The sequence below is a fragment of the Microbacterium sp. bgisy203 genome, from assembly GCF_965345155.1.
In the GTDB taxonomy this organism is placed as follows: Bacteria; Actinomycetota; Actinomycetes; order Actinomycetales; family Microbacteriaceae; genus Microbacterium.
Genome location: NZ_CBDRLZ010000001.1, coordinates 394,277 through 507,060, shown reverse-complemented (window position 1 = coordinate 507,060; position 112,784 = coordinate 394,277). Strand labels below are relative to the sequence as shown.

The following is a 112,784-nucleotide window of genomic DNA, read 5'->3' as shown; positions in this document are numbered from 1 at the left end:
GGGTCGGCGCTGTACCACGGCATCCTGCCGGCCATCACGATCGTGCTCGGCTCGGTGGGCGGGTGGTTGCTCGGCATGCGCAACATGATGGTCTCCACCCTCGCCGAGGACTACATCGTCACGGCCAAGGCGAAGGGCCTGAAGCCCCGCCGCATCCTCACCGCGTACGCGACGCGCAACGCGGCGATCCCCTCGATCGCCGGCTTCGCCATCTCGCTCGGCTTCATCGTCGCCGGGTCGATCGTCATGGAGCAGGTGTTCACCTACCCAGGCATCGGCAAGCTGATGTTCACGGCGGTGCAGAACAACGACTATGCGCTGATGCAGGGGGTCTTCCTCGTGATCACCCTCGCCGTCCTCGCCGCCAACTTCATCATGGACCTGGTCTACGGGTTCATCGACCCGAGAGCACGCCACAATGTCTGATCCGCGCAGCCTGTCCGAGGCTCCCGAGACCTCGGATACCCCCACCCTCGAGCCCGACGTCGCCGCTGCGGTGGACACCGCCCCGGCATCCAGCGACCTGCTCGGGGTCGCGGTCGACCGTGAGGTCGTCGCCCCCGGCGCCCTCTCCACGACGCTCGACGTCGATGCGCAGAAGGAGTACGCGGCCGCCGCGCGTCGCGGCATCCGTCAGCTCATGCCGCGTCGGTCCGCGAAGCTCGTCATCGGCCTCTCGATCGTCATCGTGATCGTCGCCTTCGGCGTCATCGCGCCGTTCTTCGTGCAGAATCCGCGCTTCAGCGGCAACCCGGCGCTGCAGCCGCCGTCCGCTGATCACCTGCTCGGCACGACGAAGCTCGGCTACGACGTCTTCGCCCAGATCGCCTGGGGGACCCAGGGTTCGCTCCTGGTCGGCATCATCGCGGCGCTCATCGCGCTGACCTTCTCTGTCGTGTTCGGTGTGCTCGCCGGCTACCTCGGCGGCTGGGGCGATGAGGTGCTCTCGCTCATCACGAACATCATGCTGGTCATTCCGGGGCTTCCGCTGGTCATGGTGATCGCGACCTACTCGCCGACGCGCAGCTGGTTCCTCGTCGCGATCGTCCTCGGCATCACCAGCTGGGCGGGCTCCGCGGTCGTTCTCCGCGTGCAGGCGCGGTCGCTCCGATCCCGCGACTACGTCTCCGCCGCGCGGGTGGCCGGCGAGAAGTCCACCCGCGTCATCTTCGTCGAGATCCTTCCGAACCTGCTGCCGCTTCTGGCCGCGCAGTTCCTCTTCGCGATCATCTTCGCGATCCTCGGCGAGGCGGGCCTGTCGTATCTCGGCCTCGGCGCGAGCGACTCGATCACGTGGGGCACCGTCCTCAATGACGCCCAGACGGGACAGGCCCTCGGAACCGGCGCGTGGTGGTGGTTCGTGCCGCCGGGCCTGCTGATCGCCCTCCTGGGCGCAGGGCTGTCGCTGGTCAACTTCTCCATCGACGAGATCATCAACCCGAAGCTGCGCGTGGCACCCGATGCCGCTCGCCGCGTCCGCCGCGCCGAGAAGGCCGGTAAGGGCGTCGCAGGCACCGCAGCCGTCACCGAAGGAGCCACCCGATGACCGCCGAGGTCGTGCTGTCCGCCCGTGACGTCTCGATCGGATACGAGGTGGACCCGCCCGTCAAGGCGGTTCGCAACGTGTCGCTGGATCTGCATCGCGGTGAGATCCTCGGCCTCGCAGGGGAGTCCGGCTGCGGAAAGACCACGCTCGCCTACGGCATGAACCGTCTGCTCAAGCCGCCGGCGCTCATGACGAGCGGCGAGGTCGTCTTCCACGATCGCGAGGGCTACGACATCGACGTGGTCGCTCTCGCCGACGAAGAGCTACGCGCGTTCCGATGGGACAAGATCTCGATGGTCTTCCAGGGGGCGATGAACTCCCTCAACCCCGTGATCTCCATAAAGGCGCAACTGTTCGACGTGTTCGATACGCACCGTCCCGGCATGAGCAAGAAGGCCAAGCAGGCGCGGTCCGAAGAGCTTCTCACCCTCGTCGGCGTCGACCCGAAGCGTCTGTCGAGCTTCCCCCACGAGCTCTCCGGCGGCATGCGCCAGCGCGTCATGATCGCCATGGCGCTCGCGCTCGACCCGCAGGTGATGATCATGGACGAGCCGACGACAGCACTCGACGTCGTCGTGCAGCGCGGCATCATCCGCGAGATCATGCGGTTGCGCGAGAAGCTCGGGTTCGCCGTGATCTTCATCACGCACGACCTCCCGATGCTCATCGAGATCTCCGACCGGATCGCCGTGATGCTCCAAGGCGAGATCGTCGAACAGGGCACGGCAGAGCAGATCTATCGCGAGCCGCGGCACGCCTACACGCAGAAGCTCCTCTCGAGCTTCCCGAGTCTGCGTGGCGAGCGCGGCGATTTCGTCCGCACCGGCGGTAAGGAGGACGCGGCATGAGCCAGGCGTTGGAGGCACGCAACCTCGTCAAGGACTTCCGGCTGCGCAGCGGCTTCTCGGTACGGACGCTGCATGCCGTGAAGGATGCCTCGTTCACGCTCGAGCCGGGGCGCCCGGTCGCGCTCGTCGGAGAGTCGGGCAGCGGCAAGTCGACGATCGCCCGCATGATCGCGAAGCTCGAGACGCCGACCTCGGGCAAGATCCTCATCGACGGGCACCCGTCCGGATCGCACGGGCGGGCACTCGCCCAGTACCGCTCCGATGTGCAGATGGTCTTCCAGGACCCGTTCGCCTCGCTCAACCCGTTCCACTCGATCGCGCACCACATCGAGCGGCCGCTGCGCATCCACCACCCGGAGCTCTCGAACGAGCAGGTGCGGGCGCGCATGCTCGAACTGCTCGAGCGCGTGCGTCTCACGCCCGCCGACAAGATCGCCGAGCGCCGCCCGCACGAGCTCTCCGGCGGTCAGCGTCAGCGCGTCGCCATCGCCCGTGCCCTCGCGCCCGGGGCGCGGTTCATCATCGCCGACGAGCCGGTGTCGATGCTCGACGTCTCGATCCGCCTCGGGGTGCTGAACCTCCTCGCCGAGCTCCAGCGCGAGGACAACCTGGGTGTGCTCTACATCACGCACGATCTCGCCACGGCCCGCCACTTCAGCGACGAGATCCTCGTCATGTACAAGGGCGACATCGTCGAGCGCGGAGGCGCCGACGAGGTGATCCTGCACCCGAAGCACGAGTACACCAAGACGCTGCTGGGCGCGGCGCCCGAGCCCGAGAACCTCGGCCGGCTGCGTGATGAGGTGCGCCGAGAACTCGCCCGCGAAGGCTGAGACTTCCGCCCGTGCGGTGACTGCCTCTCCCGCGCGGGCGGAGATATCCTCCGGTACGTCGGCTGCACGCGTCCGTACCGGCTATGCTGGCCCCACAACTGAAGACAGGCCGCATGACGCGCGCGGGAGAGCCCCGGCATCCCCTCGACCTCTCCGGAGGACGACGGGCGCCGAGCACCGAAGGAGCAAGCCTCCCCGCCAATCTCTCAGGTCCGCGTACCGCCCGCGTCCGGCCGCTCTGGAAAGCGATTTCGAGCCCCGCGCGTTCGACGTCCGCCGACGGTGAAAGCCCCCTGATCGGTCGTGGACCGTATCGGGGCGAAACTCTCAGGCCCATGACAGAGGGGGAGTTCACGTATGCCGACTCCGGCATGCGCCCGCCCGAGACCGGGAGAACTCATGTCAGACCTTCGCACCACCCCGCTCCATGACCGCCACGTCGCGCTCGGCGCCTCGTTCACCGACTTCGGCGGCTGGTCGATGCCGGTCCGCCACACGTCGGACCTCGCCGAGCATCACGCCGTGCGGCAGACGGCGGGCCTGTTCGACATCTCGCACATGGCCGAGTTCCTCGTGACCGGCGCGGGAGCAGCCGCCTTCCTCGACTACGCCCTCGCTGGTCGCATCGGGGCGATGAAGGTCGGCAAGGCGAAGTACTCCCTGCTGCTGTCGGATGCCGGAGGAGTGATCGACGACGTCATCGTCTATCGCACCGGCGAGGACTACTTCGTCGTCATCTCGAACGCCGGAAACCGCGCCCTCGTCGCGGAGGCGTTCTCGGAGCGCGCGGCGCGGGCGCCGATCTCCGCCGCGTTCGTGGCGGGGAGTCCCGACGTCCCCGAGTTCTTCGGCACGGTCGTCGGTGCTGACGCTGCCCGCATCGAGGACATCTCCGATCAGGTCGCGCTCATCGCGGTCCAGGGCCCGCGCGCCCGCGAGGTCCTCACCGCGACCGACGGGATCGACGGGTTGAACCCCGCGCTCGCCGATCTCGGCTACTACGCCTGGTCCGCCGGAACGTTCCAGGGCGCCTCGCTCTTCGTCGCCCGCACCGGCTACACCGGTGAAGATGGCTTCGAACTGCTCGTCCCGAATGATGCCGCCCCCGCGCTGTGGGACGCGCTGCTCGCCGCGGGAACCCCGCTCGGCGTCGTTCCCGCGGGCCTCGCCTCCCGCGACACCCTCCGCCTCGAAGCGGGGATGCCGCTGCACGGCCACGAGCTGAGCGATCAGATCCTGCCCGCGCAGGCGGGGCTCGGCCGGGCCGTCGCGATGGACAAGGACGATTTCGTCGGCCAGGGCGCGCTCGCCGCGGCATCCGCCGATCTGCCCGTGCTCGTCGGGCTCGTGTCGGAGGGCCGCCGCGCGGGGCGCGCCGGGTACGCCGTCTTCGCTGACGCCGAGGGCGGTGAGCCCGTCGGTGAGATTACGAGCGGGGCGCTCAGCCCGACGCTCGGCCACCCCATCGCCATGGCGTTCGTGCCGAGCGACCTCGCCGCACCCGGCACCGAACTCTTCATCGACGTGCGGGGAACCCGCATCCCCGCGACCGTGACCGCACTGCCTTTCTACCGGAGGAACTCATGACCGATCAGACCGCTCTCAAGTACACCGAAGAGCACGAATGGGTCGCCCTCGACGGCGACATCGCGACCGTCGGCATCACCGATTACGCCGCCGACAAGCTCGGCGACATCGTATACGTCGACCTTCCCTCGGCAGGCTCGGCGGTGACCGCGGGCGCGGTCTGCGGCGAGATCGAGTCGACGAAGTCGGTCGGCGAGCTCTACGCCCCGCTGACGGGCGAGGTCGTGGAGATCAACGCCGAGGTCGTCGATGACCCGTCCTCGGTCAACGGCGACGCGTTCGGCGCGTGGCTGCTGAAGATCCGCGTCACCCCCTCCGACATCGAGACGCTCCTCGACCACGCGGCGTACCTCGAGTTCACCGGCGGCGCCGCGTGAGCTCCGCCCCCTTCCGCAGTCGTCACATCGGAACGGATGCCGACGCACAGGCGATCATGCTGAACGCGCTCGGCTACGACGCGGTCGACGCCCTCGTCGAGCGTGCCGTCCCGGCATCCATCCACGCCGCCCCCGTGCCGGACAGCGCCATCCCACCGGCGGCCTCCGAGGCCGAGGCGCTGGCGGAGCTGCGCGCCCTCGCGGCGATGAACCGACCCGCCCGGTCGATGATCGGGCTCGGCTACTACGACACGTTCACGCCGTCGGTGATCGCGCGGAACGTGTTCGAGAACCCGTCCTGGTACACGGCGTACACGCCTTACCAGCCGGAGATCTCGCAGGGCCGGCTCGAGGCCCTCATCAACTTTCAGACGATGGTCACCGACCTCACCGGTCTCGCGACGGCGAACGCGTCGATGCTCGACGAGGCGACGGCCGTCGTCGAGGGGATGCTCCTCGCCCGGCGCGCGTCGACCTCCTCCTCGAACATCTTCCTCGTCGATGCCGACGCACTGCCGCAGACGAAGGCGCTGCTCGCGCACCGTGCCGCGGCCGTGGGGATCGAACTCCACGAGACCCCCTACGATCTGTCGCCGCCTCCCGCGGACATGGACGTGTTCGGCGCGTTCATCCAATACCCCGGCGCCTCCGGCCGCGTGTGGGACCCGTCCGAGGTCATCGCCGCCGTCCAGGCGCAGGGCGGACGCGCCGTCGTCGCTGCCGGCCTCCTCGCGCTGACGCTCCTCCGCTCGCCCGGGTCGCTCGGCGCCGACATCGCCGTCGGCACGACGCAGCGCTTCGGCGTGCCGATGGGCTTCGGCGGCCCGCACGCCGGGTACATGGCGGTGCGCGCCGGGCTCGAGCGACAGCTCCCGGGCCGCCTCGTCGGCGTCTCGCAGGATGCCGAGGGCAAGCCCGCCTACCGCCTCTCCCTCCAGACCCGCGAGCAGCACATCCGCCGCGAGAAGGCGACGTCGAACATCTGCACCGCGCAGGTGCTCCTCGCCGTCATGGCCTCGATGTACGCCGTGTACCACGGCCCCGAGGGGCTGAAGAGCATCGCGGCGGACGTCGCGTCGAAGGCATCCGCGCTCCACCGCACGCTGACCGAGGCGGGCGCCGAGGTGCTCCACGACGACTTCTTCGACACGCTCGTCGTGGCGGTGCCTGGCCGTGCCGGCGAGATCGTCGCCGCCGCGCGGGAGCGAGGCTTCCAGCTGTGGTTCCGCGACAGCGACTCGGTCGGCATCTCGATCGATGAGACGACGACGCCCGCCGAGCTCGAGGCGATCGCCGGGGTCTTCGGTGCGACGCCGCAGTCGAAGGTCGGCCTGCACGCCGTCTTCGGGTTGTCGCACCTCCCGGCATCCCTGCGCCGTGATGACGACTTCCTGACGCATCCCGTCTTCCACGCGCACCACTCCGAGACGGCGATGATGCGCTACCTCAAGCAGCTCGCCGACCGCGACTACGCGCTCGACCGCGGCATGATCCCGCTCGGATCGTGCACGATGAAGCTCAACGCGGCGACCGAGATGGCGGCGGTGTCGTGGCCGGAGTTTTCCCGGGTGCACCCGTTCGCGCCCGCCGAGGACGTCGCGGGGTACCTCGTGCTCATCGACCAGCTCGAGTCGTGGCTCGCCGAGATCACGGGGTACGACGCGGTGTCTCTGCAGCCGAACGCCGGTTCGCAGGGCGAACTCGCGGGGCTCCTCGCGATCCGCGGCTACCACCACTCGCGCGGTGATGTGCAGCGCGACGTGTGCCTCATCCCGTCCTCCGCCCACGGCACGAACGCGGCCTCGGCGGTGCTCGCCGGCATGCGCGTCGTCGTCGTGGCGTGCGACGACGCGGGCAACGTCGACCTCGCCGATCTCCGCGCGAAGATCGCGGCGCACGCCGAGACGCTCGCGGCGCTCATGATCACCTACCCGTCGACGCACGGCGTGTACGAGCAGGATGTCGTGGAGCTCTGCGCCGCCGTCCACGAGGCGGGCGGCCAGGTCTACGTCGACGGCGCGAACATGAACGCGCTCGTCGGGTTCGCCCGCTTCGGCGACCTCGGCGGTGACGTGTCGCACCTGAACCTGCACAAGACGTTCGCGGTCCCACACGGTGGGGGCGGTCCGGGCGTCGGCCCGGTCGCGGCGAAGGCGCACCTGGCGCCCTTTCTCCCGTCGCACCCGCTCGCCCAGCGCGCGGAGCACGCCGACGGCTTCGTGTTCGACGGCGGACCGGTCTCGGCGGCGCCGTACGGTTCGGCATCCATCCTGCCGATCTCGTGGGCGTACATCCGGATGATGGGCGCCGACGGGCTCCGGCAGGCGACGGGCGCGGCGGTCGTGTCGGCGAACTACATCGCCGTGCGGCTGCGCGACCACTACCCGGTGCTGTACAGCGGCGAGGGAGGGCTCGTCGCGCACGAGTGCATCCTCGACTTGCGGCCGCTGAAGGACGCGACCGGGATCACCGTGGATGACGTGGCCAAGCGCCTCATCGACTATGGCTTCCACGCACCCACGATGTCATTCCCGGTCGCGGGGACGCTGATGGTCGAGCCGACCGAGTCGGAGGATCTCGGCGAGATCGAGCGGTTCATCGAGGCGATGATCGCGATCCGAGCCGAGGCGGACCGGGTGCAGGCGGGGGAGTGGCCGGCATCCGACAACCCCCTCGTGAACGCCCCGCACACCGCCGAGTCGGCGATCGCGTCCGGGTGGGAGCACCCCTACTCGCGGGAGGATGCCGTGTACCCCGTGCACACCCTGGTGCGCACGAAGTACTGGCCCCCCGTCCGCCGGATCGACAACGCCTACGGCGACCGCAACCTCGTCTGCGCCTGCCCGCCCGTCGAGGCCTTCGCGTAGCGCCCTGCGCCTGGCCGCCCTGCGCCTGACCGCGAGACTGCATCTGCCAGGCGAGACTGCGGCTAGAGACCGATGTCTCGACCCACAGACGCAGTCTCGCGGGGTGAGCCGGTGGAGCGGGTGGACGGGGAGAGTGCGCGGCGGAGGGTCAGGAGCGGGGCGGCGTGTTCGGGGGCTGCCGGACGCAGACCGATTTCGCGCAGGATGCCGCGCAGCGGATCGACAGCGAGGACGTCGTTCCACCCGAAGTGGCCGATGGCATCGAGGTGCCGGCGCAGCCGCGCGTCGCGTTGCGTCTGACGGTGCATCACGTCACGTGCCGTCCCATAGCGCCCGTCGTACTTCAGGTCGCCGTCGGCGTCCGCACCCACACGGCGGCCACCGGGCAGTCGCCACGTGAAGTCCGGGCGGTCGGTGCTGCCGTCCTCGGATCGGAACGAGACCTGAAGATCGGGCTCCGGCATCCCGAGCCATTCGAACACCGCGACGCTGACCGACTCGAGCACGCTCTCGGTGACCGCGCTCGCACGCTCCAGCGCCCATCGTGCGCGGGCGCGTCCGCGCGAGCTCGCGCGTTGCTCGTTGATGGCGCGCAGAACGTCGCGACTGAGCGAAGGGGCGAGGCGGAGCGCGGCATCCGCGGTGGCCAGTCCGATCGCCGGATGCCGGTGGCGCGCGAGATCCACGCAGGTGTCGGCGACGTCGGTCAGGAGCAGGCCGTGGCGGATGATGACGGAGCGATCGTTGCGACCGGTGTGAATGCGGATGCCGGCACTCATCCGTGCTGTGCCTCCCGCGAGCGCCAACTCGTGCACGGTTCCGGGATCGTTGAAGATGGGCAGCCCGAGCAGCGCGGCCGCGGACTCGAAGGCGAAGACGGTGTCCGGCCGGGTGAGCGCGACGGCGTGGACGCGGGCGAGATACCGATTCCACGGCGCCAGCGCCGACCACTCCGAGGCATCCGCGAACACGCCCGGGCGAACGCGTACGAGCGTTCCGCGCTCGATCTCCCGGCTCGCGTGCGCGACGTCGGCGCCGCGCACCAGCGGGATCGGAGCGGGGGCGATGTCTGGACGGAGGAGGCGCATGCCCCCAGGGTGCCTGGCCCCGCCCCACCGCGTGCGCCCCGCCCCCACGATCCGTGGACAACTCGCACACCGCGCCACCTGTGGACAACGCCCGCCCACCCACCCCGTCCTGACCGCGAGACTGCATCTGCGAGGCGAAACCTTGGTCACTGGCCGATGTCTCGACCCACAGATGCAGTCTCGCGGTCAGGAGCGGAGGGGAGGGAGGGAGGGGTCAGGCGGGGGCGAAGAGGGCGGGCCACCAGGCGGCGGCGAGGGGGTAGCCGATGAAGGCGATCACGTCGATCAGGGTATGCGCGATCACGAGGGGCATCACGCGGCCCCACCGCTGATACACCCACCCGAACACGATGCCCATCGCGACGTTCCCCGCGAGCGGGCCGAAGCCCTGATAGGCGTGGTACAGCCCGCGCAACGCCGCGGTCGACAGGATGATCGCCCACGGGCCCCACCCCAGTCGCCGCAGCCGGTCGAACAGGTACCCGATGAAGATGACCTCTTCGGTGAGGCCCGCGCGCAGTGCCGCGAGCAGCAGCAGCGGGATCGTCCACCACGAGGCGCCGAGCGGCGAGGCATCCACCTGCACCGTGATCCCCAGCGCGCGTCCCGCCGCATACAGACCGAGGCCCGGCACGCCGATGACCAGGACGAGCAGGATGCCTGCGCCGACGTCCTTCGCGAACATGCGGAAGTCGAGCCCGATGCGTCGAAAGGCGGAGACTCCCGGCTCCCAGAGCAGGTAGATCGCGAGGGCGACGGGGGCGAGCGCGAAGAACTGACCGAGGAACTGGTACAGCACGTCCCAGAACTGCTCGGCGTTCGCCCCGGGATTCAGCGACGTCGACTGGTCGCCCAAGGATTCTTCCCGGGTGAGCGCTTGCACGAGCGAGAGGACGGAATACACCGCGGAGCGCCCCACCGACAGTGCGAGGACGATCGCGATCTCCCACCAGAGCCTCGTGCGGGCGTGTCGGACGATGGCGTCTGGGCTAAGCGGATCGCCAGGTTTTGTGTCGGTCACGTTGTCAGATTGTCACAGGCAGATGTACTTCAGTAAAGGATCTGTAACGGTTTGTGCGGGTGGTTTGGCGGGCCTTCCGAGCGTGCTTATGGTCGATTCATCCGTGCCCAGGCCCCCCATCGCCGGGCGCATCACCCTTTCACCAGGAGGAATAGTGTCAGCAATGACGTGGCGCAAGCGCGCGCTCGCGGCTGGAGCGGGAATCGGCGTCGCCGCCCTCGCTCTCACCGCGTGCTCGACGGCCGGCGGCAACAGTGACGAGACCGACAAGGCCGTCACCGACACGCAGGTCACGATCGCGGAGACCAACGAGTTCACCAGCACGAACTCGATCTCGGCGACCGGAAACCTCGACATCAACAGCAAGGTCGCGTATTTCACGCGTGCCGGCTTCTACTACATCGACGACGAGTACAACGTCGTGCCGGACGAGTCGTTCGGAAAGATGGAGAAGGTCTCCGACGACCCGCTGCAGGTCAAGTACACGCTGCAGGACGGACTCACCTGGTCCGACGGCGAGGCTATCAACACCGACGACCTCGTCTTCGGCTGGGCCGTCTCTTCCGGCATCTTCGACGACGCCACGTTCGACGACGAGGGCAACGTCACCGCGGGCACCCAGTACTTCGAGTACGCGGGCTCGACCGAGGGCCTGAAGACCTCGAAGATCACCGAGGTCTCCGACGACAAGCTCTCGCTGACCGTCGAGTACGACCAGCCCTTCGTCGACTGGAACCTCAACGGCCTGATCGACCAGCCCGTCCACGTCGTCGCCGACAAGGCCGGCGTCGACCAGGAGGAGCTCATCCAGACGATCCTCGACTCGCCGCGCGGCGACGTCGACGCGCCCGCTGCGACGAACGAGACGCTGAAGGCCGCCGCCGACTTCTGGAACACCGGCTTCGACATGACGTCGCTGCCCGACGACGAGTCGCTGTACCTGTCGAGCGGCCCCTTCAAGATCGCCTCGTGGGAACCCACGCAGTCGATCACGCTCGAGCTGAACGACAAGTACACGGGCGACCTCAAGCCCAGCTTCTCGACGGTCGTCATCCGCTTCATCGGCGACCCGCAGGCGCAGGTCTCGGCTCTGCAGAACGGCGAGGTCGACCTCATCGTCCCGCAGGCCTCGGCCGACACGCTGACGGCCCTTGAGGGTCTCGACGGCGTCAAGGTCCTCCAGGGCGACCAGCTCGCGTACGACCACATCGACCTCACCTTCGCGGGTGTGTTCGCCGAGAAGAACGTCCGTGAGGCCTTCCTCAAGACGATCCCGCGTCAGCAGCTCGTCGACTCGCTCATGAAGCCGGTCAACCCCGAGGCGAAGGTCCTCGACTCGCAGCTGTTCATCCCGGCTCAGTCCTCCTACGAGGCCGCTGTCGCCGCGAACGGCTCGGACGCGTACGACGAGGTCGACATCGAGGGTGCCAAGGAGCTCCTCGCCGGTGCCACCCCGACGGTCCGCGTCATGTACAACATCAACAACCCGAACCGCGTCGCGTCGTTCCAGGCCATCCAGGCCTCGGCGGCTCAGGCCGGCATCACGGTTGAGGACGTGGGTCGCGAGGACTGGTCCTCGCAGCTCGGCTCGGACATCTACGACGCCGTCATCTTCGGTTGGACCAGCCCGGGCGTCGGCAACGGCACCATCCCGCAGATCTTCGCGAGCTTCGGCGGCAGCAACTTCAACCAGTACGCCAACGCCAAGGTCGACGAGATCGCCAAGGAGATCCCGGTCACGCTGGACACCGACAAGATCGACGAGCTGACCATCGAGGCTGACACCCAGCTGTTCGGTGACGGATACGGTCTGCCGCTCTTCCAGAGCGCCGGACTCGAGGCCCACACCGACCGCATCGAGGGCATCACCTACATGGGCAACCAGACCGGTCCGATCTGGAATTTCTGGGAGTGGACGGTCGCGGAGTAATCTGCAGAGATTGAATCCCTGACCCGCAGGGGGGCGACGGGCCCGATCGGCCCGTCGCCTTCCTGCGCAACAACCCGAACCGCTGTAGGGCCACCCGCGCGCCACCGCGCGCGTCGCGACCCCGGAGCCTGATACCCCCAGATCCCAGAAGGGGTGACGTTTGTTCGCCTATATCCTCCGACGCGTCGGCGTGTCGATCCTGATCCTCGTCGCCGCGTCCTTCCTGATGTACATCCTGGTCGCGTGGGCGCGCGATCCTCTGCAGGATCTGTACGCCTCGAACAGCCCGAACCGTGATGCGCTCATCCAACAGCGCATCGAGTGGCTGCACTTGAACGACCCGCTGCCCGTGCGCTGGTTCAACTGGTTCGTCGGCGCGGCCAAGTGCATCGTGCCGCTGGGCACCTGCGACCTCGGCGTGACGATTCAGAACCAGCCGGTGGCGACGCTTCTCGGCCGTGCGATGGGTGCAACGCTGCAGCTCGTCACGGGCGCGACGATCTTCGCGATCATCCTCGGCATCACGGTCGGAATCATCTCGGCACTGCGTCAGTACAGCGCCGTCGACTACGGCTTCACGTTCCTCAGCTTCTTCCTCTACTCGCTGCCCTCGTTCGTCATGGGTGTCCTCCTGAAGGTCTTCCTCGCGATCGGGTTCAACAACTGGCTGCGCGACCCGGTTCTGTCCTGGGCGGTGATCATCATCCTGTCCCTGGCGCTCGGCCTCTTCTGGCAGGCGATGGTCGGCGGCAACAGGCAACGACGCCTCATCGTCTTCGCGGGGTCCGCTCTCGTGACCGGCGTGATCCTCTACGTCATGTCGGTGACGTCGTGGTTCCTCGACCCGTCGCTGGGGCCCGTGATCGCACCGCTGCTGATCGCGCTGTTCGCGGCGGGAATGGCGCTGCTGATCGGGGGACCGAAGGCACGCTTCGCGTGGCGCACCGCGGGCGCGACGGCGATCGTCGTGATCATCGCCTACTTCGTGCTCATGCCCGTGATGTCCTCGTTCGACGTCTGGGGCGTGATCGCCGTCTTCGCCGGCGCGGTCATGATCGGCATGCTGATGGGCTGGCTCTTCGGCGAACACGACAAGAGCCAGGCGATGCGCATCGGCGCGTTCTCGGGCTTCCTCGGCGCGGGGGTGATCGTCCTCGATCAGTTCCTGCGCCACTGGAACGACTACGTGCGCAACCCCAAGGTCGGCGGCCGCCCGATCGCCACCGTCGGTTCGTCGACGCCGAACCTAAACGGCGACTTCTGGATCAGCGGCATCGACTCGTTCACGCACCTGCTGCTTCCCACGATCAGCCTGATGCTGATCTCGTTCGCCGGCTACACGCGCTACGCGCGCGGCGGCATGCTCGAGGTGCTCAACCAGGACTACATCCGCACGGCGCGCGCGAAGGGTCTGCCGGAGCGCACGGTCGTCGTCCGTCATGCGTTCCGCAACTCGCTCATCCCGATCACGACGATCGTCGCGGCCGACGTCGGCGGCATCATCGGCGGCGCGATCATCACCGAGTCGATCTTCGGCTTCTCGGGAATGGGGGCGCTGTTCAACAAGGGACTGAGCGCCGGTGACCCGAACCCGGTCATGGCGTACTTCCTGGTCGTCGCGATCTTCGCGATCACGTTCAACTTCCTCGCCGACCTGACATACTCGGCGCTCGACCCGAGAGTGAGGGCCAAGTGATGGCCAATCCCTCCGCCCCCGTCCCCGAGATCGCGGTACAGCCCTCCGCCGGTCCGCAGCACGTGATGTCCAAGGAGGACCGCGGCGTCAGCCAGGGTCGCCTCGTCCTGCGCCGTTTCCTCTCGCACAAGCCCGCTCTGATCAGCATGATCCTCTTCGTGCTCATCGTCGGCTTCGCCGTTTCGGTGACGGGCGCCTTCGGCATCCCCGGCTGGTGGAAGTGGAACTACGCCGACCTGCCGGCCATCGAGAACGCCGGAAAGCCGACGCTGAGTCTGTTCCCGTTCGACCTGGGCAATCACCCCTTCGGTCAGGACACCCCCGGCAAGGACTACTTCGCCATGACGATGCGCGGCATCGTCAACTCGTCCTACATCATGTTCATCATCGGCCTCATCGCGGCGGCGATCGGCGTGACGATCGGCGCGATCGCGGGGTACTACCGCGGCTGGGTGGATGCCGTGCTGATGCGCTTCACCGACGTCGTCATCATCATCCCGCTCATCGTGATCGGCGCGGTGGTCGGTACGGCGGTCGGAAACCTCGGTCCGCTGCTGCTCGCGGTGTTCCTCGGGTTCGTCGCGTGGACCGGCATCGCACGCCTGGTCCGGGCTGAGTTCCTCTCGCTGCGCGAACGCGAGTTCGTCGAGGCGGCCCGCGTCGCCGGTGCGAGCGACCTCCGCATCATCTTCAAGCACATCCTCCCCAACGCGATGGGCGTCGTGATCGTCTCGACGACCCTCATGATCGCCGCGGCGATCATCCTCGAGACCTCGCTGTCGTTCCTCGGCTACGGAGTCAAGTCGCCGGAGGTGTCGCTGGGTCTGCTCATCAGCGGCAACCAGGCCGCGTTCCAGACGCGTCCGTGGCTGTTCTGGTGGCCCGCCGCGTTCATCGTCATCCTCTCCCTTCTCGTCAACTTCGTCGGAGACGGACTGCGCGATGCGTTCGATCCGCGTCAGAAGCGCGTGCGCCGTTCCCGGGTCAAGGAGTTGCCGGAGAGTGCCGTCGTCGTCACGAGCTCGACGTCGGCCGACATGGGCGGGCTGGATGCGGCGGGCTCTGCCGCCGGCACGCGTGCGAACGCCGCCGACGGGAGGGACGCGTGACCGTCACGGCGACAGCCGGTGCGGCCACGTCCGTCTCGTCACCATCCCGCGATGAGTGCGACCACCGCGAGGATGGCCAGCAGGACCATGCCGGACAGCTCGAGCACGTGAGGGCGGCGGGTGACGGCGGTCTCGTCGGCGACACCCAGCTCGATGAGACCGGCCTCGCTGCGTCGCTCCCACTCCTCGCGGATGAGCAGCGCCGCATCGCCCGACTCGGTGCCGGCGAGGTCGCCGGGGCGCGGTGCTCCGCCCGTCGCGCGCAGTTCGCGGTTGTCGGGCCGACGGCCCGCTACGGCGGCGCGCAGGGCGCCCGGCGCAGGCGCGGACCACGCGGCCACGCGGCCGCGCGGCGTCACGAGCGTGAGTGCGTACTTGGTGGTCACACCGATGAGCGCTTCCCACGGCACGTGCGCGGTGTGCGTCACGTTGACGATGTCGACCCCGTCGTCGTCGATGCGGATGCCGGGGCGCCACAGCGCCGTCCACGCCCACAGCAGGGCAAGACCCGCGGCCGGGTACATCCAGGCCGAACCGGCGCCGTTCGAGGCCGCCGTCGCGACGAGCAGGATCGCGATGGCCGCCACGACGAGCGCCATGATGCGATTGAAACGAGAGTGGAGGGTCGTGTGATGCACGCCTCCATTCTCCCCATGACTGATGTGGAGACCATCCGATGAGCCAGAACACCGCGAACGGGCGTGCCGTGTCCGCGCCGCTCTCCTCCTCGCCGCTTCTGGAGGTCGACGGACTGAGCGTCGACTTCGCCGTCGACAACTTCTGGGTGCCGGCAGCGAAGGACATGAGTTACTCGATCGAGGCAGGCAAGGCCCTCGCCCTCGTCGGCGAGTCGGGGTCGGGTAAGAGCGCGAGCTCGATGTCGATCCTGGGCCTGCTGCCCTCGACCGCACGGGTGCGGGGGAGCGTGCGCCTGCAGGGCCGCGAGATCTTGGGGCTCAAGCCCGACGCGCTGCGCGAAGTGCGGGGGCGCGAGATCGCCGTGATCTTCCAGGAGCCGATGACGGCGCTGAACCCCGTGTTCACCGTCGGGTTCCAGATCGTCGAGACGCTCCGCACCCACTTCGGCATGACGCCGAGCCAGGCCAAGACGCGCGCGCTCGAGCTGCTCGACCTCGTGGACCTCCCCGACCCGCTGAAGGCGTACAACTCGTACCCGCACCAGCTGTCGGGCGGGCAGCGCCAGCGCGCCATGATCGCGCAGTCGATCTCGTGCGACCCGAAGCTCCTCATCGCCGACGAGCCCACGACGGCGCTCGATGTCACGGTGCAGGCGGAGATCCTCGACCTCATGCGTGACCTCCGCCACCGCCTCGATTCGGCGATCCTGCTGATCACGCACGACATGGGCGTGGTCGCGGACATCGCCGACGACATCATCGTCATGAAGAACGGCGAGATCGTCGAGCGCGGCGACGTGCATTCGGTCTTCGACAACCCGCAGCATCCCTACACGCGTCAGCTGCTCGCGGCGGTGCCGCGCATCGGTGACACGGGCGGCGAGGAGATCGACACGACAGCCGCACTCGCGGGTGACACGTCGACGATCCGCCTCGCCGAGGTGGCTGCGCAGCAGGATGCCGAGCGGCGCTCGAAGCTCGGCGCGCCGGTGCTGGAGTTCACCGACGTGGCGATCGACTATCCGAAGAAGGGCCGCGTGCCCGCCTTCCGCGCCGTCGAGCACGCGAGCTTCTCGATCTACCCCGGTGAGGTCACGGGTCTGGTCGGCGAGTCGGGCTCGGGCAAGACGACGATCGGTCGCGCCGCCATCGGGCTTCTCCCGATCGCCGAGGGTGACGCCAAGGTCGTCGGCTACGACATCAGCCACGCCGATCGCCGCCTGCTGCACAAGGTGCACAAGGACGTCGGCATCGTCTTCCAGGACCCGTCGTCGTCGCTGAACCCGCGCCTGCCGGTCGGGCAGTCGATCGGCGAGCCGCTCCTTCTCGCGAAGGTGGCGAAGGGGCGCGACCTCGATGTCCGTGTCCAGGAGCTGCTGGATGCCGTGGAGCTGCCCCGCAGCTATCGCTCGCGCTATCCGCACGAGCTCTCCGGCGGTCAGAAGCAGCGCATCGGCATCGCCCGCGCGCTCGCCCTCGAGCCGAAGCTCCTCATCGCCGACGAGCCCACGTCGGCGCTCGATGTCTCGGTGCAGGCGACGGTGCTGAAGCTCCTCCAGTCCCTCCAGCGCGACCTCGGTTTCGCGTGTCTGTTCATCAGCCATGACCTCGCCGTCGTCGACACGCTGTCGGACCGTCTGATCGTGATGAACCACGGTCGGATCGTCGAGCAGGGCGCGACGGGGGAGATCCTCCGCAACCCCCAGGACCCCTACACCCAGCGCCTCATCGCCGCCGTTCCGGTCCCCGACCCCGACGAGCAGAAGGTGCGCCGCGAGGCGCGGGCCGCGCTCCTCGCCGCGCAGGAGCAGTAAGCAGGCCGTCACCACCGGCATCCACGGCTAGAATGGGATGCGCTCCGTCTCGAGCGCATCCCATTCTTCTTCCCTTCGCAAGGACTCTTTCATGGCGCACGCCCTCCGTCCGGACCTCCGCAACGTCGCGATCGTGGCACACGTCGACCACGGCAAGACGACGCTGGTGGACGCGATGCTCCGCCAGACCGGCTCGTTCGGCGAGCACGCGCACGTCGAAGAGCGCGCGATGGACTCGAACGACCTCGAGCGTGAGAAGGGCATCACGATCCTCGCCAAGAACACGGCGATCACCTACAACGGCATCCACACCGACGAGCCCGTCACGATCAACGTGATCGACACGCCCGGTCACGCCGACTTCGGCGGCGAGGTCGAGCGAGGCCTGTCGATGGTCGACGGCGTCGTCCTGCTGGTGGATGCCTCGGAGGGCCCGCTCCCGCAGACCCGCTTCGTGCTGCGCAAGGCCCTCGAGGCGAAGCTTCCGGTCATCCTGCTCGTCAACAAGACCGACCGCCCCGACGCGCGCATCGCGGAGGTCGAGGAGGAGGCCCACGACCTGCTGCTGGGCCTCGCCGGCGACCTCGTCGACGATGTGCCCGACCTCGACGTCGACGCGCTGCTCGACGTTCCCGTCGTGTATGCCTCGGGGCGTGCGGGCGCGGCCTCGCGCACGCGCCCCGAGAACGGCACGCTCCCCGACAACGAGGACCTCGAGCCGCTGTTCGAGGCGATTCTCGAGCACGTCCCCGCTCCGGAGTACGACGACGAGGCGCCGCTGCAGGCGTGGGTCACGAACCTCGACTCGTCGCCCTTCCTCGGGCGTCTCGCTCTGCTGCGCGTCTTCAACGGCACGCTGAAGAAGGGGCAGACCGTCGCGTGGGTGCGCCACGACGGTTCGCACTCGAACGCCCGCATCACGGAGCTTCTGAAGACGAAGGCGCTCGAGCGGTTCCCCGCCGAGTCCGCCGGCCCGGGCGACATCGTCGCGATCGCAGGCATCGAGGAGATCACGATCGGCGAGACGATCGCCGACCCCGAAGACGTCCGCCCGCTGCCGGCCATCACGGTCGACGACCCGGCGATCTCGATGACCATCGGCACGAACACCTCGCCCCTCATGGGCAAGGTGAAGGGCCACAAGCTCACCGCCCGCATGGTGAAGGACCGCCTCGACCGCGAGCTCATCGGCAACGTCTCGCTCAAGGTCGTCGACATCGGCCGCCCGGATGCCTGGGAGGTGCAGGGCCGCGGCGAACTCGCGCTCGCGATCCTCGTCGAGAACATGCGCCGTGAGGGCTTCGAGCTCACCGTCGGCAAGCCCCAGGTCGTCACCAAGAAGGGGGAGGACGGCAAGGTCAAGGAGCCCTACGAGCACCTCACGATCGACGCTCCCGAGGAGTATCTCGGCGCGATCACGCAGCTCATGGCGGCGCGCAAGGGCCGCATGGACACGATGACCAACCACGGCACCGGGTGGGTGCGGATGGAGTTCGTCGTCCCCTCGCGCGGCCTCATCGGCTTCCGCAGCGAGTTCCTCACGATCACGCGCGGCACCGGCATCGCCAATGCGATCTCGCACGGCTACGACGACTGGGCGGGCACCATCACGACGCGCCAGAACGGCTCGATCGTCGCCGACCGTCAGGGCGTCGTGACGCCGTTCGCGATGATCGCGCTGCAGGAGCGCATGAGCTTCTTCGTGCAGCCCACGGAAGAGGTCTACGAGGGCATGGTGATCGGCGAGAACTCGCGCGCCGACGACATGGACGTCAACATCACGAAGGAGAAGAAGCTCACGAACATGCGTTCGTCGACCTCCGACTCCTTCGAGTCGATGACGCCGCCGCGCCTGCTGACCCTCGAGGAGTCGCTCGAGTTCGCCCGCGACGACGAATGCGTCGAGGTCACGCCCGAGAAGGTGCGCATCCGCAAGGTCGTGCTCGACGCGACCGAGCGCGGCCGTGCCGCCTCCCGCGCGAAGCGCCAGGACGCGAACGCCTGACCGGCGCGCCCCGGCGCCGCGCGCTCAGGCGCGGAGGATCTTCGCCATCGCCTTCCCGCGGGCGAGCTCGTCGACGAGTTTGTCGAGGTAGCGGATCCTCTGCATGAGGGGATCGTCGATCTCTTCGACGCGTACACCGCAGACGACGCCGGTGATCGACGGCGCGGCGGGGTTCAGCGAGGCATCCGCGAAGAACTCCTGGAACGTCGCCTGCGACGCCACGTGCGCGTCGATCTCGCTCTGCGAGAACCCGGTCAACCAGCGGATGATCTCGTCGACCTCGGCCTGGGTGCGACCCTTGCGCTCGGCCTTCGCGACGTAGAGCGGGTACACCTTCGCGAAGGGCATGCCGTAGATCCGTTCCATGCCGTCCACGCTACTGCGCGCCAGTAGGCTCAGGCGGGTGATCACCGACACCGGGGCCCGCCGCGCGTGGCGCGACGGCGTCGGTGTCGCGCTCGCCACGAGCGCCTACGGCATCTCGTTCGGCGCTCTCGCGGTGGCATCCGGCCTCGATGTCTGGCAGACGTGCGTCCTCAGCCTCCTGATGTTCACCGGCGGATCGCAGTTCGCGTTCATCGGCGTCATCGGTGCCGGGGGCGTGGCCGCCGGCACCGCGGCGATCGCGTCGGCGGGCCTGCTCGGCGTGCGGAACGTCGCGTACGGCCTGCGCATGGCGCCCGTCGTCGGGACGAGCCCCTGGCGCCGGGCGCTCGCAGCGCCGTTCACGATCGACGAGTCGACGGCAGTCTCGCTCGCTCAGACCGAGCCGCGGGCGAAGACCGTCGGATTCTGGGTCACGGGCATCGGGATCTACCTCGGCTGGAACCTCACGACCCTCCTCGGCGCCCTCGTCGGCGACGTGCTCGGCGACCCCCGCGCGTACGGCCTCGACGCGGCCGCCGCGGCGGCGTTCCTGGCGCTCCTGTGGCCGCGGCTGCGCGAGCGGCAGCCGATCGCGGTCGGCATCGCAGCGGCCGTAGTCGGGGCGCTGCTCACCCCCGTGCTCATGCCGGGGATGCCGGTGCTCATCGCCGCCCTCGTCGCGATCGTGGTCGGGTGGACGAACTGGCTCGGACGCGCCCGCACTGTACCGGACACGCAGGCTCCACCGGATACGCTGCCGGCGCGGGACGCGCGCGTGCGCGACCCGCAAGGGCCCGGGGGCGACCTGGAGGGACTGCCGTGACCCTCTGGACCGCGGTGCTCCTGGCATCCGTCATCTGCCTCGCCCTGAAGGCGGTCGGTTACCTGCTGCCGCCCGCGTGGTTCGAGGCGCCGACGCCGTCGCGGATCATCGATCTCCTGACGGTGGCCCTCCTCGCTGCGCTGGTGGCGGTGCAGACTCTCGGCGTCGGGCAGCAGATCACGGTGGATGCCCGGGTCCCGGCCGTCCTCGTCGCGGCCGGCCTCCTCATGCTCCGCGCCCCGTTCCTGGTGGTGGTCGTCGCGGCAGCGCTCGTCGCCGCGCTGCTGCGGTTGTGGGGCCTCGCCGCCTAACGGTGAGCGCCTCGGCCGCGCGCACGGCACGCGCCGACGAGGGGCGCCCCGCCGTAGCGGAACGCCCCTCGTGGCGTGAACCGAATGACGCCGGTCAGCTGCTCGCGACGCAGGCCGCCGAGTAGTCGGTCTTGTCGAAGGTCGGGCCCTCGAAGAACCGCTCGACGGTGCGCAGGCCCAGGTCGACGCTCTCGTCGGGAACCGACACGAGCACCGCCTGCGCGGCGTTCTCCTGCGGGTCGCCGCCGTAGACGTGCTCCTGGGTCATGCCCTCGAAGTCGACCGTGAGACCGTCGATCACCGCCGCGATGCCCTCAGGGGTGAGATCGCCGGCCTCGGCCGCAGCCTCGAGCGCCGCCTTCATCGGGTAGTTCAGCGCCCAGCCGATGATGTAGCCCTGGTTCGTGGGCAACTCGCCGCCCAGCGATTCCTTGATCGCGGTCAGCGCGTCGGACTCGCCGTCCCAGCCCTCGTAGGGGGAGAGGTGGTGGTAGAGCCCGGTGAGCGCGGGGGCCGCGGCCGACTGCAGGAGTGCCGGGTTCCACGTCGGGAGCGACCCGAGGAAGCGTCCGCCGAACCCGCTCGCGGCGAGCTTGCCGACGATCTCCGCCGTCTCGGCGGGGCCGACGGCGAGGACGACGACGTCGGCTCCGCCCTGGAGGACGGCCGCGACGACGGCATCCTGGTTGCCGACCACCTGGTTCGGGCCGGTCGCGACGGCGGTGAGGGCCTGTGCGCCGTTCTCCTCCGCCCAGCGCTTCACGCCCTCTGCCGAGTCGCCGCCGTAGTCGCCGGGGTAACCGACCGCCTGGACCTTCTCGGGCTGCGCCTGCTTCTCGGCGAACCAGTCGAGACCGACGATCGCCTCGGTGCAGTACGAGTAGCCGGTCTCGAGGATGATTCCGCCGTCGTTGTCGTCGAACGCGTAGCCCGACCACCACGAGGCGGGCACCGCGACGAGGCTCCGCTCGATCATGTCGGGGAGCACCGACTCGGTGTTGACGGTGCCGAGGGTCTGCGCGATGCCCGCGATGTTGCTCGAGATCTGCTGGTACTGCGCTGCGTGCTCAGCGGCCTGGTATTTCGTGTCACGCGTGTAGGTGTCGATGTCGATGTCGTAGCCGCCGATGCCGCCGTCTTCGTTGACCCTCTTCCAGAAGGCGCGCTGCGCGTCGGTGATCGGCACGGCGAGGGCGGCGAAGGGGCCCTCGGTGAGGTCGGAGAGGACGCCCAGGTAGATGCAGCCGTTGTCGGCGTTGACGGCGTCGGGGCACGGGTCGGCGGAGACCCCCTGACCGGTCTTGATGCTTCCGTCGCCGGCGTCGCCGGTCGAGGTGGGGCTCGTCTCGTCGACCGCGGTACACGCGGTGAGGGCGAGCAGGGCCGCCGCGCTGAGGACCAGGGCCGCGCGGCTACGTTGACGCAGGGACATGCTGTTCTCCTTCGTTGGTGGTGCAGGTTCGGTGGTGCGGGTCGGGTGTTCAGTTGTGCGTGGTCGCGGGCCGGTCAGTAGGAGAACGGCCACGCCGAGAAGTAGTTCTTCACCCGCAGCCAGAGGCCGTAGAGGCCGCGCGGCTCGAGGGTGATGAAGGCGATGATGAGGATGCCGAAGATGATCGTCTGCAGCTGGAAGACGTTGATGAACCCCCCGGCCGACACCGTGATCCAGGGGATCACGTGGGTGAGTTCTTCGAGCAGGCGCGGCAGCAGCACGACAAAGCAGGCGCCGATGATCGAGCCCGAGATCGTCGCGACGCCGCCGATGACGACGACGGCGAGGAAGTCGATCGACATGAAGAGGTTCCACGACTCCGGCGCGATGCGTCCGACGAGGATTGCGAGGAGCGCCCCCGCGACGCCCGCGAACGCCGACGACAGGGCGAAGGCGAGGGTCTTCGTGCGGAGGAGGTTCACGCCCATGACCTCGGCGGCGATGTCGCGGTCGCGGACGGCGGCGAACGCGCGCCCGTAGCGGCCGCGCACGAGGTTCCGCGCCGCGACGCCGAGGATGACCAGGATCACGAGCGCGATGAGGAAGAGCGACACGTGCGGCGGGATGCGCAGCGGCCCGATCGCGTAGGTGCGGGTGAGGTCGAGGCCGAACAGCACACGCTCGGGAACGCCGCGCCCGACGCCCTGACCGCCGGTGATCGGAACGAGGATCTTGAACAGGTGTTCGCCGACGATGAGGAGGCCGAGGGTCAGGACGGCGAGGTAGAGCCCGCGCACCCGCGTCGCCAGCGGTGCGACGATGAGGCCGATGACCCCCGGCACGATCGCGGCGGCGGGGATCGCGATCGCAAGGTCGAGGCCGAGCCCCCACGTCGTCGCGCCGGGCTTTCCTCCCAGCACGGATGCCGTGTACGCGCCCACACCGACGAAGAACGCGTGACCGAGGGACACCTGTCCGGCGTATCCCGTGAGGAGGTTCAGGCCGATGCCGCCGATGGCGTAGACCGCCGCCATCGTGAGGAGATAGGTGATGTCCGCGGCGACGGCGAAGGGCGCCGCGATCACGAGGGCGAGGAAGCCCAGCATCCACCAGCGCTTGGCGGGGGAGTTCAGGAGCGCCTGCTCGGACGCGTACGACGTATAGAGCTTCGGACGCCCCCGCCTCGCCTCGCGCGACACCTTCCCGTGTACGCCCTCGACGTCGAGGTGCCGGGACGATCCCGTGAGGGCGCGGCCCGCCTCGGCCGACGTGGTCTCGTGCTCGAGCAGCGTCATACGCGCTGCACCTCCTTCGTGCCGTACAGGCCGTAGGGCCGGATCAGCAGCACCAGCAGCATGATCAGGTAGGGGACGACGTTCTCGAAGTTCGTGCCGAGCCAGGGCGCGAGGCTCGGCTGATAGGTCTTGGTGAGGGCCATCGCGACACCGACGACGAGGCCGCCCACCACGGCGCCCTTCAGCGAGTCGAGACCGCCGACGATGATCGCGGGGAGCGCGACGAGGGCGAACAGCGCGTCGGTCGCCTGCACGACCGACCCGTTGGCGGCCAGCAGCGCCCCGGCGAGAGCGGCGAGCGCCCCGCTGATCCCCCACGAGAAGGAGAACATCCGGCCGACGTCGATGCCCTGCGCGAGTGCGGTCTCCTGGTCGAGGGAGGTCGCGCGCATCGCGAGCCCGAGGCGGGAGCGCACGAGCCACCACCCGAGCAGCCCGATGACCGCGAGGGCGATCACGAACCGGGCGATCGCGTTCTCGTAGATCTGGATGCCTCCCGAGCAGCCCGCGACGCCGAACGACTCCGTCGCCTCGCCGCCCAGGCACAGCGCCTTCAGCTGCCACGGGTCGCCGACGGTGCGCGGCTTCGAGTCGAAGAGCCGGAAGGCGATGACGAGCAGGATGATGAAGAGCCCGACCGTCACGATCGCCGCCGAGAACGCGGGTTTGCCGACCATCGGGCGGATCGCGATGCGTTCGATGAGCACCGACAGCGCCGCCATCGTCGCCATCGCGAGGAGCACGGCGAGCCAGAAGGGGAGGCCCAGGTCGGTCGCGAACACGCTCGTCGCGAAGGCGCCGAGGATGAGGAGGGCCGGCTGGGCGAAGTTCAGCACGCCCGTCGCCCGGTAGATGATGACGAAGCTCACGGCGATGAGCGCGTAGACGGCGCCCTGGCCGAGACCCGCCGACAGCGAGGTGATGAGCGCGTTCATCCGTTCCTCCCGAGGTCGGCGCCGACATAGGCATCCGAACCGGCGTACATGTCGTCGATGAGATGGGGCACCGTCTTCGCGAACGCCTGCCGCTTGAGCTTCTGCGTCGCGGTGAGCTCGCCGTCTTCGTGGTCGAGCTCCTTCGTGAGCATCCGGAACTTGCGGATCGCCTCGACGCGCGCGAACGAGCGGTTCACCTGCTGCACGACGTCGCGGATGAGGGCGACGACCTCGGGCTTGGAGGAGAGGTCGCGGTACGTCGTGAACTCGATCCGCTGCCGCGATGCCCAGTCGGCCACGGTGTCGAACTCGATGCCGATGAGCGCCGTGAGGTACGGTCGCTTGTCGCCGATGACGACGGCCTCCTTCACGTACGGCGAGGCCTTCAGCGCGTTCTCGATCTCGCTGGGGGAGATGTTCTTGCCGCCCGCCGTGATGATGATGTCTTTGATGCGGTCGACGATCCGCAGGTGCGTGCCCTCCACCCACTCGCCGACGTCGCCCGTGTGCAGCCACCCGTCGGGGTCGAGTGTGTCGGCGGTCGCATCGGGGCGGCCCCAGTATCCGACGAAGGTGCCCGGATGCCGCGTGAGGACTTCGTTCGTGCCGTCGGCGAGGCGCACCTCGGCCTGGTCCTGGGCTTCGCCGACGGTGCCGACGATCATTCGTCCCCGCCGGTTCGTCGTCGCGATCGCGGCGTTCTCGGTCATGCCGTACGCCTCATACAGCGGCATCCCGATCCCGAGGAAGAAGGAGAGGACCTCGGGCGAGATGGGAGCCGCGCCCGAGATCGCGTGCCGCACGCGGGAGAGACCGAGGCGCTTGCGCAGCGGGCGGTAGAGGGGGAGGTAGCCGAGCGCGTAGAGGACGCGGGCGCGCGGGGTGAACTCGCCCCCGTTGTTCATCCGCTCCGCCGCGATCGTCTCGCTCATCCGCATGCCGCGGCGGAACACCGCCTGCTTCAGGCGGCTGGCGCTCGCCATCTTGATGGTGACGGTCGCCTGGATCTTCTCCCAGATGCGCGGGACGGCGAAGAGGATCGAGGGCTGCACCTCGGCGAGGTCGCTCGTGACCGTATCGATCGACTCCGCGAAATGGACGACGGTGCGCGTCGGCACGTTCGCCCAAATCGAGATGCCCCGCTCGACGACGTGCGAGAGCGGAAGGTAGGACAGGAGCACGTCGTCTGGGCCGACCTTTCGCCCCAGCAGGCCGTCTTCGGCGGCGAGCACCGACGAGGCGAACGACACGTTCCGCGCGCTCAGCATGACGCCCTTCGGCGGGCCCGTGGTCCCCGACGTGTAGATGAGGGTTGCGACGTCGTCGGGGGAGCGCTCGCCGTCGACGGTGTCGAGAAGCCCGGGGTGGGCGGCGCGGAAGTCGGCGCCCCGCTCGATGAGCTCGTCGATCGAGATGAGCTTCGGGTGGTCGTAGACGGCGAGCCCGCGCCCGTTGAGGTACACGATCCACTCCAGTGCCGGAGCGGCGGGTTCGGCCTCGAGGGCCTTATCGACCTGCTCCTGGTCTTCGGAGATCAGGACGCGTGCTCCCGAGTCCTGCAGGAGGTAGGTGATCTCCGCGACCGGGTTGGTCGGGTAGAAGCCGACGATCGCCGCACGAAGCGTCGCGGCGGCGAGGTCGGCGTAGAGCCACTCGGGCCGGTTCTCGGACTGGATCGCGACGCGGTCGCCCGCGCCGACGCCGAGCGCGGCGAGTCCGAAGGCGATCTCCTCGACCGCGTCGGCGTAGCCGCGCCACGTGATGTCCTGCCAGATGCCCGACTGCTTGACGCGCAGGGCCGTGCGGTCACCGTACGCGTCGGCGTTCCGGCGCAGCGCGCGGGAGAGGTAGTCGGTCTGTTCACTCATGGGACGACACTCCCTCCTCTGCCTCGGCGATGGCCTCTGCGTCGGCGATCGCCTCTGCCTCGGCGATCGTCTCTGCCTCGGCGATCGTCTCTGCCTCGACGATCGTCTCGATGACCTCGTTCTGGACGGTCGGCGTCGCGCCGCCGAGGTACGCCGCGATGACGGCGGGGTCGCGCTGGACCTCGTCGGGGGTTCCGAGCGCGATGCGCTTGCCGAAGTCGATCACCATGACCCGGTCGGCCAGATCCATGACGAGGCGCATGTCGTGCTCGACCATGATCATCGCGGTGCCCAGTTCGCTGCGGATGTCGAGGATGAAGCGCGCCATGTCCTCGGTCTCCTCGGAGTTCATGCCGGCGACCGGTTCGTCCAGGAGGAGCAGGCGCGGCTCCATCGCGAGGGCGCGGCCGAGCTCGACGCGCTTCTTGATGCCGTAGGGAAGGATGCCGACGGGCAGCGACCGGACAGACGCGAGGTCGAGGAACTCGATCAGGTCTTCGACGCGGCGCCGCGCGGCGAGCTCCTGCCTCCGCGAGCGACCGAACCACACCATCGCCTCCGGCCATGTGTACGACGTCTTCTGGTGGCGACCGAGGAGGAGGTTGTCGAGCACCGAGAGATTGTCGAAGAGCTCGACGTTCTGGAAGGTGCGGGCGATGCCCTTCCCGGCGATGACGTCCGGGGCGAGGCCGAGGAGCGACTCGCCCTCGAAGTCGAGCGACCCCTCCTGGGGGCGGTAGACGCCCGAGATGCAGTTGAACGTCGAGGTCTTGCCCGCGCCGTTCGGTCCGATGATCGCGAACAGCTCGCCGTGGCGCACGTCGAACGAGACCCCGTCGAGGGTCGTCGCGCCGCCGAAGCGCAGGGTGAGCCCGCTCGCTGCGAGGAGCGGCGTGTGCGCGGGCGCCGTCACGACAGCCACCTCTTCCGTCGCTTGTAATGTTTGACGTCGCGCAGGCTCCCGGCGCCCGCGCCGGTGCCGAGGTAGAACTCGCGGATGTCGTCGTCGTCGCGCAGCGCGCGGGCCGGGGCATCCATCACGATCTTCCCGTTCTCCATGACGTAGCCGTGGTCGGCGATCGACAGGGCCATCGCCGCGTTCTGCTCCACGAGGAGGACCCCCGTGCCCGAGCGGCTGATCGCGACGATGAGGTCGCGGATCTGGTCGACGATCTGCGGCGCAAGACCGAGGCTCGGCTCGTCGAGGAGGATGTAGCCCGGCTCCGCCATGAGCGCGCGCCCGATCGCGAGCATCTGCTGCTCGCCGCCGGACAGGTAGCCTGCGCGCTGCGCGCGGCGCTGGCCGAGCACCGGGAACATCTCGTAGATGCGGTCGAGCTTCTCGGCCTGACCGGTCCGAGATCGCGTGTAGGCGCCGATCCGGAGGTTCTCGTCCACGGTGAACTCGACGAACACCCGTCGGCCCTCCATCACCTGCGAGACGCCCGCACGGACGACGTCGGAGGCGCGCTTGGTGTTCAGTGGGACGTCGTCGATGGAGATGTGTCCGCGGGTGATCTTGCCGCGGTGGACGTCGAGCAGCCCCGACATCGCGCGGAGGAGCGACGTCTTCCCGGCGCCATTGGCGCCCAGGAGCGCGACGATCCCCTCTCGCGGTATCCGGATGCTCGCGCCTTTGACGACGAGCATCACATCCTCATACACGACTTCGACGTTGTGCACGGTCAGCGTCATGGCTTCCCCTTCGGTCACGGCGCTGTGACTGGTTTCCAAGACAGTACAGAGCGAACGCATGGATTTTCCCGCACCGTTATGAAACCGAGACTCATCGCTCGTGAATCCCGGTCTCACGGTCGCAGGCGCGGCGGGACCGGTGGGCGGGCGCCGTAGACTCGACGCGTGGGTTTCTCCTGGTCACGCGTCGGTACGTGGGCGATCGCGCTCGTCATCGGCCTCGTCTACGGCGTCGCGGGCACGATCGGGCAGGCGGCGACGTGGGGACCTGTGCCCGTCGGCCTCATCGTCGCGGTCGTCGGCGTCGGCGCGCTCATGCTCGCGGTCCGCATGCTGACGGGCGATCGCTGGTCGGCGCTCGCCTGCGGCATCGGGGCCATGCTCGCGACGATGGTGTTCTCCGGCAAGGGACCGGGCGGCTCGGTCGTCGTTCCTGCGCCCGCGGACGGCGAGCTGTCGACCGGCATCATCTGGACCATCGCGGTGCCCATCGTCACAGCCGTCATCGTCGGATGGCCCAGTTTCGCGCGCCCCGGCTTCGCGCGCCCCGGCGATCGGGCGAGTGCCGACGCGACGAACTAGACTCATCACGTGACGTATGTGATCGCTCTTCCGTGCGTGGATGTCAAAGACCGTGCCTGCATCGACGAATGCCCCGTCGACTGCATCTACGAGGGTGAGCGATCGCTCTACATCCACCCCGACGAGTGCGTCGACTGCGGCGCCTGCGAGCCCGTGTGCCCCGTCGAGGCGATCTACTACGAAGATGACCTGCCCGCCGAGTGGCAGGACTACTACACCGCGAACGTCGAGTTCTTCGACGACATCGGCTCACCCGGCGGCGCCGCCAAGGTCGGCGTGATCGAGAAGGACCACCCGATCATCGCCGCCCTCCCGCCGCAGTCGCACTGATGGGCGTCCGCGACCTCGACGACTACCCGTGGGATGCCGTCGCGCCCTACGCGCGGCGCGCGGCCGAACATCCCGGAGGTCTCGTCGACCTCTCGATCGGTTCGCCCGTCGACCCCACGCCCGAGATCGTCGCCGAGGCGCTCCGCGCCGCCACCGACGCCCACGCCTATCCGCAGACGGCGGGCACGCCGCGCCTGCGAGAGGCGATCGCGGATTGGTACGCGCGCCGCCGCGGCGTGCGGGGGTTGAGCGTCGACGAGGTGCTCCCGACCGTCGGCTCGAAGGAGCTCGTCGCCCTCCTGCCGCTTCTTCTCGACGTCGGCGCGGGCGAGGTCGTCGTCCACCCGACCGCCGCGTATCCGACGTATGCCGTCGGGGCGAAGCTGGTGGGGGCGAAGGCCGTCGCATCCGATGACCCGTCCGAGTGGCCGGAGGGGACCGCGCTCGTTTGGCTCAACTCTCCCGGCAACCCCGACGGCCGCGTGCTCGGCGTCGCGGAGCTGCGCGCCGCCGTCGCCCGCGCCCGGGAGCTCGGCGCCGTTCTCGCGTCCGACGAGTGCTACGCCGAACTCGGCTGGGAGGGGGAGTGGGCGACCGCCCCCGTGCCGAGCGTCCTCGACCCGCGCGTCACCGGCGACGACCGCCGCGGCATCCTCTCGGTCTACTCGCTCTCGAAGCAGTCGAACCTCGCGGGATACCGCGCCGCGTTCCTCGCCGGCGACAGCGACCTCATCGCGCGCCTGCTCACGGCGCGCAAGCACCTCGGACTGATGCTTCCGGCACCCGTCCAGGCCGCGATGACGGTCGCTCTCGGCGACGACGCGCACGTCGCCGCCCAGCGAGAGCGCTACGCCGCACGCCGCGCGGTACTCAAGCCCGCGCTCGAGGCCGCGGGGTTCCGCATCGACCGCTCCGAGGCCGGGCTGTATCTGTGGGCCACGCAGGGGCAGGATGCCTGGGACACGATGGACCGCCTGGCCTCTCTCGGCATCCTCGCCGGCCCCGGCCACTTCTACGGCGACGGGTACCCGCAGCACGTGCGGTTCTCCCTCACGGCGACGGACGAGCGCATCGCCGCCGCGGCGGAGCGACTGAACGCGGCTTCTTCGTAGATTTCCTCACATCGATCGCTGATTCCTTTGGCGGCGATCGGAGTAGGCTCCGGCGGCCAGTAGGCTGTAGAACACCCCCGATCGAGTGCAAGGAGGCTTCGTGAGCGACACGGGCACCCCCCAGAACGCGACGGTCACCATCGGTGACAAGACCGCACAGCTCCCGCTTCTGACGGGCACCGAGGGCGTTCCGAGCGTCGACTTCTCGACATTCACGAAGCAGACCGGGCACACGGCGCTCGACTACGGCTTCGTGAACACGGCGGCGACGAAGTCGGCGATCACCTACATCGACGGCGATCAGGGCATCCTCCGCTATCGCGGCTACCCGATCGAGCAGCTTGCGAAGAACAGCACCTACCTCGAGGTGGCGTGGCTGCTCCTGCGTGGCGAGCTGCCCACGGCTGACGAGCTCGCGACGTGGGACGACGATATCCGTCACCACACGCTCCTGCACGAAGACCTCAAGCGCTTCTTCTCGTCGCTGCCGCACACGGCGCACCCCATGTCCGTGTTGTCCGCCGCGACGGCGGCGCTCTCGACCTACTACGAGGGGCAGTCCGACCCCGACAACCCCGAGCACGTCGAACTCAACACCATCCGCCTGCTCGCAAAGCTGCCCGTGATCGCCGCGTACGCGCACAAGAAGTCGATCGGTCAGGCGTTCCTGTACCCCGACAACTCGCTGAGCTTCGTCGACAACTTCCTGAAGCTGAACTTCGGGAACCTCGCCGAGGTGTACCAGGTGAACCCCGTCACTTCGCGTGCGCTCGAGCGCCTGCTGATCCTGCACGAAGACCACGAGCAGAACGCGTCGACCTCGACGGTCCGCCTCGTCGGCTCGACCGGTGCGAACCAGTTCTCGTCGGTGTCGGCCGGCATCAACGCCCTCTACGGTCCGCTCCACGGCGGCGCGAACGAGGCCGTCCTCGACATGCTGGCGCGCATCCGCGACTCCGGCGAGAGCGTCGACCGCTTCGTCGAGCGCGTCAAGAACAAGGAAGACGGCGTGAAGCTCATGGGCTTCGGGCACCGCGTCTATAAGAACTACGACCCGCGCGCCAAGCTCGTCAAGGAGTCGGCCGACGAGGTGCTCGCCGAACTCGGCGTGCACGACCCGCTTCTCGACCTCGCGAAGGAGCTCGAAGAGATCGCGCTCAGCGACGACTACTTCAAGGAGCGTCGCCTCTACCCGAACGTCGACTTCTACACCGGCGTGATCTACAAGGCGATGGGTTTCCCGACCCGCATGTTCACGCCCCTGTTCGCGATCGGTCGTCTGCCGGGCTGGCTCGCGCACTGGACCGAGATGCAGAACGACCCGCAGACGAAGATCGGCCGTCCGCAGCAGCTGTACGTCGGCTCGGCCGAGCGTGACTACCCGGGAGTCTGACGCGCGCTCTGCCGGTTCGCCGCTGCGCCGCGCGCGTGCCCTAGTCTGACCTCACACCGCCGATCATGGCGGCGCAGGTTCGAGGCACGGGTGAGGGGTGGTCGCCATGTGGACGCAGACCGTCGATCCGTTCGGGTCCCTCTGGCTGTCGGCGCTCGTCGCGGCGATACCGATCTTCGTCTTCCTCGCCGGCCTCGTCGTCTTCAAGCTGAGCGGCATCACCGCGGCGATCATCGCTCTGGCGACCCAGATCCTGGTCGCGATGATCCCGTTCCATATGCCGGCGACGGCGGTCGCGGGAGCGGGACTCCTCGGCTTCCTGACCGCGGTCTGGCCGATCGCGTACATCATCGTCATGGCGGTGTGGCTGTACAAGCTCGCCGACGCGAGCGGACGCTTCGATGTCATCCGCGCCTCCATCGGCGGTGTCTCACCCGATCAGCGCGTCCAGGTGCTCCTCATCAGCTTCGCGTTCGGGGGATTCCTCGAGGGCGCCGCCGGCTTCGGCGTGCCGATCGCGATCTGCGCGGCGCTCCTCGTGCAGCTCGGGTTCCGGCCGGTGAAGGCCGCCATGATCTCGCTCGTCGCCAACGCCGGCGCCGGGGCCTACGGCGCCATCGGCATCCCGGTCATCGTCGGGGCCCAGGTCAGCGGACTCGACGTCCTCGAGCTGTCGCGCGCCATGGTGCTCATGCTGCAGCCGCTGACCCTCGTCATCCCGTTCGTCCTCGTCATGATCCTCGACGGGCGGCGGGGCCTGCGCGAGACGTGGCCGATGGCGCTCGTGGTCACCCTGGTCTTCAGCGGGGTGCAGGCATCCGTCCTCTGGTTCCTCGGCCCCGAGCTGGCCGACCTCGGCGCGGGACTCGCGGCGATGGTCGCGATCTTCCTGTTCGGGCGCGTCTGGCAGCCGAAGCGGATCTACCGCGAGGACGGAGGCGTGGCGCCCGAGCCCGAACGGCACTCGCTGCGCGAGATCGCGGCGGCGTGGAGCCCGTTCTACATCCTGACCGCGTTCATCCTGGTCTGGAGCCTGCCCGCGTTCAAGGACCTCTTCGCCGCCGGGAGTGCGCTCGAGGGAACCGTGCTGTCCGTGCCGATCCCCGGGTTGACGGGCGAGGTCACGACCTCCTCGGGCGCCGTCGTGACGGCGACCTGGAGCTTCACGCCGCTGAATGCGACCGGCACCGCGATCCTCCTCGCCGTGCTCGTGACGTTCTTCACGACGCCGGCCCTGCGTGCCTCGGACCTCTGGCGGGAGCTGCGCAACACCATCCGGGAGCTCTGGCGCGCCCTCGTGCTGATCGCCCTGATCCTCATGCTCGCGAACATCGCGAACTACGCCGGCGCCTCCACCGCCATGGGTTACGCTCTCGCCGCGGCGGGGCCGGTGTTCCCGCTGCTCGCGCCGATCATCGGGTGGATCGGCGTCTTCCTCACCGGGTCGGTCGTCAACAACAACACGCTGTTCGCCCCGCTGCAGGTCGCGACCGCGGAGAAGCTCTCGGTGAATCCGGAGCTGTTCGTCGCGGCGAACACGGCCGGCGGCAACACGGCGAAGGTCATCTCGCCCCAGTCGATCGCCATCGCGGCGGGCGCCGTGGGGCTGTCCGGACGGGAGAGCGAGATCCTCCGGGCATCCATCCTCTACAGCCTCGGCATGCTCGCGTTCGTGTGCGTGTGGAGCTTCGTGCTGTCGCTGCTGGTGTGACGGCGCTCAGCCCGTGACGGTGGCGGCGTAGTCGGGCACGTAGTTCTGCAGCTCGCGAGGCGGGCGCTCGTAGCCGCCGGATGCCGGGCGCGCGGGGATCTCGATCGGCTGACGCTCGACGACCTCGTACGGAATCTGCGAGAGCAGGTGGTGGATCATGTTGATCCGCCCGCGCCGCTTGTCCTCGTTGTCGACCTCGTACCAGCGCGCCTCGGGGATGTCGGTGTGGACGAACATCGTGTCTTTCGCGCGCGAGTAGTCCTCCCACTTCGTGATCGACAAGACGTCGTTGGGGGAGAGCTTCCACCGCCGCAACGGGTCGTCGTTGCGGGAGCGGAAGCGCTTCTCCTGCTCGACATCCGACACGCTGAACCAGTACTTCAGCAGCAGGATGCCGTCTTCGACCAGCATCCGCTCGAAGATCGGCGCCTGGTGCAGGAAGCGGTGATACTGCGCGTTCGTGCAGTAGCCCATGACGTGCTCGACGCCCGCGCGGTTGTACCACGAGCGGTCCATGAGGACGATCTCGCCGGCGGCGGGCAGGTGCGTGATGTAGCGCTGGAAGTACCATTGGGTCTTCTCGCGCTCGGTCGGCGTCGGTAGCGCGACGATCCGCGTGACGCGCGGGTTGAGGTACTCCGAGACGCGCTTGATCGTCGAGCCCTTGCCCGCGGCATCCCGCCCCTCGAAGATCACGACGATGCGCGCGCCGGTCTCCTGCACCCACGCCTGCATGTCGACGAGCTGCGCCTGCAGGCGGGCGAGCTCGGCTTCGTAGGCGGCCTTCGGCATGCGCTTGGTCATGTCATGAGCGTACTGCGGGGCGATCGGGCATGATCGACGGATGGATGCCGACATGTCGCCGACCTCGGGACTCACCGTCGGGCCGCGCGGGCGGAGGGTCGTCCTCGAGATCGCGAAGGCCGCCGATCCGAGGGTGGGCGAGGTGCTCTGGCCGCTCGCATACAACGCGAACGTCGACGCGGGGGCGTCGATCGTGGCATTCGGGTGGGACGACGAGGGCAACGCGTTCGAGACGCGCGGGCGCGTCGGGACGGAGGCGACGGTCTCCGACCTCGCGGCGCGCATCCGCGGCGTCGGCGCCCTCGATCCCGACGCCACGACCCTGGATGCCGCGATGCTCCGCGCCGTCGACTCGGCGCGGTACTGGCAGGCGCCGGACGGCGAGGACATCATTGCGGCGCTGCCCGAGGTGCGCGCGGCCCTCGCCGCGGTCTCGGTGGGCCTGACCGAGCGCGCGGACACCGCGTGGTGGCGTCGCGACCGAGCGATCGAGCAGTGGGCGATCAAGTTCGATCCCTCCGGCGACGGCGCGCCGTTCGACCCCGCTCCCGGCGCGGCCGACGCGTGGTTGCAGGGGACCCTCGACGAGCAGGAGCGGGCGCGTCGCGACAGACCCTCCGATCCGCAGGCGAACTGGAGCGGGTCGTGGTGGTCGTTCCCGTCGGGTGCGCCGCACACGACGGGCGAACTGCCACCGGGGCTTCCTGTCGGCATCCCGTACGTCGAGGACGGATTCGGGTGGACGCGTGCGCGGGCCGTTCCCGTGCGCGGCGGCGGACGCACATTCGAGATCCGAGATGCGGACGACTGGGCGGAGCTGTGCCGCCGGCATCCGCTCGAGGTCACCGCGTCTCGACGTCACGACTGGTATCGCACAACGGGGCGTGATCGCCGCTGGTTGCTGCCCGACTGGTCGAGCGTCGCGGAGGAGTGGGATGCCGTACACCTCACCGGCTGGGCGTACCTCACCGCGGCGACGCGCGAGATCGTGATCGATGATGACTTCTCGAGCGTCCTAGGAGGCTGGGGCCCCGACGAGACCTATTGGCTCACCGGCTTCGTCCGCGAAGTCGAAGGCCCGCGCGTGCACTGGGTCGCCGACGCGCCTGAGGGGCCCTGGCGCCGGGCAGAGTGACGCTGCGCCTCTGCGCGTCGGAGCCGGCGTCAGGCGTGCAGTGCCTCGTTGAGGGTCACCCCGACGCCTTCGCGGCGGACGGCCTCGATCGCGCCGGTGAGGGAATTGCGGCGGAACAGGATGCCGTTCTGGCCCGACAGCTGTGCGCCCTTGACGATCGGGCGCGAGCCGTCGTGGAGCGGCGTCTCGTTCGGGAGGACGATCTTCGAGCCCGCCGTGACGTAGAGGCCTGCCTCGACGATGCAGTCGTCGCCGAGCGAGATGCCGATGCCGGCGTTCGCGCCGAGGAGCGTGCGCGCGCCGATCGACACGCGGTGCGTGCCGCCGCCCGAGAGCGTCCCCATGATCGACGCGCCGCCGCCGATATCGGAGCCGTCGCCGACGGTGACGCCCTGCGAGATACGCCCCTCGACCATCGAGGCGCCCAGCGTGCCGGCGTTGAAGTTGACGAAGCCCTCGTGCATGACGGTGGTGCCGGGGGCGAGGTGGGCCCCGAGACGCACGCGGGAGGCATCCGCGATCCGGACTCCGGCCGGGATGACGTAATCGGTGAGCCGCGGGAACTTGTCGAGACCCTGCAGTTGGATGCCGGCGCGCTGGAGGCCCGGCCGCAGGCGCGCGAACGCGTCGGGGTGGACGGGCCCGGCGTTCGTCCACGCGACGTTCGGGAGGTGCCCGAAGATGCCCGTGAGGTTCACCTCGTTGGGCGCGACGAGCAGGTGCGACAGCGCGTGGAGGCGAAGGTACGCGTCGCTCGTCGCCTGCGGCGGAGCGTCGAGATCGATCTCGACGACGACGACCTCGACGGTCACGTCGCGCCGCACGTCGGGGCCGGCCGCGGCATCGAGATCGCTGGCGTCGACGCTCTCCGGGGCCTGGCCGAGCGCAGGGGAGGGGAACCACGTGTCGAGGACGGTGCCGTCACCGGCGATCGTCGCGAGTCCTGCACCCCATGCCCACCGCTGTTCACTCATCCCTCCAGGCTATCGGTGCGGGAAGAGCGCACCGTGCGGCGCTGGATAGACTCGACCCCATGCCGCGCCTCGACCTCCGTGCATCGTCCGTCGACCTCACACGCGCGATCTGCGACATCCCCAGCGTCTCGGGCGACGAGACCACGCTCGCCGACGCGATCTTCGCCGCGATCGAGCCGCTCGAACACCTCGAGGTGTACCGCGACGGCGACACGATCGTCGCACGCACGCAGCTCGGCCGCCCGCAGCGCGTCGTGATCGCCGGACACATCGACACGGTCCCGATCAACGAGAACGTGCCCACGCGTGACATCGAGGAGAACGGCGAGCCCTACCTCTGGGGCCGCGGCACGGTGGATATGAAGGGCGGCACCGCGGTGCAGCTCAAGCTCGCCGCCGAGCTCACCGACCCCCGCCTCGACATCACGTGGATGTGGTACGACCACGAAGAGGTCGATTCCGAGCGCAACGGACTCACGCGCCTCGCCCGCACCCGCTCCGACCTATTCGCGGGCGACTTCGCCATCCTCGGAGAGCCCTCGAACGGCCAGGTCGAAGGGGGGTGCAACGGCACGCTCCGCGCGGTCGTGCGCACCCACGGCATCCGATCGCACAGCGCGCGGGCGTGGATGGGTGAGAACGCGATCCACGCGGCGGCTCCCGTCCTGGGCCGCCTCGCCGACTACCGCCCCGCGAGCATCGACGTCGACGGCCTCGTCTACCGCGAGGGCCTCAACGCCGTCGGCATCTCCGGGGGCATCGCCGGCAACGTCATCCCCGACCTGTGCGAGGTCGAGGTGAACTACCGCTTCGCGCCGAGCCGCTCGGTCGAGGAGGCAGAGGCGCACGTTCGCGACGTGTTCGAAGGGTTCGAGGTCGAGATCACCGATCGCGCGGCCGGTGCCCGCCCCGGCATGGACGCCCCGCTCGCGCAGGAGTTCGTCGCGGCGGTCGGTGCCGAGCCGCGCCCCAAGTACGGCTGGACCGACGTCGCGCGTTTCTCGGCGATGGGCGTCCCCGCGGTCAACTACGGCCCCGGCGACCCGAGCATCGCCCACCACGACCAGGAGCGCGTCTCGTTCGCGCAGATCGAGGACGTGGAGCGGGGCCTGCGGGCGTGGCTGAGCGCCCCGTGACCGATCGCGGCGAGGTCGGGGGCGCCTCGGCCGCGCACGCGTCGCGCGGCGACGCAGCCCGCCGCCTCTGGGCGCGCCCCGCGATCGCCGTCGCGGCGATCTACATCGCGGCGCGCCTCGTCACGACGGTCTTCGTCGCCGTGGGCGCTGCGATCTCGAACTCGCGCACCGGTGGCGCCGAGACCATCGGCTCCCTCCTCATGCGCTGGGACGGACAGTGGTACTGGGTCGTCGGCGTGGAAGGGTATCCGAGCGAGCTGCCGCTGGATGCCGCGGGGAATGTCACCCAGAACGCCTGGGCGTTCCTCCCCGTCTACCCCGCGATCACGCGCGCGGTCTCGTTCCTCTTCGCCGGTCAGTACCCGATCGCCGCGATCGCGGTCGCGGTCGTCGCCGGCTACGGTGCGAGCCTCGCGCTCTACCACCTGCTCCGCGAACGCATCGACCGGAGCGCGGCGCTGTGGGCCGTCGCGTTCTTCGCGGCAGGCCCCCTCGCCGCGCTCTTCCAGATGGGGTACGCCGAGTCGCTCTTCTTGTTGTGGCTCCACCTCGCGCTCCTGGTGCTCGTCCGCCGCCGCTTCGGGTGGCTCTACCTCCTCATTCCCTTGATGGGATACACGCGTCCCGGCATCCTCGCCTTCGCGCTCTTGCTGGCCCTCTACGGCATCTGTCGCTGGTTCCGCCGCCGCGTCGACCCGCTCCCCGCGGTTCAGATCGTCCACATCGTGCTCCTCGGCCTGCTCGCGGCCGCGGTCGGATTCTCGTGGCCGCTGATCGCCGGCGTCGTCACCGGCGATCCCTCCGCCTACATGGAGACGGAACTCTCCTGGCGGCGCGGGTGGACGGGTGATCACGGCGGGTTCGTCCCGTTCGAGGGATTCATCCAGGCATCCGCCATCTGGTTCCGCGTGTGGGGGATGCCGGAGGCGTGGGGATATGTCGCACTCGGCATCCTGGTGGTCGCCCTCATCGCGCTCCTCGTCTTCGAGCCGCACGTGCGGCGCCTCGGCGTCGAGATCCGGCTCTGGTCGGCGATCTACCTCATCTATCTGCTCCTCGTGTTCTTCCCGCAGTCGAGCATCTTCCGCCTCCTCATGCCGCTGTCGCCGCTGTACGGGGCGCTCGCCCTGCCCCGCAGCCGCGCCTGGCGCATCGGGGTGCTCGCCGTGGGCCTTCTCGGGCAGTGGTGGTGGATCGACCAGATGCTCGTCCAGGGGACGACGTTCTGGCAGATTCCGTGAACACCGTGTGACAACCTCTGCCGGACGATGTCCACAGTGAGCGCGGGCGGGCGCGCGTACCGATAAACTTGTTCTGTTGTCCGATGAGGAAAGGGAGCCTGCCATGGCAGCCATGAAGCCGCGTACCGGAGACGGACCTATGGAGGCCGTCAAGGAGGGACGCCTGATCATCGTGCGCGTTCCCCTCGAGGGTGGTGGCCGGTTGGTCGTCTCCGTCAATGACGACGAGGCCAAGGAACTCCACGACGTGCTGGCTGAGGTCGTCGGCGCAGCCTGACGCACCACGCAGCCTGACGTACGACGCAGAAACGGCCGGTCTTCGGACCGGTCGTTTCGCGTATCCGGCCGCGCGGCGTGGTCAGCGGTCGGCGGCGACCGTCGTCAACTGGAGCAGGCCCTCGCCGACGATCGAAAGGGCACCGAGGACGGCAGGCGAGGACTGCGTCTCCTGGATGAGCGACCGGTAGGCGCTCGTCACGGGGTCGCGTCGCACCGGGTCGGCCACGGCGCCGCCCGCGAGGACGCGCGGAACGAGCACCGTACCCCCCGCGCGGACGAGGCGCAGGCCGTGCTCCACATATTCGATGACCTCTTCCGCGTCGGCATCCACCAGCACGATGTCGTACGAGGCCTCGTTCATGCGGGGGAGGACATCGGCCGCGCGTCCCGTGATGAAGCGTGCGCGCGCGGGCGGCACCTTCGCCTCGGCGAACGCGGTGCGCGCCGCGGCGAGGTGCTCGGGCTCGATGTCGATCGTGGTGAGCGTGGCGCGGGGCGAGCCGCGCAGGAGCCAGAGGCCGGAAACGCCCGCGCCGGTGCCGATCTCGACGATGTTCAGAGCGGCGGTGGCGGCTGTGACCACGGCGATCTGCGCGCCGACGGCGGCGCTGATCGGGTCGGCGCCGAGCTCGACGGCGCGAGCGCGCGCACGCTCGATCGACTCGGGTTCGACCGTGATTTCGGCGGCGTACCTGCGGATCGCGTCTGATTCGGCCATGAGAACTCCTTCTGTGACAGCGTACGGTGCGCGCTGGCCGAGACGCCGCAGGCGCACGGGTAACCTGGAGCCATGTTCTTCGGCTACGACATGGAGAAGTTCCTCCTGCTCCTCGTCGTGGCCGCTCTGCTGATCGGACCCGAACGGCTGCCCACGTACGCTGAGGGTCTCGCCCGCCTCACGCGGCGCGCCCGCTCGTGGCTCGGCGACGCGCGCACCCGCGTCAAGGAGGAGATGGGCGAGGACTTCGACGACGTCGAATGGCGCAAGCTCGACCCCCGCCAGTACGACCCGCGGCGGATCATCCGCGACGCGCTGCTCGAGGACGCGCCCGTCCCGACGGTGCAGGCGGCCGCGATCGGAGCCGCCGCCGCGGCGACGTCCCCGGCGACGGAGACCGCGGTCTTCGACAGCGCGGCGTTCACGACGGGCACCGGCATCCCGTACGACGACGAAGCGACCTGACGGCGCCCTTCTCCGCCGCGAGACCGCGCAATTGTCACGATCCCCGCGCGGGAAGCGTGCATATGCGCGGTCTCGCAGGCGGGCGCGTCGCGCGGGCGGGGGGCGCGGGCGGCGGGGGTCGCGCGTCAGCGCGGCGTGAAGGGGAGCGTCCGGCCGGCGAGGCCGCGCGGGGCGTGGGCGAGAGCGCCCGCGATGTCCGAGATCGCGCGCGCGGCGGCATCCTCCGGCGCGCCGACCACCACGGGAACGCCGTCGTCTCCGCCACGGCGGAGGGCGACACTCAGCGGCACCGACCCGAGGAGCGGCACCGGCGGGGCATCCGGATGCTGCGCCGACAGCGCCGCGGCGACCGACGCGCCCCCACCCGACCCGAAGACGTCGAGCGTCGACCCGTCGGGAAGGGTCATCGCCGCCATGTTCTCCACGACCCCGATGACGCGCTGACCGGTCTGCTCGGCGACCAGGCCGCTCCGGACGGCGACGTCGGATGCCGCGGTCTGCGGCGTCGTGACGACGAGCACGTCGGCGTGCGGCAGGAGCTGTCCCACCGAGATCGCGACATCACCCGTGCCGGGCGGCATGTCGAGGAGCAGCACGTCGAGGTCGCCGAAGAACACGTCGGTGAGGAACTGCTGCACGGTGCGGTGGAGCATGGGCCCGCGCCAGGCGACCGCCGACGCGGGCTGGTCGCGGGGGAGGAACATCCCGATCGAGATGGTCTTCACGCCGTACGCGACCGGCGGCAGCATGAGGTCGTCGATGCGGGTCGGCTGCGGGGGCAGCCCGTCGTCCTCGACGAGACCGAGGAGCGCGGGGATCGAGAAGCCGTGCACGTCGGCGTCGATGAGTCCGACGCGCAGCCCACGCTCGGCGAGGGCGACGGCGAGGTTCGCGGTGAGCGTCGACTTGCCGACGCCGCCCTTGCCGCTCGTGACGGCGATGACGCGGGTCAGGGAATCGGGGCCGAACGGCATCGTCCGGGCCGCCCGACCACCCCGGAGGCGTTCGGTGAGCGCCGCGCGCTCGGCAGGCGTCATCACGCCGATCTCGAGCTCGACCAGGCCGATCCCCGGCACGGATGCCGCGGCCGCGCGGACGTCCCGCTCGATGCGGTCGGCGGCGGGGCACCCGACGATCGTCAGGGCGATGGCGACGTGCGCCGTCGCGCCGTCGACGCTGACCTCCCGCACCATGTCCAGGTCGGCGAGCGGGCGGCGCAGCTCGGGGTCGGTGACCGCCCCGACGGCGGCGCGGACGGCATCCGCACCCGCGCCCGCGCGCCCCGATGCGTCCGTGGCGGCACTCACGCCGGTTCGTCCGCCCGGGCCTGGCGCGCGCCGTACTGCTCGTCGAGCTGCTCGAGCAGGGCCTTCAGCTCCTGACGCAGCACGTCGCGGGTCACGACCTGGTCGGACACGTCGGTGAGCGCCATGCGCAGAGCCACGACCTCGCGGGCGAGGTACTCGGTGTCGGCGAGGTTCCGTTCGGCGCGCTGACGGTCCTGCTCGATCTGCACGCGGTCGCGGTCGTCTTGACGGTTCTGCGCCAACAGGATCAGCGGCGCAGCATACGACGCCTGGAGCGACAGGATGAGGGTCAGCGCCGTGAAGCCGAGGGCGGCCGAGTCGAAACGCCACCAGCCGTTCTGCTCCGCGATGACGGTGTAGCTCATCCACACAACGCAGAAGAGCGTCAGCATCAGGAGGAACGTCGGGGTCCCCATCGCGCGGGCGATCCACTCGGTGAAGCGTCCGAACCGGTCGCGGGACGGGCGGGGCGTGCGGGTCAGCACGCCCGAGCGGCGGCCGCGCGGATCTTCGAGGCTGACCTTGGCCTCCTTCGCGGCGCGCGCCATCACCGGGCCGCCCCGTTCGGGGTACCGGCGGCGACCGTCTCGTCATCGCCGTCGTGCGAGCGCCAGTCCTCGGGCAGCAGGTAGTCGAGGACGTCGTCGACGCTGACCGCACCGACGAGGCGGTGCGCCTGATCGACGACGGGCAGGGAGACGAGGTTGTAGCTCGCGAGCATGCGGGCGACCTCCGCCGCCGACGCCGTCGCGGGCACGGCATCCGCCGCGTCGTCGACGATCGCGCCGAGACGCTCGTGCGGGGGATAGCGGAGCATCCGCTGGAAGTGCACGGTGCCGAGCAGGCGCCCGGTGGGCGTCTCGTACGGGGGGAGGGTCACGAAGACCGCGGCTGCGAGGGCGGGGTGCAGCTCGTGCCGGCGGATGAGGGCGAGCGCCTCGGCCACGGTCGCATCGGCGGAGAGCACGATGGGCTCGGGCGTCATGAGACCGCCCGCCGTGTCGGGGCCGTACTTCAGCAGCGCGCGGACGTCCTCGGCTTCTTCGGGCTCCATCAGCTCGAGCAGCTCCTCGCGCTGCTCCTCGGGCAGCTGGGCGAGGACGTCGGCGGCGTCGTCGGGCTCCATCTGGTCGAGGATGTCGGCGGCGCGCTCATCGCCGAGGGCCTCGAGGATGTGCACCTGGTCGTCTTCGGGCATCTCCTCGAGCGCATCGGCGAGACGGTCGTCGCTGAGCTCCTCGGCGACCTCGAGGAGGCGTTCGTCGGGGAGGTCGAGGAGGGTGTTCGCGAGGTCGGCGGGCTTCAGCTCGGAGTAGGTCGCGACGAGCTGCTCGGCCGACTGCGCTTCGCCCGGCACGGCCTGCTCGCGCACGTCCTTCCATTCCGCGAACGTGGTGGGGCCCTTGGCGAAGGGGGATGCCGAGGTCTTCGGCTTCCGGAGGAAGAGCTGACCGAGGTCCCAGTCGCCGAGTCGGTTGCGCTCGATCGCGGCATCCTCGATGATCGCCTCGCCCGACCCGTCGGTGAAGTAGACCTTCCGTCCCAGGATCTCGGTCATGACGCGGACCTCGCCGCCGCGCTGCTGGAAGCGGCGCACGTTGATGAGCCCGGTGGTGATGACCTGCCCGGACTGGATCGAGGTGACCCGGCCGATCGAGAGGAAGACGTTCCGCCGGCCGGGGATCTCGACCACGAGGCCGACGACGCGCGGCGGGTCGTCTTTTCGGTAGATGACGACGACGTCCCGGACCTTTCCGAGCCGGTCGCCCGCGGGGTCGAAGACGGCGCAGCCCACGAGGCGTGCCACGAAAACCCTCTGCGTACTCACCAGTCCAGCGTAGTGTGCGCATGCCAAGATGGACCGATGAGCATGATGGGTGGAGCGCCGCAGCAGCACGGCGAGAAGATCGCCGACTACGCCACCTACCAGGCCGCGCAGCAGGCAGTGTCGCAGCTCATCCAGGCCGACATCCCCGCGCGTGAGATCGCGATCGTCGGGCACGGGCTGCGGTCGGTCGAGACGGTCACGGGCCGCCTGGGGTATGCCGCGGCCGCCCGGTCGGGGGCGATCAACGGCATCCTGCTGGGGCTCCTCTTCTCGGCGATCTTCGTGCTCGGAACCCCGAACGCCGCGATCCAGCTGTTCGTCGGCGTGATGTTCGTCGGCATCGCGATCGGTATGCTGCTGAGCCTCATCTCCTACGCGATCCTGCGTCGCCGCAAGGACTACACCTCGGTCACGCAGGTGATCGCCGACCGGTACGAGATCACGGTGCTCCCCTCGAGCATCCACCGCGCCCGCGAGGTGCTCGGCCACCACGTCGCGCCAGCGGCGCCGGCCGCCGCGCCGGCGGTCGACCTCACGACCCCGCCGCAGTACGGGGAGCGGATCGACCCGGCACCGCAGCCCGCGGCACCCCCGGCGCCGGGGCCCGACGCACCGCCGACGGACGCGCCGACGCCGCCGAACTCGGGACCGGCCGGCTCGGGGACGCCCGCGCCGTGACGCGCGTGACGGTCGCCCTCCCGGCGGGAGAGGTGACGGTGTCGGCGCGGCTCGAACGACCGGACAGCGGCGACGCGTGGGCCGCGCTCGCCCTCGCCCACGGCGCCGGTGCCGGCATGGATCACCCGTTCCTCGTGGGGTTCGCTGCGGCATTGCGCGCTGGGGGCGTCGCAACGCTCCGCTTCGACTTCCCGTACCGCGAGGCGGGCAGACGGATGCCGGGGCCCGCGGTCCACGCTCTCGCCACCTGGTTGGCGGTCATGACCGAGTTGGCGGGCGCCCTGCCGGGTGTTCCACGGGTCGCCGCGGGCAAGTCGTACGGCGGGAGGATGGCATCGATGGCGGCCGCGGACGGCCTCATCGCGCCGGCGGCGCTCGTCTACCTCGGGTACCCGTTCCACCCGCCGGGCAAGCCCGAGGCGACCCGCGGCGCGCATCTGGCTCGGGTCGCCGCGCCGCAGCTGTTCGTCGAGGGGACGAGCGATCCGTTCATCCAGCCCGTCGCGGATTTCGAGGCATCCGTCGCGACGAGCCCCGCCGCGGACATCTTCTGGGTGGAAGGCGGCGGACACTCCTTCGAGGTGAGGGGCGCGAAACGCGACCCGCACGAGATCGGCGCCTCTCTCGCACCGCCCGTTCTCGCCTGGCTCCGCGCCCGCCTGCGCTGACGCGCGCGAGCGGGCACGCGGGCGGTCAGGAGCGGAGGCGGGCGATCCAGGCCTCGACCTCGTCGGCGGTGCGCGGGATCGCGGCGGAGAGGTTCTCGACCCCGTCCTCCGTCACGAGGACGTCGTCCTCGATGCGCACCCCGATGCCGCGGTACTCCTCCGGCACGGTGAGGTCGTCGATCTGGAAGTACAGCCCCGGCTCGATCGTGAAGACCATGCCCGGCTCGAGGATGCCGTCGTAGTACATCTCGCGGCGCGCCTGCGCGCAGTCGTGCACGTCGAGTCCCAGGTGGTGGGACGTGCCGTGGACCATGTACCGCCGGTGCTGGCCACCGCGGTCGGCGTCGAGCGCCTCCTCCGCCGAGACCGGTAGCAGGCCCCACTCCGCGGTGCGCTGCGCGATCACAGCCATCGCCGCTTCGTGCACGGCGCGGAACTTCACCCCCGGCTTCGCGACGGCGAAGGCCGCGTCGGCGGCTTCGCGGACCGTCTCGTAGACCTTGCGCTGCACGTCGGTGAAGGTTCCTGAGACGGGCAGGGTGCGCGTGATGTCGGCGGTGTAGAGGCTGTCGACCTCCACCCCGGCATCCACCAGCACGAGGTCACCGGGAACGACCGCGCCGTCGTTGCGGGTCCAGTGCAGGTAGCAGGCGTGCGGGCCGGATGCCGCGATGGTGTCGTACCCCTCGCCGTTCCCCTCGACGCGTGCGCGGTGGTGGAAGATGCCCTCGACCGCCCGCTCGCCGCGCGGCGTCTCGACGATGCGGTCGAGGTCGGAGACGATGTCGTCGAAGCCGCGACCGGTCACCTCGACGGCCAGGCGCAGCTGCGCGATCTCGTAGTCGTCCTTGACGAGACGGAGCTCGGAGACGAATCGGGTGAGGTCGGCATCCTTCTCGAGGATCACGTCGCCCTCGCGCGCGTCGAAGTCGTCGATGTGCGCCGTCTGCAGACCCAGATCGGATGCCACGCCGGCCAGCGCCGGGCGCGGGCCGATCCAGAACTCGCCGATTGTCGCGTCGTCGTAGAACTCCGCCGTCGTCCGGTCGGCGCGCTCGCGGAGGTACAGCGTGACGTCGTGCCCCTGGTCGCCCGTCGGCTCGAAGACGAGCACCGAGTCGGGCACGGAGTCGCTCGCCCATCCGGTCAGGTGCGAGAACGCGGAGTGCGCGCGGAACGGGTAGTCGGTGTCGTTCGAGCGCTGCTTGTAGGTGCCGGCCGGAAGCACGAGGCGCTTGCCGGGGAAAGCCGCCGACACCGCATCGCGGCGGGCGGCGGCGTACGGGGCCTGCGCGCGCGCGGGCGGGAGCTGCTCGGGGCGGTCGGCCCAGCCGGTCGAGATCGTGTCGAGGAAGCCGCGAGGGAAGGGCTGCTTGCGGTTCTGGTTCTCTGCGGGAGGGGTCTCCACCGGCGGCTGCGCGGTCTCGGTGCTCGCGACGCCCTCGGCGATCGTGTCGGTCTCGTTCGTGCTCATCTGTCCAGTCTCGCACTTCCCCGCCGCCGCGTCCCCGCCCCCGCCCTCACCGTCCGACGCCCCCTCCCCTCCGCCTCCGGTCGGTTCCCCACTCCGCGAGACCCTGTGTTCTCGACGAGACCACGCGTTCGTGACCAGGGTCTCGTCGAGAACACGCGGTCTCGGGGGCTGAAGCGGGGCGAGCGGGATGCCGGGCGCGAGGGGCCCCGGTCAGGGCGCGGCGGGCTCGAGCTGCGCGACGAGGGGGCGGTGGTCGCTGCCGCTGTCGTCGAGTGAGCCGAGGACGACGGTGCCGGTGACGGTCCAGGCATCCGTCGCGAGGATGTGGTCGATCGGCGTGCCGAGCAGCTGCGGCCACGCGGTCGACCACGTGCCGCGCGCGCCCGTGCCGGTGGCGACCGCCGCGTCGTGGCATCGGCCGAGGTCGGCGCCATCGACACCGAGGCGGTCCATGTGGTCGACGGTCGCGTTGAAGTCGCCGGCCATGATGACGCTCTCGCTCGCGCACTGATCGCTGAGCCACGTCAGGTCGGTGCGCCAGTGCTCCATCACGTCGCTGCGGGGCGCCACGGCGTGGACGGCGATGATCGTCGGACCGGTGCCGTCGACGGGCATGGCGACGACGGTCGGCACCTGCGACGTGTTGCTCGTCCCGTCTGCGGTCGACTCGATCACGGCGTAGTCGCCCAGGTCGGGGGAGATGAGGAGGGTCGTCGAGTTCGACGCCCAGTCGGGGAAGTCCTCGCGCTCACCGAAGTTCTCGTGGTGCGCCCACATCGGCGAGCCCATCTCGCGCATCACGATCGCGACCGCCTCGCCCGTCTCGATCGTCGTCTCGGGAAGCGCCACGATGTCGGCCTGCATCGCGACGGCGGTCTGCGCGATGAGGTGCGCGTCGGTCGCGGCCCCGGCGGTGTTCCACGTCATGACGCGGAGGGCCCCGGCATCCTTCGTGGGGAGCGCATCGCTCGACGCGCCGCGCATGGCGAGGATGCCGACGTTCGCCGCGCCGGCCAGCAGTGCGATGATCGCGAGGGATGCCGCGAACCCGCGCAACGGGCGGGCGAGGCACAGGATCAGGGCGACCACCAGCACGGCCGCGCAGACGAGCACCATCGCGCCGCGCAACGACACGATCTGCGCGAACGGGTACGTGCGCTCGAGGCGGAAGAACTGCGGCCAGGTGACGATCGCGGCCCCGATCGCGGCCAACACCGTCAGGAGGAGTCCGAGCAGTCGCAGCACGCCCCCGACTCTACGGGGGCGAGTCTGAGAATCCTCGTAGGGCCGGGGCTCCGGCCAGCCGATACGCTCGGAGCATGGTGCATCAGGGGGTCTTCCGCGGTCCGAGCGACCTGCACCTCCACTCCGACCACTCCGACGGCACCGAGTCGCCGGCGCGCGTCATGGCCGCCGCGCACCGAGCCGGGCTCGGCACCGCGGCGCTCACCGACCACGACACGACGTCGGGATGGGCCGAGGCCGCCGAGGCGGCGGTGTCGCTCGGCATGACGTTCCTCCCCGGCATGGAGCTCTCTGCGCGCTACGAGTGGCGGAGCGTGCACGTGCTCGCCTACCTCTTCGACGCCGACGACGCCGCGCTGCGCGTCCTCACCGACCGCATCCGGTCGTCGCGCCTGACCCGGGCGCGAGAGATGGCGGACCGCATCGGCCGCGACTACGACCTGACGTGGGACGACATCCTCTCCCAGACCGCCGTCGGCGCGACGGTCGGGCGTCCGCATCTGGCCGACGCGCTCGTCGCGAAGGGGCACGTCCGTGATCGCGGCGAGGCGTTCGCGGGAATCCTCCACCCGGGAAGCGACTACTACGTCGATCTGTACGCCCCCGACCCCGTCACGGCGGTGGCCGCGGTGGCGGATGCCGGGGGCGTGCCGATCATCGCGCACCCCGCAGGCCGGGCGGGGCTGCTCCCGTCGCGCGTCATCGACGAGATGCTGGATGTCGGACTCGCCGGCTTCGAGCTCGGCCACCGCGAGAACGTGGAACCCGCCCTGTCGCGCCTCCGACAGCTCTGCGCGCAGCGCGACCTCATCGTGACGGGGTCGAGCGACTACCACGGCGCCGGAAAGCCCAACCAGCCGGGGGAGTTCACGACGACCGACGAGATGGTCGCGCGCATCATCTCTGGCGCAACCGGCGGTGCGCCCGTCTTCCCGTCCTGACAGCCGGGCGCACGCTCCGATCGTCAGGCGAGCGCCTTGGCCTTCAGCTTCTCGTACTCCGCGGGCGTGATGGCTCCCGAGTCGAGCAGGGCCTTCGCCGGCGCGATCTGGTCGGTGGGACTGGACCCCGCCACGGAGCGGATGTAGTCATCCTGCGCGTTCTTGTAGGCGACGGCCTGCGCGGCTTGACGGTCTCCCATGCCGCGTCCACGCGCGATCAGGTAGACAAGCGCGGTGATCAGCGGGAAGAAGATCAGGAAGATCAGCCAGATCGCCTTGGCCCAGCCGCTGAGCTTCGGGTCGCGGAAGATGTCGAGGATGATGGCGAACAGCGCGAACAGGTAGGCGACGCAGATGAAGACCGCCAGGAACCACCAGATGATGTCCCAGAACGATGCCCAGAACCCCTGGTATTCGACGGCTTCCGCGATGACACGCATCATGTGCTCCCCACTGTGAGAGGCGGGGGGGGTGCCGCCTGATGCTCACTGTAGTGACGTGCCGGCCCTGTGGGCCGGAAACGTTACGCGCGCGTCATACGCCTCACGCGCCGGCGGGTGCCTGCGGGGCTCCGCTGCCGGAGCCGCCGCGACGGCGACGGCGGCGGCGTGCGGGCGCGGCGTTGCCGTCGCGGTGCTCCTTGCCCGCACCGTCGTGCGTGCCCGCGCCCTCGGCGCCCCGCTCCGCGGTGGCCGTCGCGGATGCCGCGGCATCCGCACCGCTCTGCGTTCCCTCGGCGAACGTCGCGCCGACCTGGGCCCCACCTGAACGGCGGCGACGACGGCGGCGGGTGCCGCCCTCTCCGGTGCCCTCTGCGGCGGCATCCGCCGCGCGGGCCGGCTGCTGCGTGCGGACCGTTCCCGTCTTCGGCGCCTTCGCGATGCGTCCCTTGGTGCCGGCGGGGATGTCGAGGTCCTCATACAGGTGCGGACTCGACGAGTAGGTCTCCTGCGGCTCGGGCTGGCCGAATTCCAGCGCCCGGTTGATGAGGGCCCACTTGTGCAGGTCTTCCCAATCGACGAAGGTCACCGCGATTCCGGTCTTACCGGCGCGGCCGGTGCGCCCGGCGCGGTGGAGGTAGGTCTTCTCGTCGTCGGGGATCGTGTGGTTGATGACGTGGGTCACGTCGTCGACGTCGATGCCGCGGGCGGCGACGTCGGTCGCGATGAGGATGTCCTTCTTGCCGGCCTTGAACGCAGCCATCGAGCGCTCGCGCGCTTCCTGGCTCATGTCGCCGTGGACGGCGCCCGCGTTGAAGCCGCGGTCGTTGAGCTCGTCGACGAGGCGCTGGGCGGCGCGCTTGGTGCGCGTGAACACGACCGTCTTACCGCGGCCCTCGGCCTGCAGGATGCGGGCGATGACCTCGTCCTTGTCGAGCGAGTGCGCCCGGTAGACGAGGTGCTTGATGTTGGCCTGCGTGAGCCCTTCGTCGGGGTCGTTGGCGCGGATGTGGATGGGGTTCGACATGAACCGGCGGGCGAGCGCGACGATCGGCCCCGGCATGGTGGCCGAATAGAGCATCGTGTGGCGAACGGGGGAGACCTTCTGGAAGATCTTCTCGATGTCGGGGAGGAAACCGAGATCGAGCATCTTGTCGGCCTCGTCGAGGACGACCTCGGTCGCGTTCGACAGGTCGAGCAGGCGCTGGTTGCTGAGGTCGATGAGGCGGCCGGGCGTGCCGACGACGATCTGCGCGCCGGCCTTCAGCTGGTCGATCTGGCCCTCATAGGCCTTTCCGCCATAGATCGCCACGACGCTCGTCGAGCGGTTCGAGGTGAGCATGTCCATGTCCTCGTAGACCTGGACGGCGAGCTCGCGCGTGGGAACCACGATGAGCGCCTTGACCCCGGGCGCGGGGTCGAGACCGAGGCGCTGCACCACGGGGATGCCGAAGCCGAACGTCTTGCCGGTGCCGGTCTTGGCCTGGCCGATGATGTCCTGACCGGGAAGCCCGAGCGGGATGGTCTGCTCCTGGATCGGGAAGGCGTCTTCGATGCCCTTCGCCGCGAGCGCCTCGACGATGTCGGCGTCCACGCCCATGTCTGCGAATGTCGTCACGATACGTGCCTGTCTGGCGGTGAGAAGCCGCCGGGTGAGGGAGTCCACGCCCTTCACTCAGCCACAGGCGCGGCGGTCCCGATCCATCGCCGGGACAGGGAAAGCCTACCGGAGACGTGCGACAGGACGCCGCAGGCGACGGCAGAGCCCGACGGCGCAGTCGGGGAGGCGGCCGCGGGCGTCGCGGCATCCGGCCTCTAGGCTGTCGTCATGGTCACTTGGCCCTGGCAGCGTCGTCGCCCCGCCACCCGCACACTCAAGATCCGCTCGCGCGGCGACTTCGGCGACGTCCGGCGCGTCGACTTCGAGGAGCTCGCTCCCGACATCGACACCTACCTGGGCCAGGCGGCGTACCTCCAGCTCGGCTATTTCGAGACGCTCAGTGAACTCATCGCGCCGACGCCCGAGCTCTCCCACAAGGAGGCGCTGTCGCTCGCCGCCGGGTCGGCGCTCGTCAAGCATCGCGACCTCGTGACGCTGATCCGCGAGCGCGGGGATGATCCGCTCGACCTCATGCTTCCGTTCCGCGAGCCGCTGGATGCCTTCCGCCGCGAGACCCATGGAGCGCGCCCGCTCGAGACGATGCTGTCCGTGCACGTCACGGCGGGCATGCTCGACGACTTCTACCTGGCGCTGTCGGCGAGCTACGGGATGACCGGCAACCGGGTGGCGCAGATCCTGCACGGCGGGGACCGTCGTGCCCTCGTCGACATCGTCACTGAGGCGATCGCGAGCGACGAGGAGTGGCGCGACCTGCTGAGCCTCTGGGGTCGGCGCCTGGTCGGCGACACGCTGCTCATCGCTCGCGGGGCGCTACGGCCGCAGACGCTGGATGCCGCGGAGGAGAAGAGGGTCGAGCCGGTGTTCACCGACCTGCTGGCCGGGCATTCCCGGCGGATGGCGGAGATGGGCCTCAACCCCTGAGTCACTCCTGAGTCCTCGCTGAGTCCTGAGCGGGACCGGGCGCGGCCGTCCGTCAGGAGATGCGGAGGCGCAGCTGTTCCTCCGCGTCGTGCGTGTTGCGCGCACGGGTGAGGGCCAGGAGCGTCAGCGGGACGACGACGATGGGGGCGCCGAGCGCGGCGACCCAGAGCCACGGGTTGTCGGCGGTCACACCCGCCCAGGTGAGCACCAGGTAGACGAGACCGCCCACGACGGCGCCGAGCATCGGCGCGAGGAGTGCGCCGCGGGTCGTCCGTCCCGGCATGAGGTAGTGCAGGACGGCGCCGAGGGTGGCGCCGAAGATCAGCGCGAGGAGGATCTGCACGAGGGTCCGATCGGAGGGAGACCTAGGCGACGAAGCCGACGCGGCGGGACTCTTCGGTGCCCACCTCGATGAAGGCGATGCCCGCCGTCGGGACGATGTAGGTGTTCCCCTTGACGTCGACGAAGCTGACGGCGCTCTGGCCGGACTCGAGCGCCGTCGTGACGGCCTGGGCGACGGCATCCGCCGACTGGGCGGACTCGAAGTTGAGCTCACGAGCAGTGTTCGCGATGCCGATGCGGATCTCCACGATGATGCCTGGCCTTTCCGAAGTCGTCGCGCCCCGGCGGGCGCATCTCGACTCTACGACACGGCAGGCGGGTCGGGACCCCGCCGCGGGCGGCTCGCCGCTCGCTCTGCGCGAACGCCGGAACACCGGAACGCCCGCGGCGGTGTCGGCGGTGGCGATTAGCGTGGAGGGCATGCCCCTCGATCCCGCTCAGCGCGCCGTCGTCGATCTCCCGGCGGATGCCTCGGGGGTCGTGGTGGGTGCACCCGGGTCGGGCAAGACGACCGCGATCGTGGAGCGTGTGGCTGCGCTGCTCACCGCGGGTCTCGACGCCGACGAGGTGCTCGTGCTCACGCCGACGCGGCAGGGCGCGACGGAGCTGCGGGATCGCCTCGCCCTCGCCGTGCGGATCGCGACGCCCGGGCCCCTCGCGCGGTCGGTGGCGGCGTTCGCCTACCAGCTCGTCCGGGCGCACGCGGTGCACTCCGGGCTCGAGCCGCCGCAGCTGCTCACCGGCCCCGATGAGGACCGCATCGTGCAAGAGCTGCTCGACGGCGACGCGGAGGACGAGGTGTCCGGCATCCGGCGCTGGCCGTCGTGGCTGGGCGCCGAGATCCGGGCGACCCGGGGATTCCGGGCAGAGCTGCGCGCCTTCCTCGCCGAGTGCACCGACCTCGGCATCGACCCGCCGAGCCTCGCGGAGCTCGCGTACCACGACGGGCCGGAGGCGTGGGCGGCGCTCGCGTCGTTCGCCGACGACTACCTCGCGGTGCGCGCGCGCATGCGCGGAGCGCACCGCGACGCGGCGGGCCTCGTGCGGGAAGCGATCGGCCTGGCGCGGACCCTGCCCCTCGACTCGCCTGCGCGCGGCGGAACCGGGCGGGTGCGTGCGCTTCTCGTCGACGATGCGCAGGAACTCACCCTCGGCGGCGTCGAGCTGATGGAGGCGTACCGCGCGAGCGGCGTCGCGGTGCTCGCGTTCGGCGACCCGGACGTCGCGTCGGGAGCGTTCCGCGGCGCGCGGCCGGAGAACTTCGCCCGCCTGGCCGCGGGAGGGCAGCTGCACGTGCTCGACGGCGCGCATCGCGGATCGGACGCCCTGCGTGACCTCGCCGCCGAGGTCACGGCGCGCATCGGCGCGGCGGGAGTCGTCGCGCACCGGCGTCCGCCGCAGTCGCGGGGTGCACATGCCCTGCCCGATGACTTACCCGATCAGGAGAGCGCCGACCCGTCCACCCGCTCGGTGCGCGCGTTCGCCCTCCGCTCGGCCGGCGAGGAGTACGACACGATCGCGCGGCTCCTCCGCGAGAGGCACGTGCACGACGGCATCCCGTGGGACCAGTGCGGCGTCATCGCGCACGACAGTCGACAGGTCGCCGCCCTCGAAGCGGAGCTCGCCGCGCGCGACGTGCCGACCGCGAGCGGTCAGGGCCGCACCCTCGGCGAGACGCGGGCCGTGCGCGACCTCCTGCTGCTGGTCGACCTCGCCGCGCGCGACGACTGGGAGCGCGACGATGCGGAGAGCGCCCTGCGCGCGGGCGGGCTGGATGCCGTGGAGGTGCGGCGCCTGCGTACGACGCTTCGTCACGAAGCGGTCCGCGCCGCGTCGGCGGCGGCGGAGGAGACGGACGGAGAAGCCGCGGCGACAGTTCCGAGTGGGCGGGAGCTGGTCGCGTCGGGGCTTCGGCATCCCCTCGAGTTCGAGCTGCTCGACACGCGCGAGGGTCGCCGCGCCGCGCGGATCTCGCACACCCTCGCGCAGCTGCGCGCGCAGGTGGAGGAGGGGGCGACCGCGCACGAACTGCTGTGGACCGCGTGGGAGAGATCGGGATGGGAGAAGTCGTGGCGGGAAGCCGCGAGCGGTCACGGACCCCTCGCCGATCAGGCGCGGCGCGACCTCGACGCCGTCGTCGCGCTGTTCCAGGCCGCGAAACGTCACGGCGAGCGCGCCGACGGCACGTCGCCCCTGGCGTTCATCCGGTCGGTGCTGCTCTCCGACGTCGCCGAGGACCGGCTCGCAGCGCCGTCGCCCACGGGCGTCGTCCGTGTGCTGACCCCCGCCGCGGCCCTCGGGACCGAGTTCGACACCGTCGTCATCGCGGGTGTCCAGGACGGTGTCTGGCCGAACCTCCGCACCCGCGGGGGCCTCTTCGACACGTGGCGACTCGCGACGATCGGCGAGGGCCGTGCCCCCGATGCGCTCGACCTGCGTCGCGGGGTGCTGCACGATGAGCTGCGTCTCTTCGTGCGCGCGCTCACGCGGGCGCGGACGCGCCTCATCGTCACGGCCGTCGACGACGACGACACGGGGCCGAGTGTGCTGTACGAGTTCCTCCCGCCCGCCGAGCCGGCACCGGCGAACGCGGAGCACCCGCTGTCGCTGCGCGGTCTCGTCGCCCGCTACCGCCGCACGCTGACCGACGGGCGATCCGGTTCCGCCGCGCGCGCCGAGGCATCCGGTCAGCTCGCGCTCCTCGCCGCGGCGGGCGTCGCGGGCGCCGACCCCGCCGAGTGGTACGGGGTGGCCGCGCCGACGAGCACGGGGCCGCTCTACGACCTCGAGACCGAACAGGTGCGGGTGTCGCCGTCGAAACTCGAGGCGATCGACGAGTGCCAGCTCAACTGGGTCATCGGCGACCTCGGCGGTGACGCCGGGAGCGTGGGCGCGGGCCTCGGCACGCTCATCCACGCGGCGCTCGAGCACGCAGAGGGCGACGGCGATGCGCCGACCGCGGACGACCTCTGGGCGGAGGTCGAGCGTCGCTGGGGCGAGCTGGAGTTCGAGGCCGCCTGGATCGAACGCACCGAACGGGCCCGTGCCCGAGACCTCGTCGCCCGGCTCGGCCGCTACCTCCGTGACGTGCACGCCGCCGGCACGACGCTCCTCGGGGCCGAGCCGCACTTCGAGCTCGAACTCCCCGTTCCCGGCGCCGCGCAGCCGGCCCTCATCAGCGGCACGATCGACCGCGTCGAACTCACCGCGGAGGGGACCGTCGTCATCGTCGACCTGAAGACGGGGCGCGCGCAGGCGACCGGCCCCGGGGCGGCGGTCGACAACCCGCAGCTGAGCGCCTACCAGCTCGCCTTCGAGAACGGTGCGATCCCGGCGGCGGGCGGCCATCCCTCCGGGGGCGCCAAGCTCCTCGTCCTCAAGCCCACCCGCGGAGCGCCCTACGCGACGCCCGCGCAGCCCCCGTTCGACGATGAGACGCGCGCCGCGTTCACCGGGCGCATCGGCGCGGCGGTCGAGGTGATGGGCGGGCGCGAGTTCCTCGCGCCGTACGAGGCGCACTGCCGCGACGACCACACGCATGGGCTCTGCCGCATCCACACGATCGGGCCGGTGAGCGAATGAGCGTGATCTCGACGCCGTCGTCGCCGGGCACGTTCGCCGCGCCGGCGACGCTGTCTCCGCAGGCGATCGCCGCGGCGCTCGGCCAGTTCCCGCCGACGCCCGAGCAGGCTGCCGTCATCGCCGCCCCGCTCGAGCCCGCGCTCGTGGTCGCCGGCGCCGGCAGCGGCAAGACCGAGACGATGGCGGGACGGGTGGTGTGGCTCGTCGCGAACGGCCTCGTCCGCCGCGACGAGGTGCTGGGACTCACCTTCACGCGGAAGGCCGCGGGCGAGCTCGCCGAGCGCATCCAACGGCGCCTCGCCCGGCTGGGCGAGTTCGAGCGGCGCGGACTCCTCCCGCACCTCGAGGATCTGCACCGGCGCGGTGCGCTCGAGGTCTTCGGGTCCATCGAGCGAGGTCAGATCGAGCGAGGGGGCGACGCGCGCACGGCCGAGGCCAGGCGGCGCGCGGCTCTCGACGCCCTCGCCGCCGACGTCGCCCTTGCCTCCGAGACGGCGGACGCGCCGCCGACGGATGCCGACGACACCCTCCTGCACCGCCCGGTCGTCGCGACGTACAACAGCTTCGCCGACCAGCTCGTCCGCGAGAACGCTGTGCGGATCGGCCATGACCCCGAGTCCGCGGTGCTCAGCGAGTCGGCGGCGTGGCTGCTCATGCGCAGCGTCGTGCACGCCTCCGACGACCCGGGCCTCGAGCAGATCGAGCGACGCCCGTCGACGATCATCGACGCCGCCCTGCAGTTCGCCCGCGACGCCGTCGACAATCGCGCCGACCTCGACGAGATCGCGCGCTTCGCCGGAGAGCTCACCGAGGTGCTGGATCGGCCGTCCCAGCGCGGATCGGGTCCGCTCGCCCCCGTGCGCGACGCCGTCGCGCCCGTCGCGTGGCTACCGCAGCTCACCGCGCTCGCCCGGGACTATGACACCCAGAAGCGCCGCCGCGGACTCATCGACTTCGCCGACCAGGTCGCGGGGGCGCTGCAGATCGTCGAGGCGCACCCGGCTGTCGCCGCAGAGATGCGCGCGCGATACCGCGTCGTGCTCCTCGACGAGTACCAGGACACGTCGGTCGTGCAGAGCGACCTGCTGGCAACGCTGTTCCGGGGCACCGCGGTCATGGCCGTGGGTGATCCGCACCAGTCGATCTATGGGTGGCGCGGCGCGAGCGCCGGGAACCTCGGCGGGTTCGCCGCGGCGTTCGGCGGGACGGCCGACGACGGTGCGGCGCGACCGGTGCGCACCTACTCGCTCCTCACGAGCTGGCGGAACTCGGCGCGGGTGCTGGACGCAGCGAACGCCGTGCTCGCCCCGCTCGCGGACCGCACGCCCGTCCCCGTCGGCGAGCTGACTGCGCGTCCCGGCGCGCCCGGCGGCCTTGTGGACATCGCCTACGAGAACGATGCGGACGCGGAGGCGGAGCGTGTCGCCGCGTGGTTCGGCGACGTCCGCGCGGAGCGCCGGCGGGAGGGCCTCGAGACGACCGGCGCCATCCTCTTCCGGGCGAAGAAGCACATGATCCGTTTCGCTGACGCGCTCGCGCGCCGCGGCATCCCGCATCGCATCCTCGGCCTCGGTGGACTGCTGTCGACCCCCGAGGTGGTCGATGTCGTCGCAACGATCCGCGTGATCAGCGATCCGCGGGCGGGGTCGGCGCTGCTCCGCCTCCTGGCGGGACCGCGCTGGTCGATCGGTCTCCCCGATCTCCGCGCCCTCGCGGCGCTGGCGCGGCGCCTCGGCCGCCACGACGCCGGACTCCAGGCGCTCGACGCCGACACGCTCGCCCGGCTGCGCCGCTCCGGCGACGAAGGGGCATCGCTCATCGACGCGCTCGACTTCGTCGGTCGTGTGCCGGACGACCACGGCTGGCTGGCGGCGTTCACCCCCGCTGCACGGGGGCGCCTGCGGGAGGCGGCCGCGGTGTTCGGGGGCCTCCGGCGCGCCGCCGGGCTGCCCGTCCCCGAGCTCGTCCGCCTCATCGAGGTCGAGCTGCGCCTGGACGTCGAGCTGGCCGCGAACGAGGCCCGCGGTCCCGCGCGCATCGCGGGGGAGCAGCTGCGGGCGTTCGTCGATGAACTGCACGGCTTCCTCGCGACCGACGACAGCGGTTCGCTGACGGCGCTCCTGGCGTGGCTCGACCGCGCCGAGCGCGCGGACGAGTTCGCGCCGCGCACCGAGCCACCCGAGGACGATGTCGTCCAGCTGCTCACGGTGCACGGGTCGAAGGGGCTGGAGTGGGATGCCGTCGCCGTCGTGCGCCTCGTGGAGGACGAGCTTCCGGCGAAGCCCCGCGACGGGCTCGGCTGGCTGCGGTTCGGCGTTCTGCCCTACCCGTTCCGCGGTGACCGGCACTGGCTGCCCCAGCTCGCCTGGAGCATCGACGACGCACCGACGCAGCAGGATCTCCGCGGTGCGCTCGAGCGCTTCAAGGCGGCGCTGAAGGACCGCCACCTCGACGAGGAGCGCCGCCTGGCGTATGTCGCGGTCACGCGCGCCCGTGATCGGCTGCTGCTGACGGGATCGGCGTGGTCGGGCACGGCGTCGCCCCGCCCGCCGAGCCGCTTCCTCGGCGAGATCGCCGCGAGCCTGGCGCTGCCGCTGGACGTGCCCGAGGATGCCGGAGAGAACCCGTACCTCGATCAGGAGCGACTGCTGTCGTGGCCGATCGACGCGCTCGGCGCCCGACGGGGCACCGTCGAGCGCGCCGCCGCGCAGGTGCGCGCCGCGCAGACGGCGCCGCCGGCGACGCCGTCGCGCGACCTCGCACTCCTTCTCGCTGAACGTGCGGAACGTTCGACGCGGACGGCGGGGAGCGCTCCGACGCGCGTGCCCGCGTCGCGCTACAAGGACTTCGTCTCCGACTACGCCGGCACCGTCGCGTCCCTTGCGCTCCCGATGCCCGAGCGCCCCTACCGACAGACGCGGCTCGGCACCCTCTTCCACGCCTGGGTCGAGCAGCGCTCGGGTCTCACCGGCTCCGGCACCTCGCTCGATGAAACGCTGTGGGAGAGCGACGAGGACAGCGGGGTCTCACCCGCCGACGCCCGCGCGCTCGATGACCTCATCGCGCGCTTCCTCGCCTCCGAGTGGGCGGACCTGCAGCCCGTCGAGGTCGAGGTCGAGATCGACGTCGCCCTCGACGACCTCCTCCCCGACGGCCGCCCCCACATCGCGATCTGCAAGCTCGACGCCGTCTACCGTCGCGGGGAGAGGATCGAGATCGTCGACTGGAAGACGGGCGCCCCGCCGCGGACGACCCGCGAGCGCGAGGAACGGCTGCTGCAGCTGCGGCTGTATCGTCGCGCCTACCACGCGCGCACGGGCATCCCCGAGAGCGCGATCGACGTCGCGCTGTACTACGTGGCGGACGACCTCGTGATCCGCGACTGAGGCGACTGAGGCGGCCGAGGTGACAGACCTGACCGACGTGACCGACGCGACGGGGCGCTCAGTCGGTGCCGGTCCAGCGACGCATCGCGTTCCGCGCAGCCGCGCCCGGATCGTCGTCGTCGGCATCCTCGTCATCGCGGGGCTCGGCCGCGGCGTTCGTCGGAACGCGGGCGTCCGTGGCGGGCACACCCCCGGTTCCGAAGACGTCGTCCTCGCGCAGACCCGCCCACGCGGAGAGCTCGACGGGCGCAGTCGCGTCGGGGTCGACCTCCGTCGCGGCGCGCGCGGCTTCGTCCTCGAGGAACCCGGCGAGAGTGTCGGCGTCGTAGGTGTCGGTGTGCATCGACGTGTCGACGGGCCCGGCGACCCCGGCGGGCACCCGCGCGCTCGCGGCGATCGCGTCGTCGGCGGTGACCGCACCGTGGATGACGGCGGGCTGGTCGCGCACGTTCTCGTCGAGAGCCTCGAGCAGGGCGACCGCGTCGGCGACGACGTCGCCCGCGCCGCTCGCGTGCCCGTGGACGAGCCAGCGCGCGAACTCCAGTTCGGCGTGCAGCCGGGCGCGCTCGGCGAGCTGCGGGTCCGGAGCGCGGTGCGACGCGTGGGCGTAGGCATCCAGCACGTCGTCGCGGGCGGAGGGCGCCGACGCCGTCCAACGCAGGTCGACGGCCGGGTCGCCGACACCCAGCGCGCCCCAGGCGAGCAGGCCCGTCACGACCGGGACGCCGTCGGCGTCGTCCTCGAAGACGAAGGATGCCGGGTCGACGCCGCCGAGGATGACGGTCGTCTCGAACCGCCACAGGGCGTCGGCGGCGAGCGCCGTGCTCCACCGGCGGAGCAGGCCGAAGGGGAGCAGCCCGGTCGCCTCGGCGGCATCGAGGAGGTTCTCGGCCTCCTGACGCACCTGCGCCGTCGTCAGGACGGGAAGGCCCGCGTCGCGGACGACCGTGACGGGAAGATCGTGCACCTGTGCCGTCGCCGCGCCCAGCGCGGTCGCGATGCCGCGGCCGGCGGGCACGTGGCCGGCGTCGACACGGTACCCGGGCAGGAGCGTCTGCACGAGGGTGTGCCGCCCGTCGACGCGGGTCTGACCGAGCACGTCGGGGGCGCCGAAGGGGAGCACGCGGCGCACGCCCGCGGTCAGCGCGGTCAGCGCGCGGGCCTCGGCGACGAGGTCGGCGTCGGCCGCATCGTCGACGGGCACGCGGACGACGACGCGCCGTCCGTCGTCGAGGTCCGCGATCGCGCTGTCGTACCGTCCCGATGTTCCTTCGCTCAGCGGTCCCACACCGACCACCTGCGCGTGGGGCAGGGCCGAGGTCACCGACGCGGCTAGAGTGAGAGGAGAGCGTGCCATGCCCCCAGGGTAGGTCTGCGGTGCCCCGTCAGAGTGCGCGCCACGCCCGGCAAGGAAGGTCCCGCATGACTGGATCCGACGCCCCGCCGCCGCCCGCTCTGGCGCGCGCGGGCATCGATCGCTCCGCCGACGAACGCGCCGAGCCGGACCTGCTGGATCGTCTTCGCGCCGATGCCTCGTCCCGGGTCGTGCCCGTGCACGGCGACCGGGGGCTCGTCGTGGCGGAGGGCACGAGAGTGCACACCGTGGCGGTGGGCGACATCGCGGGCGATGCCGAGTGGGCCTTCCTCGGACGGGCGCACGGCGGCGCCGCGGTGCTCCTGGCTGCCACGGCGGCCGACGCGCCGGCGCCGGTCCAGGCGATGGGGGGAGCGGTGTGGACGCCGCTGCGCGTCGTCGGGGGCGACCTCGACGCGGTCGATGCGGGCACGCTCGTCGAAGCGGTGGCCCTCGGGCGGTGGCTCGTCGAGGCGCCGTTCTGCTCCGCCTGCGGAACACGCACCGGCGTCCGCGAAGCCGGCTGGTCGCGGCTGTGCCCGCACTGCGGCCGCACCCACTTCCCGCGCACCGATCCCGCGGTGATCGTCGCCGTCCACTCGCACGACGGCGAACGACTGCTCCTCGGGCAGAACGCGCTGTGGCGCAGCCGCAACGTGTACTCGACGTTCGCCGGGTTCGTCGAGGCGGGGGAGTCGCTCGAGGGCGCGATCGTCCGCGAGATCCGCGAGGAAGCGGCGGTGACGGTGGTCGAGAGCCGCTATCGCGCGTCGCAGTCGTGGCCGTACCCGCGCTCGCTCATGCTCGGATTCCACGCCCGCGTCGCGGCGGATGCGGCGCCCGCGCCCGACGGCGTGGAGATCGTCGACGTACGGTGGTTCACGCGCGACGAGCTCGTCGCGGCGCTCGCGGGGCACGGTGAGGTCGCTCTCCCCGGCTCCGCCTCCATCGCGCGCCGTCTCATCGTCGACTGGGTGGAGCGCACCCCATGAGCGATGCCCTCGCCGGGCTCGACGAGCAGCAGCGCGTCGCGGCATCGGCCCTCCGCGGCCCGGTGTGCGTGCTCGCCGGCGCCGGCACCGGCAAGACGCGCGTCATCACGCACCGCATCGCGCACGGCGTGGACACCGGCGCCTACTCGCCGGGCCGGGTCATGGCCGTGACGTTCACGGCGAAGGCGGCGGGCGAGATGCGCGGACGCCTGCGCGCGCTCGGCGTCGACGGCGTCGCGGCCCGGACGTTCCACGCGACGGCGCTCGCCCAGCTGAACTTCTTCTGGCCGCAGCTCGTCGGCGACGTCGCGCCCTCGATCATCGACAAGAAGGTGCGCATTCTCGGGCAGGCCGCCGACGCGCTCCGCCTCCGCCTCGACGCGGCCACCCTCCGCGACGTGGCGAGCCGCATCGAGTGGCGGAAGGTCGCGATGCGGACGATCGACGAGGACGCGGCCGCGCATCCTTCGGGGCTCGGCGCGATGGATGCCGAAGCCCTCGCCGACCTCATGCGCATGTACGAGAAGGTCAAGGACGAGCGACGCCAACTCGACTTCGAAGACGTCCTGCTCGCCTGCGCCGGCATGCTCGAGTCGGAGCCCCGCGTCGCCGCGGCCGTGCATGAGCAGTACCGCCACCTCACGGTCGACGAGTACCAGGACGTCTCGCCCGTGCAGAACCGTCTTCTGGAGCTCTGGCTCGGCGACCGCCGGGATCTGTGCGTCGTCGGCGACGCGAGCCAGACCATCTACTCGTTCGCCGGCGCCGACCCGCGCTACCTTCTGGAGTTCGCGGGACGTTACCCGGATGCCCAGGTCGTGCGCCTCGAGCACAACTACCGCTCCGATCCGTCGATCCTGGGTGCGGCGAACGGGCTCATGCGCGGCCGGCCCGGGGCGCTCGCCCTGGCGTCGACACGGCCGGCCGGCCCGCTCCCCACGGTCACCGGCTACCCCGAGGATGCGGCCGAGGCCGAGGGGGTCGCGGCCGCCGTCGCGGCGCAGCTGGCCTCCGGCATCCTGCCCGACGACATCGCGATCCTGTACCGCGCCAACGCGCAGTCGGCACCGATCCTGGGCGCCCTCGCCGCGCGTGGCATCCCGGCGACGGTGCTCGGCGGGAAGCGCTTCTTCGACCTCCCCGAGGTGCGTCAGGCGGTCCTCGCGCTCCGCGGCGCATCGGTCGCGCCGGTCGAGACGACCTTCCTCGCCGCCGTCCGCGACGTGCTGCGCTCGCTGGGCCTCACCGATGATCCGCCGCCGGCGGGCGGAGCGCTCCGCGACGCGTGGGAGGCGAGGGCGGCCGTCCTCCGCCTCGCCGAAGAGGCGCCGGACGGCACCACGCTGCGCGCGTTCACCGACACGCTCATCGCACGCGGTCGCGATCAGCACGAGCCGGCGCTGCGCACCATCACCCTCGCGACGCTGCACGCGGCGAAGGGTCTCGAATGGGACCACGTGCACCTGGTCGGCCTCGCGGAGGGGTTGCTGCCGATCTCCTACGCGACGACGTTCGAGCAGATCGACGAGGAGCGCCGGCTGACCTACGTCGGCATCACGCGGGCCGCGCGTAGCCTGTCACTGTCGTGGTCGGAGCGTGGGGGGAACGTGAACGCGCGTCCGCGTGCGGCGTCGCGATTCCTTCGGGAGATCGGGCCGGCGCTTCAGGAGACCGGCAGAGGCACCGTGCGTGCGGGCGGTGGGAGTGCCAGACCCGCCGCACGTCCGCGCGGCTGAGGGTCACCGAGACCGAGCTCTCGCCTGTGGCCGACTCCGGCGCCGCGCGCAACATCCGTGCCGCGAGCACCGCGGCCTCGAGGATGAGCCCCGTGTCGGTCGGTGTGCGCTCCCGCCCGATCAGCTGCGCAGCGACCAGCGGCCATCCGGCGTCGTCGTCGGTACGGTGCGCGTGCAGACACGTCAGGCACGCGGTGGCCCCGGGCACGACGATCGGTCCCACGACGACGCGGTCACCGCACAGCGCCACGGGAAGATGGGTCACGTCCGCTGCCATGAGCGTCGACGCGCGCCGCGGATCGACCAGCAGATCCGCGACGAGGATCATCGGGACGTCCGGCTCGGGGTCCGTCGCGGGCCACCGTGTGACCGATGCCGGATCGAGGCCGGCGGCACGCCAGCCGTGATCGAAGGCATCCGCCTCGGCGAAGCCGATCTCGCTCGGCAGCTCGGCCTGCACGCGCACCGGCTCGGCCGAAACCGTCGTCAGCGCGCCGCTGATCTCGGCGACGAAGCGCTCCGCGTCCGTCGCCGAGGCGCCCAGGCTCCGCGCGAGGGGGAGGAGCATCGCATCCGGGATGCCGTCGCGCAGCGCGTCGAGGAGCCGCTCCTGCCACGGGGTGACCTCATCGAGACGGACCGCGCCGTCCGAGCCGAGCTGCATCGACGAGGGGGTGCGCCACAGCGGCGGGTGGGAGGGGGCGAGTCGCAGCATGAGGCGATCCTGCCGAGAACGCCCACGCACCGCCGAGGTTGTCCACAGGGGCGGTCACACAGGCCGCGGGTCGTCCGTCCCGGGGTCGTCCGTCCCGGGGTCGTCCGTCGCGGGGTCGTCGCCGGCCGCGGCGTCGCTGCTCCTCGAGCCCGTTTCGTCCGCCGCCGCGTCTCCCGCGGCGGCTTCGGCGAGGAGCTCTTCGAGCGCCTCGTCCATCGCGTCGCGCGGCGGCTCCTCGCCGGCCGCGCGCGCCTGCAGGCGCGCGATGAGGGCCTGCGGGTCGTCGATGTCCGACGCGTCGGGCATGAGGTCGGGATAGTCCCACAGGCTGTCGCGCTCGGCGACCCCCACCGCGTCGGTGACGGCGCGCCACATCGCGGATGCCTCGCGCAATCGTCGCGGTCGAAGTTCGAGGCCCACGAGCGAGGCCATCGCCTGCTCGGCGGGGCCGCCCACGGCGCGCCGCCGCCGCACGGCTTCGGCGATGCGTGCCGCCTCGGGCAGACGCGCCGTGGCGTCCTCGGTCACGACCTCGACCCAGCCCTCGATCGTCGCGAGGAGGTTCTCGAGGCGCGTGAGAGCGGCATCCTGCGCGGGTGTGCGCTGGGGGAGGAGCGCGCCGGACTCGAGCGCCGCGCGCAGCTCCTCGGGCGCCGACGGGTTGAAGCGCGAGGCGAGGTCTTCGAGCGCGCTCGTGTCGACGTGGATGCCGCGGGCGAACTCCGTCACCTGCGAGATGACATGCAGGCGCAACCACTTCGCGTGCCGGAAGAGGCGCGCGTGGGCGAGCTCGCGGGTCGCGAGGTACAGCGCGAGCTGGTCGTCGGTGACCTCGAGATCCCGCCCGAAGTCGTCGAAGTTCTGCGGGAGGATCGCGGCCACGCCGTCGGGCATGACGGGGATGCCGACGTCGCCGCCCGAGACCACCTCGAGCGAGAGACGACCGATGACACCGCCCAGCTGCGAGGCGAACAGCGACCCTCCGATGCGGCGCATGAACGCGCCCGCTCCGGCGACGAGCTGCTTCATCTCCTCGGGCGTCTGTTCGTCGATCACCGAGGTGAGGGCGCCCGCGATCGAATCGGCGACCGGTTCGGCGAGCTCTTGCCACACCGGGAGGGTCTCCTCGACCCACTGACCGCGCGTGATCGCGACGGGCGGGGCGGCCAGTTCCGAGATCGTGGTCGTCTCACTCAGCCACAGGGTCGCCAGCGCGAACGCCTGCTCGAACTCCGCGCGGTCGCCCGAGCTGATGCTCAGGCCGTCCTTGTTCGACAGGTGGAGGGCCTGGGTCTTCGCCGCGCTCCAGTCGATGCCGTCGTCGCTGCCCCGCGTGAACGCCGCCTGCATCTGCGCCATGATCTGCTGCAGCATCGCCGGGTCGACGCCCATGCGCGAGAGCCCTTCGAGCTGCGCGGGATCGATCGACGCGCCGCCACCGCCGCCGAGGAGGTTCCGCAGCAGCTCCTGGAAGTCGGCGGGGAAGTCGTCGGGCTCGAAGCGGGAAGCCTCGTCGTCGTCAGCCATGTCAGGCGCCTTTCAGCAGAGGGTTCTCGTCTCGCTCTACGCTAGTCGCACGACTTCCGCCGCGGCGCGTTTCGCAGGTGCGGTGAGGGCGTCGTCTGTACGCCGATCGCGAACGACCGGCCGGGAAGGGTGGCCGTGGCACTGTTCGACGAGGGGACGACGATCGTGCCCACCCCGCGCCGACGGTTCTCGCGGGGCACGACCCTCGGCATCTGGGCGCTCACGATCGCCCTCGTGTGCCTGCTCGCCCTCACGGTGCTGCCGACCTCGTTCGTCATCCAGCAGCCGGGGCCCGTCTTCAACACGCTCGGCACCGCGAAGAACGCCGACGGCGACGAGGTGCCCCTCATCTCGGTCTCGGGTGCCCAGACCTATGAGACCGCGGGAGCGCTCGACCTGCTGACCGTGCAGGTCGTCGGCTCGCGCGAGCGCACCCCCTCGTGGTTCGAGCTGGCCGCCGCATGGTTCGATCCGTCGCGGGCCGTGCTCCCCATCGACCAGGTCTTTCCGGCGGGCAAGACCACCGAGGAGCGCAATCAGGAGAGCGCCGTCATGATGGTCGACTCGCAGAAGGAGGCGACCGCGGCCGCGCTCACGCACCTCGGCTACGACGTGAAGCCGATGGTGCGGGTGTACTCGCTCACGGACGACTCCGCCGCACAAGGCATCCTGCAGAAGGACGACATCATCCGCGCCGCCGACGGGGAGCCGATCACCCAGACCGACGAGCTCCGGGCGATCATCAATGCCGCCGACGGTGCTCCGGTCGAGCTCACGGTCGAGCGCGGCGGGGAGACCCTCACGGAGTCGGTCACCCCCAAGCGGGTGACCTCGGGCGGCGAGAGCACCTGGCTCATCGGCGTCTCGACGACCCACGACTACGACTTCCCGATCGACGTGACGATCCAGCTCGACAACGTCGGCGGGCCGAGCGCCGGCATGATGTTCGCGCTCGGCATCATCGACACGCTCACTCCCGGCGAGCTCAACGGCGGAGAGATCGTCGCCGGCACGGGAACGATCGACGCGGCGGGGACTGTGGGGCCGATCGGCGGCATCCGCCAGAAGATGTACGGAGCGGTCGGCGAGGGCGCCGACTGGTTCCTCGCGCCGGCCGACAACTGCGACGAGGTCGTCGGGCACATCCCGGACGGGCTGCGCGTCTTCTCGGTCGCGAAGCTCGACGACGCGCTCGCGGTGCTCGACGCCATCCGTTCCGGCGGCGACCTCGGTGCGCTGCCTACCTGTTCCTGACGGTTCCGGGCAACCAGGCTCTCCTCAGATCGGGGCCGCCTAGGATGGAGGGGTGACCACGACCTCAGCGCCGAACCAGGCCACGCCCAATCCGCTCCGCCGCGCGATCGGCATCACCCTCGCCGTGATCGCGGTGGTCGTGGTGGGATTCTTCGTCTTCGCGAGCCTCTACGCGGACTGGCTGTGGTTCGATCAGCTCGGCTTCTCGAGCGTGCTGTGGACGCAGTGGGTCGGCCGCGTCACGATGTTCGCCGTCGGGTTCTTCTCGATGGCGATTCCCGTGTTCGTCGCGATCCAGCTCGCGTACCGGCTCCGCCCCGTCTACGCGCGGTTGAGCTCGCAGCTCGACCACTACCAGGAGGTCGTCGAGCCGCTGCGCCGGCTGGCGATGTGGGGCATCCCCGTCTTCTTCGGGTTCTTCGCCGGGTTCGCCGCGTCGGCGCAGTGGGAGACCGTCTGGCTGTGGTTCAACCGTGTCTCGACGGGCGTCACCGACCCCCAGTTCGGGATGGACACCGGGTTCTACCTCTTCTCGCTGCCGTTCTTCAGCGCGCTCCTCGGCTTCTCGTCGGCGGTGCTGCTCGTCTCCCTGGCGGTGACCGTCGTCGTCGCCTACTTGTACGGTTCGGTGCGGGTGGGTCAGCGCGAGCTCCGCATCTCGAAGGCCGCGCGCATCCAGCTCGCCGTCATCGCCGGTCTCTACCTCCTCGTCCAGGCGGCGAGCCTCTACCTCGACCGCTTCAAGACGCTCACCTCGCAGAGCGATCGCATCACCGGCGCGAGCTACGTCGACGTGCATGCGGTCATCCCGGGCCTGACGATCCTCTCGATCGCCGCCGTCATCGTGGCGCTGCTCTTCTTCGTGACCGCCGTCATCGGACGTTGGCGTTTCCCGCTCATCGGCACCGCCCTGCTGATCGTGACGTCGCTCATCGTCGGCATCGCCTATCCGGCGCTCGTCAACCAGTTCCAGGTCGTCCCCAACCAGGAGACGCTCGAGTCCCCGTACTACCAGCGCAACATCGACGCGACGAAGGCGGCGTACGGCATCGACGGCCTCGAGAAGATCGACTTCAAAGCCGTCACCGACGCCGAGCCGGGGCAGCTGCGCGAGGATGCCGACACGACGGCATCCATTCGCATCATGGACCCGGCCATCATCCCGCCCACCGTGCGTCAGCTCGAGCAGTACCGCCCGTACTACAAGTTCTCCGACCCGCTCGACGTCGATCGCTACCAGATCGACGGCAAGTCGCAGGACACCGTCGTCTCGGTGCGCGAGCTCAACCTCGATCAGCTGGGCGCGGCGGCCTCGTGGTACAACACGACGCTCGTCTACACGCACGGCTACGGCATGGTGGCGGCGAAGGGCAACGACCGCACCTCCGACGGCAACCCGGTGTTCGTCGAGCGCGGCATCCCCGTGTCGGGTGCCCTGACCGACGGCGAGAAGTACGAGCCCCGCATCTACTTCGGCGAGTCGTCGCCGGCGTACTCGATCGTCGGAGCCCCCGAGGGCACCAATGACATCGAGCTCGACTACCCCCGCGGCGCGGACGGCTCGGACCGTACCCGCACGACGTTCACCGGCGACGGCGGACCGGGCGTCGGGAACCTCTTCAGCCGCCTGATCTACGCGCTGAAGTTCCAGTCGACCGACATTCTCCTCTCCGACGCGATCAACGAGAAGTCGCAGATCCTCTACGATCGCGACCCGGCCACGCGCGTCGAGAAGGTGGCGCCTTACCTCGAGCTCGACAACGACCCCTACCCCTCCGTCGTGGACGGGCGGATCGTCTGGATCATCGACGGCTACACGTTGAGCAACCAGTACCCGTACTCGTCGATCGTGAGCCTGCGCGACGCGATCAGCGACACCACCAACAGCAACCCGCGGGTCGCTCTCGACGACGTCAACTACGTCCGCAACTCCGTGAAGGCGACCGTCGACGCCTACGACGGCAAGGTGACGCTGTACGCGTGGGACGAGACCGACCCGTTGCTGCAGGCCTGGCAGAAGGTCTACCCGTCGACCCTCAAGCCCATCTCCGAGATGAGCGGCGACCTCATGAGCCACGTCCGTTACCCCACGGACCTCTTCAAGGTGCAGCGCGCCATGCTGGGCACCTACCACGTCGACGACGCTGCGTCGTTCTACTCACGCGACAACGCGTGGCGCACGCCGGATGACCCGGTCAACAAGACCTACCTCCAGCCGCCGTACTACCTGACGATGAAGATGCCCGGTCAGGACAACCCCGCGTTCTCGATGTTCACGTCGTTCATCCCCGCCGCCGAGGGCGACAACGCCCGGAACGTGCTGATGGGCTACCTCGCCGTCGATTCCGACGCCGGCGCGACGGACGGGACGAAATCCGAGGGCTACGGCAAGCTCCGCATGCTGGAGATCAACGCGGACACCCCGGTGCCCGGACCCGGACAGGTGCAGAACACCTTCAATGCGGCCCCGAGCGTCTCGTCCTTCATCAACATCCTGAAGCAGGGTCAGTCCGAGGTGCTCCCCGGAAACCTGCTGACCCTCCCGGTCGGTGGCGGTCTGCTCTACGTGCAGCCGGTGTTCGTGCAGTCGTCCGGCGGCACGCAGCTGCCGACGCTGCAGAAGATCCTGGTCGCCTTCGGCGACGAGATCGCGTTCGAGGACACGTTGCAGGATGCCTTGGACTCGCTCTTCAAGGGCACCTCCGGCGCCGACACCGGCGACAACGACGTGACGCCCTCGCCGGAGCCGACCGAACCGGGCGACACCGGGGGCGACGAGGGCTCGACCGGCGGCACCGGCACCGATGTGCAGTTCCAGGCCGCTCTCCAGGAAGCGCGGCAGGCGATGCTCGACCGCGACGCGGCGCTCAAGGCCGGCGACCTGACGAAGTTCGCCGAGGCCGACGCCCGCCTCACCGCCGCGGTGCAGAAGCTCCTCTCCCTGAGCGGCGACTGACCCCGCGCCGGTTCCGTCGGCCGCGAGACACCGGTTCTGCCCCGAGACGCGGGCGCGGAGCCGGCGTCTCGGAGCGAGAACGATGTCTCGCTGCGGGTGAGGGGCACGCGGGGTCAGGCGGTGAGGAGCGCCCACCAGATGAGGAGCAGCGTCACCGCGAACCCGGTGAACTGGTTCAGCCAGAGGAACCGGTCCCAGCCGCGCGTCGCGGTCGCCGCGGTCTCGTCGGTGATGTTCCGGTACGGCCACACGGTCGCGAGGTAGGGGAGTGCGAGAAGCGCGGCGAGAGGTCCGGGCCACGACACGAAGAGCATCGCGACGCCCGCGAGCGCGTAGCAGGCGAGGGCGAACCAGACGGTCCGCCGTGCTCCGAACGCCGTCGCGATCGATGAGATCCCGGCCGCGCGGTCGGCGACGACGTCCTGCACGGCACCGAACGCGTGCGACGCGACGCCCCAGAGCGCGAACCCGATGATGAGGGCGACGAGCGGCCAGGTCCAGACGGCGCCCGCGAGGACGAGTCCGTACACGGCGGGGGAGAAGAAGTGGATGCTGCTCGTGATCGAATCGGCGACCGGGCGCTCCTTCAGCCGCAGCGGCGGCGCGGAGTAGAAGACCACGAAGAACATCGACAGGGCGAGCACGAGCCAGGATGCCGGGGATCCGACGATCACGAGATAGACGAGGAACGGCAGGCACGACAGCGCCGCCGCCCACAGCGTCGTCCGATGGAAGCTCCGGTCGAGGACGGCACCGTGCGCACCGCCCTTGCGGGGATTGCGGAGGTCGGACTCGTAGTCGAAGACATCGTTGATGCCGTACATCGCCAGGTTGTACGGCACGAGGAAGAAGATCGTCCCGACGACGAGTGTGACGTCGATCTGCCGCGTCGTCAGCAGGTACGCCGCCGCGAACGGGTACGCGGTGTTGATCCAGCTCACCGGGCGCGACGCCACGAACAGCTGCCGGAGCGTCCCGCCCGGGGTGCGCGCCCCCGCGGCACCCGAGCCGCCGCCGGAAGCGCCGCCGCCCGAGCCCTCGGCGCCGGACGCCTCGGCGCTCACGCTGCGCCCTCCGCGGCATCCTCACGCGTACTGCGCGGTGTCAGGAGGCACCGGATCGCCGGGACGAGGAACGCCGCGGCCACCGGGTAGGAGAAGTCCTCGATGGGGGCGAGCCCGATGCGGATGCCGCTGATGAGGTCCTCCGGGTAGGTGAAGAGGTCGGCTGCGATCATGAGGTTGTCGAAGATCGCGGTGAGGACGACGAGCACGACGGCGGCGATCGCCGACACCCCCATCCGCTGCGCGAACCGCGGCCGCGTCGCGGTCGCGAGCGTCACGATCGCGGCCACGATGAGAAACGGGATGACGATGAGACCGTACATCAGCCGGCATCCTCCGCGGGCGCCGCACGCCGATCCGCCGCGAGACGGTCGAGGCGGCGGCGCCTGCGGGCCCCGAGCCGCATCGCCGCCGCGTGCGTGACGAGGGCGAGGTGGCAGAGGAACGCGAGGAAGACCGGCTCCTCGAGCGGCAGGTGCGGGGCGAGGTCGATGCCGAGCAGCAGCGGGCTGTCGCCGCGCACGAAGACGCCGGTCGCGATGCCGACGGCATCCCACACGACGAAGAACAGGGTGCCGAGAACCAGCGCGAGCCCCGACGGCACGGGCGCCGCCCACAGCGCCAGGCGGTAGCGCCAGTCGAGCACGAGCATGCCGGCGAACGATACCAGCAGGAACGCCAGGTAGAGACCGGCCATGTCAGCGGGGGCCGGACGGCTCGGGGGCGGGCTCGGGGGCGCGGGAGGCGTCCGGCTCGGGCAGGCGCGCCGCGCTCGTGTCGCCCCGTACCGTCTTCACGGCGAGCTCGGCGGAGATGAGGCACATCGGCAGCCCGATGCCGGGGAGGACGTTCGTGCCGACGTAGGTGAGGCCGTCGATGCGCGACGCGTTCCGCGCGCGGAACAGGGCGCTCTGCCCGAGCGTGTGCGCGAGGCCCAGGGCGCTGCCGCGCCAGGCGCCGAGGTCGCGTTCGAAATCGGCCGGCGCGATCGTCCGGCGCACCCGGATGCGGGAAGCGAGGTCGGGGATGCCGGCCCAGTCGGCGATCTGCGCGATGGCGCGGTCGGCGGCGGCCTCGATCGCCGCGTCGCCCGCGCCGTCTTCGCCGCCGTGACCGAGCGAGGGGTCGGCGGGGATCGGGACGAGCACGAAGAGGTTCTCCGCCCCCGCCGGCGCGACGGTGTCGTCGGTCGCCGACGGGCGGCAGACGTACAGCGACGCGGGGTCGGGGATCTTGCCGTCCGCCCCGAAGACGTCGGAGAAGTTCTGCTCCCAGTCGCGGCTGAACAGCAGCGTGTGGTGGGCGAGCTCGGGAAGCTCGCCGTCGACGCCGAGGAGCACGAGCAGTGCGCCGAGGCCGGGGTCGCGCCTGCGCCACCACCGCTCGGAATAGGTCCGCTCACCGGGACCGAGGAGGTTCTGCTCCGTGTGGTGGAGGTCGGCGGAGGAGATGACGAGGTCGGCGCGGTGCTCGGTGCCGTCCGCGAGGCGGATGCCTCGGGCCCGGCCGCCCTCCACGAGGATGCGGGCGACGGCGGCATCCGTCTGCAGCGTCGCGTCGCGCTCGCGCGCGAGCCGGGCGATCGCCTCGATGACGGCGGTGAACCCGCCCCGGGGGTAGAGCACGCCGTCGTCGAGGTCGAGCGAGCTCATCAAGTGGTAGAGGCTCGGCGCGGCGTAGGGAGAGGTGCCGAGGAAGACGGCGGGGTAGGCGAGGATCTGCCGGAGCACCGGGTCGTCGAACCGCGCCGACACGTGGCGGTGGAGCGAGCGCGTGAGAAGCGGGGCGAGGCGGGGGAGCTGGCGCACGAGGTCCCGGTCGCGCAGGCCCGCGAGCGACGCGTACGGGTCGTACAGGAACTTCGAGACCGCGAGGTCGTAGGCCTCGGACGCGGAGTCGAGGTAGGCATCCAGTGCCGCGCCGGCTCCGGGCTCGCGGCCCTCGAAGAGGGCGCGCGCCTCGTCGCGACCCGAGACGACGTCGACCGGCTCGGTGGGGCCCGCCGAGCCGCGATCCGGCTCCGGGTACACGCGGTAGGCGGGGGTGAGGGGCACCAGGTCGAGCTCCGCCTCGGCGGTGGTGCCGAGCAGGCGGAAGAAGTGGTCGAAGACCTCCGGCATGAGGTACCAGCTCGGCCCCGTGTCGAATCGGAACCCGTCCTTCTCCCACGATCCGGCGCGCCCGCCGAGCTGGTCGCGCGCCTCGAAGAGCGACACGTCCCACCCGTCTTCTGCGAGGAGGGCCGCCGTCGCGAGCCCGGAGATGCCGCCGCCGACGATCGCGGCGGTGGGCCTGCGGCCGTCGGCGGGAGAGCGGTGGTCGGCGGGGGTCGGGCGGTGGTCGTCTGCGGCGGTCATGCGTCGGTCCTTCGCGGGGGGAAGCCCGCCATCGCCTTGACGGCGATCGTGGCCTTGACGGGGGTGGGCACCGAGACGCGCTGCGCCCCGTCGTCGTCGTGCAGGCGACGGGCGAGCTCGGCGAACAGCCCGTGCGCGGTCGTGACCGCCCGGCGGCAGTCGGAAGGCAGCCGCGGGATGGCGAGGGCCGCGACGTCGAGGTCATGATCGATGCGCGCGAGCACCTCGGCGCGGGTCGCGCCGTCACCGATGCCGAGGTAGTCGCGGCCGAGGCGCCCCCGATCGTCGGCGAGGTCGCGGAGGAAGTTGACATCCTGGAACGCGGCGCCGAGCCTGCGCGCCCCCTCGACGAGCTCGGCGTCGGGGGAGACAGGCGCGGGCCGCCCCGCGTTGACGAAGACCTGCAGGCACATGAGTCCCACGACCTCGGCGGAGCCGTACACGTAGGTGTCGTGGGATGCCGCATCGTGCGACGTCTCGGTGAGGTCGGTGCGCATCGAGGCGAAGAACGGTCGGATCAGGTCTTCGCCGATGCCGCACTCGCGCGCCGCCAAGGCGAACGCGTGGACGATCAGGTTCGTACTGAACCCGCGGTCGATCGCGCGGAACGTCTCGTCCTCGAACTCGTCGAGCAGACGCCGCTGCGCGTCGGCGGGAAGTCCCGCGCGCTCCGCCTCGCCGTCGACGATCTCGTCGGCCAGCCGCACGAGCGCGTAGACGTTCCGCACGTGCCCGCGCACGCGCGTGCCGAGCAGCCGCGTCGCGAGGGAGAACGACGTGGAGTAGTTCGCGATCACCGAGGCGGCGGCATCCTGTGCGCTGCGGTCGTAGAGGGCGGAGGTGGTCACGGGACGCGGCCCTCGATCGCGGCGGCTATGTCGCCGATCAGCGCCGCGGCGGCGGGAGACAGATCGGGCGAAGCCGCCTGCGCGCGGGCATTCTCGAGCGACGAGCGCACGAGCGCCACGAGGTCCTCCCGCGCACCGCTCGCCTCGAGCTCCTCCTGCGCACGGCGGACGGCGACGGGACCCGTGTACGCCAGCGCGATCGCCGAACTGACCCGCGGCCACGCACCCGTCCGCCGGGCCAGGCCGATGAGTGGCGTCCGCTTCGATTCACGAAGGTCGGCGCCGGGTTCGCGTCCGGCCTGGCTCCGGCTTCCGAACGTGCCGATGAGGTCGTCGACGAGCTGGAAGGCGAGGCCGAGGTCGGCGGCGGCGGCCGCCAAGGCATCCCTCGTGCCCACGGACGCGCCGGCGAGCGCCGCCCCGGCCACGAGCGGCGCCTCGAACGAGTACGCGGCTGTCTTGTCGTGGGCGGCGACCAGGAGGGCGTCGGTGTCGGGGACGTCGGCGCGTGCCGCGTTCTCGACATCGGCCAGCTCGCCGGCGGCCGAGACGAGGATGGCGTCGTCGAGGATCTCGAACAGCGTCGCGCGGACGCTCGCCGACGCATCCGCCGTGGCGATGAGGCGGGTCGCCTCGAACAGCAGCAGGTCTCCGGCGAGCACGGCGGCGGCATCCCCCACGATGACGATCTCGTCGGGGCTCGCGCCGTACGCCGCCGCCCGGGCGCGGAACCGGCCGGCGACGTTCGGGGCGCCGCGGCGCTCCACGTCGCGGTCGATGAGATCGTCGTGCACGACGAAGCCGGTGTGCAAGAGCTCGAAGGCGGCCCCGACCTGCCACAGCGCCTCGTCGGCGGCGCTCGGGGCGGCGGCGTTGGGTTCCTCGCCGTCGACGGGCGCGAAGGCGCGGTAGGCGGCGACGACGAGCGCCGGGCGCAGACGTTTGCCCTTCTCGCCCGCGGCGGCGGCGGCCTCGGCGAGTGCGACGGCACCCTCCCCGAGGGGACCGCTGCGTTCCTGCAGTCGTTCGAGCGACGCGGCGATCGCGGCGTCGACGCCCGCTCGATCCTGCTCGGACAGCGCGATCATCAGGCAGCGCCGACGACGGGCGCGTCGAAGATGTGCATCTGCTCCGACTGGAGGACGAGCCACGGGCTGAACGCCCACGGCGCGGCCCGGAGCGAGACGGCGAGGTCCGCAGGGTCAACCCACCGCGTCTCGACGACCTCGCGCGGGTTGGGGCGCGGCTCGTCGTCGACGATCGCCGTGTAGACGGGGCAGATCTCGTGCTCGACGATGCCGCTCGCATCGACGGCCCGATAGCGGAAGAGGGGGAGGACCAGTTCGACGTCGCGCAGACGCAGGCCGAGTTCGTGCTCGGCGTGCCGGTGCACGGCGGCGATGACGGGTTCTGCGGGTCGGGGGTGGCCGCAGAAGGAGTTCGTCCACACGCCCGGCCACGTCTTCTTCTCCAGAGCGCGACGCGTGAGCAGCGTCTGACCGTCGGTGTTGTAGACATGACAGGAGAATGCGAGGTGCAGGGCGGTATCGGTACCGTGGACGCTCGCCTTGGGCGCGACCCCGATCTCGCTCCCGTCTTCGTCGAGCAGGACGACGAGGTCGGCAGCGGATGTCGATGGGTCGGCGGTCACGCGAATCTCTCCTAACGCTAGTTTAGCTAGCGATTTTCAGCAATACTACCTGTGGGACCGGGAGGTGTCCACATTGACAGAACGATGGGTGCCGCGTACAGCGCGCGACAGGCTTCTCATGTCCGCGCTCGAGTCGGTCCGCGCGCTCGGCGACACGATGGACCGCATGCACGGCGGCATCCGCGGTGAGATGGAGATGAACGCGACCGACCTCGCAGCGCTCCGGATGCTCATCGTGCGCGAGCAGCGGGGGGAGTGGGTCTCGCCTCATGAGATCGCGAGCCACCTGTCCATCTCGACCGCGTCGACCACCAAGCTGCTGGATCGTCTGACCGAGAGCGGGCACCTCGAGCGCCGGCCGCATCCCGCCGACAAGCGGGCGCGTGTCGTGGTCATTACCGACCACGCCCGCGCGGAGTTCTACCGGCACTTCGGCGTCCGGATGCGGCGTATGCGCGACGCGATGGACGAGTTCAGCGACGACGAGCTCGACGCGATCGTGCGCTTCCTGCAGAAGACGAGTGCGGCCCTGGAGTGAACGGCCGACCGCCCTCCCGACGCGAAGAAAGCGCCTGCCGATCTGTTCGGATCGGCAGGCGCCTTCTTCGTTTTCGTTGCGGGGACAGGATTTGAACCTGCGACCTCTGGGTTATGAGCCCAGCGAGCTACCGAACTGCTCCACCCCGCGGCGCAAGAAGATAGCCTAGCACGGTCCTGGAGCATCCGCGAACCGGAGGTGCCACGCGGGCCCGGCCGAACCTTGCGACCCGCGAGACGGTCGGGGGAGGATGAGTCGCATGGAGTCCGAATCCGTCGAGCACGCCGCCGCTCGCGACGCTCGCCCGGGCGAGGGCGACGATCGGGTCGATGGCCGTGACGAGACGCCGAACGAGCGCGCCGACCGAAACTGGTCGGAGGTGCTGCAGGAGCTCCGGGTGATGCAGACCGGCACACAGATCCTCACAGGCTTCCTTCTCGCTCTCGCCTTCCAGCCGGCGTTCGCTGATCTCGACGCCCGGCAGCGGGTGTTCTATCTCGGGCTCGTGCTGCTCGCGACCCTCAGTGCGGTCGTCGCCCTCGCTCCGGTCGCGCTGCACCGGATGGTCTTCGGCCGGCGTGAGAAGAGGACCGTCGTCGCGTATGGGCACGCGGCCCTCGTGACGTCGCTGGCGACGGTGTCGCTCCTGCTGGTCGGCGTGGTGACGTTCGTCTTCGATGTGGTGGCGGGCGTGCCCGCCGTGTGGGCGGCCGCGCTCGCCGCCGCCGTGGCGGTCCTCGTCCTCTGGATCGTGATTCCGCTGGTGCTGAGAGCAAGAGGACAGAACGGATGACGACCGCCACCCGCATCGACGACGGCGTCGGCGTCGCCGTCGCGCAGTTCGCGCCGACCGCCGACGAGACGGCGAACCTCGCCGCCATCGAGGAACTCGCGGCGCGCGCCGCCGGTCGCGGCGCGGATGTCGTGCTCTTCCCCGAGTACGCGAGCTACTTCGTCGACCCGTTCGACGACTCGCTCGTCGCGCACGCGCAGGAGGTCGACGGCGCCTTCGCCGCGGCGCTGCGCGAGATCGCGGCGCGGCACGACGTGACCCTCGTCGCCGGGCTCCTCGAGCGCGGCACGGCAGAGCGCGTCCGCAACACCGTCATCGCGGTGGATGCCTCCGGCATCCGCGCCGTCTACCGGAAGCTCCATCTCTACGACGCCTTCGGTCAGCGGGAGTCGGACTGGGTCGAGCCCGGTGGGATCGGCGAGGAGGCATTCGCGCCCGAGACGTTCGAGGTCCGCGGCATCCGCTTCGCGCTCATGACCTGCTACGACCTGCGGTTCCCGGAGGTCGCGCGCGTGCTCGCCGACGCGGGGGCGCACGCGGTGCTCGTCGCGGCCGAGTGGGTGCGCGGGCCGCTCAAGGAGTTCCACTGGCGGACGCTCCTGCACGCGCGGGCGATCGAGAACACGCTGTACGTCGCGGGCGCCGACCACCCGCCGCCCCTCGGCGTCGGGGCTTCGGTCGTCGTCGACCCGCAGGGTGTCGAGATCGCGGGCGTCGGCACCGCGACCGACGTCGCCGTCGCGTTCGTCGACGCCGCCGTCGTCGAGCGAGTGCGCCGCGTGAACCCCGCTCTCGCCCTCCGCCGCTTCCGCGTCGTCCCGCGCTGACCCGCGCCCCGCTGACGTACGTGCGGGCTCGCGAATCACCGGGCGATTCCCGAGTCACCGCCGCTTTCGCGCGCAATCGGCGGTGATTCGCGAAAGGGGCGGTGATTCGCGAGCGGGGGGCGTGTGCGAGGAGGCGACGTCAGGCGAGGGTGCGCAGGCGCGCGGATGCCTCGGCGATGACCTCGAGGCGCTTGCACGCCGCGAAGCGGACGAGGCTCCGGTACTGCTCGCGGTGCGGCTCCGAGACGAACGCCGTCAGGGGGATCGCGACGACCCCGGCGCGCGCGGGGAGCGTGCGGCAGAAATCCGCGGCATCCTCTGCGCCCTGCAGGAACGGCGCCGCATCCGCGACCGTGAAGTACGAGCCCGCGGCGACCGACACCTCGAATCCGGCGGCGCTGAGCCCGTCGCCGAGGAGGTCGCGCTTGTCGCGGAGCGCCGCCGCGATGCCGGTGAAGAAGGCGGCCGGCAGCGCCAGCCCCGCCGCGATCGCCGGCTGGAACGGGGTGCCGTTCGTGTAGGTGAGGAACTGCTTCACCGCGAGCACGGCGTCGACGAGGTCGGCCGGGCCGGAGACCCAGCCGATCTTCCAGCCGGTCGTCGAGAACGTCTTGCCGGCCGAGGAGATCGTGAGTGTGCGTTCGGTCGCTCCCGGAAGCGTCGCGATCGGCACGTGCGGCTCGTCGAACACGAGGTGCTCGTACACCTCGTCGGTCACGATGATCGCGTCGTGCTGATCGGCGAGGCGCACGATCTCGGCACGGACCTCGGCGGAGAAGACGGCGCCGGTGGGATTGTGCGGGTCGTTGACGAGGATGAGGCGTGTACGGTCCGTGACGGCGGTGGCGAGACGATCCAGGTCGGGCTGGAAATCGGGGAAGCGCAGCGGTACCGGCACGAGGCGCGCGCCCGCGAGCGCCGCGCTGGCGGCGTACGCGTCGTAGTACGGCTCGAACACGACGATCTCGTCGTCCGGACCGTCGATCAGGGCGAGGATCGTCGCCGCGAGCGCCTCGGTGGCGCCCGCCGTCACGAGCACCTCGCGGGCGGGATCGAGGGTCAGTCCGTAGAAGCGCTGCTGGTGCGCCGCGATCGCGTCGAGCAGCGCCGGCACCCCGCGCCCCGGCGCGTACTGGTTCGCCCCACCCGCGATCGCGGCCCGCGCGGCCCGCAAGACCTCTTCCGGTCCGTCCTCGTCGGTGAACCCCTGCCCGAGGTTGATCGCGCCCGTGCGCACGGCGAGAGCGGTCATCTCGGCGAAGATCGTCGGGGCCGGCGCGCCGCCCGCATCGAGAAGTCCGGCGCCCTGCGCCGTGCGTCGCCACGCTCCGGGAATGTCTCGCACCCGCTCACGCTACACACATAGCGTCGCATAGGCTCGCCCCGGCGGTGCCATATGCAACGCACAGAAATGCGGGTCATGCTGGACGAGTCCGTGAGAGTGCGGACCTGGGAAGAAGGATGTACCGATGAGCGAGAACGCCCCCTCCGCGAACGACCCGCAGCAGCCGGATGCCGCGAACGCGCAGCGACCGCCGCTTCCCGCGCAGCCGGCCGCCGACGCCGCCGCGAACCCCCAGACCTCTCCGGGCGCGTACCCCACCTCCGCGGCGCCGGTGAACCCCTACGCGGCGCAGGCCCCGTATTCGCCGCCCCGCGTCCCGACGTATGCCGAGGCGACGGCCGCCTATGGGGCCTCCGCCTACGCGACCGCGCCCCAGTCGACGGCTCCGCAGTCGACCGCGCCGGACGGTGCCGCGCCTTCCGCGCCCGCGGATGAGTCCGCGACGCCCGAGCACGAGGCATCCACCGGCAAGGTCGGGGCCGGCAAGATCGTCGGCATCATGGTGGCCGCCGCTCTCGTCGGGGGCGCCGCGGGCATCGGCGGCGCGGCGGCAGGTGCGTCGCTGTTCCCGCAGTCGCAGACGGTCGTGACGACCTCACCCCAGACCGTCACCGTCAACAACACCGAGTCGGTCAACCAGACCACCGCGATCGCCGACAAGGTCGTCCCGAGCGTCGTGACGATCTCCGCCTCGGCGGGATCGAGCGGAGGCACGGGTTCGGGCGTCATCCTGACCGAGGACGGCTACGTCGTCACCAACACCCACGTCGTGACCCTCGACGGCGAAACCGGCGACGCTCAGCTCAGCGTCACGACCTCCGACGGCAAGGTCTACGCGGCCACGATCGTCGGCACCGACCCGACGTACGACCTCGCGGTCATCAAGCTGACGGATGCCTCGGGGCTCACGCCAATCGACTTCGCCGACTCGACGAAGCTGAACGTGGGCGACCCGACCGTCGCCGTGGGAGCGCCCCTCGGTCTGTCGAACACCGTCACGACGGGCATCGTCAGCGCGCTCAACCGTTCGATCCAGATCGCCTCGTCGGCCGCCCCCGAGGGCGGCGACACCCAGGAGGACACGCCCGGTCAGGGCGAGTCGCCCTTCCAGTTCGACTTTGGCCAGGGTCAGCAGCAGTCGGCGACCAGCTCGATCTCGATCGCGGTCATCCAGACCGATGCCGCGATCAACCCCGGCAACTCCGGCGGCGCGCTGGTCGACGGTGAGGGCAAGCTCATCGGCGTCAACGTCGCGATCGCCTCCACCGGCTCGACGAACGCGTCGAGCCAGGCGGGCTCCATCGGCGTGGGCTTCTCCATCCCCTCGAACATCGTCAAGCGCATCACCGACGAGCTCATCCAGAACGGCGAGGCGACCCACGGTCTCCTCGGCGCGGGCGTGCGGGATGCGGCCAGCCAGCAGGGCGCGACGGTCGCCGGGGCGTACATCGCCGAGGTCACCGGCGGAGGCGCGGCATCGGCCGCGGGACTGAAGAAGGGTGACGTGGTCACGTCCTTCAACGGGTTCCCGATCACCGATGCGACCGACCTCACGGCGCAGGTGCGCGCTCTCGCAGGCGGCTCGAGCGCGCCCCTCGTCTACCAGCGCGACGGCAAGAGCGTCTCGGTGGACGTCACGCTCGGCACGCTCGACGACTGACCCACGCTTCTGAACCCACGCTTCTGAAGCCACGCTTCTGAACCCACGTCGCGCCCCACCGGCGCGGCACGGACGCCACCCCGCGATAGGCTCGCGGGGTGGCGTCCTTCTCGTTCGGCGCCGGCAACGCCGGGAAGCTTCTGCGCATCCCGCTGTACGTCGCCGGCCGGGCGGTGACCGCCGTCGTGCCACGGTCGCGCGAGCTGTGGGTGTTCGGCTCGGCGGTCGGTCTCGCCGATGGGGCCTGGGCCCTCTGGCAGCACGCGTCGGCCGCGGGGGAGCGCGCGGTGTGGCTCACAGGGACCGCCGATGAGGCGCAGGATGCCGCAGCCCGCGGCATCCTGCACGCGCCGAAGACGTCGCTCCGCGGCTTCTGGCTGACTGCGCGCGCGGCGGTCACGGTGATCACGCACGGTTTCGGCGACGTCAACCGGTATGCGGCGACGGGCGGTGTGATCGTGCAGCTGTGGCACGGCATCCCGCTCAAGCGCATCGGCCTCGATGCGCCGGTGACGACCGCGAGTCCGCTGCCGTTCGCCGCGCCGCTCCTCCGCCGCGCGCTCGCGGCGCTGTACCGGCGCACACAGGCACGCATCCGCGTCCTGCCGGCCGCGTCCGACCTCGTGCGGGGCCGCCTCGAGTCGGCGTTCGGACTGCCGAGCGCGCACGTGCCCGTCACGGGCGACCCGCGCGACGACGTCCTCTCGACCGGAACCGCTGCGGGCCGGCGCGCCGCCGCACGCGCGCGGCTCGCCGCGCTCATCGGACCCATCGACGCGCAGACGCCCGTCGTCCTGTACGCGCCGACGTGGCGCGACGGGGCGGCGGACCCCGGGCTTCCGGCATCCGCTGATCTGGCCGCGCTGCGCGCCGTGCTGGCCGACACGGGCGCGGTCTTCCTCGTCCGCGCCCACCACCTCGGCGCCGGCGACTACGCCGCGCTCGCGGGGGGCTCGGTGCGCCTCCTCGGCAGCGACGTCGTCGCCGATGTGACACCGCTTCTCCCGGGCGTCGACACGCTCGTCACCGACTACTCCTCGCTCGCCTACGACGCCGCCCTCGCGCGACTGGCCACGGTCTTCTTCGCTCCCGACCTCGACGGGTACGCGCGCTCGCGTGGCTTCTACGGCACCTACGCCGAGGTGGCGGGCGACGACCCTGCGACGACGTGGCCCGCGCTCCTCGCGCAGCTGCGCGCCGTGCTGACCGACCCCGCCGAGCGCGCCGCCCGCGTCGCACGGGCAGGCGCCCTCAGCGCCCGCGTGCACCGCTTCGCGGACGGACGCAACACCGCGCGGGTGTACCGTGCGATTCGCGCACGGATCCCGGCGACCCCGGGACGGCCCTCCAGGAGGATGCCATGACGATCACCGCCCGCATCGACACGGATGCCGCCGCCGCGCCCGCACTCGTTCTCACCGGGTCCGGAACCCGCCCGCGCGCGGTGACCGTCTCGGGGCGTCGGGCCTCGAGCGAAGGACGACTCACCGGTCGGGGCGTCTCGTGGACGGCGCGGGTGCCGCTCCATGCCGCACGGTGGGGCGGTGGTGCGCTGCCGCTGCCGACCGGCGCGTACGCGGTCGAGATCACCGGGGCTGACGGCGCGCCGATCGATCTCGGTGCGGAACTCGCCGACGACGTCCCGGCGACGATGACCCCCACGATGCGCGTGTCGCTGTCGGGCGCGACCCTCGAGGTCCGTCCGCCGATCGATCCGGCGTACGAGAGCGCCGAGGGTCAGGCGGCGCTGGAACGCCGCTACGCGACGCGGCCGAAAAGCGGGCGGGCGGGGCTCGAGAACGCCGTCTTCTTCGAGAGCTTCTATGGGCGCAACGCGAGCTGCAACCCGCGCGCCATCGACCGCGAGCTCGCGCGCGTCGCCCCGGGCGTCACGCGCTACTGGAGCGTCGTGGACCTCTCGGTCGCCGTCCCCGACGGCGGCATCCCCGTCGTCGAGGGGAGCCCCGCGTGGTGGCGGGCGCGCGGGTCGGCGCGTCTGCTCGTCGTCAACGACTGGCTGCGCCGCCGGTACGAAAGGCGCCCGGGCCAAGTGGTGCTCCAGACCTGGCACGGCACGCCGCTCAAGCGCCTCGCGCTGCACCGCCCGGGCTTCGACCCGCGCCGTGCGCTCGCGGTCGTGCGCGAGAGCCTCCGCTGGAACGTGCTGCTCGCGCAGAACCCGTACGGGGAGCGTGTCATGCGGAAGGCGTACGCGTTCCTCCGCCGCCCCGTGTGGGTCGAGGGCTACCCGCGCAACGACGCGCTCCGCCGCGGCGGGGGCGGCGACCGCACCCGCCGTGCGCTCGGCATCGGCGAGGACGAGCGGGTCGTCCTCTACGCCCCGACGTGGCGCGACGATCGCGACGAGATCGTCGACTTCCTCGATCTCGAGCGTCTGGCCGGGGACACCGGCGCCGTCGTGCTCGTCCGCGGTCATTCGCGCACGATCCCGGCGGGGTCCGACGCCCACGGCGCGCGCATCGTCGACGTCACCGCGTACCCCGACGTGTCCGACCTCCTCGTCGCCGCCGACGCCCTCGTCACCGACTACTCGTCGGTGATGTTCGACTACACCGCGACCGGGAAGCCGATCCTCTTCTTCACTCCCGACCTCGCCGACTACCGCGAGCGGCTCCGCGGGTTCTACTTCGACCTCGGCGCGCACGCGCCCGGACCGATGACGACCTCGCAGGCCGACCTGACGGCGGCGCTGACGGCGGCGCTCGAGGAGGGTGTCCTCCCGGCGTTCGTCGACCGCTACGCGCAGTGGCAGGACATGTTCAACGCCCGCGACGACGGCCATGCCGCCGAGCGGGTCGTCGCGCGCATCCTCGACCAGCGATTCGTCGACCGCGCCTGAGCGCTGCGGGCGCTCTCGTCAGGGGAGCGGCGTGTTGCGCCGCAGGCGCGACGTGTCGACGTTCTCGCGCGCCCCGCGGGCCACGCCGATGAGAAAGCCGACGCCCCACGCGAGGTGCATCGAGGGGATCACGACGAGGGCCCACAGTCGCTCCCGCCACCCGGGACCGGCGTGCCGGCCGAGCGCGTATGCGGCGACGAGCGCGAGGTAGGCGATGAGCGGGAGATTGACGATGGATGCCGCGAGCGCCCAGCCCCCCCACAGGACGCCGGTCGCCTGGAGCACGGCCACGACGAGCGCGAGCGCGACCAGGACGACGAGCGCGGGCGGGGCGAAGAAGCGCACGGAGTTGCGGCGTCCGTAACGGCGGACGAGCTCGCCGCGCCACGTCCCCGTCGAGCGGAACTGGCGGACGAGCCGCGTCCAGCGCTCCCGCGGCCAGTAGGCGACGGCGAGCTGCGGGTCGAACCACACGCGATACCCCGCGCGGCGGATGCGGAGGTTCAGCTCCCAATCCTCGCCGCGCCGGATCGACTCGTCGAAGAGGCCCACCTCGTCGAGCACCGCACGGCGGAGCACACCCAGGTACGCCGACTCGGCCGGTCCGTCGGCGCCGCCGGAGTGGTACGCACCTCCGCCGAGGCCGATGGGGGAGTTGTACGCCCGCGCGACGGCGCGCTGGAAGGGGGTGCGGCCTTGGGCGCGCATGACTCCGCCGACGTTCGCGGCGCGGGTACGCGCGAGTGTCGCCATCGCCTCCGCGGTGTAGCCGGGTTCGAGAGCGGAATGCGCGTCGACCCGCACGATCGTCGGGTGGGCGGCGGCGCGGATCGCGGCGTTGAGGCCGACGGGGATGTCGGCGGCGGGGTTCGCGATGAGACGGATCCGCGGATCGGCGTCGGCGAGGCGCTGCGCGATCGCGTCGGTTTCGTCCGTCGACGGCCCGAGCGCGAGGATCAGCTCGGTGGGCTCGGCCACCTCTTGGGCGAGGACGCTCGCCACCGCCGCCTCGAGGTAGCGCTCCTCGTTGAGGACGGGCATGACGAAGCTCACCCCTGATCCCGGCGGCGGGACGGGGGCGTCGCGCTGTCCGGGGGCGACCTCGTGCATCCGTCGATCATGTCACGCCGGCGCCCTCCCGACGCAGGCGGCCGGCGGCCGGCTCGTTAGGCTGGAGGGATGCCGGTGATCTCTGACGCACGCAAAGCGGTCGCGCTCCTGCGGAAGGCGCTGCGCACGCGCACGGCGGTCCGCGAGGTGCGCCGCGGCGTCGCGGAGCAGGGAGCTCTTCCCGCCGGGCGGTTCCGCGTGGCGGTGTACTTCGCCGACGGCGACGTCAACATGTACCAGATCCGCCAGTGGTACAAGCCGCTCGCCCATCTCGCCGCCCGGTGGCCGGTTCTCGTGCTTGCGCGCGCGGCGACCGGTGCTCGGGCGCTTCTGGCCGACGGCGAGCTGCCGATCGCGTTCGTCCCGACCATCCGCGACCTCGAGGACGCGATCGCCGAGCAGGACATCCGCGTTGTGCTGTACGTCAACCAGAACACCCGGAACTTCCAGATGTTCCGCTACGGGCGCCGCTGGCACGTGTTCATCAACCACGGCGAGTCCGACAAGATGTACATGACGACGAACCAGTTCAAGGCGTACGACTACGCCTTGATCGCGGGCGACGCGGCGCGCGATCGGCTCTCGCGGGTGCTGTGGGATTACGACCTCGACGCCCGAACGATCGAGATCGGCCGTCCGCAGGCCGACTACTACTCGGGCACACTGCCGTACACGCCCGACGAGCGCACCGTCGTGCTCTACGCCCCGACGTGGGAGGGCGACCGGCCGTCGGCGCACTACGGGTCGATCCGAACCCACGGCGAGGCGCTGACCGCGGCGGTGCTCGCATCGCCTTCCCACCGCCTGATCTACCGTCCGCACCCGCGGTCGGGCGTCGTCGACGAGGAGTACGGCGCCGCCAACGACCGGATCGTCGCCGCGATCGCCGCGGCCAACGCGGCCGATCCCACCGCGCAGCACGTCCACGACACGGGCGCGGAGCTCGGATGGCAACTCGCGGCGGCCGACGTCGCGGTCGTCGACATCTCCGCGATGGTCTACGACCGACTCGCGGCCGACAAACCCCTCATGGTGACGCGCCCCGTCGACCCCGAGGCGATCGTCGACACGCACGGTTACCTGTCGGATGCCGAGTGGCTGAGCGCCGAGGCATCCGTCACCTTCCTCGACGAGGCCACGCGGGTCCTCTCCGACCCCGGCGCGGTCGGCAAACTCGACGGCTGGGTGCGCCACTACTTCGGAGACACGGCGCCGGGAGCGGCGACCGCGCGCTTCGAGGCCGCGGTGGAGACGCTCATGGAACGGTGGGATGCCTGGCATGCCCGCTCCGCGACGGTGGACGGCGACGAGGCTCTCGACGACGAGGCCGAGCTCGACGACGAGTGAGACCCGCGCCCGCACCGCCGTGCGCGCCGACGGCGTCTCAGGCAGTGACGAGCCGTTCGATAGCGGCGAGGGGGATCGTGAGCCACCCCGGGCGGTGTCGGGCTTCGTAGATGGCCTCGTAAACGGCCTTGTCGAGCTCGAGCGCGTCGAGGACCGGCCCTGCCGGCTCGGTGCCCGAGGCGCCCGCGTAGCCCGCGAGGAACGCGGCGCGTGCCTCCGCCGCCCACGCGCCCGCGCGACGCGCCCGGTCGACGTCGCCGTCCTGCGCGAGCGAGCCGGCGACGTAATCGAAGGAGCGGAGCATTCCCGCGATGTCGCGGAGGGCGAGGTCGGGTTCGCGGCGCTCGTGCATGGGGCGCATCGGCTCGCCCTCGAAGTCGATGATCACCCAACCGCGTTCGGGCACGCGCAGCACCTGACCGAGGTGGTAATCGCCGTGGATGCGCTGCAGTGCGGGCCACGGCTCGGCGGCGGCCGCCCGGTACACGGCGCGGATGGCGTCCTGGTGCGTCGCGAGCTGCGGCACCTCGGTCAGCGCGATCGACAGCCGCCGCTCCCACGCCTCGGTGATTGCGCGGCGCGCGGCCGCGTCGGCGTCGGGCGTCGGGAAGAGCCGTGCGAGGTCGAGGTGCACGTGCGCGGTGGTGACTCCGAGGTCGGCGGCCGGGCCGGCGAAGTCCTCGCCCGCGGCGGCCGCAGAGAGCGCGACCGGCCAGGCATCCGGAGCGTCGGGGAAGAACTCCTGTGCGAACACGAGCGAGCCCGTCGCGGTCGTGCCCTGATCGCGGGGGTCCGCCCACGCGCCCTCGATGACGCCGACGACGGAGGGCACGCGCTGCGAGCCGACGGCGGAGAGCCGCGTCAGCAGCTCGATGTCGGGGTTGAGGCCGGCACTCAGCTGCCGGTACACCTTCGCGATGATCGGGTGACCGGCGGCCGGTCGATACACGATAGACGTGTTCGACTGCTCGCCGGCGAGGACCTGGGCGTCGGCCGGTGCGGACGCGGGGGCGATCCGGGCGAGGAGCGCGGCCTGGAAGGCCGGGTCGTGCGGCCCGTCGAGGAGGACCTCGCCGTCTGCCGTCGTCCCGATCGCGCCGGGGGAGGCGTCGGCCTCCTGCTCGCGGCGGACGACGATCGGAATCTGCAGCACGACGGGGGACGGTGCGGCGTCGTCCGAGACAACGAGGACCCGGATGCGCGCGGTCGGGTCGAGGGCGGGGCGCGCGTCGTCGGCGAGGAGACGCAGGCGAGGCGGACGCGCCGATCGCGTGTACCAGCGCTGACGCGGCAGCCACTCGGCCAGGAGCGTCAGTGCGGTGTCCATACGTCGAGGCTAGCCCGGTCCCGGTCCGCGTGCCGTGTCGGTGCGGGGGCTCAGGCGCCCGTGGCCAGCGCGACGATCGCGGTGATCGCCGAGACGGCGGCGAGAAGCAGCGCCACACCGATGAGCACGGCGTGCACGATCAGGAAGCGCGTCGGCTTGCCCTCGGCATCCCGTGCCCGCGGGTCCTTCGCCACACGTCCGTAGAAGCGCGGCCAGACGAGCGCGTTGAACGCCGCGTTGACGAGGAGGAGGGTGATGAGGAGCGCGGTCACGTCTCGAGCCTACGTGGCGCGAGCGTCAATCCCTGTCGGGCTCGGCCTGGTCGTCGGGCTCGGTCAGGTCGTCGGGGATCGGGGCCTCGACGTCGATCTCGATGGTGGTGTACTCCGTCGGCACGCTCAGCGAGATGCCCGCCGGAGAGAGGATGCCGAGGTCACCGGCATCCGGCGGCAGGACTTCGCCGGGCACACGCGGCTCCCACGGCTCGGCCGGCAGGCCCGCCCATTCGCTCGGTTCCTCGGGGCGACTCTGGAAGATACCCATACGCCTATTGTGCTCCGGCGGCGTCGTCGGCGGTGTCGTCGTCGGGCGCCTCGGCGTCCGGGTCTTCGGCGGCGGACGCCGACTTCTTGCGCCGGGACGGCTTCGCCGTCTGCACCGCCGTGCCCACCGCCGAACCGACGGCGCCGGCCGCGCGCCGCGTTCCGGCACCGATCGCGGAGCCCGCGCGGCGCACGGTGCCGAACGCCGTCGCCTCGAGGCGGCTCGCCCCCGGGCGGGGTTCGAGTTCGGCCGGGTAGGCGAGCGGGGCGGGGCCGAACGCGCGACGGGAGCCGGCCAGCACGCGACGGCCGAGGAGGTGGTTGCCCGCACCGCCGATCGCAGCGCCGATGCCGAACGGCAGGGCCTTACCGACGACGGAGGCGCCGCCCTTCGCGGCGAACTGATGGATGAACGCCGACTTCAACCGGTCGACGAGCGGACCCATCGCGGCACGGGGCAGCGATTTCGTGATCATCTCGCCCCAGTACGCCGATCGGGGGGCGCCCTTCCCGGACATCTGCTTGCCGAACTGCGCGACGAGGTCCACCCCCTCCTTGCCGAGCATGAGGGTGAGCACGAGCGCCCGTGCACGGTCGGGGTTCTCCACGGGGATGCCGTGCAACTCCGCCAGCGACTGCGCGAACAGGGCCGTCGCGTCGAGGAATCCGAGCGTCTCGACGCCCGACAGTGCGAGGGTCATGCCGGTGCCGATGCCCGGGATGACGGCAGTGGCGCCGACCGTCGCACCCGTCGTCGTCACCGCGGCGAGGTAGCGGCGCTCCAGCATGCGGACGATCTCCGCGTTCGTCGCGTGAGGGTGGCGCAGACGGATGCTCCGCAGATGCGCGACGACCGCGGGGCGCTGCACACGCAGCACGCCGTCGAGCGCTCGGATCGTGCGTGGGTGTTCGGACGATCCGGGCGGCGGAAGGCCCCCGTCCCACGAAGAATCGTCGGACATCGAGTGGATGCGGGGGACCTTTGCCATGTCGCGCTCGATCCTATGGATGACCCCTGAGCGCGCGCTGGACGTTCACGAGCGCTGCCGAGAGCGGATCAGACGAACTGGTTGGCGCGCTCGAGGTCTTCCGCGAAGTCGACCTCGACGGCGTAGAGGTCGGAGATGTCGAGCGGCGCGAGCAGCAGACCGTTCTCGACGATCGCGAGCTCCAGTCCGCGCTCGAAGTAGTCCTGGTCGTCGACCCGGCCCAGCTGCGCGATGAGCGCGCGCTTGTCGGTGCTCGAGATGTAGTTGATGCCCACGGCCTCGCCGATGCCGCCCTTGACGGTCTTCGACAGCTCCTTGATGAAGCCCTCGGCGTCGACCGTGTACTTGACCTCTTCGTCGCTCACCTTGGCGGTGTTGACCGTCACGAACGACTGGTCGCGCTCGATGAGGGCGATCGCGCGGCCGAGGACCCGCGGGTCGAACACGACGTCGCCGTTCATCCAGAGCACGCCGCCCTTACCGGTGGCCTTCAGTGCGCGCAGCAGGCTCTTCGAGGTGTTGGTCTGGTCGTAGCGCTCGTTGTGCACGTAGTCGACGTGGGGGAAGGCGTCGATGATCGTCTCGGCGCGGTAGCCGACGACGGTGGTGATCCGCGCGCTCGACCCGAACGCTGCAGCGATGTTGTCGTGCTGCTGACGCATGATCGTGCGGCCGTCGCTCAGCTCGGTGAGCGGCTTGGGCAGGCTGCGGCCAAGGCGTGAGCCCATGCCGGCGGCGAGGATCACGGTCTGAAGGGTCGCGCTTTTGTGCGTCACGGGGTACTCCTGGAGGTTCTGTTCACTGTCCGTTCGACAGTCGGACACTCCTTCGTGCCATCCGCAATGGTAGCGAAGGCGCCTGGGAGGGCGCAGGAAGTGCCCGGTCCGTTGCCTTTTCGTGACATTCGCGGTAAGGATCGTCACGCGCCGGAACCACCCGGGCGAGGATGGGAAGCCCTTGCTAGGTTGGACGGGTGACCGCCTCACTGCCGCTGCCCGAGGACCTCGGGAACGATGCCGGGGGCGACGTCCGTCCGGATTCCTCGGCGCCGGCGAAGAAGGCATCCCGGCAGGCGTCCCGCCCCCGTGCGATCCGCGCGCCGCGGGGAGCGACGCCTCCCGTCGCCCAGGTCGTCCCCCCGCCCCCGGCGCTCTCGGCTGCAGAAGCGGCCGCCGAACGCGAGGCGCGCGCCTCCCAGGCGTCCCTCGACGACATCGTCGTCGCGCCCGACCTCGTCGTGCCCCCGCGCCCGCCCCTGCCGGAGCCCGAGGCAGAGACCGAGGTCGATTCCGAGACCCCGGCCGCCGAAGACTCCGTCCCGCCCCTCGACGACCCCGCCCCGGCCCTCGACGATCCCGCGCCGGCCGTCGATGACCTCGCGTCACTTGAGATCGACGTCGATGAGGCGGTCCCCGCGCTGCGTGTGCGGGGCGTCACGAAATCCTTCGGTCAGAATCGCGCCGTCGACGGTCTCGACCTCACGATCCCCGCCGGCACGTTCTACGGGATCGTCGGCCCCAACGGCGCCGGCAAGACGACCGCCCTGTCGATGATCGCGGGCCTCCTCCGGCCCGACGCGGGCTCGATCGAGGTCGCGGGTGTCGACCTCGGCGCGGACACGGCGCGCGCGAAGCGCCAGATGGGCATCCTGCCCGACCGGCTCCGCACGTTCGACCGGCTCACGGGACGGCAGCTGCTGTACTACTACGGCGTCCTCCGGGGCCTCCGCTCCGCCGTCGTGGAGTCGCGGACCGCCGACCTCGCGCGCGCGTTCGATCTCACCGACGCGCTCGGGCGTCAGGTCTCCGACTTCTCCACGGGTATGACGAAGAAGATCATGCTCGCGGGCGCCATGATCCACTCGCCGCGCGTCCTCGTGCTGGACGAGCCCTTCGAGTCGGTCGACCCGGTCTCGTCCGCGGTGATCCTCGACATCCTCTCCGCCTACGTCGCGCACGGCGGCACGGTCATCCTCTCCAGTCACGGCATGGAGCTCGTCGAGCGCGTCTGCAGCGGCGTCGCCGTCATCGTGGCGGGGCGCGTGCTCGCCGCGGGCACGGTCGACGAGGTCCGGTCGGGCCGGACCTTGACCGAGCGATTCATCGAGCTCTCCGGCGGTCCGAACGACGCGGAGGGCCTGGAGTGGTTGCACACGTTCTCCGACTGAGACTCGACCTCTTGATCGGCGCGCTCCGCGGGGATCGCCGTGCCGTCGTCCGCCGTCTGATCGGTGCGCTCGCGGTGATCGCCGCCGTCGTCGCGGTCTTCGTCGCCGCCCGGAGGCTGAGTGCGGTGGATGCCGAGGCGGCGCAGGCGGTCACGGTCATCGCGGGCTCGGCGCTCGTCCTCGGCGCTTTCGTCGCGGCGCTCATCGGCAGCACCGACGACCAGCTCGACCCGCGGCGTTTCGCCGTCTTCGGGGTGAGCCCCGGGCGCACGGCGGCGGTGATCCTCCTCGCGAGTCTCCTCAGCGTCCCCGTCCTCGCGCTCATCGCCATCGGCGTGGCGGTCTTCCTCCTCTGGACCGCGCAGGGCGCCGCGGCGCCGCTCACCGCCGTCGCGGTGATACTGGGCATCGTCACCGTCATCCTCGCCGCGAAGACCGGGCACGCACTGGCCGGCCTGATCCTCCCCGCGCGACGCACGCGAGAACTGACCGGGCTGCTGCTCGTCGGCGTGATCGTGATCGCCGTCCCGCTCGCGGTCTTCCTCGTCTCGCTCAACTGGCGCCGCGGCGAGGTCCCGGCCGAACTCGCCGAGGCCGTCCGCGTCCTGGCCGTCTCGCCTCTCGGCGCGGCGTGGGCGGTGCCGGGAGCGTCGGTCCTCGGATCGGCGACCGGTTCGCTCGTCGTCGCGGCGGGCACCGTCGTCGTGCTCGCCGGAGTGTGGGCACTTCTCGTGCGGAGGATCCTGACGACCACGACCCGCCCCGACGCCGGACGCGAGCGCGCCGGGCTCGGATGGTTCGCCCTCACCCCGGGCACCCCCGTCGGGGGCGTGGCCGCGCGCAGCCTCCTGTACTGGTTCCGCGACCCGCGCCACCTCGTGAACCTCCTCGTCGTGCCGATCGCCGCGATCGTCGTCGTGCTGCCGCTCCTTCTCGTCGGCGTGCCGATCGCGTACATCGCGCTCGTCCCCGCGCCGCTCATGGCGTTGCTCTTCGGCTGGCTGCCGCACAACGACCTCGCCTACGACTCGACGGCGGTGTGGATGCACGTCGCCTCTGCGGTCCGGGGAGCCGCCGACCGCCTCGGCCGACTCGTGCCCGTCTTCCTGGTCGGTGCCGCTGCCCTCGCCGTCGCCGTGCCGGTGACGGGATCTCTCCACGGCGACGTCGCGATGCTGCCCGCGCTCGCGGGTGTGTGCGCGAGCCTGTTCCTGTGCGCGCTCGGCCTGTCATCGCTGTCGTCGGTCATCGCGCCGTACCCCGTCTCGCGTCCGGGCGACAGCCCGTTCGAGCAGCCCCAGCGCACCGGCGGGGGCCTCGCCCAGGGCGTCGTGCTCGTCGGCGCGCTCGGCCTCAGCCTCCCCGCGCTCTGGTACGGCTGGCGGGCGCTCGCGGGCGATACGGATGCCGCCCTCACAACCCTTTGGATGGGACTCGGGGTCGGCCTCGTCGTGCTGCTCATCGGCATCCTCGCCGGCGGTGCCGTCTTCGACCGCAGCGGCGGGCGGCTGATGGAGTTCGCCGAGTCGACGTGACCGGCCCGCGCGTCGGTGCCCGCCGGTAGACTCGAGTGCCATGAGCACACCCCTCGATCGCCCTGACGAGGGCGGCACGCTGACCCTCGACCGCGAGCTCGAAGAGCTCCTGCGCGAAGAGAACATCGAGCCGGGCGATCACGAGCGGTTCTCGCACTATGTCAAGAAGGACAAGATCCTCGAGTCGGCGATCACCGGAAAGCCGGTGCGCGCGCTGTGCGGCAAGAAGTGGACCCCGGGCCGCGACCCGGAGAAGTTCCCCGTCTGCCCCACGTGCAAGGAGATCTACGAATCCCTGATGGGCTGAGGGCGCTTCAGGCGTCGATGTAGACCGTCGGCAGCGCCGGGTCGGAGCGGCTGAGGGCGAGCGCCTTCACGGGCAGCTCCTCCCGCACGCGGGCGTGGTGCGCGCGTGCCGCCTGCACTCCGTCGGGCCCTTCGTATGCGGTGTCGATCTCACCGTTCTCGACGAGGGTCACCTGCAGCGCGCGGGCGTCGGGGTGGTCGGAGGCGGTCTGGACGGCCTCGAACCCGTCGGAGACGGCGATCAGCTCGCTCGTCGCCGTGCCCTCATCGAGAGTGCGGAAGGCGGCCTTGCGCCCGCCCTTCGACGCTTTGTCGGTGGATGCCTTCGCCACCGCGACCCAACCTCCTGCGGCATCCTGCCGCGCGACGAGCTTGTAGACCATCCCCGCGGTGGGAGCTCCCGACCCCGTGACGACGGACGTGCCCACGCCGTACGCGTCGACGGGGGAGGCGGCGAGGGCCGCGATCGCGAACTCGTCGAGATCGCTCGTGACGGTGATCTTCGTGCCGGTCGCGCCGAGCGCGTCGAGCTGTGCGCGCACCTCGGCGGCGACCGTCGGGAGGTCGCCCGAGTCGATGCGCACCCCGCCGAGCTCGGTCCCCGCCACACGGACGGCGGTCGCGACGCCCTCGCGGATGTCGTACGTGTCGATGAGGAGCGTGGTCTTCACCCCGAGCGCCTCGATCTGGCTTCGGAACGCCTCTTCCTCGGTGTCGTGCAGGAGTGTCCAGGCGTGGGCGGCGGTGCCCATCGTCGGGATGCCCCAGGTGCGCCCCGCTTCGAGGTTGCTCGTCGCGCCGAACCCGGTGATGTAGGCGGCCCGCGCGGCGGCGACCGCCGAGTACTCCGCAGCGCGGCGCGATCCCATTTCGGAGAGCGGCCGGTCGCCGGCGGCGATGCTCATGCGCGCGGCGGCGTTCGCGACGGCGGAGTCGTGGTTGAGGATCGACAGGGCGAGCGTCTCGAGGACGACGGCCTCGGCGAAGGTCCCCTCGACCGTGAGGATGGGCGAGCCCGGGAAGTAGAGCTCGCCCTCGCGATAGCCGCGGATCGTCCCGGTGAACCGGTAGCCCTCGAGGAACGCGACGGTCTCGGGGCTCACGACCTTCTCGTCGCGGAGGTAGCGCAGCTCGTCGTCATCGAACCGGAAGTCGCGCAGGGCCGCGAGAAGCCGTCCGGTGCCCGCGACGACCCCGAAGCGGCGCGCACCGGGCAGGCGCCGACCGAACAGTTCGAACACCGAGCGTCGCGATCCGGTTCCGTCGCGGAGGGCCCCGTCGATCATCGTGAGCTCGTAGCGGTCGGTCAGCAGCGCCGTGGATCGCGTCATGACGTCACTCTATCGACGGCCCGGTAGGCTGGGGGATCGTGACGGATGCGCCGATCGGGATCTTCGACTCCGGGGTCGGCGGGCTCACCGTCGCCCGCGCGATCTCGCAGCTTCTCCCACGGGAGTCGACCCTCTACATCGGCGACACCGCGCATTCCCCGTACGGGCCGAAGCCCATCGCCGACGTCCGCCGCTACAGCCTGGAAGTCCTCGACACGCTCGTCGACGACGGCGTGAAGATGCTCGTGATCGCGTGCAACACGGCATCCGCCGCCATGCTCCGCGACGCGCGTGAGCGCTACGACGTCCCGGTGGTCGAGGTCATCGGGCCCGCGGTCCGCACCGCGATCTCGACAACACGGAACGGCCGGATCGGCGTCATCGGCACCGCCGGCACGATCGGGTCGGGTGTCTACCAGGACATGCTCGGCGTCAACGCGAACCTCTCCGTCTTCGCCCAGGCGTGCCCGCGCTTCGTGGAGTTCGTCGAGGCGGGCGTCACCGACTCGCCCGAGGTCCTCGCCGTCGCGGAGGAGTACCTCGCGCCGCTCCGCCACGCCGGCGTCGACACACTCGTCCTCGGCTGCACGCACTACCCGTTCCTCGAGGGGGCGATCAGCTACGTCATGGGCGAGGGTGTCTCGCTCGTCTCGAGCGATACCGAGACCGCCAAGGACGTGTACCGCCAGTTGGTGTCGCGTGATCTTCTCGCCGGGCCGGATGCGGTGGTCACGCACGACTACGAAGCCACCGGCGACTCCGCCGACGACTTCCTCCGCCTCGCCGACCGGCTGATGGGGCGCGGTGTCTCCGCCGTCCGCCTCGTCCAGACCGGCGCGATCGACCTTCCGAAGGGAACCCCATGACCGATTCCACCTCCGCAGTCACCGTCCGCGCCGACGGTCGCGCCGTCGACGAGCTGCGCCCCGTCACCGTCGAGCGCGGGTGGAGCGCGCACGCCGAAGGGTCGGCGCTGATCTCCTTCGGCGGCACGAAGGTGCTCTGCACGGCATCCTTCACCGGCGGCGTCCCGCGCTGGCTCACCGGCAAGGGCAAGGGCTGGGTCACCGCCGAGTACGCCATGCTCCCGCGCGCCACGAACAGCCGCAACGACCGCGAGTCGATCAAGGGCAAGGTCGGCGGCCGCACGCACGAGATCTCGCGCCTGATCGGCCGCGCCCTCCGCGCCGTCGTCGACACGAAGGCGCTCGGCGAGAACACCATCGTCATCGACTGCGACGTGCTACAGGCCGACGGAGGCACCCGCACCGCCGCGATCACGGGGGCCTACATCGCCCTCGCCGACGCGATCGAGTGGGGCCGGGCGAAGGGGCTCGTCGGCAAGAACGCGAAGCCGCTCCTCGACTCCGTCGCCGCCGTCTCGGTCGGGATCATCGACGGCGAGCCGATGCTCGACCTCGCCTACGTCGAAGACGTCCGCGCCGAGTCCGACATGAACGTCGTCGTCACCGGCCGAGGCCTGTTCGTCGAGGTCCAGGGGACGGCCGAGGGGGCGCCGTTCGACAAGCGCGAGCTCGACGCGCTGCTCGAGCTCGGCCTCGCCGGGTGCGCGGAGCTCCGCGACATCCAGGCGGGCGCGCTCGGCGAGAAGGCACCTGTCGGTGAGGGAGTACCGAACGGGTAGGCTCGTCGGCGACCGGAGGTACTGATGGCACGGCAGATCGTCCTCGCGACGCACAACCCGCACAAGGTCGAGGAGTTCGCGGCGATCGTCGCGGCGACCCGCCCCGACATCGAGGTCGTCGGCTATGACGGCCCTGAACCCGTCGAAGACGGGGTGACCTTCGCCGAGAACGCGCTGATCAAGGCGCGCGCCGCCGCGGCGCACACCGGGCTCCCCGCGCTCGCGGACGACTCCGGCATCTGCGTCGACGTGCTCGGCGGCTCGCCGGGCGTGTTCTCGGCGTACTGGGCGGGCCACCGGAAGGATGCCGCCGCGAACGTCGACCTCCTCCTCGACCAGCTCTGGGACATCGCCGACCCGCGCCGCGCGGCGCAGTTCGTGTCGAGCATCGCGCTCGTCGTGCCGAGCGGCGAGGCGGCGGAGCCGCGTGAGCACGTCGTCGAGGGCGTGTGGCCGGGGAGGGTCGCGACCGTGCGCGCGGGCGCGGGCGGGTTCGGCTACGACCCGATCTTCATCCCCGATGATCAGCCGGACGGTGCCGCGCGGACTGCGGGCGAGTTCACTGCGGAGGAGAAGAACGCGGCGTCGCACCGCGCTCGCGCGTTCGGCGCGCTCGCGCCTCTCCTGTCCGAGCTGTGAGGCGGCACGCTCCCGCGACCGCACGCGGCGCGACTGAGAATCGGACTCATTCCCGACTGGCGGCGAACACGGCACGAACGCGGCGCGCGGACGTTCATCCGCTCTAGCCTCGAGGTATGCACGATCACGCGCACGGCGCTGCGGCGGTCTCGGGGGTGCGCGGGCAGGCGAACCACCGCCTCCTCGCGATCTCGCTGTCCCTGACCGCGACCGTCATGATCGTCCAGGTCGTCGGCGCCGTCCTGACCGGATCGCTCGCGCTGCTCGCCGACGCGGCGCACATGTTCGCGGATGCCTCGGCGCTCGTCATCGCCCTGGTTGCGAGCCTCGTCGCGCGGCGGCCCGCCGACGAGAGGAACACCTACGGCTATCAGCGTGCCGAGGTGTTCGGGGCGCTCATCAACGCGGTCATCCTCATCGTCCTGTGCGTCTGGATCGCCGTCGAGGCGATCGAGCGGCTCCTGAACCCGAGCGGCATCGAGATCGCCGGCCCCCTCATGATCGCGGTGGCGGTCGTGGGTCTCGTTGCGAACGCGATCTCGATGTGGCTCCTCTCCGCCGCGCAGCGCACGTCGATCAACGTGCGCGGCGCGTACCTCGAGGTCCTCGGCGACCTCATCGGCTCGGCCGTCGTGATCATCGCGGCGATCGTCATCACGCTCACCGGCTGGATGCCGGCGGATGCCCTGGCATCCCTCCTCATCTCCGTCATGATCGTGCCGCGCGCCGTGTCGCTCCTGCGCGAGGTGTTCGCGGTGCTCGCCGAGCGGGCACCAGAGGGAACCGATGTCGGCACGATCCGCGAGCACATCCTGGGCACCGAGGGCGTCGCGGACGTGCACGACATCCACGTCTGGCAGCTCACGCGCGGCGCGCCGGTGTTCACCGCGCACGTCGTGGTGGAACCGCAGGTGCTCGCCGAGGGGCGCGCCCCCGCGCTCCTCTCGCGGCTGCAGACCTGCCTCGCCGAGCACTTCGACGTCGAGCACTCGACGTTCCAGCTCGAGCCTGTCGGGCATCGCGAGCACGACGCCCACTGACTGCGTCATGCTGCCTCCTGTGGCACGATGCAGGGGATGAGTACCCCGGCAGACGAGCTCGCGGCGCTCCGTTCGCGCGCCTACGGGCCGCGCGCCGACATCGACGACGATCCGGCGGCGCTGGCGCGGCTGCGCGAGCTGGAGGCGATGCAGAGGCGCGGACGCACCGTGACCGACGACGCCCCGCAGACGGTGCCGGCGCCCGCTGCCGTCGGTTCGGCCGCACCCGCCCCGGACGCGGGCGCCGACGCGTCCGACGCGGAGCGGGAGGACGCCACCGATCGCGATGCCGGGTCCGATGGTTTCGCCTCGGACGCGCCACCGCCTCCGCGCCCGATCGCGCGCGGCTGGATGATCGCCTGGGCGGCCTCGATCCTCGTCGTCGCCGTCACCGTCGGGGCCGTCGTGTTCGGTCTCGCGTCGATCCGCCCCGTGGATCCATCGAGCGGCGCCGCGCAGGTCGACACCCTCACGCCGAACGAGGCGACTCTCGACGGGATGGAGTGGATCAAGCGGTGGTACGGCACCGATGACAGCGTCCGCGGGTGGATCTACGACGGCCTCGCGGTCGTGCGGACGCCGATCGGCATGTTCGGGACGGGCTCGGACTGCCTCACCGTCGTCCCGGTGGATGCCTACAGCTCCGCCGACCAGTCCATCTCGGGGCCGATCTACTCAGGCTGCTCGGCCGGCTCATTTCCCGCGACGGTCGAGTTCGTGATCGATCGGGAGATGCCCGAGGAGCTGCGCGAACGGTTCGGGGAGGGCACGGCGCTGAGCTTCGTGCTCCGTGGCGACGCGGTGGGCGTCTTCCACGACGACCGGCCCGCGGTCACGCCGACGCCGACGATCCGTCCCCTGGCGCCGTGACCTCGTGCGGGGACATGTCACCCCGCACTCCGCGCCACCGTGCGTGACGGAGCGTCCCACCGGGCGTGAACTCCGCGAACTCGACCTCGCCGACGACCTCGGGCCGCAGCCACAGCGCGTCCGAAGCATCGGCCGCGGGAACCCCGACGAACGGATTCTCGTCGCTCCGAAGCGGCGTGAGCAGCGCGTCGAGACGCGCGAGCTCGCGTTCGGTGAACCCCGAGCCGACGCGTCCGACGTACCGGATCCCCTCCGGTGAGGGGATGCCGACGAGAAGCGACCCGATCGACCCCGCGCGCCCACCCTTGCCCGGGCGGATGCCGCCGATGACGACATCCTGTGTGTCGGTGAGTTTGACCTTGAGCCACTCCTCCGACCGCGTTCCGCGCCGGTACGGCGATCGCGGGTCCTTCACGACGACACCCTCGAGGTGGAGCTCCCGCGCCGCGGCGAGGGCGGCGTCGACGTCGTCGGCGACCGGGGGGACCACGATCGCGGGGATCGCTCCCGCGGCGAGAGTCTCCAGGCGCGCGCGACGATCTCGGAGCGACAGTGCGGCGATGTCGTCGCGGCCGATGCGCAGCGCGTCGAACAGCAGCAGGGAGACGGGGGTGCGCGCGCTCTCCCGCTCGATCTCACGGGGCTTCGTCAGGTGCATGCGCGCCTGAAGGCGCGAGAAGCTCGGGCGTCCCGCGGCATCCATCGCCACGATCTCGCCGTCGACGACGGCGGGTTCCTCGCCGAGTCCGGCATCGACGGAGGTGAGTTCGGGGTAGCGCGCCGTGATGTCGGTGCCGCTGCGTGCGCGCAGGCTGAGGCGACGACCGTCCCACGTCGCGATCGCGCGGATGCCGTCCCATTTGAACTCCACCCATGGGGCGCAGGGGTTGACCGAGACACCGTGGTCGCCCGCGTCGCCCCAGCGCGCCGCGGCAGCGGCCGCGACACCGGGCGTGGCGGGCACCGCGAGCATCGGCGCGTCGCCGCGCGATCGGTCCTGCGCCGGGCGAGGGCGAAGAGCGGGCGGAGCGGACGCCGCTCCTGACCGCGGGTCGTCGGCGAGCGCCATCCGGTGCAGAAGCCACTGCGACTTCTCTCCCGCCGGGTCCTCGCCGGCGCGGGAGGTGCGGATGAGGGCGAAGCGCCCCGTCCCGAGCGGGCCGCCCGCGCGCCCGTGCGCGGTGAAGATCACCTCGTCGTCGCGCCACTTCTCCGCCGTGTAGGTGCCTGTGTCCCAGACGGTCATCGTGCCGGCGCCGTACTGGCCCGCGGGGATGGTGCCGGCGAAGTCGAGGTAGGCGAGCGGATGGGGCTCGGTCATGACGGCGAGGTGGTTCCGTTCGCCGTCGGCGGGGATGCCGCGGGGCACCGCCCAGCTCACGAGCACGCCGTCTCTTTCGAGTCGGAGGTCGTAGTGGAGCCGGCGGGCATGGTGCTCCTGGACGACGAACCGCGGGGCGCCGGGCGGCGCCCCGCGACCGGGCGCGCTTTCCGTCGTCCCGGACGGGAAGGGCTCGGGCGTCTTCCCCTCGGTGCGCTTGTCGACGTAGGCGCGGAGCGCGAGCGCGGCGTCGCTCGCCAGCGGGGCGAGGAGGTCGCCGTCCTGCTCGACGCGCGCGAGCACCTCGTCCGCCAGGAGGTGGCGGAGGGCGGGATCGTCGAGCTCTTCCCACGTGCGCGGTGCCGCGACCCAGGGCCGATCGCGTCCTCGCAGCGAGTACGGGGCGATCGTCGTCTTCGCCGCATTGTTCTGGCTCCAGTCGACGAAGACCCGCCCCGGGCGGATCGCCTTCGCCATGGCGCTGACGACGAGGTCGGGGTGATCGGCTTCGAGCGCGCGGGCGAGTTCGCGAGCGAACGCGGAGATGTCCTCGCTCGAGCGGGTGCCGTCGAGGGGCGCGTACAGGTGGATGCCTTTCGACCCGCTCGTCACCGGCCGCGGCACCATTCCGACGCCGTCCAGGATCTCCCGCGCCCACCGGGCGACCGCGGCGCACTCGGCGAGCCCGACGCCGTCGCCCGGGTCGAGGTCGAGGACGAGGCGATCGGGCATCCCGCGCCCTCCGGTCTCGTCGCCCGCGCCGTCGAAGCGCCACTGCGGCGTATGGAGCTCGAGGCTCGCGACCTGCGCGAGGTAGACGAGCCCGGCGGTGTCGTCGACGAGCGGGTAATCCTTCGCGCCGCCGGAGTGATCGATCGGCGCGCGGCGCAGCCAGTCGGGGGCGCCCGCCTCGAGGTCCTTCGCGAAGAACCGGTCGCCACCGGTGCCGTCCGGCCAGCGGATGCGGGTCACCGGCCGCCCGCGCAGGTGCGGCAGCATGACGTGCGCGACCCGGGCGTAGTAGTCGATCACCTCGCCCTTCGTGGTGCCCGAGGTGGGGTAGAGCACCTTGTCGAGGTTCGTCAGGCGCAGCCGTCGCCCGTCGATCTCGACGAGCTGTCCGCGGTCTGGCATGCGGCCAGGCTAGCCGCAACCCCTGGCGCCGGCCCGCGCAGCCGGTGTTCACTGGGAGCATGAGAACGATCTGGAAGGGTGCGCTCACGTTCGGACTCGTCAACGTGCCGGTGAAGGTGTACTCGGCAACTGAAGACCACGATGTTCCGCTGCATCAGGTGCACGCAGCCGACGGCGGGCGCATCCGCTACCAGCGCATCTGCGAGCTCGACGGTGAGGTCGTGCCCTACGCCGAGATCGACAAGGCGTACGACGACGGTGAGCGCACCGTCGTGCTCACCGCCGAGGACATCGCTTCGCTGCCCGCAGAGAAGAGTCGCGAGATCGAGGTGGTCGAGTTCGTCCCGAGCGACCAGATCGATCTGCTCACGCTCGACAAGGCGTACTACCTCGAGCCCGATTCGACGTCGCCGAAGGCATACGTCCTCCTGCGGAAGACGCTCGAGCAGACCGACCGCACGGCGATCGTGCGGTTCTCGCTCCGCCAGAAGACGCGCCTCGCCGCCCTCCGCGTGCGCGGCGACGTCCTCGTGCTCCAGACGCTCCTGTGGGCCGACGAGGTGCGTGAGGCATCCTTCCCCTCGCTCGACGAACCGGTGAAGATCTCCGCCAAGGAGCTGGAGCTGTCGGCATCCCTCGTGGAGAGCTTCTCGAGCGATTTCGATCCGGACGAGTTCGTCGACGAGTACCAGCAGGAGCTCAGGACCCTCATCGACGCGAAGCTCGACAAGGGCGACGCGCTCGACACGTCCGAGACGTTCGGTGACCAGGCGGAGAAGAAGGATGCCGGGGAAGAGGTCATCGACCTCATGGCGGCGCTCAAGGCGAGCGTCGAGCGCAGTCGCGCGGCGCGGGAGGGCGCGGCGTCCTGATCAGCGGTCGTCGCCCTGCGGGGCCGGTCGTGGGGCGTCATCTTGTTCGGCGAACATGTCCTGTTCCGTGAAGACCTCGGGAGCGACGCGGTGGACCTCCGGCGCTGCCTCGAATGCTTCGGGGTCGAGCGCGAGCGCGGCGACGGCCTCGGCGTCGTCCGCGATCGCTTCGCCTTCCGCGACCTCGTTCTTCACCTTGCGGCGCTCGGAGAGGTAGTGCCAGAGCGTGATGAGCGCGGTGCCGCCGACGGCGGCGAGGAGGATCAGGTCGATGTACTTCGTCACGAGGTCGGCAACCCACGGGATGTAGGCGATGAGGTAGCCGATCATGGTGAGCCCGAAGCCCCACAGGAATGCGCCGATGAGGTTGTAGAGCGAGTAGCGGCGCCACGGCATGTGCCCGACGCCCGCGGCGACCGGCGCGAACGTTCGGACGATCGGGACGAAGCGGGCGAGGATGACCGTCAGGCCTCCGTAACGCTCGAAGAACGCGTTCGTGCGCTCGACGTTCTTGCGGCTGAACAGACCCGATTCCTTGCGTTCGAACACCGCCGGCCCGCCCTTGTGCCCGATGAGGTAGCCGACCTCGCCTCCCGCGAACGCGGCGAGGGCGATGAGCGTGCACACGACCCAGATGTTGACGCCGAAGATGTCGTTCGTGTGGGTGAGCAGGCCCGAGATGATGAGGAGCGTGTCGCCCGGGAGGAGGAACCCGACGAGCAGGCCCGTCTCGGCGAAGATGATGAAACACACCACGGCGAGCGCCCAGGGACCGGCGGCGCTAATGATGTTCTCGGGATCGAGCCACGGGATGAGGGCCAGAGAGTGCACGAGGGTCCCATCGGTCTGCAGGGGTAGGGTCTGCGACGCAGACGCTTCGAGCGTAGCCTGAGCGGCCCCGATTCATCCCTGTGCGAGCGCCGTGACCGTCCGTGATATTCACAGGGGTCACGCCGTGCGGAAGGTGGGACTTGAACCCACACGCCCGAAGGCACAGGAACCTAAATCCTGCGTGTCTGCCGATTTCACCACTCCCGCGAGGAGTGCTCAGTCTACCGGGGCGCTGTCGCGCATCTCGGTCGCGGTCGTGCTCGCGGTCGTGCTCGTCGCCGCGGCGGCGCGGGCGCGGCGCGGCGATCCGCCGATGATCCAGTATCCGAGGCCCACGAAGACGGCTCCGCCCACGAGGTTTCCGAGTCCGACCCAGAGGAGGTTGGTGCCGAACAGTGCCCACGTGGCATTCGGGTCGCCGGAGAAGAGCCCGACTCCGTAGGTCGTCATATTGGCGACGACGTGCTCGAAGCCCGACGAGATGAACGCGAGGATCGCGGCGAAGATGAGGAGGATCTTCGCGACGTCGGAACGCACGCGCGCGCACATCCAGATGGCGAGGCAAACGAGCAGGTTGCAGAGGATGCCGCGGACGAACAGCTCGACGGGGCCCTCCTGCGCCTTTGCGGCGAGCATGTCGGAGAGCATCTTCCCGGCGGGGGCGTTGGAGTGCAGCACGCCCGACGCGACGATGAGTCCGGCGAAGACGAGGGCGCCGAGGAGGTTCGCGACGAAGGTCGCGGCGATCGTCCCCGCCGCGCGCCACGGCGTGACGGCGCGCATGAGCGCGCCCTGGGGGAGCGTCATCATCGCCGAGGTGACGAGGTCGGCGCCCGCGAACACCACGAGAGTCAGCGCGACGCCGAAGACGAGACCGCTCACGAGTTTTGCGAGACCGTCGCCCGCAGCGATCAGGGGGCCTGCGGTGGAGACCATGAGGATCACGCCGACGCCGATGTAGGCTCCGGCGAGCATGCCCGACAGCAGGAAGCGCCCCGGCGAGCGCAGCGCGTCGGCCTTGTGCACGGCGGCATCCGCCTGCACGTCGAGGGTCTCGGGTATCGTCAGCACGATCCGTCAGTCTACCTGTGGTCAGACCACAGCGTCAAGGGCCGCCGGGCGTCCAGGCTGTGGATAACTCCGGCGCGGCGGGCGGCGACATTGTCAGGATGCCGGGGTGAGCCTCACCGTCCCCCCGCCCGCATCTGCCGCCGCGGCATCCGCCGTCCAGGCCGTCGCCGAGCGCGTGCGCGAGCGTCTGCGCGGCGAAGAGGCCGACCCGCTGCGCACGCCCGAACGGGCCCGCCAGATCGCGCTCGCCGAGGTGCGCCGCCACAACGACTTCGCCCTCGCGCGGGGTCTCGAGGTCATCGATGACGAGTCGGGATGCGTACGCGACGTCCTCGCCCGCGTGTCCGGGTACGGACCGCTCCAGGCGCTCCTCGACGACCCCGAGGTCGAGGAGATCTGGATCAACGATCCCGCGACCGTCTTCGTCGCCCGGGCGGGACGCAGCGAGCGCGTCGCCCTGCGATTGACCGAGGACACGGTGCGCGACCTCGTCGAGCGGATGCTCCACGCCACCGGACGGCGCATCGACTTGAGCCAGCCGTTCGTCGACGCGTCGCTGCCGGACGGGTCCCGTCTTCACGTCGCGATCCCCGATACTGGCAGAGTTCCATATTCGATCGGGCACAGTTCGTGGCCGTCCCCGTCCTGGAGCGTTCATCGTGAGCGCCTTGCGGGTGGGCTACGCGCGTTGTTCGACGGCTGAGCAAGACCTTGAAGTTCAGCGTCGCGAGCTTGCCACCCTTGGCGTGGATCCTGATCGGATCTATGTCGATCACGGCCTATCGGGGGCGACGCGTGACCGCCCAGGACTAAGGGAGGCGCTTGCTGCCGTTCGTGACGGGGACGTCCTAGTTGTGACGAAACTTGATCGTCTTGCCCGATCGGTTCGGGACGCCTCGGAGATCGTTGAGGATCTGACGGTTCGAGGCGTCGTGCTTCAGATAGGAACCAGTGTGCACAACCCGCACGATCCGATCGGTCGTCTGTTGTTCAACGTCCTCGCGATGGTGGCTGAGTTCGAATCCGACCTGATCCGGGCACGGACGCGCGAAGGCATGGCGGTTGCTCGGGCGAAGGGGCGCTTACGTGGTCGAGCGCCGAAACTAACGCGAAGTCAGCGAGCCTTGCTGGTGGACTTACACGCGAAGCAAACTCACTCAGTGCAGGAGATCTGCGAGCTGTTCGGCATCTCGCGTGCGACGGTCTATCGCGAGCTCGAGCGGGCGAGGACGACGGAGGGCGTCACTGATCGGGATTCCGCTCGGGAGCGGGCATGAGGTGGGCGGGTTCGATCCCGAGCGCGTTCGCGAGATCGTATAGACGCTCGAAGCTGATCCCGCGGTCACCGTGCTCAAGGTGAATCAGCATGTTTCTTGTCACGCCGGATTCCAGCGCGAGTGCCTCCTGCGTGAGTCCTGCACTCAGCCGCGCGGTGCGCACTGCGTGACCGACCAGAGTTCGCGCCTCCTTCCACGCGGAGCGCTGCTCAGGAGTCGTTTGAGAGGCGGGGACCGGCACCAGACCATTCCCATGCAATAGTGCACTAAAGTCAGCCCTACTAGTTATGCATCGTGAATTCTTGCGTCGGAGAGTGAGGCTGATGCGTCCGATGACGCAAGAGAACGGATCGAGCCCAGCAGTGATCACGGTCGCCGCTGACCAAGCCGGCGCGGTGCGTATCTGCCTAGGTGACAAGGTGCTGGTCGAGCTTTGCGCGAGTGTCGCGGGCGTAGCCCCACCGCCCTCGGGCGCAGGCGAGCGTCAGTTGAATCCAATGCCGCAGCCGCCCCCGCGCGCTAGACGCCCAAACCGGCGGACGCAGGGATCGGTGCGAGACGATACCGACGTCGGCTCGTGCGCAGCGGATCCGCCGGTGACAGCACGAGTGGTGTTCGATGTCGCTCAGCCGCTGTACGACTACTTGGCGCGGTACGCCGACGAGGTTGCCAACCAAGTTGGCGTTGCGCGGGTGCCGCGAACCGATGTCATGCGCGCGCTGGTGCTTGCCCTGGCCAGCTCAAGGGATGTGCAGGCAACGGTAGGTGTCATCCTTGCCGGAGGGCGCGGAGTGCGTAGACCGCCGTCAGCATGGAGCGTGTGAAAGCTAGGCCGCACGAAGCATCCGGGCTCAACGCGCGTGGCCGTGCGACCTGTGCGCGCTTCAGTCGTCCGGTTGTGTCATGCATCGGGGAGTGCCACGTGAGCTTCGCGAGGCTCCAGGTCGAGCGCGGCCGTCGCAGTTCGGTCGGTCGGGTCCACGGCGTCGACGCGTCGAAGGACGGCCACGGCGTGGTGCGGCGAGGGTTCCCCAGAGCGCCGTAGCACGTGGCTGGATCGGGCGAAAAGCCGCTCGTTTTCGCCGGGTCGGGCCTCAGAAAGAGCAACTGGCCCACCAGCGTTGGTCGCGAGTTTCTTCAGTACTTGCTTGTGTCAAGGCCGCTACACTCAGCGCCATCTGCTGATTGGGAAACGGGGAGAAGATGACGGTCGTTCCTGTCGCCTATGAGATTCCAGACGACATCCTCGCGGGGCTCCTATCGGGCGAGTACATGCGCTTTGGAAGCGTGGTGCGAGATGGAACGAAAATCATCATGCACCTCAAGGAGGTCGCACCTCCTATCAAGGAGCTTGGTCCAGAGGGCGGCGCCACGCTCGCCATCGGGGCGGCGCTCAAGAACCCGAAGGTGCTCATCGGACTCGGAACCGCCACGGTGATTGCCGTTGGCTCTGTTGCGATATGGGCTGTCGCAAAGAGCAAGAAGCCAGCTGAGCCCGAGGTGCCGGCCTCTGTCGTGGAGTACAACGAGGCGCTAGCTGCTTACCTTGGAGCGATCCAGGAGGGCACCTTGACCGCGGCCGTCCTTGACCGCCTAATTGCAGCCCTGGACGCTATCAAGGATGACTCCGTTGAGGGCGGCATAAGAGTCGAGTTCTCGGTCGAGCAGTCCGCCGCACTGGTGGACTTGGCTGTGGACTTCACCAAACGACTCGCCGACGCCAACTCGGTACGGCTCGACGACTGGCAGTTGAGCATCGTGCCGGAGTCGAACCCGATCATCGACCTGCGCCAGTGGCTGGAGCTTCAGAAGCGCATTGTCGAGCCTGATGACGAGCTTGGCAGCTCCCACAGTGTCGCCTGACTCGCGTAAGCGGACGCGGCCCGACCCCACGTTGGTTCGGGCACTGCCACGACCCGACGATCTCCCAGTCGGGAATCAGTACGAGTACGCGAATCGGCTGTCTGTCTTCGAAGACCTTCCGATGGCGTGGGGTCAGTGCGGCATTGCGATGGCTCAAGGTGTCTCCTGAAATAGATCGGTGGCCGGCCGCGTTTGCGGCCGGCCACCGATGAATGGGGGTGGGGAGGGTGCTCTACTTGGCGTCTTGCGCTTCGTGGAAGGAGAGTGCCGGCTCGAGCCAGGCATCGAGCCCGGCCCCCTGGAGGGCAGCCTGCTCAACGCTGATCCAGCCGTCGCCCATGGGGCGGTCTGTCCCCATCAGCGCGGGGTGGCAGCCGGGGCGCGCGAGCAGATCCTTCGCGGCCGTGGGATCAATGCGTAGCAGGAGCGCTCCATCCCGGCGCGCGGCGACGACCATGCGTCCCTCGACCATGAAGGACACGCCGCCGAACATCGGCACCTCGCGAGGGTCGCGGTCACTTAGCGCTTCACGTACCCGCTCGACAAGGTCCTTCTGGGCCGTCATCGCCCGCCCTTTTCGATGTACTCGGGTCCGCTGTAGTGCAGGTTCAAGGACGTGATGCGCCCGCCGTCGAAGGTGAAGAACTCCGCGAAGGTCATCGGGCCGCCGGGCATGGTTGCGGTGTAGAGCACGGCCGATCCGTGAGGACTGTGCACGTCATGGATGATCTCGATCTCCTGGACCGTCCCGATGAAGCCGGCTACGCCGATCAGGAAGCCCTCGGTCGCATCGGGGAGATGTCCAGCGAGGGAGCCGGTGAAGTCGAGGTGGTCGCCAAGCAGGGGCCGCAGGGTGGCCCCGTCCTGGTAGTCATCGGTGCCGGACTCGAGGATCCGGTAGTAGTCCTTGAGGACCTGTGGCGCTTCGGAAGACAGCGTGGCAGGCATGACTCTCCTTGGTGTGACAATGGTGCTTGATACTTTCAAGCAGATACTTGAGAAAGTCAAGGGGGTCACGTGAAGTCCTACGGTCAGCTCTGCTCGATCGCCCGCGCGCTGGATGTCGTCGGCGACCGGTGGACTCTCCTGATCGTGAGGGAGCTCCTGATCGGGGGTGAACTGCGCTTTGGTGAAGTGCAGCGCGGCCTGCCTGGCATTGCGACGAACCTGCTCACCCAACGCCTGCGGGACCTCGAGACGAACGGTGTCGTGATTCGCGAGCCCTCATCAGGCACCTCGGGCACGCCGACATACCAGCTCACCGACCGCGGCCGGGCCTTGGACGGAGTGCTGCGTGAGCTTTTGAGGTGGGGTGCCCCGACAGTTCCGGATGCGCCGAGCGACGCGATCTTCCAAATGCATTGGCTCAGCCAGCCAGCTCGCTTCCTCCTCAAGGATCACCGACCGGATGATCCCGCGGTCGTCATCCGGTTCGGCACCTTCGACGACGGCTTCGACCTCACCGCAGCCGGAGGCACCATCACGGTGGCCCCCTGTCGGCGCGACGCCAGCCCCCTGGCGGCGATAACAGGGCCGGGGCCGATCCTGGTTGCCCTCCTGCAAGGCGCAATGCCCCTACCCATTGCTATCGCCCAAGGTGTGCATGTCGCTGGTGATGCCGCAACCTTGACGCGAGTGCTCCCACCGCCCCCGCCCGCGTCAACTAATGTCTCCGGTCAGTACATCTAGACCAGGTCGGCGCCTGACCACGGCTCAAGTGTTGATCTGAACCTCCGGCCGGTGCGACGAAAACGCTCAGGCGCGGTTCTCTTGCGGGATGGAAGCTCCTCGCGCGATCGCTCCGCTTGCTGACCTGCGCACTGGGTCGCCAACTGTTGGTGAAGGCTTCACGCTCGAGAACTTCCTGCGGCCAAAGGCCAACCACGGAAGGGCGTTGTCACATGACGGGTCGACGCCGTCTGCCGTAGGCGCTGTCTCACTTGCCGCTCCCTCATCCGGATATCTGTTGAGACGGGTTTGCGAGACGGTTGGATCCGCGACGCGTCGCGAGCGCTCCCCGCAACGGCCACCGTCGCAATGGGGGAACGCCAATTGAGGCAGCAATGTCTGTTGGCGCCAGTAACGTAGAGCTTTGCGGAAAGGCGCGCGATCGGCACGCCTGCCTTCGATAAGGGAGATTCATGGCGCTCACAGGCCCCGAGCATCTGCAGGTGCGCTTGCCCGTAGCGGAGGCGCTGCGCGTACTCGGCTGGGACGAGCGGCAGATTCAGTGGCAGCCGGAGTGGCGCGTCCCCCAAAGCCCTAGCGACGCGGCGCGAAGGGAAGGCGGGCATGGCTTCTCGGGCTGGCCCGTCGATCTCGTGCTCTTCGAGGACACAGAGGCGCCGACCGACTGGCAGAACGTGCTGGGCCTGTTCGAATTCAAGAAGCCGACTCTCTCCGAAGGTGTCTCACAGCTCGAGATCTATCTCGCCCGTGAACCGCGTGCGAGATTCGGCGTATGGACGAACGGCACGAAGTCGGCAACCGTTTGGAAGCTGCCCGATGGCAAGTTCAAGACCACGAAGCACGACGAACTTCGACTCCCGACGCCGGGAGATGACTTCGAACAGGCAAGTGGTCGCGCTCTGACATGGCGCGACCTCACCGTACCTACAGAGTCCGACCTGAGGGTCTCGTTCAAGGCACTTCTTGACCTGGTTGTCGCGCGCGACTCCGTCGTTACTCGGTCTGAGATGCAACTCGACCAGCTGTGCAACCTTCTGCTTCTCAAGCTCGAGTCGGACACCAACGGAAAGCTCGTCAGGAGCAAGCCGCTGATGTTTCAGCTTCGTGCTACCGAAGCAGAAACCGCTTCGCACATCCGGGACGAGTTTGATCAGCTTGTCGAACGTCGCCAGGAGGTGTTCCGCGAGGAGCAGGCGCCGCAACTGCTCCTCGACGACCACACGATCAAGGAAATCGTGTACGCGTGGTCAGGCTGGAACATGCTCGAGGTCGGAGCCGAAGCCGTCAGCTCGGCATTTCAAGTCTTCCGTCGGGCGAACCTGAAGGCCGGCGAGGGCCAGTACTTCACTCCCGACAGGGTTGTTCGAGCGGCCGTCCGAATCTTGGACATCCAGCCGGATGATCAGATCATTGACCCTGCTTGCGGCACAGGCGGCTTTCTGATCGAGGCATTCCGGGACGTCTCGACCCGAATCGGCTCAGATGCTGACGTGCGAACGTGGGCGCACCGACAGGTGTATGGCGTGGACAAGGACAGCATCAACATCAAGCTCACCCGCGCAATGATGATGGTCCTCGGCGACGGCTCGGTCAATATCCACATCGGTGACTCTCTGCGGGAGGATCGATGGGCGACCGACTATCCCCACCTCCGCACCGCAATGCGCGATGGGGCATTTACGGTCGTGCTAACCAACCCCCCGTTCGGCGAGAACCTCAAGATTGCGGCCAAGGACTGCGAAGTCAACAAGTACACCCTCTCAAAGGCCGCCGGAGGCGATAAGTACAAGGACCTCGAGCTGGGGCTCGTGTTTCTCGAGCGTTCGTATCGCCTGCTTCGTCACGGGGGGCGCCTCGGCATCATTCTCCCTGAGACGTACTTCTTCTCATCCAGCTACGCCTACCTCCGCGACTGGATCAACGCCCGATTCGCCCTGCGAGGGGTGGTTAACATTCCGATGGAGGCGTTCCAAGGTTTCTGCCGCGCCAAGACCAACCTCTACGTGATGGAAAAGGTCGCATGATGGTTCACAAGCCAAGCTGGTTCCGAGATGGAGAAGTCTTCGTATCCTTCGCCGACACTGTCGGTATCAACAAGGATGGCAACACGTTGTTCGCGATCGACTCCACCACTGGCAAGCGCACTGCGACTGTCGACGACAAGGTCGCTGCAGACGTGGAGGCTTTGCTGGGTGAACGTACCGGGGCTACTTCACGGTGGATCCCGAACGACGACTTCTCGCTCGCTGTTCCCAGCTACTACAACGATCGGCACACAGCAGAGCTAAGTGATCTGCTTCGTAAGCCCGGCTATGACGGCTTCGAAGTGCGCTCGCTTGGCAGCTTGATCGAGGACAAGCTCATTCTCGCGCGCCCCGGTCACGGATCACCCTCAGCAGATGTACGCGACGGAACCTTCCCATACATCAAAGTCTCGGATATTCGCGCCGGCCAGGTGAACATCAACCCGACCAACATGGTTCCTCTAGTCGTCGCGGAGCGATTCTGGCGAGGCGAGAGTTCGGGCTTGCGTCCGTTCGATCTGATCACCCCGGTTCGCGCGAGTAAGAACATCGGTGACTTCGCCATGCTGATGCCCGGCCAGCAGGACATCGTCGTGACAAAGGAGGTCCTGATCCTCCGGGCCGCAGATCTCGCGCCGGCGGACAACTTCTTCCTGATGTGGGCGCTCTCTCTGAACTCAGTTCGGTCACAGTGGGACCGGGTGGTGTTCATGCAGACCAACCGCGAGGACGTCGGGCGGCGCTATCTGGAGATCAATATTCCCTGGCCTACAGACTCAAAGGCGGCAGGCCGGGTGTCGAAGGCATTCCGTGACTACTACCAGGGCATCGAAAAGCTGCGGACCGAGTTCACCCGTGAACTCGCGCGCGACGGAATCCATCATGTATATCTCGGCGTTGTCGACGACGACTAGTTAGCCAACGTCATCGTTGGTTCCTCACCCTCAGTACTCCAAATGACAACTCTGGACGACTGATCCTCTAGGTGGCAGCTCGCATGGCGGGGTAGCTGCTCCATGTGCGTCCGGAGACCTGCGCCCACCGCTCTGCTGAGCCCGGGGAGAGACCAAGTAGGTCCGCAATGACGCGCGCGGGGACCTCTTGAGCGAAGTCTCGGAGTGCGGCATTTCGGGCTTGAGTAGCGTTGATGCCGACGCGATTGAGCGCCGAGCCGAGTGCTCCCGAGGTCAAGTGTTGGCCCGGTGCGTACCCGACGAAGAGCCATGGCTCCGTGCCCACGCGCGTTTCGTGCGCTCGTCGGATTTGGGTTGCCAGCAGGGCACTCATTCCGGCGGGGATGGTCAGCTGCTCGCGGCCAAATGTGACCTTCCAGTTGCCGTCCGTGCGCGCGAGAGCGGTGGTCCGCAGGGCCACGGTGCGCGCGAGCGTTTGGCCCAGCGCGATGACGAATAGTCCGCCGACTCGGGTCGCGAGCGGAATCGCCTGGTCGTTCAGAAGGCGTGCAATATGCCTCGACCGCTCGCTGGCGCTCATGTTCGCGTGCGGCGCATTGCGGCGCGGGAATGACGGTTTCTCGTAGGTCACGGGAGTGTTCTCGTGTGCCCACCGGAGGAACCCGACAAGTAGCCGACGCGGGTAGGGCCGGCCGGCGAGGAGCTCGTCGACGTCGTGTTGAGTCGCCTGCTGGAGGGACTTCCCGGCGTTCCTGAGAGTTCCAACCGCCTCTGTTGCGCGGATGAGTTCGTCGCGGGCGCGGCGGTAGCGACCGTTGTCGGCGCCGCGCGTCCGGGGTGCGTATTCCTCGAGTCTTCGCTCCAGATGCCATCGAGAAAAGGTCTGCAGTAGTAGACGATCGCTCGTGCTCGCGATTTCCTGCAGGTGGATCTGTGACCATCGGCGGTACTGGCCGAGGTCCGGGTTGTCGTCTTCGTCCAGTCCGGATTCGATGAGGAGCGCGCGGATTTGGCGGGTTGCACGTGATGCGCGCATAGCGTCGAGTGCTTCGAGTGTCGCGGGGATCTCGCCGTGGGTCATGCGTCGGAGGATGTCGGCGGCTTGGCTTGCCTCGCACCATTCGACGACGGCTCTCGCGTGGATTCCGGGGCGATCGATGAGTCGCCGGAGCGGCTCGAATCGCTCGAGGTCTGGCCCGAGGATTCGGTCGATCGCTGCGGGCTTCTTACACTTGAAGCAGCGCTTGCCTTGCCTCCCGGCGTCTTCGTGTCCGCAGCCTGCGCAGGCGAACGGCTTGCCGAATCCGACGCACGACGCGCACAGCCACTCAGGGAATCGGCCGAACAAGCACACGGCGGGGCGGTTGCATCGATCGCACTTCTTTGGGTAGCGGATCGCCATTTGCACGCAGGACTCGCACACCGTCCGGGTCGGGAGCAGCCGGATGTGCTTCTTCTCCATGTTGCACATCTCGCAGTAGCCGCTGGGTCGCTTGTTGCAGGCCGGGCAGAGTTCGCCGGAGCGCGTGGTTGCTCCGCACTTGCGGCACGGTCGCGGGATACGCTGCGACAGCTTCGTGAACGCTGCGCGAGTCCAGCAGTCCTCGCAGTAGGGGATCCGGCCGAGCCGGGCGTGCACGCGCCGACGATCGCCGCAGGCGAAGCAGGTTTCTGGAGCCCTCCCGCGCTTGCACGCGACGCAGAGTCTCGCTTCGCTTCCGCGAACCCCTGAGACTAGCCCGCGGTCCCCACAGCCGGGGCATCGTGGCAGGAGCGCCATCGTTGAGTGCCCGTACTTGCAGATCGCGATCGCAAGGCGTTGAACGCAGGGCTCGGCCTCGACGTTGTCGAAGATGCGATTGGGAGGCAGCGCGGTGAGGGACTTCTTGAGCTTCTGCGCGCTGTAGAGACTGGTGCTAGTGACTTCGAGGCATGCGTGGAACAGCTGTTGCTCGGTCACGTCCGTGACCACCGGTTCGAGTAGCGAGACGCATTCGAGTATCAGCGCCCGCCACGGTGGGTTGGGATCCGTCATGAGGCGCCGGGATCGCGCAGCTCCGCTCGTG

103 protein-coding genes, 2 tRNA genes and 2 riboswitches (2 of these 107 running past the window's edge) are annotated in these 112,784 nt (G+C 70.2%); of the genes, 56 read left to right on the top strand and 49 right to left on the bottom strand.

The window, feature by feature from the left end; genetic code table 11:
* The 7 genes from ACRVYW_RS02475 to gcvP form a co-directional block, all read left to right on the top strand.
* Positions 1–426, top strand: the end of a protein-coding gene (locus ACRVYW_RS02475) for an ABC transporter permease (RefSeq protein WP_431801346.1). The gene continues 570 nt to the left of window position 1, outside the view; 426 of the gene's 996 nt are visible here — the last part of the coding sequence; the start codon falls outside the window, past its left edge; the stop codon is at positions 424–426.
* The gene (locus ACRVYW_RS02470) at positions 419–1,546 is read left to right on the top strand and encodes an ABC transporter permease (protein ID WP_431801344.1); all 1,128 of its coding nucleotides are present in this window, start codon (positions 419–421) and stop codon (positions 1,544–1,546) included. Before ACRVYW_RS02475 ends, ACRVYW_RS02470 begins: the two co-directional genes overlap by 8 nt.
* Complete coding sequence (locus tag ACRVYW_RS02465) at positions 1,543–2,394, top strand: ABC transporter ATP-binding protein (RefSeq protein WP_431801342.1); 852 nt, start codon at positions 1,543–1,545, stop codon at positions 2,392–2,394. Before ACRVYW_RS02470 ends, ACRVYW_RS02465 begins: the two co-directional genes overlap by 4 nt.
* On the top strand, positions 2,391–3,227 hold the full coding sequence (locus ACRVYW_RS02460) for an ABC transporter ATP-binding protein (RefSeq protein ID WP_431801340.1): 837 nt from the start codon (positions 2,391–2,393) through the stop codon (positions 3,225–3,227). The genes ACRVYW_RS02465 and ACRVYW_RS02460 overlap by 4 nt, the downstream gene beginning before the upstream one ends.
* A 113-nt stretch (positions 3,228–3,340) precedes the next feature.
* A riboswitch (glycine riboswitch) is annotated at positions 3,341–3,459 on the top strand.
* 1 nt (position 3,460) lies between these two features.
* A riboswitch (glycine riboswitch) is annotated at positions 3,461–3,576 on the top strand.
* A 50-nt stretch (positions 3,577–3,626) separates the two neighbouring features.
* Positions 3,627–4,814 carry a glycine cleavage system aminomethyltransferase GcvT gene (locus tag ACRVYW_RS02455; RefSeq protein WP_431801338.1) on the top strand — a complete coding sequence of 396 codons (1,188 nt, stop codon included), beginning with the start codon at positions 3,627–3,629 and terminating at the stop codon, positions 4,812–4,814.
* The gene (gcvH, locus tag ACRVYW_RS02450) at positions 4,811–5,191 is read left to right on the top strand and encodes a glycine cleavage system protein GcvH (protein WP_431801336.1); all 381 of its coding nucleotides are present in this window, start codon (positions 4,811–4,813) and stop codon (positions 5,189–5,191) included. Before ACRVYW_RS02455 ends, gcvH begins: the two co-directional genes overlap by 4 nt.
* A 56-nt stretch (positions 5,192–5,247) precedes the next feature.
* Complete coding sequence (gcvP, locus tag ACRVYW_RS02445) at positions 5,248–8,058, top strand: aminomethyl-transferring glycine dehydrogenase (RefSeq protein ID WP_431801745.1); 2,811 nt, start codon at positions 5,248–5,250, stop codon at positions 8,056–8,058.
* 62 nt (positions 8,059–8,120) lie between these two features.
* Here gcvP and ACRVYW_RS02440 read toward each other — a convergent pair whose 3' ends face one another.
* A complete protein-coding gene (locus tag ACRVYW_RS02440; RefSeq protein ID WP_431801334.1) occupies positions 8,121–9,146 on the bottom strand; it encodes a hypothetical protein in 1,026 nt (341 codons plus the stop codon).
* Between the two features lie 214 nt (positions 9,147–9,360).
* Positions 9,361–10,167, bottom strand: a complete 807-nt coding sequence (locus ACRVYW_RS02435; RefSeq protein ID WP_431801332.1) for a CPBP family intramembrane glutamic endopeptidase — start codon at positions 10,165–10,167, stop codon at positions 9,361–9,363.
* 163 nt (positions 10,168–10,330) lie between these two features.
* Between ACRVYW_RS02435 and ACRVYW_RS02430 the strand changes: the two genes are divergently transcribed.
* The 3 genes from ACRVYW_RS02430 (at position 10,331) to ACRVYW_RS02420 (ending at position 14,902) form a co-directional block, all read left to right on the top strand.
* Complete coding sequence (locus ACRVYW_RS02430; RefSeq protein ID WP_431801743.1) at positions 10,331–12,097, top strand: ABC transporter family substrate-binding protein; 1,767 nt, start codon at positions 10,331–10,333, stop codon at positions 12,095–12,097.
* 190 nt (positions 12,098–12,287) lie between these two features.
* Entirely contained in the window at positions 12,288–13,793 is a 1,506-nt protein-coding gene (locus ACRVYW_RS02425; RefSeq protein WP_431801330.1) for an ABC transporter permease, read from the top strand.
* 65 nt (positions 13,794–13,858) lie between these two features.
* Complete coding sequence (locus tag ACRVYW_RS02420) at positions 13,859–14,902, top strand: ABC transporter permease (RefSeq protein WP_431801741.1); 1,044 nt, start codon at positions 13,859–13,861, stop codon at positions 14,900–14,902.
* Positions 14,903–14,940: 38 nt separating this feature from the next.
* Here ACRVYW_RS02420 and ACRVYW_RS02415 read toward each other — a convergent pair whose 3' ends face one another.
* Positions 14,941–15,540 carry a PH domain-containing protein gene (locus tag ACRVYW_RS02415; protein WP_431801328.1) on the bottom strand — a complete coding sequence of 200 codons (600 nt, stop codon included), beginning with the start codon at positions 15,538–15,540 and terminating at the stop codon, positions 14,941–14,943.
* A 38-nt stretch (positions 15,541–15,578) separates the two neighbouring features.
* Here ACRVYW_RS02415 and ACRVYW_RS02410 point away from each other — a divergent pair, with 38 nt between their 5' ends.
* A complete protein-coding gene (locus tag ACRVYW_RS02410; RefSeq protein ID WP_431801326.1) occupies positions 15,579–17,354 on the top strand; it encodes an ABC transporter ATP-binding protein in 1,776 nt (591 codons plus the stop codon).
* A 91-nt stretch (positions 17,355–17,445) separates the two neighbouring features.
* Positions 17,446–19,359 (top strand): translational GTPase TypA, encoded by a 1,914-nt coding sequence (typA, locus tag ACRVYW_RS02405; protein ID WP_431801324.1) that lies wholly within the window; start codon positions 17,446–17,448, stop codon positions 19,357–19,359.
* 24 nt (positions 19,360–19,383) lie between these two features.
* Here the strand turns inward: typA and ACRVYW_RS02400 are convergent, their stop codons facing one another.
* Complete coding sequence (locus ACRVYW_RS02400; RefSeq protein ID WP_431801322.1) at positions 19,384–19,725, bottom strand: DUF2200 domain-containing protein; 342 nt, start codon at positions 19,723–19,725, stop codon at positions 19,384–19,386.
* On the opposite strand from ACRVYW_RS02400, the gene ACRVYW_RS02395 reads away from it, so the two are divergent.
* The gene (locus tag ACRVYW_RS02395; RefSeq protein ID WP_431801320.1) at positions 19,724–20,548 is read left to right on the top strand and encodes an AzlC family ABC transporter permease; all 825 of its coding nucleotides are present in this window, start codon (positions 19,724–19,726) and stop codon (positions 20,546–20,548) included. The genes ACRVYW_RS02400 and ACRVYW_RS02395 overlap by 2 nt on opposite strands.
* Entirely contained in the window at positions 20,545–20,859 is a 315-nt protein-coding gene (locus tag ACRVYW_RS02390; RefSeq protein ID WP_431801318.1) for an AzlD domain-containing protein, read from the top strand. Before ACRVYW_RS02395 ends, ACRVYW_RS02390 begins: the two co-directional genes overlap by 4 nt.
* Before the next feature lie 94 nt (positions 20,860–20,953).
* On the opposite strand, the gene ACRVYW_RS02385 is transcribed toward ACRVYW_RS02390, so the two are convergent.
* The 6 genes from ACRVYW_RS02385 to ACRVYW_RS02360 all read right to left on the bottom strand — a co-directional run bounded on the left by ACRVYW_RS02385 (position 20,954) and on the right by ACRVYW_RS02360 (position 28,084).
* Positions 20,954–22,291, bottom strand: a complete 1,338-nt coding sequence (locus tag ACRVYW_RS02385; protein WP_431801317.1) for an ABC transporter substrate-binding protein — start codon at positions 22,289–22,291, stop codon at positions 20,954–20,956.
* Positions 22,292–22,365: 74 nt separating this feature from the next.
* Positions 22,366–23,586 carry a branched-chain amino acid ABC transporter permease gene (locus ACRVYW_RS02380; RefSeq protein WP_431801315.1) on the bottom strand — a complete coding sequence of 407 codons (1,221 nt, stop codon included), beginning with the start codon at positions 23,584–23,586 and terminating at the stop codon, positions 22,366–22,368.
* Positions 23,583–24,521, bottom strand: a complete 939-nt coding sequence (locus ACRVYW_RS02375) for a branched-chain amino acid ABC transporter permease (RefSeq protein WP_431801313.1) — start codon at positions 24,519–24,521, stop codon at positions 23,583–23,585. The genes ACRVYW_RS02380 and ACRVYW_RS02375 overlap by 4 nt, the downstream gene beginning before the upstream one ends.
* The gene (locus tag ACRVYW_RS02370; RefSeq protein ID WP_431801311.1) at positions 24,518–26,389 is read right to left on the bottom strand and encodes an AMP-dependent synthetase/ligase; all 1,872 of its coding nucleotides are present in this window, start codon (positions 26,387–26,389) and stop codon (positions 24,518–24,520) included. Before ACRVYW_RS02370 ends, ACRVYW_RS02375 begins: the two co-directional genes overlap by 4 nt.
* Entirely contained in the window at positions 26,382–27,302 is a 921-nt protein-coding gene (locus ACRVYW_RS02365; RefSeq protein ID WP_431801309.1) for an ABC transporter ATP-binding protein, read from the bottom strand. Before ACRVYW_RS02365 ends, ACRVYW_RS02370 begins: the two co-directional genes overlap by 8 nt.
* Positions 27,299–28,084 (bottom strand): ABC transporter ATP-binding protein, encoded by a 786-nt coding sequence (locus ACRVYW_RS02360; RefSeq protein ID WP_431801307.1) that lies wholly within the window; start codon positions 28,082–28,084, stop codon positions 27,299–27,301. The genes ACRVYW_RS02365 and ACRVYW_RS02360 overlap by 4 nt, the downstream gene beginning before the upstream one ends.
* Positions 28,085–28,249: 165 nt before the next feature.
* Here ACRVYW_RS02360 and ACRVYW_RS02355 point away from each other — a divergent pair, with 165 nt between their 5' ends.
* From ACRVYW_RS02355 to ACRVYW_RS02335, 5 genes are all read left to right on the top strand, one after another.
* Complete coding sequence (locus tag ACRVYW_RS02355) at positions 28,250–28,666, top strand: histidinol dehydrogenase (RefSeq protein ID WP_431801305.1); 417 nt, start codon at positions 28,250–28,252, stop codon at positions 28,664–28,666.
* A gap of 9 nt (positions 28,667–28,675) precedes the next feature.
* Entirely contained in the window at positions 28,676–28,996 is a 321-nt protein-coding gene (gene fdxA, locus ACRVYW_RS02350; RefSeq protein ID WP_431801303.1) for a ferredoxin, read from the top strand.
* Positions 28,996–30,108, top strand: coding sequence for a succinyldiaminopimelate transaminase (gene dapC / locus ACRVYW_RS02345; protein ID WP_431801301.1), 1,113 nt, complete (start codon positions 28,996–28,998; stop codon positions 30,106–30,108). The genes fdxA and dapC overlap by 1 nt, the downstream gene beginning before the upstream one ends.
* Before the next feature lie 100 nt (positions 30,109–30,208).
* Entirely contained in the window at positions 30,209–31,501 is a 1,293-nt protein-coding gene (locus tag ACRVYW_RS02340) for a citrate synthase (protein ID WP_431801299.1), read from the top strand.
* Positions 31,502–31,607: 106 nt separating this feature from the next.
* A complete protein-coding gene (locus ACRVYW_RS02335) occupies positions 31,608–33,212 on the top strand; it encodes an L-lactate permease (protein ID WP_431801297.1) in 1,605 nt (534 codons plus the stop codon).
* Between the two features lie 6 nt (positions 33,213–33,218).
* Here the strand turns inward: ACRVYW_RS02335 and ppk2 are convergent, their stop codons facing one another.
* On the bottom strand, positions 33,219–34,004 hold the full coding sequence (ppk2, locus tag ACRVYW_RS02330; RefSeq protein ID WP_431801739.1) for a polyphosphate kinase 2: 786 nt from the start codon (positions 34,002–34,004) through the stop codon (positions 33,219–33,221).
* A 52-nt stretch (positions 34,005–34,056) separates the two neighbouring features.
* On the opposite strand from ppk2, the gene ACRVYW_RS02325 reads away from it, so the two are divergent.
* The gene (locus ACRVYW_RS02325) at positions 34,057–35,151 is read left to right on the top strand and encodes a hypothetical protein (RefSeq protein WP_431801295.1); all 1,095 of its coding nucleotides are present in this window, start codon (positions 34,057–34,059) and stop codon (positions 35,149–35,151) included.
* Between the two features lie 29 nt (positions 35,152–35,180).
* On the opposite strand, the gene dapD is transcribed toward ACRVYW_RS02325, so the two are convergent.
* Positions 35,181–36,125 carry a 2,3,4,5-tetrahydropyridine-2,6-dicarboxylate N-succinyltransferase gene (gene dapD / locus ACRVYW_RS02320; RefSeq protein ID WP_431801294.1) on the bottom strand — a complete coding sequence of 315 codons (945 nt, stop codon included), beginning with the start codon at positions 36,123–36,125 and terminating at the stop codon, positions 35,181–35,183.
* A gap of 59 nt (positions 36,126–36,184) precedes the next feature.
* On the opposite strand from dapD, the gene dapE reads away from it, so the two are divergent.
* The 3 genes from dapE (at position 36,185) to ACRVYW_RS02305 (ending at position 38,779) form a co-directional block, all read left to right on the top strand.
* Positions 36,185–37,261: a succinyl-diaminopimelate desuccinylase gene (gene dapE / locus ACRVYW_RS02315; protein ID WP_431801292.1), complete on the top strand. Its 1,077-nt coding sequence runs from the start codon at positions 36,185–36,187 to the stop codon at positions 37,259–37,261.
* A complete protein-coding gene (locus ACRVYW_RS02310) occupies positions 37,243–38,502 on the top strand; it encodes a hypothetical protein (protein ID WP_431801290.1) in 1,260 nt (419 codons plus the stop codon). Before dapE ends, ACRVYW_RS02310 begins: the two co-directional genes overlap by 19 nt.
* A 103-nt stretch (positions 38,503–38,605) precedes the next feature.
* The gene (locus tag ACRVYW_RS02305; RefSeq protein WP_431801288.1) at positions 38,606–38,779 is read left to right on the top strand and encodes a DUF3117 domain-containing protein; all 174 of its coding nucleotides are present in this window, start codon (positions 38,606–38,608) and stop codon (positions 38,777–38,779) included.
* 81 nt (positions 38,780–38,860) lie between these two features.
* Here ACRVYW_RS02305 and ACRVYW_RS02300 read toward each other — a convergent pair whose 3' ends face one another.
* Complete coding sequence (locus tag ACRVYW_RS02300) at positions 38,861–39,499, bottom strand: O-methyltransferase (protein WP_431801286.1); 639 nt, start codon at positions 39,497–39,499, stop codon at positions 38,861–38,863.
* A gap of 72 nt (positions 39,500–39,571) precedes the next feature.
* Here ACRVYW_RS02300 and ACRVYW_RS02295 point away from each other — a divergent pair, with 72 nt between their 5' ends.
* Entirely contained in the window at positions 39,572–39,964 is a 393-nt protein-coding gene (locus ACRVYW_RS02295) for a Sec-independent protein translocase TatB (RefSeq protein ID WP_431801284.1), read from the top strand.
* 125 nt (positions 39,965–40,089) lie between these two features.
* On the opposite strand, the gene ACRVYW_RS02290 is transcribed toward ACRVYW_RS02295, so the two are convergent.
* From ACRVYW_RS02290 to ACRVYW_RS02280, 3 genes are read right to left on the bottom strand one after another with little or no spacing between them, the layout of a single operon-like run.
* Positions 40,090–41,271, bottom strand: coding sequence for an Mrp/NBP35 family ATP-binding protein (locus ACRVYW_RS02290; RefSeq protein ID WP_431801282.1), 1,182 nt, complete (start codon positions 41,269–41,271; stop codon positions 40,090–40,092).
* On the bottom strand, positions 41,268–41,819 hold the full coding sequence (locus ACRVYW_RS02285; RefSeq protein WP_431801280.1) for a DUF1003 domain-containing protein: 552 nt from the start codon (positions 41,817–41,819) through the stop codon (positions 41,268–41,270). Before ACRVYW_RS02285 ends, ACRVYW_RS02290 begins: the two co-directional genes overlap by 4 nt.
* Positions 41,819–43,099 carry a magnesium transporter MgtE N-terminal domain-containing protein gene (locus ACRVYW_RS02280; RefSeq protein ID WP_431801278.1) on the bottom strand — a complete coding sequence of 427 codons (1,281 nt, stop codon included), beginning with the start codon at positions 43,097–43,099 and terminating at the stop codon, positions 41,819–41,821. Before ACRVYW_RS02280 ends, ACRVYW_RS02285 begins: the two co-directional genes overlap by 1 nt.
* 36 nt (positions 43,100–43,135) lie before the next feature.
* Here ACRVYW_RS02280 and ACRVYW_RS02275 point away from each other — a divergent pair, with 36 nt between their 5' ends.
* Positions 43,136–43,777, top strand: coding sequence for a general stress protein (locus ACRVYW_RS02275; protein WP_431801276.1), 642 nt, complete (start codon positions 43,136–43,138; stop codon positions 43,775–43,777).
* Between the two features lie 5 nt (positions 43,778–43,782).
* Positions 43,783–44,445: an alpha/beta hydrolase family protein gene (locus ACRVYW_RS02270; protein WP_431801737.1), complete on the top strand. Its 663-nt coding sequence runs from the start codon at positions 43,783–43,785 to the stop codon at positions 44,443–44,445.
* A gap of 25 nt (positions 44,446–44,470) precedes the next feature.
* Here the strand turns inward: ACRVYW_RS02270 and ACRVYW_RS02265 are convergent, their stop codons facing one another.
* Positions 44,471–45,919 carry an aminopeptidase P family protein gene (locus ACRVYW_RS02265; RefSeq protein WP_431801274.1) on the bottom strand — a complete coding sequence of 483 codons (1,449 nt, stop codon included), beginning with the start codon at positions 45,917–45,919 and terminating at the stop codon, positions 44,471–44,473.
* 210 nt (positions 45,920–46,129) lie between these two features.
* On the bottom strand, positions 46,130–47,164 hold the full coding sequence (locus tag ACRVYW_RS02260) for an endonuclease/exonuclease/phosphatase family protein (RefSeq protein ID WP_431801272.1): 1,035 nt from the start codon (positions 47,162–47,164) through the stop codon (positions 46,130–46,132).
* A 74-nt stretch (positions 47,165–47,238) separates the two neighbouring features.
* Here ACRVYW_RS02260 and ACRVYW_RS02255 point away from each other — a divergent pair, with 74 nt between their 5' ends.
* Positions 47,239–48,105, top strand: coding sequence for a PHP domain-containing protein (locus ACRVYW_RS02255; protein ID WP_431801270.1), 867 nt, complete (start codon positions 47,239–47,241; stop codon positions 48,103–48,105).
* A gap of 23 nt (positions 48,106–48,128) precedes the next feature.
* Here ACRVYW_RS02255 and ACRVYW_RS02250 read toward each other — a convergent pair whose 3' ends face one another.
* Positions 48,129–48,545 (bottom strand): SHOCT domain-containing protein, encoded by a 417-nt coding sequence (locus tag ACRVYW_RS02250; RefSeq protein ID WP_431801735.1) that lies wholly within the window; start codon positions 48,543–48,545, stop codon positions 48,129–48,131.
* Positions 48,546–48,648: 103 nt separating this feature from the next.
* On the bottom strand, positions 48,649–50,163 hold the full coding sequence (locus tag ACRVYW_RS02245; RefSeq protein ID WP_431801268.1) for a DEAD/DEAH box helicase: 1,515 nt from the start codon (positions 50,161–50,163) through the stop codon (positions 48,649–48,651).
* Positions 50,164–50,373: 210 nt separating this feature from the next.
* Between ACRVYW_RS02245 and ACRVYW_RS02240 the strand changes: the two genes are divergently transcribed.
* Positions 50,374–51,087, top strand: a complete 714-nt coding sequence (locus ACRVYW_RS02240) for a ferritin-like fold-containing protein (RefSeq protein WP_431801267.1) — start codon at positions 50,374–50,376, stop codon at positions 51,085–51,087.
* Between the two features lie 52 nt (positions 51,088–51,139).
* On the opposite strand, the gene ACRVYW_RS02235 is transcribed toward ACRVYW_RS02240, so the two are convergent.
* Both ACRVYW_RS02235 and ACRVYW_RS02230 read right to left on the bottom strand, forming a co-directional pair.
* The gene (locus ACRVYW_RS02235; RefSeq protein ID WP_431801265.1) at positions 51,140–51,430 is read right to left on the bottom strand and encodes a GlsB/YeaQ/YmgE family stress response membrane protein; all 291 of its coding nucleotides are present in this window, start codon (positions 51,428–51,430) and stop codon (positions 51,140–51,142) included.
* Positions 51,431–51,452: 22 nt separating this feature from the next.
* The gene (locus ACRVYW_RS02230) at positions 51,453–51,677 is read right to left on the bottom strand and encodes a DUF3107 domain-containing protein (protein WP_431801263.1); all 225 of its coding nucleotides are present in this window, start codon (positions 51,675–51,677) and stop codon (positions 51,453–51,455) included.
* Positions 51,678–51,849: 172 nt separating this feature from the next.
* On the opposite strand from ACRVYW_RS02230, the gene ACRVYW_RS02225 reads away from it, so the two are divergent.
* Together ACRVYW_RS02225 and ACRVYW_RS02220 are read left to right on the top strand one after the other, a co-directional pair.
* Positions 51,850–55,011, top strand: a complete 3,162-nt coding sequence (locus tag ACRVYW_RS02225; protein WP_431801261.1) for an ATP-dependent helicase — start codon at positions 51,850–51,852, stop codon at positions 55,009–55,011.
* Positions 55,008–58,397, top strand: a complete 3,390-nt coding sequence (locus ACRVYW_RS02220) for a UvrD-helicase domain-containing protein (RefSeq protein ID WP_431801259.1) — start codon at positions 55,008–55,010, stop codon at positions 58,395–58,397. Before ACRVYW_RS02225 ends, ACRVYW_RS02220 begins: the two co-directional genes overlap by 4 nt.
* Before the next feature lie 58 nt (positions 58,398–58,455).
* On the opposite strand, the gene ACRVYW_RS02215 is transcribed toward ACRVYW_RS02220, so the two are convergent.
* Complete coding sequence (locus tag ACRVYW_RS02215; RefSeq protein ID WP_431801257.1) at positions 58,456–59,754, bottom strand: aminoglycoside phosphotransferase; 1,299 nt, start codon at positions 59,752–59,754, stop codon at positions 58,456–58,458.
* A 65-nt stretch (positions 59,755–59,819) separates the two neighbouring features.
* Between ACRVYW_RS02215 and nudC the strand changes: the two genes are divergently transcribed.
* Both nudC and ACRVYW_RS02205 read left to right on the top strand, forming a co-directional pair.
* Entirely contained in the window at positions 59,820–60,743 is a 924-nt protein-coding gene (nudC, locus tag ACRVYW_RS02210) for an NAD(+) diphosphatase (protein WP_431801255.1), read from the top strand.
* Positions 60,740–62,479 carry an ATP-dependent helicase gene (locus ACRVYW_RS02205; RefSeq protein WP_431801253.1) on the top strand — a complete coding sequence of 580 codons (1,740 nt, stop codon included), beginning with the start codon at positions 60,740–60,742 and terminating at the stop codon, positions 62,477–62,479. Before nudC ends, ACRVYW_RS02205 begins: the two co-directional genes overlap by 4 nt.
* 769 nt (positions 62,480–63,248) lie before the next feature.
* On the opposite strand, the gene ACRVYW_RS02200 is transcribed toward ACRVYW_RS02205, so the two are convergent.
* The gene (locus tag ACRVYW_RS02200) at positions 63,249–64,721 is read right to left on the bottom strand and encodes a zinc-dependent metalloprotease (RefSeq protein ID WP_431801251.1); all 1,473 of its coding nucleotides are present in this window, start codon (positions 64,719–64,721) and stop codon (positions 63,249–63,251) included.
* A 135-nt stretch (positions 64,722–64,856) separates the two neighbouring features.
* On the opposite strand from ACRVYW_RS02200, the gene ACRVYW_RS02195 reads away from it, so the two are divergent.
* Entirely contained in the window at positions 64,857–65,975 is a 1,119-nt protein-coding gene (locus tag ACRVYW_RS02195; protein ID WP_431801249.1) for a YlbL family protein, read from the top strand.
* A 52-nt stretch (positions 65,976–66,027) separates the two neighbouring features.
* Positions 66,028–68,931: a UPF0182 family membrane protein gene (locus ACRVYW_RS02190; protein WP_431801247.1), complete on the top strand. Its 2,904-nt coding sequence runs from the start codon at positions 66,028–66,030 to the stop codon at positions 68,929–68,931.
* A 113-nt stretch (positions 68,932–69,044) separates the two neighbouring features.
* On the opposite strand, the gene ACRVYW_RS02185 is transcribed toward ACRVYW_RS02190, so the two are convergent.
* The 7 genes from ACRVYW_RS02185 to idi all read right to left on the bottom strand — a co-directional run bounded on the left by ACRVYW_RS02185 (position 69,045) and on the right by idi (position 74,851).
* Entirely contained in the window at positions 69,045–69,893 is an 849-nt protein-coding gene (locus ACRVYW_RS02185; protein WP_431801734.1) for a prenyltransferase, read from the bottom strand.
* 98 nt (positions 69,894–69,991) lie between these two features.
* A complete protein-coding gene (locus ACRVYW_RS02180; protein WP_431801730.1) occupies positions 69,992–70,321 on the bottom strand; it encodes a lycopene cyclase domain-containing protein in 330 nt (109 codons plus the stop codon).
* The gene (locus ACRVYW_RS02175) at positions 70,318–70,692 is read right to left on the bottom strand and encodes a lycopene cyclase domain-containing protein (protein WP_431801245.1); all 375 of its coding nucleotides are present in this window, start codon (positions 70,690–70,692) and stop codon (positions 70,318–70,320) included. Before ACRVYW_RS02175 ends, ACRVYW_RS02180 begins: the two co-directional genes overlap by 4 nt.
* A 1-nt stretch (position 70,693) precedes the next feature.
* A complete protein-coding gene (gene crtI / locus ACRVYW_RS02170; RefSeq protein WP_431801243.1) occupies positions 70,694–72,352 on the bottom strand; it encodes a phytoene desaturase family protein in 1,659 nt (552 codons plus the stop codon).
* Positions 72,349–73,200 (bottom strand): phytoene/squalene synthase family protein, encoded by an 852-nt coding sequence (locus tag ACRVYW_RS02165; protein WP_431801241.1) that lies wholly within the window; start codon positions 73,198–73,200, stop codon positions 72,349–72,351. The genes crtI and ACRVYW_RS02165 overlap by 4 nt, the downstream gene beginning before the upstream one ends.
* Entirely contained in the window at positions 73,197–74,288 is a 1,092-nt protein-coding gene (locus ACRVYW_RS02160) for a polyprenyl synthetase family protein (RefSeq protein ID WP_431801239.1), read from the bottom strand. The genes ACRVYW_RS02165 and ACRVYW_RS02160 overlap by 4 nt, the downstream gene beginning before the upstream one ends.
* Positions 74,288–74,851, bottom strand: a complete 564-nt coding sequence (idi, locus tag ACRVYW_RS02155; protein WP_431801237.1) for an isopentenyl-diphosphate Delta-isomerase — start codon at positions 74,849–74,851, stop codon at positions 74,288–74,290. Before idi ends, ACRVYW_RS02160 begins: the two co-directional genes overlap by 1 nt.
* Before the next feature lie 118 nt (positions 74,852–74,969).
* On the opposite strand from idi, the gene ACRVYW_RS02150 reads away from it, so the two are divergent.
* Positions 74,970–75,389, top strand: coding sequence for a MarR family winged helix-turn-helix transcriptional regulator (locus ACRVYW_RS02150; protein ID WP_431801235.1), 420 nt, complete (start codon positions 74,970–74,972; stop codon positions 75,387–75,389).
* Positions 75,390–75,465: 76 nt separating this feature from the next.
* On the opposite strand, the gene ACRVYW_RS02145 is transcribed toward ACRVYW_RS02150, so the two are convergent.
* Positions 75,466–75,539, bottom strand: a tRNA-Met gene (locus tag ACRVYW_RS02145).
* A gap of 109 nt (positions 75,540–75,648) precedes the next feature.
* On the opposite strand from ACRVYW_RS02145, the gene ACRVYW_RS02140 reads away from it, so the two are divergent.
* Together ACRVYW_RS02140 and ACRVYW_RS02135 are read left to right on the top strand one after the other, a co-directional pair.
* Entirely contained in the window at positions 75,649–76,182 is a 534-nt protein-coding gene (locus ACRVYW_RS02140; RefSeq protein ID WP_431801233.1) for a DUF6328 family protein, read from the top strand.
* Positions 76,179–77,009: a carbon-nitrogen hydrolase family protein gene (locus tag ACRVYW_RS02135; RefSeq protein WP_431801231.1), complete on the top strand. Its 831-nt coding sequence runs from the start codon at positions 76,179–76,181 to the stop codon at positions 77,007–77,009. Before ACRVYW_RS02140 ends, ACRVYW_RS02135 begins: the two co-directional genes overlap by 4 nt.
* A gap of 139 nt (positions 77,010–77,148) precedes the next feature.
* Here ACRVYW_RS02135 and ACRVYW_RS02130 read toward each other — a convergent pair whose 3' ends face one another.
* Positions 77,149–78,354, bottom strand: coding sequence for an aminotransferase class I/II-fold pyridoxal phosphate-dependent enzyme (locus tag ACRVYW_RS02130; protein ID WP_431801229.1), 1,206 nt, complete (start codon positions 78,352–78,354; stop codon positions 77,149–77,151).
* 124 nt (positions 78,355–78,478) lie between these two features.
* Between ACRVYW_RS02130 and ACRVYW_RS02125 the strand changes: the two genes are divergently transcribed.
* From ACRVYW_RS02125 to ACRVYW_RS02115, 3 genes are all read left to right on the top strand, one after another.
* The gene (locus ACRVYW_RS02125; protein ID WP_431801227.1) at positions 78,479–80,014 is read left to right on the top strand and encodes a trypsin-like peptidase domain-containing protein; all 1,536 of its coding nucleotides are present in this window, start codon (positions 78,479–78,481) and stop codon (positions 80,012–80,014) included.
* 98 nt (positions 80,015–80,112) lie between these two features.
* Positions 80,113–81,378 carry a CDP-glycerol glycerophosphotransferase family protein gene (locus ACRVYW_RS02120; RefSeq protein WP_431801225.1) on the top strand — a complete coding sequence of 422 codons (1,266 nt, stop codon included), beginning with the start codon at positions 80,113–80,115 and terminating at the stop codon, positions 81,376–81,378.
* Positions 81,375–82,874 (top strand): CDP-glycerol glycerophosphotransferase family protein, encoded by a 1,500-nt coding sequence (locus ACRVYW_RS02115; protein WP_431801223.1) that lies wholly within the window; start codon positions 81,375–81,377, stop codon positions 82,872–82,874. Before ACRVYW_RS02120 ends, ACRVYW_RS02115 begins: the two co-directional genes overlap by 4 nt.
* Before the next feature lie 18 nt (positions 82,875–82,892).
* Here ACRVYW_RS02115 and ACRVYW_RS02110 read toward each other — a convergent pair whose 3' ends face one another.
* The gene (locus tag ACRVYW_RS02110; protein WP_431801221.1) at positions 82,893–83,984 is read right to left on the bottom strand and encodes a glycosyltransferase family 2 protein; all 1,092 of its coding nucleotides are present in this window, start codon (positions 83,982–83,984) and stop codon (positions 82,893–82,895) included.
* A gap of 69 nt (positions 83,985–84,053) precedes the next feature.
* On the opposite strand from ACRVYW_RS02110, the gene ACRVYW_RS02105 reads away from it, so the two are divergent.
* Entirely contained in the window at positions 84,054–85,331 is a 1,278-nt protein-coding gene (locus tag ACRVYW_RS02105) for a CDP-glycerol glycerophosphotransferase family protein (RefSeq protein WP_431801219.1), read from the top strand.
* A 37-nt stretch (positions 85,332–85,368) separates the two neighbouring features.
* On the opposite strand, the gene ACRVYW_RS02100 is transcribed toward ACRVYW_RS02105, so the two are convergent.
* From ACRVYW_RS02100 to ACRVYW_RS02080, 5 genes are all read right to left on the bottom strand, one after another.
* Complete coding sequence (locus tag ACRVYW_RS02100) at positions 85,369–86,658, bottom strand: maltokinase N-terminal cap-like domain-containing protein (protein ID WP_431801217.1); 1,290 nt, start codon at positions 86,656–86,658, stop codon at positions 85,369–85,371.
* A gap of 50 nt (positions 86,659–86,708) precedes the next feature.
* Positions 86,709–86,930 (bottom strand): SCO4848 family membrane protein, encoded by a 222-nt coding sequence (locus tag ACRVYW_RS02095; RefSeq protein WP_431801215.1) that lies wholly within the window; start codon positions 86,928–86,930, stop codon positions 86,709–86,711.
* A 25-nt stretch (positions 86,931–86,955) separates the two neighbouring features.
* Positions 86,956–87,201 carry a hypothetical protein gene (locus ACRVYW_RS02090; protein WP_431801213.1) on the bottom strand — a complete coding sequence of 82 codons (246 nt, stop codon included), beginning with the start codon at positions 87,199–87,201 and terminating at the stop codon, positions 86,956–86,958.
* Between the two features lie 4 nt (positions 87,202–87,205).
* A complete protein-coding gene (locus ACRVYW_RS02085; RefSeq protein ID WP_431801211.1) occupies positions 87,206–88,189 on the bottom strand; it encodes a hypothetical protein in 984 nt (327 codons plus the stop codon).
* A 68-nt stretch (positions 88,190–88,257) separates the two neighbouring features.
* Positions 88,258–88,965 carry an NTP transferase domain-containing protein gene (locus tag ACRVYW_RS02080; protein ID WP_431801209.1) on the bottom strand — a complete coding sequence of 236 codons (708 nt, stop codon included), beginning with the start codon at positions 88,963–88,965 and terminating at the stop codon, positions 88,258–88,260.
* A 197-nt stretch (positions 88,966–89,162) separates the two neighbouring features.
* On the opposite strand from ACRVYW_RS02080, the gene ACRVYW_RS02075 reads away from it, so the two are divergent.
* Genes ACRVYW_RS02075 through ACRVYW_RS02065 form a run of 3 tightly spaced genes read left to right on the top strand, consistent with a single transcriptional unit; the run spans position 89,163 to position 92,198 of the window.
* On the top strand, positions 89,163–90,356 hold the full coding sequence (locus tag ACRVYW_RS02075; RefSeq protein ID WP_431801208.1) for an ABC transporter ATP-binding protein: 1,194 nt from the start codon (positions 89,163–89,165) through the stop codon (positions 90,354–90,356).
* 11 nt (positions 90,357–90,367) lie between these two features.
* The gene (locus ACRVYW_RS02070) at positions 90,368–91,891 is read left to right on the top strand and encodes a hypothetical protein (protein WP_431801206.1); all 1,524 of its coding nucleotides are present in this window, start codon (positions 90,368–90,370) and stop codon (positions 91,889–91,891) included.
* 40 nt (positions 91,892–91,931) lie between these two features.
* Positions 91,932–92,198: a DUF3039 domain-containing protein gene (locus tag ACRVYW_RS02065; RefSeq protein ID WP_431801204.1), complete on the top strand. Its 267-nt coding sequence runs from the start codon at positions 91,932–91,934 to the stop codon at positions 92,196–92,198.
* A 7-nt stretch (positions 92,199–92,205) separates the two neighbouring features.
* Here the strand turns inward: ACRVYW_RS02065 and ACRVYW_RS02060 are convergent, their stop codons facing one another.
* A complete protein-coding gene (locus tag ACRVYW_RS02060; RefSeq protein WP_431801202.1) occupies positions 92,206–93,528 on the bottom strand; it encodes a nicotinate phosphoribosyltransferase in 1,323 nt (440 codons plus the stop codon).
* A gap of 38 nt (positions 93,529–93,566) precedes the next feature.
* Between ACRVYW_RS02060 and murI the strand changes: the two genes are divergently transcribed.
* The 5 genes from murI (at position 93,567) to ACRVYW_RS02035 (ending at position 97,722) form a co-directional block, all read left to right on the top strand.
* Positions 93,567–94,394 carry a glutamate racemase gene (gene murI, locus ACRVYW_RS02055; protein WP_431801201.1) on the top strand — a complete coding sequence of 276 codons (828 nt, stop codon included), beginning with the start codon at positions 93,567–93,569 and terminating at the stop codon, positions 94,392–94,394.
* Entirely contained in the window at positions 94,391–95,173 is a 783-nt protein-coding gene (gene rph / locus ACRVYW_RS02050) for a ribonuclease PH (protein ID WP_431801199.1), read from the top strand. Before murI ends, rph begins: the two co-directional genes overlap by 4 nt.
* A gap of 24 nt (positions 95,174–95,197) precedes the next feature.
* The gene (gene rdgB, locus ACRVYW_RS02045) at positions 95,198–95,812 is read left to right on the top strand and encodes an RdgB/HAM1 family non-canonical purine NTP pyrophosphatase (protein WP_431801197.1); all 615 of its coding nucleotides are present in this window, start codon (positions 95,198–95,200) and stop codon (positions 95,810–95,812) included.
* A gap of 116 nt (positions 95,813–95,928) precedes the next feature.
* Positions 95,929–96,852: a cation diffusion facilitator family transporter gene (locus tag ACRVYW_RS02040; RefSeq protein ID WP_431801195.1), complete on the top strand. Its 924-nt coding sequence runs from the start codon at positions 95,929–95,931 to the stop codon at positions 96,850–96,852.
* Between the two features lie 36 nt (positions 96,853–96,888).
* Complete coding sequence (locus tag ACRVYW_RS02035) at positions 96,889–97,722, top strand: spermidine/putrescine ABC transporter permease (RefSeq protein WP_431801193.1); 834 nt, start codon at positions 96,889–96,891, stop codon at positions 97,720–97,722.
* Here ACRVYW_RS02035 and ACRVYW_RS02030 read toward each other — a convergent pair.
* Complete coding sequence (locus ACRVYW_RS02030) at positions 97,685–100,177, bottom strand: ATP-dependent DNA ligase (RefSeq protein WP_431801191.1); 2,493 nt, start codon at positions 100,175–100,177, stop codon at positions 97,685–97,687. The genes ACRVYW_RS02035 and ACRVYW_RS02030 overlap by 38 nt on opposite strands.
* A 59-nt stretch (positions 100,178–100,236) precedes the next feature.
* Between ACRVYW_RS02030 and ACRVYW_RS02025 the strand changes: the two genes are divergently transcribed.
* The gene (locus ACRVYW_RS02025; protein WP_431801189.1) at positions 100,237–101,049 is read left to right on the top strand and encodes a Ku protein; all 813 of its coding nucleotides are present in this window, start codon (positions 100,237–100,239) and stop codon (positions 101,047–101,049) included.
* Here the strand turns inward: ACRVYW_RS02025 and ACRVYW_RS02020 are convergent, their stop codons facing one another.
* The 3 genes from ACRVYW_RS02020 to ACRVYW_RS02010 all read right to left on the bottom strand — a co-directional run bounded on the left by ACRVYW_RS02020 (position 101,050) and on the right by ACRVYW_RS02010 (position 102,951).
* Positions 101,050–101,880 (bottom strand): DedA family protein, encoded by an 831-nt coding sequence (locus tag ACRVYW_RS02020; RefSeq protein WP_431801187.1) that lies wholly within the window; start codon positions 101,878–101,880, stop codon positions 101,050–101,052. It abuts the gene before it with no gap.
* A gap of 125 nt (positions 101,881–102,005) precedes the next feature.
* Positions 102,006–102,087 (bottom strand) — tRNA-Leu (locus ACRVYW_RS02015).
* Positions 102,088–102,096: 9 nt separating this feature from the next.
* A complete protein-coding gene (locus ACRVYW_RS02010) occupies positions 102,097–102,951 on the bottom strand; it encodes a formate/nitrite transporter family protein (RefSeq protein ID WP_431801185.1) in 855 nt (284 codons plus the stop codon).
* Between the two features lie 106 nt (positions 102,952–103,057).
* Here ACRVYW_RS02010 and ACRVYW_RS02005 point away from each other — a divergent pair, with 106 nt between their 5' ends.
* Together ACRVYW_RS02005 and ACRVYW_RS02000 are read left to right on the top strand one after the other, a co-directional pair.
* On the top strand, positions 103,058–103,654 hold the full coding sequence (locus tag ACRVYW_RS02005) for an ATPase, T2SS/T4P/T4SS family (protein WP_431801183.1): 597 nt from the start codon (positions 103,058–103,060) through the stop codon (positions 103,652–103,654).
* Entirely contained in the window at positions 103,611–104,228 is a 618-nt protein-coding gene (locus ACRVYW_RS02000) for a recombinase family protein (protein ID WP_431801181.1), read from the top strand. Before ACRVYW_RS02005 ends, ACRVYW_RS02000 begins: the two co-directional genes overlap by 44 nt.
* Here the strand turns inward: ACRVYW_RS02000 and ACRVYW_RS01995 are convergent.
* The gene (locus ACRVYW_RS01995) at positions 104,194–104,469 is read right to left on the bottom strand and encodes a helix-turn-helix domain-containing protein (RefSeq protein ID WP_431801179.1); all 276 of its coding nucleotides are present in this window, start codon (positions 104,467–104,469) and stop codon (positions 104,194–104,196) included. The two genes, ACRVYW_RS02000 and ACRVYW_RS01995, sit on opposite strands and share 35 nt — an antisense overlap.
* Positions 104,470–105,431: 962 nt before the next feature.
* Here ACRVYW_RS01995 and ACRVYW_RS01990 point away from each other — a divergent pair.
* Positions 105,432–106,091 (top strand): hypothetical protein, encoded by a 660-nt coding sequence (locus ACRVYW_RS01990; RefSeq protein WP_431801177.1) that lies wholly within the window; start codon positions 105,432–105,434, stop codon positions 106,089–106,091.
* A 232-nt stretch (positions 106,092–106,323) separates the two neighbouring features.
* Here ACRVYW_RS01990 and ACRVYW_RS01985 read toward each other — a convergent pair whose 3' ends face one another.
* Positions 106,324–106,656, bottom strand: coding sequence for a TfoX/Sxy family protein (locus tag ACRVYW_RS01985; RefSeq protein ID WP_147051082.1), 333 nt, complete (start codon positions 106,654–106,656; stop codon positions 106,324–106,326).
* Positions 106,653–107,039 (bottom strand): hypothetical protein, encoded by a 387-nt coding sequence (locus ACRVYW_RS01980; protein WP_048544915.1) that lies wholly within the window; start codon positions 107,037–107,039, stop codon positions 106,653–106,655. Before ACRVYW_RS01980 ends, ACRVYW_RS01985 begins: the two co-directional genes overlap by 4 nt.
* A 69-nt stretch (positions 107,040–107,108) precedes the next feature.
* On the opposite strand from ACRVYW_RS01980, the gene ACRVYW_RS01975 reads away from it, so the two are divergent.
* From ACRVYW_RS01975 to ACRVYW_RS01965, 3 genes are all read left to right on the top strand, one after another.
* Entirely contained in the window at positions 107,109–107,780 is a 672-nt protein-coding gene (locus ACRVYW_RS01975) for a winged helix-turn-helix transcriptional regulator (protein WP_431801175.1), read from the top strand.
* A 452-nt stretch (positions 107,781–108,232) separates the two neighbouring features.
* The gene (locus tag ACRVYW_RS01970; protein WP_431801173.1) at positions 108,233–109,804 is read left to right on the top strand and encodes an HsdM family class I SAM-dependent methyltransferase; all 1,572 of its coding nucleotides are present in this window, start codon (positions 108,233–108,235) and stop codon (positions 109,802–109,804) included.
* Positions 109,801–110,718 carry a hypothetical protein gene (locus tag ACRVYW_RS01965; protein ID WP_431801171.1) on the top strand — a complete coding sequence of 306 codons (918 nt, stop codon included), beginning with the start codon at positions 109,801–109,803 and terminating at the stop codon, positions 110,716–110,718. The genes ACRVYW_RS01970 and ACRVYW_RS01965 overlap by 4 nt, the downstream gene beginning before the upstream one ends.
* 67 nt (positions 110,719–110,785) lie before the next feature.
* On the opposite strand, the gene ACRVYW_RS01960 is transcribed toward ACRVYW_RS01965, so the two are convergent.
* Both ACRVYW_RS01960 and ACRVYW_RS01955 read right to left on the bottom strand, forming a co-directional pair.
* On the bottom strand, positions 110,786–112,753 hold the full coding sequence (locus ACRVYW_RS01960; RefSeq protein WP_431801169.1) for a hypothetical protein: 1,968 nt from the start codon (positions 112,751–112,753) through the stop codon (positions 110,786–110,788).
* Positions 112,750–112,784, bottom strand: the final stretch of a protein-coding gene (locus ACRVYW_RS01955; RefSeq protein WP_431801167.1) for a helix-turn-helix domain-containing protein. It continues 295 nt past the right edge of the window; 35 of the gene's 330 nt are visible here — the last part of the coding sequence; its start codon lies off the right edge, out of view; its stop codon occupies positions 112,750–112,752. The genes ACRVYW_RS01960 and ACRVYW_RS01955 overlap by 4 nt, the downstream gene beginning before the upstream one ends.

What these genes read in the sequence shown, in the direction of transcription:
- ACRVYW_RS02125 (WP_431801227.1), top strand. Translation starts at nt 78,479, where the DNA reads ATGAGCGAGAACGCCCCCTCCGCGAACGACCCGCAGCAGCCGGATGCC.
- ACRVYW_RS02065 (WP_431801204.1), top strand. Translation starts at nt 91,932, where the DNA reads ATGAGCACACCCCTCGATCGCCCTGACGAGGGCGGCACGCTGACCCTC.
- ACRVYW_RS02305 (WP_431801288.1), top strand. Translation starts at nt 38,606, where the DNA reads ATGGCAGCCATGAAGCCGCGTACCGGAGACGGACCTATGGAGGCCGTC.
- ACRVYW_RS01965 (WP_431801171.1), top strand. Translation starts at nt 109,801, where the DNA reads ATGATGGTTCACAAGCCAAGCTGGTTCCGAGATGGAGAAGTCTTCGTA.
- ACRVYW_RS01985 (WP_147051082.1), bottom strand. Translation starts at nt 106,656, where the DNA reads ATGACGGCCCAGAAGGACCTTGTCGAGCGGGTACGTGAAGCGCTAAGT.
- ACRVYW_RS02140 (WP_431801233.1), top strand. Translation starts at nt 75,649, where the DNA reads ATGGAGTCCGAATCCGTCGAGCACGCCGCCGCTCGCGACGCTCGCCCG.
- ACRVYW_RS02420 (WP_431801741.1), top strand. Translation starts at nt 13,859, where the DNA reads ATGTCCAAGGAGGACCGCGGCGTCAGCCAGGGTCGCCTCGTCCTGCGC.
- ACRVYW_RS02385 (WP_431801317.1), bottom strand. Translation starts at nt 22,291, where the DNA reads ATGTCCCTGCGTCAACGTAGCCGCGCGGCCCTGGTCCTCAGCGCGGCG.
- ppk2 (WP_431801739.1), bottom strand. Translation starts at nt 34,004, where the DNA reads ATGCCGAAGGCCGCCTACGAAGCCGAGCTCGCCCGCCTGCAGGCGCAG.
- ACRVYW_RS02470 (WP_431801344.1), top strand. Translation starts at nt 419, where the DNA reads ATGTCTGATCCGCGCAGCCTGTCCGAGGCTCCCGAGACCTCGGATACC.
- ACRVYW_RS02135 (WP_431801231.1), top strand. Translation starts at nt 76,179, where the DNA reads ATGACGACCGCCACCCGCATCGACGACGGCGTCGGCGTCGCCGTCGCG.
- ACRVYW_RS02460 (WP_431801340.1), top strand. Translation starts at nt 2,391, where the DNA reads ATGAGCCAGGCGTTGGAGGCACGCAACCTCGTCAAGGACTTCCGGCTG.
- ACRVYW_RS02360 (WP_431801307.1), bottom strand. Translation starts at nt 28,084, where the DNA reads ATGACGCTGACCGTGCACAACGTCGAAGTCGTGTATGAGGATGTGATG.
- ACRVYW_RS01980 (WP_048544915.1), bottom strand. Translation starts at nt 107,039, where the DNA reads ATGCCTGCCACGCTGTCTTCCGAAGCGCCACAGGTCCTCAAGGACTAC.
- ACRVYW_RS02025 (WP_431801189.1), top strand. Translation starts at nt 100,237, where the DNA reads ATGAGAACGATCTGGAAGGGTGCGCTCACGTTCGGACTCGTCAACGTG.
- ACRVYW_RS02240 (WP_431801267.1), top strand. Translation starts at nt 50,374, where the DNA reads ATGGTCACTTGGCCCTGGCAGCGTCGTCGCCCCGCCACCCGCACACTC.
- ACRVYW_RS02300 (WP_431801286.1), bottom strand. Translation starts at nt 39,499, where the DNA reads ATGGCCGAATCAGACGCGATCCGCAGGTACGCCGCCGAAATCACGGTC.
- ACRVYW_RS02085 (WP_431801211.1), bottom strand. Translation starts at nt 88,189, where the DNA reads ATGGCAAAGGTCCCCCGCATCCACTCGATGTCCGACGATTCTTCGTGG.
- gcvH (WP_431801336.1), top strand. Translation starts at nt 4,811, where the DNA reads ATGACCGATCAGACCGCTCTCAAGTACACCGAAGAGCACGAATGGGTC.
- dapC (WP_431801301.1), top strand. Translation starts at nt 28,996, where the DNA reads ATGGGCGTCCGCGACCTCGACGACTACCCGTGGGATGCCGTCGCGCCC.
- ACRVYW_RS02325 (WP_431801295.1), top strand. Translation starts at nt 34,057, where the DNA reads ATGGATGCCGACATGTCGCCGACCTCGGGACTCACCGTCGGGCCGCGC.
- ACRVYW_RS02370 (WP_431801311.1), bottom strand. Translation starts at nt 26,389, where the DNA reads ATGAGTGAACAGACCGACTACCTCTCCCGCGCGCTGCGCCGGAACGCC.
- ACRVYW_RS02430 (WP_431801743.1), top strand. Translation starts at nt 10,331, where the DNA reads ATGACGTGGCGCAAGCGCGCGCTCGCGGCTGGAGCGGGAATCGGCGTC.
- ACRVYW_RS02440 (WP_431801334.1), bottom strand. Translation starts at nt 9,146, where the DNA reads ATGCGCCTCCTCCGTCCAGACATCGCCCCCGCTCCGATCCCGCTGGTG.
- ACRVYW_RS02105 (WP_431801219.1), top strand. Translation starts at nt 84,054, where the DNA reads ATGCCGGTGATCTCTGACGCACGCAAAGCGGTCGCGCTCCTGCGGAAG.
- ACRVYW_RS02380 (WP_431801315.1), bottom strand. Translation starts at nt 23,586, where the DNA reads ATGACGCTGCTCGAGCACGAGACCACGTCGGCCGAGGCGGGCCGCGCC.
- ACRVYW_RS02220 (WP_431801259.1), top strand. Translation starts at nt 55,008, where the DNA reads ATGAGCGTGATCTCGACGCCGTCGTCGCCGGGCACGTTCGCCGCGCCG.
- ACRVYW_RS02455 (WP_431801338.1), top strand. Translation starts at nt 3,627, where the DNA reads ATGTCAGACCTTCGCACCACCCCGCTCCATGACCGCCACGTCGCGCTC.
- ACRVYW_RS02200 (WP_431801251.1), bottom strand. Translation starts at nt 64,721, where the DNA reads ATGGCTGACGACGACGAGGCTTCCCGCTTCGAGCCCGACGACTTCCCC.
- ACRVYW_RS02285 (WP_431801280.1), bottom strand. Translation starts at nt 41,819, where the DNA reads ATGGCGCGCGCCGCGAAGGAGGCCAAGGTCAGCCTCGAAGATCCGCGC.
- ACRVYW_RS02040 (WP_431801195.1), top strand. Translation starts at nt 95,929, where the DNA reads ATGCACGATCACGCGCACGGCGCTGCGGCGGTCTCGGGGGTGCGCGGG.
- ACRVYW_RS02030 (WP_431801191.1), bottom strand. Translation starts at nt 100,177, where the DNA reads ATGCCAGACCGCGGACAGCTCGTCGAGATCGACGGGCGACGGCTGCGC.
- ACRVYW_RS02375 (WP_431801313.1), bottom strand. Translation starts at nt 24,521, where the DNA reads ATGAACGCGCTCATCACCTCGCTGTCGGCGGGTCTCGGCCAGGGCGCC.
- typA (WP_431801324.1), top strand. Translation starts at nt 17,446, where the DNA reads ATGGCGCACGCCCTCCGTCCGGACCTCCGCAACGTCGCGATCGTGGCA.
- ACRVYW_RS02060 (WP_431801202.1), bottom strand. Translation starts at nt 93,528, where the DNA reads ATGACGCGATCCACGGCGCTGCTGACCGACCGCTACGAGCTCACGATG.
- ACRVYW_RS02250 (WP_431801735.1), bottom strand. Translation starts at nt 48,545, where the DNA reads ATGCGTGTCATCGCGGAAGCCGTCGAATACCAGGGGTTCTGGGCATCG.
- rdgB (WP_431801197.1), top strand. Translation starts at nt 95,198, where the DNA reads ATGGCACGGCAGATCGTCCTCGCGACGCACAACCCGCACAAGGTCGAG.
- ACRVYW_RS02275 (WP_431801276.1), top strand. Translation starts at nt 43,136, where the DNA reads ATGAGCATGATGGGTGGAGCGCCGCAGCAGCACGGCGAGAAGATCGCC.
- rph (WP_431801199.1), top strand. Translation starts at nt 94,391, where the DNA reads ATGACCGATTCCACCTCCGCAGTCACCGTCCGCGCCGACGGTCGCGCC.
- ACRVYW_RS02090 (WP_431801213.1), bottom strand. Translation starts at nt 87,201, where the DNA reads ATGGGTATCTTCCAGAGTCGCCCCGAGGAACCGAGCGAATGGGCGGGC.
- ACRVYW_RS02225 (WP_431801261.1), top strand. Translation starts at nt 51,850, where the DNA reads ATGCCCCTCGATCCCGCTCAGCGCGCCGTCGTCGATCTCCCGGCGGAT.
- ACRVYW_RS01960 (WP_431801169.1), bottom strand. Translation starts at nt 112,753, where the DNA reads ATGACGGATCCCAACCCACCGTGGCGGGCGCTGATACTCGAATGCGTC.
- ACRVYW_RS02465 (WP_431801342.1), top strand. Translation starts at nt 1,543, where the DNA reads ATGACCGCCGAGGTCGTGCTGTCCGCCCGTGACGTCTCGATCGGATAC.
- ACRVYW_RS02160 (WP_431801239.1), bottom strand. Translation starts at nt 74,288, where the DNA reads ATGATCGCGCTGTCCGAGCAGGATCGAGCGGGCGTCGACGCCGCGATC.
- dapE (WP_431801292.1), top strand. Translation starts at nt 36,185, where the DNA reads ATGCCGCGCCTCGACCTCCGTGCATCGTCCGTCGACCTCACACGCGCG.
- ACRVYW_RS02265 (WP_431801274.1), bottom strand. Translation starts at nt 45,919, where the DNA reads ATGAGCACGAACGAGACCGACACGATCGCCGAGGGCGTCGCGAGCACC.
- crtI (WP_431801243.1), bottom strand. Translation starts at nt 72,352, where the DNA reads ATGACCGCCGCAGACGACCACCGCCCGACCCCCGCCGACCACCGCTCT.
- ACRVYW_RS01970 (WP_431801173.1), top strand. Translation starts at nt 108,233, where the DNA reads ATGGCGCTCACAGGCCCCGAGCATCTGCAGGTGCGCTTGCCCGTAGCG.
- ACRVYW_RS02175 (WP_431801245.1), bottom strand. Translation starts at nt 70,692, where the DNA reads ATGGCCGGTCTCTACCTGGCGTTCCTGCTGGTATCGTTCGCCGGCATG.
- ACRVYW_RS02215 (WP_431801257.1), bottom strand. Translation starts at nt 59,754, where the DNA reads ATGGCACGCTCTCCTCTCACTCTAGCCGCGTCGGTGACCTCGGCCCTG.
- ACRVYW_RS02035 (WP_431801193.1), top strand. Translation starts at nt 96,889, where the DNA reads ATGAGTACCCCGGCAGACGAGCTCGCGGCGCTCCGTTCGCGCGCCTAC.
- nudC (WP_431801255.1), top strand. Translation starts at nt 59,820, where the DNA reads ATGACTGGATCCGACGCCCCGCCGCCGCCCGCTCTGGCGCGCGCGGGC.
- ACRVYW_RS02410 (WP_431801326.1), top strand. Translation starts at nt 15,579, where the DNA reads ATGAGCCAGAACACCGCGAACGGGCGTGCCGTGTCCGCGCCGCTCTCC.
- ACRVYW_RS02395 (WP_431801320.1), top strand. Translation starts at nt 19,724, where the DNA reads ATGCCGTCCACGCTACTGCGCGCCAGTAGGCTCAGGCGGGTGATCACC.
- ACRVYW_RS02255 (WP_431801270.1), top strand. Translation starts at nt 47,239, where the DNA reads ATGGTGCATCAGGGGGTCTTCCGCGGTCCGAGCGACCTGCACCTCCAC.
- ACRVYW_RS02205 (WP_431801253.1), top strand. Translation starts at nt 60,740, where the DNA reads ATGAGCGATGCCCTCGCCGGGCTCGACGAGCAGCAGCGCGTCGCGGCA.
- dapD (WP_431801294.1), bottom strand. Translation starts at nt 36,125, where the DNA reads ATGAGTGAACAGCGGTGGGCATGGGGTGCAGGACTCGCGACGATCGCC.
- ACRVYW_RS02400 (WP_431801322.1), bottom strand. Translation starts at nt 19,725, where the DNA reads ATGGAACGGATCTACGGCATGCCCTTCGCGAAGGTGTACCCGCTCTAC.
- ACRVYW_RS01990 (WP_431801177.1), top strand. Translation starts at nt 105,432, where the DNA reads ATGACGGTCGTTCCTGTCGCCTATGAGATTCCAGACGACATCCTCGCG.
- ACRVYW_RS02150 (WP_431801235.1), top strand. Translation starts at nt 74,970, where the DNA reads ATGTCCGCGCTCGAGTCGGTCCGCGCGCTCGGCGACACGATGGACCGC.
- ACRVYW_RS02100 (WP_431801217.1), bottom strand. Translation starts at nt 86,658, where the DNA reads ATGGACACCGCACTGACGCTCCTGGCCGAGTGGCTGCCGCGTCAGCGC.
- ACRVYW_RS02115 (WP_431801223.1), top strand. Translation starts at nt 81,375, where the DNA reads ATGACGATCACCGCCCGCATCGACACGGATGCCGCCGCCGCGCCCGCA.
- gcvP (WP_431801745.1), top strand. Translation starts at nt 5,248, where the DNA reads ATGCTGAACGCGCTCGGCTACGACGCGGTCGACGCCCTCGTCGAGCGT.
- ACRVYW_RS02335 (WP_431801297.1), top strand. Translation starts at nt 31,608, where the DNA reads ATGTGGACGCAGACCGTCGATCCGTTCGGGTCCCTCTGGCTGTCGGCG.
- ACRVYW_RS02295 (WP_431801284.1), top strand. Translation starts at nt 39,572, where the DNA reads ATGTTCTTCGGCTACGACATGGAGAAGTTCCTCCTGCTCCTCGTCGTG.
- ACRVYW_RS02110 (WP_431801221.1), bottom strand. Translation starts at nt 83,984, where the DNA reads ATGCACGAGGTCGCCCCCGGACAGCGCGACGCCCCCGTCCCGCCGCCG.